The organism is Actinosynnema sp. CA-299493 (genome assembly GCF_050946825.1).
GTDB lineage: Bacteria > Actinomycetota > Actinomycetes > Mycobacteriales > Pseudonocardiaceae > Actinosynnema.
The window spans coordinates 5,098,773-5,214,115 of the sequence record NZ_CP191993.1; the positions used below are offsets into that span (position 1 = coordinate 5,098,773).

105 protein-coding genes (2 of these 105 cut by a window edge) are annotated in these 115,343 nt (G+C 73.5%); 42 read left to right on the forward strand and 63 right to left on the reverse strand.

From position 1 onward, the window contains the following. Together ACQPYE_RS21145 and ACQPYE_RS21150 are read right to left on the reverse strand one after the other, a co-directional pair. A protein-coding gene (locus ACQPYE_RS21145; protein ID WP_498713702.1) for a helix-turn-helix transcriptional regulator crosses the window boundary here: on the reverse strand, nt 1-2,028 show its 5' portion. Its footprint begins 816 nt before the window's first position; the window shows 2,028 of its 2,844 coding nt (coding positions 1-2,028); the start codon lies at nt 2,026-2,028; its stop codon lies off the left edge, out of view. Next, on the reverse strand, nt 2,028-2,603 hold the full coding sequence (locus tag ACQPYE_RS21150; RefSeq protein ID WP_498713703.1) for a CGNR zinc finger domain-containing protein: 576 nt from the start codon (nt 2,601-2,603) through the stop codon (nt 2,028-2,030). Before ACQPYE_RS21150 ends, ACQPYE_RS21145 begins: the two co-directional genes overlap by 1 nt. A 202-nt stretch (nt 2,604-2,805) precedes the next feature. Here ACQPYE_RS21150 and ACQPYE_RS21155 point away from each other — a divergent pair, with 202 nt between their 5' ends. Both ACQPYE_RS21155 and ACQPYE_RS21160 read left to right on the forward strand, forming a co-directional pair. Further along, entirely contained in the window at nt 2,806-4,638 is a 1,833-nt protein-coding gene (locus ACQPYE_RS21155) for an ABC transporter ATP-binding protein (protein WP_498713704.1), read from the forward strand. A gap of 230 nt (nt 4,639-4,868) precedes the next feature. Then, nucleotides 4,869-5,756, forward strand: coding sequence for a DUF2268 domain-containing putative Zn-dependent protease (locus ACQPYE_RS21160; RefSeq protein WP_498713706.1), 888 nt, complete (start codon nt 4,869-4,871; stop codon nt 5,754-5,756). 2 nt (nt 5,757-5,758) lie between these two features. Here ACQPYE_RS21160 and ACQPYE_RS21165 read toward each other — a convergent pair whose 3' ends face one another. Further along, on the reverse strand, nt 5,759-6,580 hold the full coding sequence (locus ACQPYE_RS21165) for a hypothetical protein (protein WP_498713707.1): 822 nt from the start codon (nt 6,578-6,580) through the stop codon (nt 5,759-5,761). Nucleotides 6,581-6,811: 231 nt separating this feature from the next. Here ACQPYE_RS21165 and ACQPYE_RS21170 point away from each other — a divergent pair, with 231 nt between their 5' ends. Together ACQPYE_RS21170 and ACQPYE_RS21175 are read left to right on the forward strand one after the other, a co-directional pair. After that, complete coding sequence (locus ACQPYE_RS21170) at nt 6,812-7,855, forward strand: magnesium and cobalt transport protein CorA (RefSeq protein WP_498713708.1); 1,044 nt, start codon at nt 6,812-6,814, stop codon at nt 7,853-7,855. 61 nt (nt 7,856-7,916) lie between these two features. Further along, nucleotides 7,917-8,180 carry a hypothetical protein gene (locus ACQPYE_RS21175; RefSeq protein ID WP_498713712.1) on the forward strand — a complete coding sequence of 88 codons (264 nt, stop codon included), beginning with the start codon at nt 7,917-7,919 and terminating at the stop codon, nt 8,178-8,180. Nucleotides 8,181-8,281: 101 nt separating this feature from the next. On the opposite strand, the gene ACQPYE_RS21180 is transcribed toward ACQPYE_RS21175, so the two are convergent. Beyond that, nucleotides 8,282-10,879 carry a glycoside hydrolase family 10 protein gene (locus tag ACQPYE_RS21180; protein ID WP_498713714.1) on the reverse strand — a complete coding sequence of 866 codons (2,598 nt, stop codon included), beginning with the start codon at nt 10,877-10,879 and terminating at the stop codon, nt 8,282-8,284. Nucleotides 10,880-11,355: 476 nt separating this feature from the next. Between ACQPYE_RS21180 and ACQPYE_RS21185 the strand changes: the two genes are divergently transcribed. Continuing rightward, complete coding sequence (locus tag ACQPYE_RS21185) at nt 11,356-12,498, forward strand: carboxylate-amine ligase (protein ID WP_498713716.1); 1,143 nt, start codon at nt 11,356-11,358, stop codon at nt 12,496-12,498. On the opposite strand, the gene ACQPYE_RS21190 is transcribed toward ACQPYE_RS21185, so the two are convergent. After that, nucleotides 12,499-12,843, reverse strand: a complete 345-nt coding sequence (locus ACQPYE_RS21190) for a hypothetical protein (RefSeq protein ID WP_498713719.1) — start codon at nt 12,841-12,843, stop codon at nt 12,499-12,501. Between the two features lie 151 nt (nt 12,844-12,994). Between ACQPYE_RS21190 and ACQPYE_RS21195 the strand changes: the two genes are divergently transcribed. Beyond that, complete coding sequence (locus ACQPYE_RS21195) at nt 12,995-13,399, forward strand: ATP-binding protein (protein WP_498713721.1); 405 nt, start codon at nt 12,995-12,997, stop codon at nt 13,397-13,399. Nucleotides 13,400-13,401: 2 nt separating this feature from the next. On the opposite strand, the gene ACQPYE_RS21200 is transcribed toward ACQPYE_RS21195, so the two are convergent. The 4 genes from ACQPYE_RS21200 to ACQPYE_RS21215 form a co-directional block, all read right to left on the reverse strand. After that, nucleotides 13,402-13,647 (reverse strand): three-helix bundle dimerization domain-containing protein, encoded by a 246-nt coding sequence (locus ACQPYE_RS21200; protein WP_498713722.1) that lies wholly within the window; start codon nt 13,645-13,647, stop codon nt 13,402-13,404. 306 nt (nt 13,648-13,953) lie between these two features. Then, nucleotides 13,954-14,346, reverse strand: a complete 393-nt coding sequence (locus ACQPYE_RS21205; protein ID WP_498713723.1) for a hypothetical protein — start codon at nt 14,344-14,346, stop codon at nt 13,954-13,956. Between the two features lie 175 nt (nt 14,347-14,521). Further along, complete coding sequence (locus tag ACQPYE_RS21210; RefSeq protein WP_498713725.1) at nt 14,522-15,787, reverse strand: pectate lyase; 1,266 nt, start codon at nt 15,785-15,787, stop codon at nt 14,522-14,524. 400 nt (nt 15,788-16,187) lie between these two features. Further along, nucleotides 16,188-16,346: a hypothetical protein gene (locus tag ACQPYE_RS21215; protein WP_498713727.1), complete on the reverse strand. Its 159-nt coding sequence runs from the start codon at nt 16,344-16,346 to the stop codon at nt 16,188-16,190. Between the two features lie 66 nt (nt 16,347-16,412). Here ACQPYE_RS21215 and ACQPYE_RS21220 point away from each other — a divergent pair, with 66 nt between their 5' ends. From ACQPYE_RS21220 to ACQPYE_RS21245, 6 genes are all read left to right on the forward strand, one after another. Beyond that, the gene (locus ACQPYE_RS21220) at nt 16,413-16,856 is read left to right on the forward strand and encodes an RrF2 family transcriptional regulator (protein ID WP_498713728.1); all 444 of its coding nucleotides are present in this window, start codon (nt 16,413-16,415) and stop codon (nt 16,854-16,856) included. Further along, nucleotides 16,853-17,284: a group III truncated hemoglobin gene (locus tag ACQPYE_RS21225; protein ID WP_498713729.1), complete on the forward strand. Its 432-nt coding sequence runs from the start codon at nt 16,853-16,855 to the stop codon at nt 17,282-17,284. Before ACQPYE_RS21220 ends, ACQPYE_RS21225 begins: the two co-directional genes overlap by 4 nt. Before the next feature lie 49 nt (nt 17,285-17,333). Next, a complete protein-coding gene (locus tag ACQPYE_RS21230) occupies nt 17,334-18,881 on the forward strand; it encodes a PucR family transcriptional regulator (RefSeq protein WP_498713731.1) in 1,548 nt (515 codons plus the stop codon). Nucleotides 18,882-18,996: 115 nt separating this feature from the next. Then, nucleotides 18,997-20,256: an NAD(P)/FAD-dependent oxidoreductase gene (locus tag ACQPYE_RS21235; RefSeq protein ID WP_498713733.1), complete on the forward strand. Its 1,260-nt coding sequence runs from the start codon at nt 18,997-18,999 to the stop codon at nt 20,254-20,256. Between the two features lie 8 nt (nt 20,257-20,264). Continuing rightward, a complete protein-coding gene (locus tag ACQPYE_RS21240) occupies nt 20,265-20,429 on the forward strand; it encodes a hypothetical protein (RefSeq protein WP_498713735.1) in 165 nt (54 codons plus the stop codon). A 132-nt stretch (nt 20,430-20,561) separates the two neighbouring features. Then, entirely contained in the window at nt 20,562-21,062 is a 501-nt protein-coding gene (locus ACQPYE_RS21245; RefSeq protein ID WP_498713737.1) for a GreA/GreB family elongation factor, read from the forward strand. Nucleotides 21,063-21,126: 64 nt separating this feature from the next. Here ACQPYE_RS21245 and ACQPYE_RS21250 read toward each other — a convergent pair whose 3' ends face one another. The 3 genes from ACQPYE_RS21250 to ACQPYE_RS21260 all read right to left on the reverse strand — a co-directional run bounded on the left by ACQPYE_RS21250 (nt 21,127) and on the right by ACQPYE_RS21260 (nt 24,646). Beyond that, entirely contained in the window at nt 21,127-23,448 is a 2,322-nt protein-coding gene (locus ACQPYE_RS21250; RefSeq protein WP_498713738.1) for an Orn/Lys/Arg family decarboxylase, read from the reverse strand. Nucleotides 23,449-23,566: 118 nt separating this feature from the next. Then, nucleotides 23,567-24,109, reverse strand: a complete 543-nt coding sequence (locus tag ACQPYE_RS21255) for a GNAT family N-acetyltransferase (RefSeq protein WP_498713740.1) — start codon at nt 24,107-24,109, stop codon at nt 23,567-23,569. Between the two features lie 99 nt (nt 24,110-24,208). Beyond that, nucleotides 24,209-24,646 carry a DUF6292 family protein gene (locus ACQPYE_RS21260; RefSeq protein ID WP_498713742.1) on the reverse strand — a complete coding sequence of 146 codons (438 nt, stop codon included), beginning with the start codon at nt 24,644-24,646 and terminating at the stop codon, nt 24,209-24,211. Between the two features lie 151 nt (nt 24,647-24,797). Between ACQPYE_RS21260 and ACQPYE_RS21265 the strand changes: the two genes are divergently transcribed. The 3 genes from ACQPYE_RS21265 (at nt 24,798) to ACQPYE_RS21275 (ending at nt 27,067) form a co-directional block, all read left to right on the forward strand. Further along, nucleotides 24,798-25,895, forward strand: coding sequence for a sensor histidine kinase (locus ACQPYE_RS21265; protein WP_498713744.1), 1,098 nt, complete (start codon nt 24,798-24,800; stop codon nt 25,893-25,895). Then, the gene (locus tag ACQPYE_RS21270) at nt 25,892-26,551 is read left to right on the forward strand and encodes a response regulator (protein ID WP_498713746.1); all 660 of its coding nucleotides are present in this window, start codon (nt 25,892-25,894) and stop codon (nt 26,549-26,551) included. Before ACQPYE_RS21265 ends, ACQPYE_RS21270 begins: the two co-directional genes overlap by 4 nt. A 99-nt stretch (nt 26,552-26,650) precedes the next feature. Next, complete coding sequence (locus ACQPYE_RS21275; protein ID WP_498713747.1) at nt 26,651-27,067, forward strand: hypothetical protein; 417 nt, start codon at nt 26,651-26,653, stop codon at nt 27,065-27,067. 100 nt (nt 27,068-27,167) lie between these two features. On the opposite strand, the gene ACQPYE_RS21280 is transcribed toward ACQPYE_RS21275, so the two are convergent. Continuing rightward, on the reverse strand, nt 27,168-27,533 hold the full coding sequence (locus ACQPYE_RS21280) for an STAS domain-containing protein (protein WP_498713749.1): 366 nt from the start codon (nt 27,531-27,533) through the stop codon (nt 27,168-27,170). Nucleotides 27,534-27,611: 78 nt separating this feature from the next. Continuing rightward, entirely contained in the window at nt 27,612-28,625 is a 1,014-nt protein-coding gene (locus ACQPYE_RS21285) for a sigma-70 family RNA polymerase sigma factor (RefSeq protein ID WP_498713751.1), read from the reverse strand. 249 nt (nt 28,626-28,874) lie between these two features. Here ACQPYE_RS21285 and ACQPYE_RS21290 point away from each other — a divergent pair, with 249 nt between their 5' ends. The 3 genes from ACQPYE_RS21290 (at nt 28,875) to ACQPYE_RS21300 (ending at nt 31,466) form a co-directional block, all read left to right on the forward strand. Continuing rightward, nucleotides 28,875-29,573, forward strand: coding sequence for a GAF and ANTAR domain-containing protein (locus tag ACQPYE_RS21290; protein WP_498713752.1), 699 nt, complete (start codon nt 28,875-28,877; stop codon nt 29,571-29,573). Between the two features lie 85 nt (nt 29,574-29,658). Continuing rightward, on the forward strand, nt 29,659-30,540 hold the full coding sequence (locus ACQPYE_RS21295; RefSeq protein WP_498713753.1) for an AAA family ATPase: 882 nt from the start codon (nt 29,659-29,661) through the stop codon (nt 30,538-30,540). Nucleotides 30,541-30,617: 77 nt separating this feature from the next. Further along, nucleotides 30,618-31,466, forward strand: a complete 849-nt coding sequence (locus ACQPYE_RS21300) for a maleylpyruvate isomerase N-terminal domain-containing protein (protein ID WP_498713756.1) — start codon at nt 30,618-30,620, stop codon at nt 31,464-31,466. Here the strand turns inward: ACQPYE_RS21300 and ACQPYE_RS21305 are convergent. Next, nucleotides 31,439-32,452 carry a serine/threonine protein phosphatase gene (locus ACQPYE_RS21305; RefSeq protein ID WP_498713757.1) on the reverse strand — a complete coding sequence of 338 codons (1,014 nt, stop codon included), beginning with the start codon at nt 32,450-32,452 and terminating at the stop codon, nt 31,439-31,441. The genes ACQPYE_RS21300 and ACQPYE_RS21305 overlap by 28 nt on opposite strands. 196 nt (nt 32,453-32,648) lie before the next feature. Between ACQPYE_RS21305 and ACQPYE_RS21310 the strand changes: the two genes are divergently transcribed. Together ACQPYE_RS21310 and ACQPYE_RS21315 are read left to right on the forward strand one after the other, a co-directional pair. Then, a complete protein-coding gene (locus ACQPYE_RS21310) occupies nt 32,649-33,167 on the forward strand; it encodes a GNAT family N-acetyltransferase (protein WP_498713759.1) in 519 nt (172 codons plus the stop codon). A gap of 120 nt (nt 33,168-33,287) precedes the next feature. Beyond that, entirely contained in the window at nt 33,288-34,193 is a 906-nt protein-coding gene (locus tag ACQPYE_RS21315) for a CPBP family intramembrane glutamic endopeptidase (protein ID WP_498713760.1), read from the forward strand. Between the two features lie 29 nt (nt 34,194-34,222). On the opposite strand, the gene ACQPYE_RS21320 is transcribed toward ACQPYE_RS21315, so the two are convergent. The 20 genes from ACQPYE_RS21320 to ACQPYE_RS21415 all read right to left on the reverse strand — a co-directional run bounded on the left by ACQPYE_RS21320 (nt 34,223) and on the right by ACQPYE_RS21415 (nt 55,653). Further along, nucleotides 34,223-34,891, reverse strand: coding sequence for a GntR family transcriptional regulator (locus tag ACQPYE_RS21320; RefSeq protein WP_498713762.1), 669 nt, complete (start codon nt 34,889-34,891; stop codon nt 34,223-34,225). Nucleotides 34,892-34,985: 94 nt separating this feature from the next. Continuing rightward, complete coding sequence (locus tag ACQPYE_RS21325) at nt 34,986-35,987, reverse strand: proline racemase family protein (RefSeq protein WP_498713765.1); 1,002 nt, start codon at nt 35,985-35,987, stop codon at nt 34,986-34,988. A 1-nt stretch (nt 35,988) separates the two neighbouring features. After that, nucleotides 35,989-36,921, reverse strand: a complete 933-nt coding sequence (locus ACQPYE_RS21330; RefSeq protein ID WP_498713767.1) for a dihydrodipicolinate synthase family protein — start codon at nt 36,919-36,921, stop codon at nt 35,989-35,991. Beyond that, on the reverse strand, nt 36,918-38,324 hold the full coding sequence (locus ACQPYE_RS21335) for an FAD/NAD(P)-dependent oxidoreductase (protein WP_498713768.1): 1,407 nt from the start codon (nt 38,322-38,324) through the stop codon (nt 36,918-36,920). Before ACQPYE_RS21335 ends, ACQPYE_RS21330 begins: the two co-directional genes overlap by 4 nt. Then, nucleotides 38,317-38,574 (reverse strand): (2Fe-2S)-binding protein, encoded by a 258-nt coding sequence (locus ACQPYE_RS21340; protein ID WP_498713770.1) that lies wholly within the window; start codon nt 38,572-38,574, stop codon nt 38,317-38,319. The genes ACQPYE_RS21335 and ACQPYE_RS21340 overlap by 8 nt, the downstream gene beginning before the upstream one ends. Then, nucleotides 38,574-39,734: an NAD(P)/FAD-dependent oxidoreductase gene (locus ACQPYE_RS21345; RefSeq protein WP_498722956.1), complete on the reverse strand. Its 1,161-nt coding sequence runs from the start codon at nt 39,732-39,734 to the stop codon at nt 38,574-38,576. Before ACQPYE_RS21345 ends, ACQPYE_RS21340 begins: the two co-directional genes overlap by 1 nt. A 292-nt stretch (nt 39,735-40,026) precedes the next feature. Then, complete coding sequence (locus tag ACQPYE_RS21350; protein ID WP_498713771.1) at nt 40,027-41,013, reverse strand: LacI family DNA-binding transcriptional regulator; 987 nt, start codon at nt 41,011-41,013, stop codon at nt 40,027-40,029. 127 nt (nt 41,014-41,140) lie between these two features. Next, nucleotides 41,141-43,114, reverse strand: a complete 1,974-nt coding sequence (locus ACQPYE_RS21355) for a glycoside hydrolase family 127 protein (protein ID WP_498713773.1) — start codon at nt 43,112-43,114, stop codon at nt 41,141-41,143. Nucleotides 43,115-43,116: 2 nt separating this feature from the next. After that, a complete protein-coding gene (locus tag ACQPYE_RS21360) occupies nt 43,117-43,995 on the reverse strand; it encodes a carbohydrate ABC transporter permease (protein WP_498713774.1) in 879 nt (292 codons plus the stop codon). Next, nucleotides 43,995-44,945, reverse strand: coding sequence for a carbohydrate ABC transporter permease (locus tag ACQPYE_RS21365; RefSeq protein WP_498713775.1), 951 nt, complete (start codon nt 44,943-44,945; stop codon nt 43,995-43,997). The genes ACQPYE_RS21360 and ACQPYE_RS21365 overlap by 1 nt, the downstream gene beginning before the upstream one ends. 64 nt (nt 44,946-45,009) lie before the next feature. Next, nucleotides 45,010-46,323 carry an ABC transporter substrate-binding protein gene (locus tag ACQPYE_RS21370; RefSeq protein WP_498713776.1) on the reverse strand — a complete coding sequence of 438 codons (1,314 nt, stop codon included), beginning with the start codon at nt 46,321-46,323 and terminating at the stop codon, nt 45,010-45,012. Nucleotides 46,324-46,595: 272 nt separating this feature from the next. Further along, complete coding sequence (locus ACQPYE_RS21375; RefSeq protein ID WP_498722957.1) at nt 46,596-47,498, reverse strand: aminoglycoside phosphotransferase family protein; 903 nt, start codon at nt 47,496-47,498, stop codon at nt 46,596-46,598. Nucleotides 47,499-47,514: 16 nt separating this feature from the next. Further along, the gene (locus ACQPYE_RS21380) at nt 47,515-49,110 is read right to left on the reverse strand and encodes a thiopeptide-type bacteriocin biosynthesis protein (protein ID WP_498713778.1); all 1,596 of its coding nucleotides are present in this window, start codon (nt 49,108-49,110) and stop codon (nt 47,515-47,517) included. Then, nucleotides 49,107-50,222: a hypothetical protein gene (locus ACQPYE_RS21385; RefSeq protein WP_498713780.1), complete on the reverse strand. Its 1,116-nt coding sequence runs from the start codon at nt 50,220-50,222 to the stop codon at nt 49,107-49,109. The genes ACQPYE_RS21380 and ACQPYE_RS21385 overlap by 4 nt, the downstream gene beginning before the upstream one ends. Further along, entirely contained in the window at nt 50,219-50,515 is a 297-nt protein-coding gene (locus ACQPYE_RS21390; protein ID WP_498713782.1) for a hypothetical protein, read from the reverse strand. The genes ACQPYE_RS21385 and ACQPYE_RS21390 overlap by 4 nt, the downstream gene beginning before the upstream one ends. Further along, a complete protein-coding gene (locus ACQPYE_RS21395; protein WP_498713783.1) occupies nt 50,512-52,152 on the reverse strand; it encodes a hypothetical protein in 1,641 nt (546 codons plus the stop codon). Before ACQPYE_RS21395 ends, ACQPYE_RS21390 begins: the two co-directional genes overlap by 4 nt. Continuing rightward, entirely contained in the window at nt 52,149-53,219 is a 1,071-nt protein-coding gene (locus ACQPYE_RS21400; RefSeq protein WP_498713785.1) for a lantibiotic dehydratase C-terminal domain-containing protein, read from the reverse strand. Before ACQPYE_RS21400 ends, ACQPYE_RS21395 begins: the two co-directional genes overlap by 4 nt. 111 nt (nt 53,220-53,330) lie before the next feature. After that, on the reverse strand, nt 53,331-53,498 hold the full coding sequence (locus ACQPYE_RS21405; RefSeq protein WP_498713787.1) for a thiazolylpeptide-type bacteriocin: 168 nt from the start codon (nt 53,496-53,498) through the stop codon (nt 53,331-53,333). 413 nt (nt 53,499-53,911) lie between these two features. Beyond that, complete coding sequence (locus ACQPYE_RS21410; protein WP_498713789.1) at nt 53,912-54,760, reverse strand: ABC transporter permease; 849 nt, start codon at nt 54,758-54,760, stop codon at nt 53,912-53,914. After that, nucleotides 54,757-55,653, reverse strand: a complete 897-nt coding sequence (locus ACQPYE_RS21415; protein ID WP_498713791.1) for an ATP-binding cassette domain-containing protein — start codon at nt 55,651-55,653, stop codon at nt 54,757-54,759. Before ACQPYE_RS21415 ends, ACQPYE_RS21410 begins: the two co-directional genes overlap by 4 nt. A 220-nt stretch (nt 55,654-55,873) precedes the next feature. On the opposite strand from ACQPYE_RS21415, the gene ACQPYE_RS21420 reads away from it, so the two are divergent. Both ACQPYE_RS21420 and ACQPYE_RS21425 read left to right on the forward strand, forming a co-directional pair. Further along, nucleotides 55,874-56,701, forward strand: coding sequence for a GbsR/MarR family transcriptional regulator (locus ACQPYE_RS21420; RefSeq protein WP_498713794.1), 828 nt, complete (start codon nt 55,874-55,876; stop codon nt 56,699-56,701). A 30-nt stretch (nt 56,702-56,731) separates the two neighbouring features. Continuing rightward, on the forward strand, nt 56,732-57,361 hold the full coding sequence (locus ACQPYE_RS21425) for a CG0192-related protein (RefSeq protein ID WP_498713796.1): 630 nt from the start codon (nt 56,732-56,734) through the stop codon (nt 57,359-57,361). A gap of 6 nt (nt 57,362-57,367) precedes the next feature. Here the strand turns inward: ACQPYE_RS21425 and ACQPYE_RS21430 are convergent, their stop codons facing one another. Further along, nucleotides 57,368-58,810 carry a flavin monoamine oxidase family protein gene (locus tag ACQPYE_RS21430; RefSeq protein WP_498713798.1) on the reverse strand — a complete coding sequence of 481 codons (1,443 nt, stop codon included), beginning with the start codon at nt 58,808-58,810 and terminating at the stop codon, nt 57,368-57,370. Nucleotides 58,811-59,236: 426 nt separating this feature from the next. Between ACQPYE_RS21430 and trpB the strand changes: the two genes are divergently transcribed. From trpB to ACQPYE_RS21445, 3 genes are read left to right on the forward strand one after another with little or no spacing between them, the layout of a single operon-like run. Further along, the gene (gene trpB, locus ACQPYE_RS21435) at nt 59,237-60,403 is read left to right on the forward strand and encodes a tryptophan synthase subunit beta (protein ID WP_498722958.1); all 1,167 of its coding nucleotides are present in this window, start codon (nt 59,237-59,239) and stop codon (nt 60,401-60,403) included. Continuing rightward, the gene (gene trpA, locus ACQPYE_RS21440; RefSeq protein ID WP_498713802.1) at nt 60,400-61,185 is read left to right on the forward strand and encodes a tryptophan synthase subunit alpha; all 786 of its coding nucleotides are present in this window, start codon (nt 60,400-60,402) and stop codon (nt 61,183-61,185) included. The genes trpB and trpA overlap by 4 nt, the downstream gene beginning before the upstream one ends. A 19-nt stretch (nt 61,186-61,204) precedes the next feature. After that, nucleotides 61,205-61,984 carry a GntR family transcriptional regulator gene (locus ACQPYE_RS21445; protein WP_498713803.1) on the forward strand — a complete coding sequence of 260 codons (780 nt, stop codon included), beginning with the start codon at nt 61,205-61,207 and terminating at the stop codon, nt 61,982-61,984. Between the two features lie 308 nt (nt 61,985-62,292). On the opposite strand, the gene ACQPYE_RS21450 is transcribed toward ACQPYE_RS21445, so the two are convergent. Genes ACQPYE_RS21450 through ACQPYE_RS21470 form a run of 5 tightly spaced genes read right to left on the reverse strand, consistent with a single transcriptional unit; the run spans nt 62,293 to nt 74,329 of the window. Beyond that, complete coding sequence (locus ACQPYE_RS21450; RefSeq protein ID WP_498713805.1) at nt 62,293-64,044, reverse strand: hypothetical protein; 1,752 nt, start codon at nt 64,042-64,044, stop codon at nt 62,293-62,295. Continuing rightward, on the reverse strand, nt 64,041-67,484 hold the full coding sequence (locus ACQPYE_RS21455) for a DUF5682 family protein (protein ID WP_498713807.1): 3,444 nt from the start codon (nt 67,482-67,484) through the stop codon (nt 64,041-64,043). Before ACQPYE_RS21455 ends, ACQPYE_RS21450 begins: the two co-directional genes overlap by 4 nt. Further along, nucleotides 67,465-68,610 carry an ATP-binding protein gene (locus tag ACQPYE_RS21460; protein WP_498713809.1) on the reverse strand — a complete coding sequence of 382 codons (1,146 nt, stop codon included), beginning with the start codon at nt 68,608-68,610 and terminating at the stop codon, nt 67,465-67,467. Before ACQPYE_RS21460 ends, ACQPYE_RS21455 begins: the two co-directional genes overlap by 20 nt. Then, a complete protein-coding gene (locus tag ACQPYE_RS21465; protein ID WP_498713811.1) occupies nt 68,607-73,451 on the reverse strand; it encodes a hypothetical protein in 4,845 nt (1,614 codons plus the stop codon). Before ACQPYE_RS21465 ends, ACQPYE_RS21460 begins: the two co-directional genes overlap by 4 nt. Further along, on the reverse strand, nt 73,448-74,329 hold the full coding sequence (locus ACQPYE_RS21470; protein ID WP_498713816.1) for a DUF4132 domain-containing protein: 882 nt from the start codon (nt 74,327-74,329) through the stop codon (nt 73,448-73,450). Before ACQPYE_RS21470 ends, ACQPYE_RS21465 begins: the two co-directional genes overlap by 4 nt. 195 nt (nt 74,330-74,524) lie before the next feature. Between ACQPYE_RS21470 and ACQPYE_RS21475 the strand changes: the two genes are divergently transcribed. Then, entirely contained in the window at nt 74,525-74,686 is a 162-nt protein-coding gene (locus tag ACQPYE_RS21475) for a hypothetical protein (protein WP_498713818.1), read from the forward strand. A gap of 66 nt (nt 74,687-74,752) precedes the next feature. On the opposite strand, the gene ACQPYE_RS21480 is transcribed toward ACQPYE_RS21475, so the two are convergent. The 3 genes from ACQPYE_RS21480 to ACQPYE_RS21490 form a co-directional block, all read right to left on the reverse strand. Further along, complete coding sequence (locus ACQPYE_RS21480) at nt 74,753-78,613, reverse strand: nSTAND1 domain-containing NTPase (protein WP_498713820.1); 3,861 nt, start codon at nt 78,611-78,613, stop codon at nt 74,753-74,755. Nucleotides 78,614-78,800: 187 nt separating this feature from the next. Continuing rightward, nucleotides 78,801-79,322: an OsmC family protein gene (locus ACQPYE_RS21485; RefSeq protein ID WP_498713823.1), complete on the reverse strand. Its 522-nt coding sequence runs from the start codon at nt 79,320-79,322 to the stop codon at nt 78,801-78,803. Further along, nucleotides 79,319-79,912, reverse strand: a complete 594-nt coding sequence (locus ACQPYE_RS21490) for a hypothetical protein (protein WP_498713825.1) — start codon at nt 79,910-79,912, stop codon at nt 79,319-79,321. Before ACQPYE_RS21490 ends, ACQPYE_RS21485 begins: the two co-directional genes overlap by 4 nt. A 32-nt stretch (nt 79,913-79,944) precedes the next feature. Between ACQPYE_RS21490 and ACQPYE_RS21495 the strand changes: the two genes are divergently transcribed. From ACQPYE_RS21495 to ACQPYE_RS21535, 9 genes are all read left to right on the forward strand, one after another. Beyond that, nucleotides 79,945-80,091 (forward strand): hypothetical protein, encoded by a 147-nt coding sequence (locus ACQPYE_RS21495; RefSeq protein WP_498713827.1) that lies wholly within the window; start codon nt 79,945-79,947, stop codon nt 80,089-80,091. 408 nt (nt 80,092-80,499) lie between these two features. After that, the gene (locus tag ACQPYE_RS21500) at nt 80,500-80,874 is read left to right on the forward strand and encodes a 6-pyruvoyl trahydropterin synthase family protein (RefSeq protein WP_498713829.1); all 375 of its coding nucleotides are present in this window, start codon (nt 80,500-80,502) and stop codon (nt 80,872-80,874) included. After that, nucleotides 80,871-81,590, forward strand: a complete 720-nt coding sequence (locus ACQPYE_RS21505) for a 7-carboxy-7-deazaguanine synthase QueE (RefSeq protein WP_498713831.1) — start codon at nt 80,871-80,873, stop codon at nt 81,588-81,590. The genes ACQPYE_RS21500 and ACQPYE_RS21505 overlap by 4 nt, the downstream gene beginning before the upstream one ends. Then, nucleotides 81,580-82,539, forward strand: coding sequence for a carbohydrate kinase family protein (locus ACQPYE_RS21510; RefSeq protein ID WP_498713832.1), 960 nt, complete (start codon nt 81,580-81,582; stop codon nt 82,537-82,539). Before ACQPYE_RS21505 ends, ACQPYE_RS21510 begins: the two co-directional genes overlap by 11 nt. Next, nucleotides 82,532-83,140 carry a dTMP kinase gene (gene tmk / locus ACQPYE_RS21515; RefSeq protein ID WP_498713834.1) on the forward strand — a complete coding sequence of 203 codons (609 nt, stop codon included), beginning with the start codon at nt 82,532-82,534 and terminating at the stop codon, nt 83,138-83,140. Before ACQPYE_RS21510 ends, tmk begins: the two co-directional genes overlap by 8 nt. After that, nucleotides 83,137-84,534 (forward strand): FAD-binding protein, encoded by a 1,398-nt coding sequence (locus ACQPYE_RS21520; protein ID WP_498713836.1) that lies wholly within the window; start codon nt 83,137-83,139, stop codon nt 84,532-84,534. Before tmk ends, ACQPYE_RS21520 begins: the two co-directional genes overlap by 4 nt. Nucleotides 84,535-84,564: 30 nt before the next feature. Continuing rightward, a complete protein-coding gene (locus tag ACQPYE_RS21525; protein ID WP_498713838.1) occupies nt 84,565-85,506 on the forward strand; it encodes an endonuclease III domain-containing protein in 942 nt (313 codons plus the stop codon). Beyond that, on the forward strand, nt 85,503-86,333 hold the full coding sequence (locus tag ACQPYE_RS21530) for a hypothetical protein (RefSeq protein WP_498713839.1): 831 nt from the start codon (nt 85,503-85,505) through the stop codon (nt 86,331-86,333). The genes ACQPYE_RS21525 and ACQPYE_RS21530 overlap by 4 nt, the downstream gene beginning before the upstream one ends. After that, complete coding sequence (locus tag ACQPYE_RS21535) at nt 86,333-86,728, forward strand: hypothetical protein (RefSeq protein ID WP_498713840.1); 396 nt, start codon at nt 86,333-86,335, stop codon at nt 86,726-86,728. Before ACQPYE_RS21530 ends, ACQPYE_RS21535 begins: the two co-directional genes overlap by 1 nt. A 15-nt stretch (nt 86,729-86,743) precedes the next feature. On the opposite strand, the gene ACQPYE_RS21540 is transcribed toward ACQPYE_RS21535, so the two are convergent. Continuing rightward, a complete protein-coding gene (locus ACQPYE_RS21540; protein WP_498713842.1) occupies nt 86,744-87,403 on the reverse strand; it encodes an NUDIX hydrolase in 660 nt (219 codons plus the stop codon). 608 nt (nt 87,404-88,011) lie between these two features. Here ACQPYE_RS21540 and ACQPYE_RS21545 point away from each other — a divergent pair. From ACQPYE_RS21545 to ACQPYE_RS21575, 7 genes are all read left to right on the forward strand, one after another. Next, nucleotides 88,012-88,923: a LysR family transcriptional regulator gene (locus tag ACQPYE_RS21545; RefSeq protein WP_498713844.1), complete on the forward strand. Its 912-nt coding sequence runs from the start codon at nt 88,012-88,014 to the stop codon at nt 88,921-88,923. Nucleotides 88,924-89,154: 231 nt separating this feature from the next. Then, a complete protein-coding gene (sfnG, locus tag ACQPYE_RS21550) occupies nt 89,155-90,303 on the forward strand; it encodes a dimethylsulfone monooxygenase SfnG (protein ID WP_498713845.1) in 1,149 nt (382 codons plus the stop codon). Next, entirely contained in the window at nt 90,300-91,520 is a 1,221-nt protein-coding gene (locus ACQPYE_RS21555) for an acyl-CoA dehydrogenase family protein (protein WP_498713847.1), read from the forward strand. Before sfnG ends, ACQPYE_RS21555 begins: the two co-directional genes overlap by 4 nt. 44 nt (nt 91,521-91,564) lie before the next feature. Further along, on the forward strand, nt 91,565-92,797 hold the full coding sequence (locus ACQPYE_RS21560) for an SfnB family sulfur acquisition oxidoreductase (RefSeq protein WP_498713849.1): 1,233 nt from the start codon (nt 91,565-91,567) through the stop codon (nt 92,795-92,797). 14 nt (nt 92,798-92,811) lie between these two features. Further along, a complete protein-coding gene (ssuE, locus tag ACQPYE_RS21565; RefSeq protein ID WP_498713850.1) occupies nt 92,812-93,360 on the forward strand; it encodes an NADPH-dependent FMN reductase in 549 nt (182 codons plus the stop codon). Between the two features lie 14 nt (nt 93,361-93,374). Continuing rightward, on the forward strand, nt 93,375-94,523 hold the full coding sequence (locus ACQPYE_RS21570) for an LLM class flavin-dependent oxidoreductase (protein ID WP_498713852.1): 1,149 nt from the start codon (nt 93,375-93,377) through the stop codon (nt 94,521-94,523). A 976-nt stretch (nt 94,524-95,499) separates the two neighbouring features. Continuing rightward, a complete protein-coding gene (locus tag ACQPYE_RS21575; RefSeq protein ID WP_498713854.1) occupies nt 95,500-96,405 on the forward strand; it encodes a LysR family transcriptional regulator in 906 nt (301 codons plus the stop codon). Between the two features lie 199 nt (nt 96,406-96,604). Here ACQPYE_RS21575 and ACQPYE_RS21580 read toward each other — a convergent pair whose 3' ends face one another. From ACQPYE_RS21580 to ACQPYE_RS21665, 18 genes are all read right to left on the reverse strand, one after another. After that, entirely contained in the window at nt 96,605-97,084 is a 480-nt protein-coding gene (locus tag ACQPYE_RS21580; RefSeq protein WP_498713856.1) for a flavin reductase family protein, read from the reverse strand. Then, nucleotides 97,081-98,556: an amino acid adenylation domain-containing protein gene (locus tag ACQPYE_RS21585; protein ID WP_498713858.1), complete on the reverse strand. Its 1,476-nt coding sequence runs from the start codon at nt 98,554-98,556 to the stop codon at nt 97,081-97,083. The genes ACQPYE_RS21580 and ACQPYE_RS21585 overlap by 4 nt, the downstream gene beginning before the upstream one ends. Beyond that, nucleotides 98,553-99,389, reverse strand: a complete 837-nt coding sequence (locus ACQPYE_RS21590) for a hypothetical protein (protein WP_498713860.1) — start codon at nt 99,387-99,389, stop codon at nt 98,553-98,555. The genes ACQPYE_RS21585 and ACQPYE_RS21590 overlap by 4 nt, the downstream gene beginning before the upstream one ends. Beyond that, on the reverse strand, nt 99,383-99,997 hold the full coding sequence (locus tag ACQPYE_RS21595) for a 4'-phosphopantetheinyl transferase family protein (RefSeq protein WP_498722959.1): 615 nt from the start codon (nt 99,995-99,997) through the stop codon (nt 99,383-99,385). The genes ACQPYE_RS21590 and ACQPYE_RS21595 overlap by 7 nt, the downstream gene beginning before the upstream one ends. A gap of 89 nt (nt 99,998-100,086) precedes the next feature. Further along, entirely contained in the window at nt 100,087-101,214 is a 1,128-nt protein-coding gene (locus tag ACQPYE_RS21600; RefSeq protein WP_498713861.1) for an acyl-CoA dehydrogenase family protein, read from the reverse strand. Beyond that, nucleotides 101,207-102,370, reverse strand: coding sequence for an acyl-CoA dehydrogenase family protein (locus ACQPYE_RS21605; RefSeq protein ID WP_498713863.1), 1,164 nt, complete (start codon nt 102,368-102,370; stop codon nt 101,207-101,209). Before ACQPYE_RS21605 ends, ACQPYE_RS21600 begins: the two co-directional genes overlap by 8 nt. Beyond that, nucleotides 102,367-102,618, reverse strand: a complete 252-nt coding sequence (locus ACQPYE_RS21610) for an acyl carrier protein (protein ID WP_498713865.1) — start codon at nt 102,616-102,618, stop codon at nt 102,367-102,369. Before ACQPYE_RS21610 ends, ACQPYE_RS21605 begins: the two co-directional genes overlap by 4 nt. 20 nt (nt 102,619-102,638) lie before the next feature. After that, the gene (locus ACQPYE_RS21615) at nt 102,639-103,937 is read right to left on the reverse strand and encodes an alanine racemase (protein ID WP_498713866.1); all 1,299 of its coding nucleotides are present in this window, start codon (nt 103,935-103,937) and stop codon (nt 102,639-102,641) included. Then, nucleotides 103,930-105,528, reverse strand: coding sequence for a class I adenylate-forming enzyme family protein (locus tag ACQPYE_RS21620; RefSeq protein ID WP_498713868.1), 1,599 nt, complete (start codon nt 105,526-105,528; stop codon nt 103,930-103,932). Before ACQPYE_RS21620 ends, ACQPYE_RS21615 begins: the two co-directional genes overlap by 8 nt. Continuing rightward, nucleotides 105,525-106,604, reverse strand: a complete 1,080-nt coding sequence (locus ACQPYE_RS21625) for an acyl carrier protein (RefSeq protein WP_498713870.1) — start codon at nt 106,602-106,604, stop codon at nt 105,525-105,527. Before ACQPYE_RS21625 ends, ACQPYE_RS21620 begins: the two co-directional genes overlap by 4 nt. Next, entirely contained in the window at nt 106,601-107,917 is a 1,317-nt protein-coding gene (locus ACQPYE_RS21630; protein ID WP_498713872.1) for a TrpB-like pyridoxal phosphate-dependent enzyme, read from the reverse strand. The genes ACQPYE_RS21625 and ACQPYE_RS21630 overlap by 4 nt, the downstream gene beginning before the upstream one ends. Beyond that, nucleotides 107,914-108,195, reverse strand: coding sequence for an acyl carrier protein (locus ACQPYE_RS21635; protein WP_498713874.1), 282 nt, complete (start codon nt 108,193-108,195; stop codon nt 107,914-107,916). Before ACQPYE_RS21635 ends, ACQPYE_RS21630 begins: the two co-directional genes overlap by 4 nt. Then, the gene (locus ACQPYE_RS21640; protein WP_498713876.1) at nt 108,195-109,451 is read right to left on the reverse strand and encodes a glutamate-5-semialdehyde dehydrogenase; all 1,257 of its coding nucleotides are present in this window, start codon (nt 109,449-109,451) and stop codon (nt 108,195-108,197) included. The genes ACQPYE_RS21635 and ACQPYE_RS21640 overlap by 1 nt, the downstream gene beginning before the upstream one ends. A 7-nt stretch (nt 109,452-109,458) precedes the next feature. Continuing rightward, on the reverse strand, nt 109,459-110,199 hold the full coding sequence (locus ACQPYE_RS21645; RefSeq protein ID WP_498713878.1) for an SDR family NAD(P)-dependent oxidoreductase: 741 nt from the start codon (nt 110,197-110,199) through the stop codon (nt 109,459-109,461). Beyond that, complete coding sequence (locus tag ACQPYE_RS21650) at nt 110,192-110,854, reverse strand: alpha/beta fold hydrolase (RefSeq protein ID WP_498713879.1); 663 nt, start codon at nt 110,852-110,854, stop codon at nt 110,192-110,194. The genes ACQPYE_RS21645 and ACQPYE_RS21650 overlap by 8 nt, the downstream gene beginning before the upstream one ends. After that, the gene (locus tag ACQPYE_RS21655; RefSeq protein WP_498713880.1) at nt 110,851-113,982 is read right to left on the reverse strand and encodes a non-ribosomal peptide synthetase; all 3,132 of its coding nucleotides are present in this window, start codon (nt 113,980-113,982) and stop codon (nt 110,851-110,853) included. The genes ACQPYE_RS21650 and ACQPYE_RS21655 overlap by 4 nt, the downstream gene beginning before the upstream one ends. Further along, the gene (locus tag ACQPYE_RS21660; protein WP_498713882.1) at nt 113,979-114,218 is read right to left on the reverse strand and encodes a phosphopantetheine-binding protein; all 240 of its coding nucleotides are present in this window, start codon (nt 114,216-114,218) and stop codon (nt 113,979-113,981) included. Before ACQPYE_RS21660 ends, ACQPYE_RS21655 begins: the two co-directional genes overlap by 4 nt. A 264-nt stretch (nt 114,219-114,482) precedes the next feature. Further along, nucleotides 114,483-115,343 carry the 3' portion of an MFS transporter gene (locus ACQPYE_RS21665; RefSeq protein ID WP_498713884.1) on the reverse strand. It continues 393 nt past the right edge of the window, so only the last 861 of its 1,254 coding nucleotides appear in the window; its start codon lies off the right edge, out of view — the gene reads right to left on this strand; its stop codon occupies nt 114,483-114,485.

Here is a 115,343-nt window from a genome sequence, read left to right on the forward strand (position 1 = left end):
CAACGCGGCGATCTCCGCCTGGACGGCCGTGGCCAACCCGTGCATGAACGGCTGCCGGGTTTCGCGGGCCAGGCTCGCCGCCTCGGCCGCGGCCGGCACGGCCGCGGTCAGGTCGCCGAGCCGCGTCCGGCACCACGCCTCCACCGCCAACGCCCGGGCCAGCACCCCCAGTCGGCCCTCGGCACGCAGCCCCGGCACCGCCGCCGAGGAGAAGCGTGCCGCCAGGTCGAACGCGCCGACCTGCAACGACGCACTGCCCAGGTACCGGTCGACCTCCGGGTCCGTGCCGGTGACGCCGACCAACGCGCGCAGCTCGGCCAGCACGGCGGCGCCTCGCTCGAACGGCGCGACGTACGCGGCGACGGCGACCGCGGCCGGCTCGGTCGGGCTGATCGGCAACCGGTCCACCACCTCCAGCAGCGAACGGCGTGCGTCGGGGCCCGGTTCCACCCAGAAGCACCGCATGGCGGCGCCCCAGAGGATTCGAGCGGCGGTGTCGACCTGTCCGTCATCGGCGACCGACGCGGCCAGCTCGCCCAGCTCCGCCACTCGCGAGACGTCTTCCCGGACGCCGTCCTCGAAGCCGCTGAGCACCCAGCCGGCGGTGGCCCGCAGGCGTGGGGTGAGGTCCAGGGCTCGCGCGTCGCGCACCAGCCGTTCGGCCGTGTCGCGCCGGCCCGCCTCGACCGCCAGTTCGGCGGCGCGCACCAGCCGGACCGCCTGCCGGGACCGCGACCCGCTCAGCCGGGCCGCCTGCTCCAGCGCGGCGATGGCGGCGGCCGGCCCGCCCCGACGACGGGCGCGTTCCGCCGTCTGCTCCAGCTCGGTCGCCACGTCCTCGTCGGGGCCGGAGGTCGCGGCGGCCCGGTGCCAGGCCCGGCGGTCCGGCTGGGCGGCGAGGGTCTCGGCGAGGGCCAGGTGCGCTTGCCGGCGTTCGGCGGCCGTCGCCGCCGCCGGCACGGCCGAGCGGATGAGCGGGTGCCGGAAGGTCGTCACCGCGTCGGAGACCTCGATCAACCGGGACTCGACGGCCGGCGCGAAGATGTCCGACCCGCAGGTGTCCAGCGCGTAGGTGTCCAGCGCCGAGGAGTCCGCCTCGACCGCCGAACCAGCAGCCGCCGAACCCGGAGCCGCCGGCCTCTCGGCACCCCGCGCGACCACCTCCGACCCGGCGGCAGCGCCCAGGACCAGGTCCGCGGCCGCCAGGGTCTCGGGCACCAGGTCGCCCTGGTTCAGCGCCGCCACCAGCAGCGCGACCCGGGTGGGGGCGGGCAGGGCGGCGACCCGCGCGGTGAACGCGCGTTGCAGCCGGTCGGTCAGCGGCAGCACCGGGTCCGGCCCGTCCGGTCCCACCACCGACGGCAGCTCGACCAGCGCCAGCGGGTTCCCCGCCGCCTGTGCCAACACCCGTTCCCGTGCCGCCGGCGCGAGGCCGGGTGCGACCGAGTCCACCAACCCGGCCGCGGCCTCGTGCGGCAGCCGACCGACGGCCATCGGCGACAGCCCGGCGTCCAGCAACGGCGACGGCTCGCCGTCGCGCAGGGTCGCGAGCAGCACGACCGGTTCGGACTCGATCCGGCGCGCCACGAACGCGAGCACGTCGAGGGTCGCGCGGTCGAGCCAGTGCACGTCCTCGGCCACGACCAGCAGCGGCCGGTCGGCGGACTCCTCGGCGAGCAGGGTCAACGCGGCGAGCCCGACGAGGTACGCGCCCGGTTGGCCGCCGTCGGCGAGCCCGAGTGCGGTGCGCAGCGCGTCCCGCTGCGGTCCGGGCAGCCCGGCCACCCCTGCCCGGATCGGGTGCAGCAGCTGGTGCAACCCGGCATAGGGCAGGTTCTGCTCGCCCTCCGCCCCCGTCGTCCCGAGCACCCGCAGCCCGGCGATCACCGCCGCGTCGACGGCTGCCGCCACGAGGGCGGACTTGCCGATGCCCGCTTCACCGCGCAGCAGGACACCGCCGCGTCCCACCGGACCGTCCACGAGCTCGGCCAGGGCCTTCAGCTCGGCGTCCCGCCCGAACAGCGGCATCACCCGGCCACCAGACGTGACGGGCGCAGCGGCGGGTTGCCGCGTCGCCGAGCGCGGTGCGCCAGCGCTTTCATGTTGTTGCCGCAGGAGGCCATCGCGCACCACTCCCGGCGGAAGCCGCGCGAGGAGTCGACGTAGACCTGCGTGCACCCCGGACGGCCGCACTCCTTGAGCAGGTCCGCCGCCGGGCCACCGATGACCCCGATCGCGTGCCGGGCCACGGAGGACAGCGCCTGCTCCGCCGTCGCCGTGAGCACCCGCCCGTTCGGCCCGAGCCCGGGCACCGCCGGGGGAAGGGCCGCCACCCGGTTGAGCAGGTCGACCGACGCGGGGTCGTCCCGCTCGCCGACGAGCCGGGCACGCACGAGCACGTAGATCGACTCGCGGAGAGCCACGGCAGCGGCGAGGTCCGACGCGTCACCACCCGGCGCCGCGTCGGCCACCCCGGACTCGACGAACCACGCGTCGAGGGCGCGCGGGGTGTTCAGCGCCTCTTGCGGCGCCGGGCTCCGCCGGGCCCGGAGGGTGCCCACGAAGTCCAGCGCGAGGTCCCCGCAGGGGAAGGCGTGCTCCACGCAACCAGTCTGCCAGGTGAGGAACGTCCCGCTGATTCATAACCGTCTTGACTGGTGATGAACAACTGCGCCACACCGCTGCGCACGTCCCCGACCCTCCGCCACCGCCCGTGCCGGCGAAGGGGACGCCGTTATTCGATCGCCGTCACCCGGTCCGGTGGGGCAACATCGACAACGCCAAGGTGCCCCCGAAAGGAGTCGGATGGCTGCGCCAAGGTCCGAAGAACCCGTCAACAAGCGCAGAACAGCGGTGCTGCTCGCCTTGCGCCTGTACGGGCGGGAGTTACGCCGGCACCGGTTGCTCGCGGTGGGCGCGCTCGTGCTGCCCGCGCTGGGCAACACCTGCCTGCTCTACCTGACGCCACTGGCGGTCGGCGCGCTCGCGGGTCGCCTCGCGGGGGACGGCGACGCCGGTCTCGCCACCGTGCTGCCGTACGTGCTGGTCTTCGCCGGGCTGATGCTCCTCGCGGAGCTGCTGTGGCGCATCGGCGTCCACTGCCTCAACCGCACCGACGGACGCGGGATCGAGCACCTGTCCACCTCCGGCATGGACGCGCTGCTCGGCAAGGACGCGGCGTTCTTCCACGACAACTTCGCCGGTTCGCTCACCAAGCGCGTGCTCAGCTTCGCGTCGCGGTTCGAGGAGTTCGTCGACACGGTGGCGTTCAAGATCGTCGCCAACGTCATCCCGCTCGGCTTCGCGTGCGTCGTGCTGTGGAGCTACCACCCGCTGCTCGTCGTGGTGCTGCTCGGCCTGATCCTCGTGACGGGATTCGTGGTCGCGCCGCTCATCCGCCGCCGCCAGCGCCTGGTCGCCGAGCGCGAGGCCGCTTACGCGCGGCTGTCCGGTCACGTGGCCGACACGCTGATGAACATGGAGACGGTGCGGGCGTTCGCCGCCGAGGAGCGCGAGAGCGCGGAGCACCGGAGCCGGGCCGCCGAGACGCGGGTGCTGGCGCTGCGGTCGTGGGACTACGGCAACCTGCGCATCGACACCGTGGTCGCGCCGCTGTCCGTGCTGACCAACGCGCTCGGCCTCGCGGTCGCCGTGGGGGTCAGCGGCGGGCTCGGCGTGGAGGCGATCGTGGTGACGTTCGCGTACTTCACCAACGCGACGCGGATCATGTTCGAGTTCAACCAAATATATCGGCGGTTCGAGAGCGCGCTCACCGAGGCCGCGCAGTTCACCGAACTGCTGCTCGACGATCCGACGGTGGTCGACCCGGAGGTCCCGGAGCCGTTGCGGGTCGAGGACTCCGGAGTGCGGTTCGACCGCGTGGAGTTCGCGCACGGCGGCGGCAAGCCGCTGTTCACCGGTCTCGACCTGGACATCCCGGCGGGCACCCGGATCGGGCTGGTCGGCCGCTCCGGTGGCGGCAAGACCACGCTCACCCGCTTGCTGCTGCGGCTGATGGACGTCGACCAGGGCCGCATCCTCATCGGCGGCCAGGACATCGCGCGCCTGCGCCAGGCCGACCTGCGCAGCCTGATCGCCTACGTGCCGCAGGACCCGGCCATGTTCCACCGGACGCTGCGGGAGAACATCGCCTTCGCCCGGCCGGGCGCGACCGACGCCGAGATCCGCCGCGCCGCCGACGCCGCCCACGTGACGGAGTTCGCGGACGCGCTGCCCGACGGGTTCGACACGATGGTCGGCGAACGCGGCATCAAGCTGTCCGGCGGGCAGCGGCAGCGGGTCGCGCTGGCCAGGGCGATCCTGCGCGACGCGCCGATCCTGCTGCTGGACGAGGCGACCAGCGCGTTGGACTCGGAGAGCGAGGTGCTGGTCCAGCAGGCGCTGTGGCGGCTGGTGGAAGGCCGCACCGCGCTCGTCGTCGCGCACCGGCTGAGCACGGTCGTGCGGATGGACCGGCTGATCGTGCTGGACCGGGGTGGGATCGTGGAGCAGGGCACGCACGCCGAACTGCTCGACGCGGACGGCTCCTACGCGAAGCTGTGGCGCCACCAGTCCGGCGGCTTCCTGGACGAGGCCGGCGAGCCGGACCCGGTGGGAGCGAAACCCTCCCCGGCCTGACCTGCCGCGCCGGTCGGCGTCCGATGTGGACGCCGACCGGCGCGGACCGGGCGTGGCACCCGATCAGGCGACGGCCTCCACGTGCCAGCCCTGGTTGGGTGGGTGCCGTCGCGGCCGGTGGGCCTCCGCCGTGACGGACCGGCCGTCGGCCGCTGTCGGATCGACGTGGCCGTCGAGGTGTCCCGCAGGACTTGAAGTTCCAGTCGCTGGAACGCCTAGCGTCACCGGACATGACGATCACGGTCCTGGACACCTACCCCGCCATGTGCGAGGTCCTGCGGTCGCCGCACGTCGAGCGGCCCGCGTTGCTGGAGGCGATGCTCGAACCGGCGGCGGGCATGTACCGGCACTTCCCCGGCGAGGTGGACCTCGTCGCGATGCACCGGCTGGGCTCCGGGTTCCCGCTCGACCGCGACGAGGCGCGGTGCCGCGAGGCGCTGGAGGCGCTGCACGACGCCGACGCGTGGCGCCGGGTCGAGCGCGCCCTGAACGACGCCCTGGCCGTGCAGCTCGCCGCGACGCCCGGCCTCACCGTGCCGGACATCACCGTGCTCATCGTCCTCGGCGATCCCGGTGACGCGCACTTCATGGGCCCGAACCTGGGCATGACGGCGAACGGCAGCGTGTCCGGGCACGTGTTCCTGAACTTCTGGCCCTACCCGGAGAACCTGGCGCGGGTGGAGGCGACGGCGGTCCACGAGCTCAACCACAACCTCCGCTACGGGCCCGGCGCCGTCGTGTGGGACCCGGCGACGGTCACCGTGGGCGAGCACGTGGTGTCCGAGGGGCTCGCCGACGCGTTCGCCCGCCAGTTGCACGGCGACGAGCTCGGGCACACCCGCATCGGCGTGCCGCACCTGCGCGACGACGCGGTGTTCGCCAAGGTCGTCACCGGCCTCGACGTCACCGGGATGCGGAACTTCACCGCGTGGGTGCACGGTGACGAGGCCGCCGCCCGCTACGGCGCGACTCCCGTCGGGCTGCCCACCGGCGCCGGGTACGCCGTCGGCAACCGGCTCGTGGACGCCTACCTGGCCACGACCGGCCGCACCGCGGCGGAAGCGCTGCTGGTGGACAGCCGTGAGGTCCTCGACACGGCGCTCAGCCGCCTCCGCTAGCCCTACCGGGTGGCCGCGAACTCCTCGTACAGCTCCGGGATGTAGGCGAGCAGGAGGTCCACGGTGCCGAACACCCCGTTGACCGGGTCGAGCCGCGCGTAGGCGTAGGCGATCTCGGACCCCTTGCGCGACGGCGCCGACTCGCGCACGTCGGTCAACCAGTCCAGGAACGGCACCCGCCGCACGACCAGCACGGGGTTGAGCAGCGCGGCGTAGACCAGCAGCAGGTCCAGCGCCGCCGGGCGGTTGCGCAGGGTCCACCGGTAGAACTCCGAGAACAGGAAGAACCGGCGCTCCACCGCCGTCGGCGCGATCCCGTGCACCCGCTCGGCCACCGCGGCGCCGTGTTCGGTCGAGGCCTGCTCCGCTTCGCTCCACGCCCGGTCGTGGACGTTGCGAACGCCCAGCTCGCCCCGGTGCAGCCGGGTCAGGTAGTCGGCCCACCGCGCCGAACCGGGGTTGCCGAAGTCGTCGGTCGACCGGCCCAGCGCGAGCGCGACACCGCGTTCGATGCCCTCCAGGATTCCCGCGTCGACGTGCGAGATCCACGTGCCGGGCGCGCCGAGCCCGTGGTCGAGGAAGAACGACAGCACGCCCTCGATGTTGCGCCAGCGGTCCGCCGCGCCCAGTCCCGCGGCGGGACCGCTCTGCAACAACCGGAGGAACTCCAGCCGGTCCGCCATGGCCATCCGGTCGATCTCGGCGGCCGTGCAGTCCAACGACGCCGCGCACTCCCCCGGCGTCCGCGCCACCGCCAGCGCCGGCACCGGCGTCACCAACCCGGCCACCAAGGCGAGCACGACTACCCAAACGGATCGCTTCACACGGGGAAACTTAACGTCCCCAGGCGGTCTCGGAGCCCTCGAACCACCCGTTCAGGTTGCGGACCCCCGCACCGACCTCCGGAGTGGTCCGCAGTCGGCCTCGGGCGAGCACGTTGGTGACTGGATCGGGCGTCCGGCCGGCCTGGCGCGGCCGAGCCGTCGTCGACGCGGTTCGAACGCGCATTCGTGCCCACCACCCGTCCGGGAATCGGGTGCGGCAGGATCATCGGCATGGTGAGCCCTGTCGCCGACGGCGAAGTACCGGACGGGAAGCCGGACGCCGTGGTGGCGTGCGCGATCTACGTCGACGGCGTGCGGCTGCCCGGTGACTGGTCGCCCGTCGACGCGGTCGCCGAGGTCCGGGCGCGCGGGGTCGGGTTCGTCTGGGTCGGGCTGTTCCAGCCGGACGAGGAACGCATCCGCGACGTCGCCGAGGCGTTCGGGCTGCACGAGCTCGCCGTCGAGGACGCCGTGCACGCCCACCAGCGCCCCAAGCTCGACCGCTACGACGACAACCTGTTCATGGTGTTCAAGACCCTGCGGTTCGTGGAGCACGAGTCGCCGACGACGGCGAACGAGATCGTGGAGTCCGGGGAGATCATGGTGTTCCTCGGCCGCGACTACGTGGTCACGGTCCGTCACGGCCACCACTCGGAGCTGGGTGACGTGCGCCGTCAGCTGGAGGCCGCGCCGCACCTCCTGACGGCGGGACCGGCGATGGTGCTGCACGAGATCGCCGACCGCGTGGTCGACGGCTACATCGAGGTGGTCGAGGCGTTCGGGGGCGACGTCGACCTGGTCGAGACCGCGGTGTTCGCGCCGCGCAGCGAGATCGGCGTCGAGCAGATGTACCTGGTCAAGCGGGAGATCATGGAGCTGCGGCGGGCGGTCATGCCGCTGGCGGCGCCGCTGCGCAAGCTCAGCGAGGGCGCGTGCGGCCCGCTCGTGCCGGACGTGGTGCGGTCCTACTTCCGCAACGTCGACGACCACCTCACCGCCGTCGCGGAACGGGTCGTCGCCTTCGACGAGATGCTGACCACCCTGGTCAACGCGACCTTGGCCAAGGTGTCGTTGCAGCAGAACAACGACATGCGCAGGATCTCCGCGTGGGTCGCGATCATCGCCGTGCCGACCCTGGTGGTGGGCGTCTACGGGATGAACTTCGACCACATGCCCGAACTGCGCTGGCAGTACGGCTACCCGCTGGTGCTGTCGATGACGCTGGGCGTGTGCTTGGTCCTGTACCGGCTGTTCAAGAGCAACCGGTGGCTGTGACGGACGCGGGGAGGCGGTGGCGGTGCGCCCCGGAGATCCGGTCCACGGCACCATGGACGGCATGATGCGGCAGCTCCCCGCGAAAGACCGACCGGGCAAGGACGCCTGGCTCGGACCGATCTCGCTGTGCCTCGCCCTGCTCAGCTGGCCGCTCCCGGCCGGTGGCACGGTCCTGGCGGTCGGCGCGGTGGCCTGCGGCGTGCTGTCGATGGCCACCAAGACCGAGTACCGGCTGGACTGGACCGCCGTCACGGGCACGTCCCTCGCCGTCCTGCAACTGCTGCTCTCGCTGATGCTGCTGGTCATGGAGGCCCGCGGCCACTAGGACGGCCCGCCACGCGGTGGTCCGGCCGCTCGGTGTCCTCCCCCGGGAACGCGGCGGGAGGCCCGGCAACCCGCGCCGGGCCTCCCCCGATCCTCGAACCGTCAGCCGGTGCGGCAGGTCAGGCCGGGCCAGTTCCAGTTCCCACCGTGCTGGACGGTGAAGCCGAACACGTTGCCGTTGCCGTTGGGACGTGCGGTCATCACGTTGCCGCCGCTGTCCCAGCTGGTGCTCGCGTTCCAGGTGGCGATGATCTTCTGCGGTGAGCTCACGGTCACCGTCACCACCCAGTCGTTCGTCCCCGAGACGGTCACCTGGCCGTTGAAGCGGTCACTCCACTTCGTGCCCTCCGCGTACGTCGCGGTGCAGCCGCCGGGCTGGTCGGTGGTCGTCGTGGTGCTGGTCGGGGTCGTCTGCGTGGTCGTGGTGGTGGAGGTCGGCACGACGCCGCCGTTGAGGGCGTTGAGCGTGGAGGTGTAGGCGGCCTTCTTGTTGCCCGAGCCGTCGAACAGCAGCGGGGTGCCCGAGGCGCGCCACGAGTCGGTGTCGCGGATGCCCCACACCGTGATGCCGGTGCAGCGCGTCACCGCGAGGCACGCCTTCGTCACGCGCTCGAAGTTCGACGCCTGCGCGGAGCCGGAGCCCTCGATGTCCAACTCGGTGATCTGCACGTCCACGCCCAGGGCCGCGAAGCTCGACAGCGTGGTCTGGTAGTTGCCGGGCACCGGGCTCTGGCTGTTGAAGTGCGACTGCAGACCGACGCAGTCGATCGGCACGCCACGCTGCTTGAAGTCCTGCACCAACCGGTAGACGGCCTGGGTCTTCGCGTGCGTCCAGTCGTCGGTGTTGTAGTCGTTGTAGCAGAGCTTCGCACCCGGGTCCGCCGCCCGCGCCGCCCGGAACGCCGCCTCGATCCAGTCGTTGCCGGTCCGCTGCAGGTTCGAGTCACGACGCGCACCCGAACTACCGTCCTGGAACGCCTCGTTCACCACGTCCCAGGCGTAGATCTTGCCCCGGTAGTAGGTGGCCACCTGCGTCACGTGGTTCAGCATCGCCGAACGCAACGCCGTACCCGACATGTTCTGCATCCAGCCGGGCTGCTGCGAGTGCCACGCCAGCGTGTGGCCGCGGACCCGCTTGCCCTGGCCGATGGCCTGGTTCACGATCCGGTCCCCGTTGGCGTAGCTGAACTGCCCCTGCGACGGCTCGGTCGCGTCGATCTTCATCTCGTTCTCGGCCGTGACCACGTCGAACTCGCGGTTCAGGATCCCGGTGTACGTCGAATCGCTCAGCTTGTTCGCCGCGACCGCGGTGCCGAAGTAACGACCGGTCCGGTTCGCCGCCGTGGCCAGGGTCGTGCCGGGGCCTGGCTGCTGCGACGTGGTGGTCGTGGTCGTGCTGGTGGTGGTGGTCGTGGTGGTGTCACCGGTGGTTGTGGTGGTCGTCGTCGTGCTGGTGGGGTTGTCGGTGAGGGTGGGGGTGGTCCAGTCGCGCCACTGGGACAGGTTGCCGGTGGCTTTGCTGTGCATCTGGATGACGCCGGTGTGGCTGCCGGTTTTGAGCAGGTGTTTCTGGATGGTCTGGGTGATGTGGGTGCGCCATTCGGTGCGGTTGGCGCAGTGGTTTCCGTCGGTGACGTTGGAGTGGTAGGTGATGTTGGCGCCGGCGCCCAGTGCCTTGTAGACCTCTGCGCCGCCGAGTGCGGCGACGCTGGCGGAGCGGGGGCCGAGGTTGGCGATGTGCGGGTTGTCCATGATGAGCAGGCCGCGTGGGGCGATCATGGCGACCAGGGAGTGGGTGTCGATGGGGGTGGTGTTGGGGTTGCCGGTGTAGGGGCTGAAGGCGTCGCCGAACCAGGGCTGTTCGCCGTAGGCGCTGGACAGGCTCTGGGCGCCTTCGCCGGCGATGCCCCGGTAGATCGGGACGCCTGCGGTGCCGGACTCGATGGGCATGGTCAACGCCACCCGCTGGTCGAAGACGCCGGCGGCGAAGGCGCCTTTGCCGAAGCGGGAGCAGCCGGTGACGCCGACGTCGGCGCGCAGGGTGGTGCCGCCGGAGGTTTCGATGACGTCGATGATGCGGGAGACGCCCCAGGCCCAGGCCATGAGCAGGCCGGTGGGGCTGGTGCTGCCGTAGAGGGTGTAGAACGCGCCCTGCTTGTTGTTGCGCGGGGTGCCTTCGCGGCCGACGGTGTAGGGGTCGAAGCTGATGATGGCGGCGCCGGCGGCGCGGATGGTGGCAGTGTCGCCGCCGAACCCGCCGTAGACGATCACCGCCGGGAACGGACCCGTGCCCGACGGCAGCTGCACGCCGGCGGAGAACGAGGCGCTGCGGCCGTTGGCGGACACGGTGACCGTGATGTTGCTGCCGGAGACGGTGCCGGTGACGGTGGGCTTGGCGGGCTTGTCGCCGTAGACGTGCCGCTCGGCCAGCTCCCGGATCTCGGCGCGGCGGCAGCGCCAGTCCGACTGCGACGTGATTCGCTGCCCGTTGAGCCTGGTGAACGGGTCCGGCAGGCGCGAGTTCGACGGGAACGAGCCGGGCGGGCTGACCGGGCAGTCCGCGCCGTCGTCCTCCACACCCGCCAACGCCACGACATCACCCGCGGCGCTCGCGGTCGTCGACCGCGCCACCGCCGTCAACGTCCCGACCAACGCCAACACCGCTACCACGAACACGAGCACGGCCGAACGCACTCTCACGCGGCCTGAACTGATGATCACCAGGGCTCTCCTTTGAGACAGGGTGGTGGAGCCGGCAACACCGAACGACGACCGGTACCGATCGCCTAAAGTTTCGATGCTCTCCACGAAACATGTCAATGCTCCGGATGTCCTGATTCCCGCAGCGGTCTCAGTTGGCAATTGCCGCAGACAGCACCGATATGGCGCAGGAGATGACTGAGGAAGTTGACGGGCGGAGGACGTGGAGCCGAAACGTTCGAGGCTCCACATCGACGGCCGACCGCAGCCGGACACGACGAAGCGCCGGGTCCTGTAGTGGACTCCGGCGCTCACTACCCTCTTCGGCACCACAGCCCGTCAACTTGAGCGATCCAGCGACGGTTCACCTGATCGGACCATCAGGGTCGGAATCGAGGCTCGTTCCCGTAACGGATTGGCCCGTTCGGCGCGGGGTATCCCACGGCTCCTGGGCCGAACAGCCACCGGAGGCCACGATGGGCAGTCTGGCGGGCGAGACGGCTCCGACGCTCGGAGTCGAAGAGGAGTTCCTGCTGGTCGACGCCCGGACCGGTGAACCCGTGCCGCACGGCGCCGAGGTGGTCGAGGCGGCCAGGCGGCGGTTCGGCGTCGAGCTCGACGTCGAGCTCATCCAGGCGCAGGTGGAGACCCGCACCCCGGTGTGCCACGACCTCGCCGACGTGCGGCGGCAGCTGAACGGGCTGCGGATGGTGGCCGTCGAGGTCGCCCACTCCCTGGGTCACCGGCTGCTGGCCGTGGGCACGCCGCCGGTGGGTGGAACGACCGGACCTACCACCGACCGCGACCGCTACCGCGGGCTCACCGAGGACTACCGGCTCCTCGCCGCCCAGCAGTCGATCTGCGGCTGCCACGTGCACGTCGCCGTGCCGGACCTGGAGACGGCGGTGCAGGTGTGCAACCACCTGCGGCCGTGGCTGCCGGTGCTCGGGGCGGTGACCGCGAACTCGCCCTTCGCCGACGGCGTGGACACCGGCTACGCGAGCTGGCGCTCCATGGTCTGGTCGCGCTGGCCCAACGCCGGTCCCCCGCCCTACTTCGAGTCGGCCGCGCACTACGAGTCCACCTGCGACGTGCTGGTCGCCGCCGGCTCGGCCCGGGACCGGCGGATGATCTACTGGGACGTCCGGCCGTCCGCGCACCTGCCGACCGTCGAGGTCCGGGTCGCCGACGTCGCGGCCACCGCGGACGAAGCGGTGCTGCTGGCCGCGTTGGTGCACGCCCTCGTCCGCACGGCGCTGGCCGACCTCCGGCGGGGTCTGCGGGCCTCGCCCGTGCCGACGGAGGTGTTGCGCGTCGCCACGTGGCGAGCCGCGCGCGACGGCCTCTCGGGTCTGTCCCTGGACGTCCTGTCCGGTCGCCTCGTGCCCACGCGCCTGCTGCTCGACCGGCTCGTGCACCGGGTCGAGGAGCAGTTCGACGACGTCGGCCTGGTCCGCCGGCTGCTGTCCACCCTGGACACCGACGGCGGCGGCGCGGATCGGCAGCGGCGCGCCTTCGCCCGTGCGGGTCGGATGTCGGACGTGCTCGAGCAACTGGCGCGCGACACCCTGTCCGGCGCGGAGACGTGGACCGGCGGGCCGTTCCGGCTGACCGCGTGATCAACTGCCGGTCGAGCCCGCCCGCGCGAGGCGGAACAACGCGGTGCGCCCGGCGAGCAGGAAGACGCGGGCGGCCTGGACGTCACCGCCGGCGGCCTGGGCGGCGGCGTCGCGCAGGAATCCCAGCGTGGTCGACACCGGGCCGTTCGGTGTCCGCTCCGCCAGTTCCAGCAGGCGGTCCCGCACCGGGGCGGTGGCGGCGGCGAACCCGGCGAGCACGCGGTCGATCTCCTGCCGGGCGTCGGCGTGGTGAGGGTCCAGGCGCAGCACCGCTTGCACGGCGGAGTCCACCGCCACGCGCAGCACCGCCACCGGGTCGTCCACCGGAACCGTGTCCTCTGTCACGGAAAGCAAGGGTAGATCACGATCCGTAGTGCGGCATGTGCTCGGCGCGCGGGCCGGGTGCGATGTGTGCGTGCCAGGACCACGGGGTATCCGGTCGGGCCGGGGCCGTTTCGAACAGGTGGGACGGCCTGAAGTACTGGGGGACGGTCACATGACCTCGTCGGAGAACGCGCTCGCCGCCAGAATCAGCGTCGACCTGACCACGCCGGTTCCGCCGCTGGCCCAGATCCGGCAGTGGCTGGCCGCCGTCCTGTCCGAGCTCGCCGAGGACGTCTTGCAGGACTTGATGCTGGTCTGCACCGAGCTGGTCACGAACGCCTATGACCACGCGTGCGCTCCGCGGCAGCTGCGCGTGCACCGATCGCGTGATCGCCACTCCCTGCGGGTCGAAGTGGACGACGGCAGCGCCGAGCACCTGCCGGTGGCCGGCACGTCCCGCCTCGGCGCGTGCCGCGGCCGGGGTCTGATCATGGTCGACCACCTGTCGCGACGCCGCTGGGGCACGCACCTCGGTGCCGAGGGCAAGACGGTGTGGGCGGAACTGCCGCTGTCGTGACGTCAGGTCGCGCGCAGGCTCCGCTGAGCGGACCGCGCGGCCAGGATCGGCAGGAAGTTGTGGAACTTGGCCTTGGCGGCGAGCCGCTGGTAGGCATCGGACACGGCCGCGCGCACGACCTGGTGGTCGACCTTGCCGCCGAGCCGCCTGCCGACCTCCTCCGCCGCTTGGTCCAGCTGCGCTTCGACGTCGGTGCGGAGCGTGCGCGGATCGCGGACCAGGTGACCTTCGAGCCGTTCAGCCGTCATGACGTTCCTCCGTCGCGGCACGGTGGTGTTCAGCCTACGAGAGGAGTCGGCCGCGGCCCCGGTCGCGAAACCCGGTTCGCGACCGGGGCCATGCGATTCGGTCATGACCACGGGTCTTGGACGCCGCCACGCCCAGCGCGACACGATCGGCGACCATGAGCGAGAAAGCAGCCGATCGACCGACCCGCCACTCCGCCCTGGCGAGCGCCTCGGTGGGTTCGGCGTTGTCGGACGGGCCGGCGGGCGGCGACACCGGCGCCCGGAGAACGCCGGGTCGCGGTCCGGCACGACCTGCTCCAGCCGTGGTCAGAAGCTGTCGGTCGCGGTCAGCTCGTGCTCGAACGCGTCGGCGGCGGCGACCAGCAGCATCAGCGGGCGTTCGAACTCCTCCCGCACGCTCAGGTCCTCCAGCGGCACGGTGTGCTTGAGCAGGGCGACGTCGCCCACCACGGCGGCGCCGCCGACGGCCGACGTGCCCGCGAGCACGAGCAGCCGCTTCAGGTCGATCGCGTCGGCCCGGCCGACGGGCGAGGAGATCTCGACCCACGCCACGCCGTCCGACTCCGGCACGTGGTGCACGGAGACCTGCTGGGTGCGGCTCTCACCCAGGTCGAGCCGGAAGCGCAGCCAGCTGTCGGTCTCCTCCAGCACCTCGTACCGCGTCCGGACGTAGTTGATCACGTCGATCCAGCTGGTCACCGTAGTTGCCCCTTGCCCTGCTCACGCCACGCCGCCCGGTCGTCCCACACGGTATCCGAACTCACCCGCGACGCCGGGGAACCGGTCGGGGAAGATCGGGCCGAGCGGTCCGGCGGTGACGGATCGAGGCCGCGGCCGGGTGGCCGCGACCTCGATCGGTGTCGTGCTGCCGTCGTTACCGCTGGGTGATGTCGGACGGGGAGTAGAAGCAGTTCACGCCGTCCGCGCCGGAGCCGATCTTGGTCGGCTCGCTGCCCTTCGGCACTCCCTTGTACTTGTCGCAGATGGACGTCGAGCCGTACACCGTGATGCGGGAGAAGCGGGCCGTGTCACCCCAGTTGGTGTTGATGCCCGCCAACGCGCCCGTCGACCGCGCCGTGACACCGTCCATGACCACGTGCCGCTGGTAGGACGTCGCGCAGTTGCCGCACGCCCGGTACAGCTTGCCCGCCCCGTTGACCTGGAAGTTCCGGATCGTCACCGTGCCCGCGCCGTTGTGCTGGAACACCTTGTCCGACGCCGACCTCGCCCCACCGCCGTCGACCAGGTACGTCGCCGAGGAACTGGAGGACTTGAACGTCGCCGCGTCCTCGCCCACGTCGTTCCACCACACGTTGCGGATCGTGCACGACCCCTCGCAGTGGATGCCGTCACCGGCCGGCGCGTCCAGGATCACGTTCTCGATCGTGCCCCCGTTCGCCACCACGAACATCGGGTCCTGGCTCTCACCCTGACCACCGTCACCGATGCCGTAGTACTTCTTCATCCCACCGTTGAAGTACGACCCCACACTCCGCGTCGTGGTCTGGTGCACACTGCCCGTATCGCTCGGCCACGGACCACTGCCATCCCCACCACCGGGAGTGGTGGTCGTGGTGCGCGTCGTGGTCGAAGTCGAAGTCGAAGTCGACGTGGAAGTCGAGGTCGAGGTCGGGCCACCGCTCGTCGGCGTGAACGTCCACTGCTTGGTGGCCACGCTGTCGCAGGAGTTCTGCTGGACCGGCGCGCCGGCGGCGGTGGAGTTGTCCTTGGTGTTCATGCACTTGCCGCCGTTGGCGTTGACCACGCGGTAGTTGCTGCCGCTCTCGGTCAACGACCAGGTCTGGCTGGCGGCGCCCGTGCACGACTGCTGCTGGATCGCCTTGCCCGCGCTCGTCGACGCGTCCTGGACGCCGACGCACAGGCCGTTGGCGACGGACGCGATCCTGAAGCCGCCGCTGACCGCCGTCAGCGTCCACTGCTGACTGCCGGCGCTGCCGCACGACGCCTGCTGGAGCTGGACGCCGCTGGACGCGCTCGCGCCCGGCACGTCGAGACACTGCCCGCTGCCCGCGTTCTTCACGGTGTAGGTGCCCGCGCCGACGGCCGCCTGCGCGGTCGTGGCGGTCGACCACATCGTGAAGGTGGCGGCCAGTGCCGTGGCCGCCACCGCGGCGGCCAAGCCCGTGCGCCACCTTGCGCCACGCGGTGGTGCGGGCCGCGTGGATCGACGGTGATCCGCTGTGCTCATCAACAACTCCACTTCTCACTTTCCGGGACGCCGAGGTCGGCGGTCAACCGATTTCGAAAGCACGTTTCCCCGAACCCGTTCACCAGTGTGAAGAATTCCGGTAACCGCTTTCCAGCGGGATGTTAGAGGCTGTTGAAGCGACCGGTCAATGACCGCTTTCCCAAGGTCCGGACACCGGGGTGTCGAATGCCGTCGAACGCCGAGGTGATCGCCGGTGCCACTGATCAACGCCACTGACCGGGCAAATACGGGCGATCATATTCGTGAACAGAATCGTCCGACCCGGGTCACACTCGTGAACAAAAGGACAGGCGATGAACCAATTGCGGACTCACCGCTCGCCGTCCCGATCCGGCATCTCCGCGCCGCACCGGGGGCACCGCGCGGGCACCGGCCCCTCGGCCAACGAGCCGCACTCCGGGCACACCCGGGACAACCAGCACACCGAGTCCCCGGCCGGCGCGGGCACGCCGTTCTCGTTCGACTCCACGAATGCCCCCGGCTGGTTCCGAGCTGAACAGGAATCGAGAATACCGCTTTTGCTACCGTCCAACCCATGCACCTCATCCGGTCCACGGACATCGCGCTGAGGGTGGTGATGCTCCTGGCCGCCGACGGCGGGCGGCTGACCGTCGACCGGCTCGCCGGCGCGCTCGACGTGCCGCGCCACCACATGGCCAAGGTCGTGCAGCGCTTGCAGCGGCACGGCTTCGTGGCCACCGCGCGCGGCCGGGCCGGCGGGGTCGGGGCGCCGGTGGCGGTGCTGGACACCTCGGTCGGCGCCGTCGTGCGCGCGTTGGAGGGCGACGGCGAGGTGGTGGACTGCGACGGACCGCCTTGCCCGTTGCGCGGCGGCTGCCACCTGCGCGACGCGTTGCGCGCGGCCCGACTGGCATTCCTCGCCGTGCTGGACGACGTGACCGTGCGGGCGCTGGTGGCCGAGCCGGTCGGCCCCGTGCTGCTCGACCTGGCGCCGCACCGCACGGGCGGCGCGCCGTGACGGCGGCCCGGGACCTGACCGGCCGGGAGGACGCGCTGGCGCTGGTGACCGAGTTCTACCGGCGGGCGTTCGACGACGGGCTGCTCGGTCCGGTCTTCCGCGACGTGGCCGGGCTCGACCTCGCGGCGCACCTGCCCGTGATCGCGGACTTCTGGGCCACGGTGCTGTTCCGCGCCGGCACGTACCGCCGGAACCTGCTGCGCGTGCACCTCGACCTGCACGAGCGCTCACCCCTGACGGCCGCCCACTTCGACCGGTGGCTGGCGTTGTGGGCCGACACGGTGGACGACCTGTTCGCGGGCGAGAAGGCGGACCTGGCGAAGGCGCAGGCGGAGCGGATCGCCTGGTCCATGATCCGCCGGCTGCGCCGCGAGGACGCGAGCGAACTGGTCACCATCCGGAGGCGGGACGAGGTCGAGGAGCGCTGACGCGGCCGGCGGTTACCGTGTGCTGTCGGCTCCGAACAGAGGTTTGCCCATGATCAGGTTGGACCGCCTGGTGAACGTGCTGGGTGGCTACGGCGTGCGGTTGGCGTGCTGCCCCGTGCCGCGGTCGACGGAGTTGCGCAGCGTGGTGATGCGCGAGGCCAGCGAGGAGCGGGCGGTCGGCGGTGACGTGTTCCTGGCGGTCGGCGCCGGGTCGGTGGCCCAGGCCGTGGGGTGGGCCGCGGCGGCGAAGGCGGCCGTGGTGCTGCTGCACGGTGACGCCGGAGGGGACGCCGGAGGGGACGCCGAGCGCGAGGCGGCCGCGATCGGCGAGGCGGGAGGCGTCGCGGTGATGCTGGTCGACCCGGCCGTGTCGTGGAGCCAGCTGGCCGGCGTGGTCTACGGGTTGGTGCTGGAGGGCCGGGAGACGGAGTCCGGTCGCGGCCCGACGGACCTGTTCGCGCTGGCCGACAGCCTCGCGGGCGCGGTCGGCGGTTCGGTGACCATCGAGGACCGGCTGTCCCACGTGCTGGCGTACTCCAGCTCGCAGCAGGGCGCCGACCCGGCCAGGCTGGAGACGATCCTGGGCCGTCAGGCGCCGCCACGGCTGCGGGAGGCGTTCGAGCGGCGAGGCGTGTTCGCCTACCTCGCCGCCTACGACGAGCCGCTGTTCGTCGAGGAGGACCCGGACCACGGCCTGACCGGGCGGATGGTCGTGGCCGTGCGCGCGGGCCGGGAGCTGCTGGGATCGGTGTGGGTGACGTGCGGCGTGCCGTTGACGGGGGTCCGCTGCACGGCGTTGGCCGACGGCGCGCGGACCGTGGCGTTGCACCTGCTGCGCTCGCGGGCCAGCGCCGACCTGGAGCGCCAGGTGGAGTCGGACCTGGTGATCCGGTTGCTGGAGGGCACGGCGGACGCCGCGACGGTGGTCAGCAGGCTCGGGTTGCCGCAGGGACCGTCGCGGGTCATCGCCGTGCGCGCCCACATCGCCGCCGAGCGGCACGCCGCGCTGCTGCTGGCCTTCGAACGCGCCACCACCGGTTTCGGCTGGTCACGGCCCGGTCGCAGCACCCTGTCGGGCACCACGCTCTACACCGTCCTGCCGGGCGAGCAGGTGACCGCGGCGCGCGAGTGGGTGGCCCTGCTGCGGGCCGCGCTGCCGACCCGGGTGACGGTGACCGCGGGCATCGGCGCGACCGCTTCGGCGGCCGACCTGCCCGCGAGCAGGCAGGAGGCCGACGAGTGCCTGGCGCTGCACGAGGCGCGCACCCCGGACGCCGTGCCACCGGCCTACGACGAGTCGTGGGACGACATCCTGCTGCAACGCCTGCGTGCCGCCGCACGGGCGGGCCGCACCCCGGCCCGGGGTCCGGTCGCCGAGCTGCGCCGCCACGACGGCGACCACGCCACCCACTACGTGCCGACCCTGCGCGCGTGGCTGGAGGCGCAGGGCGACCTCGCGCGGGCGGGCGAGCGGCTCGGCGTGCACCCCAACACCATCCGCTACCGGCTGCGCAAGATGGTCGAGGTGACACCGCTCGACCTGGACGACCCGCGCAAGCGCCTCGCCATGATCATCGACCTGGCCGCCACGGAGTAGCTGTCGGTTGCCGACAAGATCGCATGCCCTGATTGTCGGTTGCGGACAACGGCCTGGTGCGGCGTCCGGGGAATGCTGACCTCGACAGCAGTTCCGCTCGGGTGTGGAGGTGGTCATGGTCGACGTCGGGCGCAGTGACGGCGGACCGAGGTCCGCGGTCGTGGTCGGCGCGGGCATCGTCGGCCTGTCGACCGCGTGGTTCCTCCGGGAACGCGGCGTCGAGGTGACCGTGGTGGACCGCACCGGAGTGGCCGCGGGCGCGTCGTGGGGCAACGCCGGGTGGCTCTCGCCGGGCTTGACGATCCCGCTCAACGAGCCGTCCGTGCTGCGCTACGGCCTGCGGTCGTTGCTGAACCCGACCGCGCCGCTGCACATCCCGCTGTCCGTCGACCCAGGGCTGTGGTCGTTCCTGGCGCGGTTCGCGGCGAACTGCCGGTGGTCGTCCTGGACGCGGGCCGTGCGCGCGAACCGGCCCCTCAACGCCGAGTGCTTCGAGGCGTTCGACGTGCTGACCGCCAACGGCGTCGAGGCGCCCACGGTGGCCGCGCCGATCACCGCCGCGTTCGAGACCGCCCGGCAGGCCGACGCGCTGCGGCACGAGCTGAGCCGGATGGCGGACGCGGGCCAGCCGGTCGAGCACTCCACGCTGGACCGCGACCGGCTGCGCGAGCTCGTGCCGCCTGCGTCGCGAGCCCTGACCACGGGCGTGCGGATCGACGGCCAGCGGCACCTCGACCCCGGTGGCTTCGTGCACGCGCTGGCCCGATCGGTCGAGGCGCGCGGCGCGACGTTCCGCGTGCTGGAGACCGTCGACGTCCACTCCACCGGCAACGGCGTCGCGGTGCGCACCCGTGGCGGCGAGTCCCTGTCCGCCGACGTCGCGGTCGTGGCCACCGGCGCGTGGCTGTCCCGCCTCGCGTCCAAGTGGGGTGTGCGCGTCCCTGTGCGCGCCGGCCGCGGCTACTCGTTCACCGTGCCCGTCGACCGCCCGGTGCCCGGCCCCGTCTACCTGCCCGCCGCACGGGTGGCGTGCACCCCCTACCAGGGCGCGCTCCGGATCGCGGGCACCATGGAGTTCCGCGACCCGGACGCGCCCGGCGTGGTGGCCCGGCTGGACGCGATCACCGCCTCGGTCCGCCCGCTGCTCGACGGCGTGCGCTGGGAGGAGCGCCGTGACGTGTGGGTCGGCCCGCGCCCGGTCACGCCCGACGGTCGTCCGCTGATCGGCGAGGTGCTCGCGCGCGGGGTGTACGTGGCCGGCGGGCACGGCATGTGGGGGCTGGCGCACGGTCCGATCACCGGCAGGCTGCTCGCCGAGCAGATCACCACCGGCAAGCAGCCGGAAGCCCTGCGCGCGTTCGACCCCTTGCGCTGAGAGCCCCCGTGGACGGCACCCGCGACCCGCTCACCCGCGACGAGCGGGCCGAGCTGCACTGGCTGCGCGCGGAGAACGCGTTGCTGCGCGTGCGGCTCGACCTCCTCACCGACATCGCCACCGGCTACGCCCACGACGTCGACACGATCCTCCGCCTGCGCGCGGACGGCTGACCGACCCGAGCCAACCACCCCGTCCGAGGAGCCGGCGGCGCCACACCACCCGGCACCGCGGACACCACGCCGTCAGGGCGGCCCCACCCTCCCGCCGGCCGCCCTGACGGCACCCACCTCACGAAGGCCACCATGACCGACACCCAGCCCCGACGCACCTGGCTGACGCGGCACGCCCACGAGCGGCTCCGGACCGAACTGGCCGAGCTGAGCCGCACCGCGAGCCACGACGACGAGTCCACCGACCAGGACGACCTCGCCACGATCCGCCGCCAGCGGCAGGACCGCGTCCGCGAGATCCAGCACCTGCTCGGCAACGCGGTCGTCGGCGAGGACCCGCCCGACGACGGCATCGCCGAACCCGGCATGGTGCTCACCGTCCGGTACGACGACGCGGACGACACCGAGACGTTCCTGCTGGGCGCCCGGGCCGCCGAGCACGGCGACCTCGAGGTCTACTCCCCCGACTCGCCCCTCGGCACGGCCCTCACCGGCGCACGACGCGGCGAACGGCGCACCTACCGCGTCCCGGACGGCAGCACCACCGGCGTCACCCTGCTCGACGCCGTTCCCCACGGACGCCACCCCGCCGCGGGGCTCGGCGCGGCGGGACCGACCGGCGACCGGCCGTGACCGGTGGATCGCCGGTCGCGCCGCCGGGCCTCCCCCGGGACGCGCCGCGCCGGCGGCCGGGCCGCTACTCCGCGACGCACGAGATCCAGTACTTGCCGCCTTCGTGGTGCACGCCGTGCGTCTCGCTGGCGAAACCCGGGAACCGCTGGTCGAACGCCTCCAGCACGCGCAGGTACCGGGGCAGCGGGCCGTCGGGCGACCCGACGCGCTCGCCGGGCACCAGCACCGGGATGCCGGGCGGCGTGGTGGTGACCTGGGTGGCCACCACGCGGTCGGCCAGGTCGTCCAGGCCGACCAGCTCGGTCTCGCCGCGGATGAACCGCTGGTAGGCCTGGGCCGGTGTCATCACAGCGGTGGGCGGCGTGGGGCTGGTGAACGCCTCGTTCAGCAACCGCACGACCGAGCTGTCGGCGAGGCTGTGGTGCATCTCGTCGCACAGCTGCGGCAGCGTCAGCCGCCCGTACCGCTCGGGGTGCGCCTTCACCAGGTCCGGCAGCACCTCGGCCAGCGGCGCGTGCTCGTCGTGCAGCTGCTTGAAGTCGGTGAGCGCGTCGAGCAGCGTGCCCCACTTGCCCTTCGTGATGCCCATGGAGAACAGCACCAGGAACGTGTAGACGTCGGTCTTCTCCACCACGATCCGGCGGGTCTCCAGGTACGCGGTGACGACCCGGGCCGGGATGCCGAACTCCGACACGTCGCCCAGCGCGTCCACGCCGGGGCAGGTGATCGTCACCTTGACCGGGTCGAGCAGGCAGAAGCCGGGTTCGAGGTCCCGGAAGCCGTGCCACGGCGCGTCGGGCGCCAACGTCCAGCAGTCGGGTTCGCCGCGCAGCAGGTCGAGCGGCGCCTCGTGGAACGGCACCCGCTCGCCGGTGGCCGGGTCGGCGACCTCGGTCGGCTGCCAGACGCCGAAGAACCACGGCGGGCGGTCGCCGGCGTCGGCCAGCCGCCTGCCGAGCCGGATCATGGCCTGGCGGAACCGGATCGCCTCGGTGATCGCCTCGGTGGTCAGCCAGTTGCCGGCCGGGCCGTCCATCATGCCCGCCGCGACGTCGCAGGACGCGATCATCGGGTACAGCGGCGACGTCGTGCCGTGCATCATGTACGTCTCGTTGAACCGGGACCGGTCGAACGGCGCCTTGCCGCCGGACTTCACGTGCACCATCGCCGACTGGGACAGCGCGGCCAGCAGCTTGTGCGAGGAGTGCGTGGCGAACACGGTGGGGCTCTCGGCGGCCGGTGTCCCGCCGTCGCCGACGGCCATCCCGTAGCGGCGCGCGTAGAGCGGGTTGAACCGGCCGTAGGCGAACCACGCCTCGTCGAAGTGCAGGGTCCGGGTCGACGCGCCGAGCAGCTCGTTCACCCGGACGGTGTCGTAGCAGAGACCGTCGTAGGTGGAGTTCGTGATGACCGCGTACGCCGGGTCCTGGCTCACCGCGCCCTGGGCGATCGGCGTGCGTTCGACCTGGGCGCGCACCGCTTCGGCGGTCAGCCGGGCCGGCGGGATGGGCCCGGTGATCCCGTAGCCGTTGCGGGTGGGCACGAGGTAGACCGGGCGCGCGCCGGTGAGCGTGACGCCGTGGTTGATCGCCTTGTGGCAGTTACGGTCCAGCAGGGTGATCTCGTCGTTGGCCACCGCGCTGTGGATGATCATCCGGTTCGACGTGGACGTGCCGTGCAGCACGAAGTAGGTCTCGTCGGCGCCGAAGATGCGGGCGGCGTTGCGCTCGGCGGCGCCGACCGGGCCGGTGTGCTCGAACAGCGAGCCGAGCTCGGCGACGGACACGGAGATGTCGGTGCGGAACAGCCGTTCGCCGAAGTAGTCGAAGAACGCCCGCCCGACCGGCGACTTGAGGAACGCGATGCCGCCCGCGTGCGCCGGCGTGTGCCACGAATACGGGTGCGTGTCGTCGAACCGGCACAGCTCCCGGAAGAACGGCGGCAGGATGTGGTCGAGGTACTGGCGCGCGGCGAAGTCGATCCGGCCCGCGATGAAGTCCGGCGTGTCCTCCAGCAGCCAGATCCAGCCGTTGATCACCTCGGAGACCCACAGCGGCGTCTCGTCGCTGTAGTCGCCGGTGGTCAGCAGGAACACGGGCAGCCGCGAGGAGAACCGGTCCAGCAGCATCCGCAGCACGCCGCCCTCGACGGCCGGGCCCGCGTCGGGTGGCCGCAGCGCCCCGCCGGCCAGCTCCCAGCTCACGACGGCGGCGGCGAGGTCCGCCTGGGCGGTGATCGCCGCCGCCGCGTCGGTGGCGGAGTGCACGACCATCACGTCGTGCCCGCACTCGCGCAGGTGCGCGCAGACCTGCTCGACCTTCGCCGCCGGCACGGTGTTGTCCGGGGCCGCCCGCTCCGCGACGATGAGGATGGTGGACCGGGTCACTGGATCATCAGCTCCTACTCGCCGGGTACGGGCCGAGCGTAGGAGCGGCGTGGCGGCGTGGCGGTTCCATCACCGGAACGTGGAGCCGGCCCACCCGACGGTGGAGGAAGCGCGTCGCTCAGTCGAGCGGGTAGTCCATCTCGACGCCGGCCAACGTCACACCATCGGGGAGCGGAACCCGCGTGCGGCCCACCTCCCGGAAGCCGAACGACCGGTACAGCGGCACGCCCGGCAGCGTGGCCATCAGCACCAGCGCCCGGAAGCCGGCGGCACGGGCGTCCCGCGCGCACGCGTCGAGGATCGCGCGGCCCAAGCCCCGGCGGGTCCAGTCGTCGCGGACGAACATCGCCCGGACCCGGGCGGGCTCCGAAGCCGGGTCGAGCAGGCGGCCGTCGGTGGGCCGGTCACCCGACCCGGTGTAGAGCTTGTCCCGCTTGCTCCACCCGCCGCAGGCCACGACCTCCCCCGCGACCTCGTGGACGTAGTAGGTGCCGTCGTCGACCAGCACCACGTCCGGTTCGGTGAGGTACCGCGCCGCGCTCGCGGTCTCGCGCTCGTCGTGGAAGTGCGGGAACAGCTCCAGCACCGACCGGCGCATCAACGCGGCGATCCCCGGCACGTCCGACCTCGCCGCTTCGCGCAGCACAGGTGAATCCCCCACGCGTTCCCTCCCCGCCGTCGGGGACGATCATCCCACCCGCGGCCGGCCGGAGGTCCGGGTCGGGTGCGGCGCGACGCCCGGTCCGCGGGTGAGCGGTGGTCAGGCCGACTCCGCGCGCGGCATCGGCACGAGCGCGGAGACGGCGTAGGGCGCGAGGCGGTCGGCCAGGTCGTCGGACCCGCCGGGGGTCGCCTCGAACCGCGCCGGCGTGCCGCGTTCACCGCGGAACAGGCCGCGCACCCACCGGGCGACGACTCTCGGCGGCGGTAGGAGCTCCGGGCCGAAGCGCGCCTGCACGAGGACGTCCTCACCGCTGTGGGTCTCGATCGCGGCCGACCACCCGTGCTCCTCGTCCCACAGCAGCGCCACGTCCCGGTCCGGCGCGCCGGGCAGCCGTCCGTCCAGGGCCAGATACGCGCCCGCCGGCCGCTCGGCCTGCACGTACGAGCACTCGCCGCTGAGACCCAGCTCCTCGGTGACCCGCCGCACGTAACCGCGCAGGCCCCACGTCACCGTGTCGTCGAAATCCAGTTCCATCACGCATCGCCGCCTTCATCCCGGACCCCCGGGTTGCCGATGCGCCGACTGTTTGACGCCCGGACGGAGTACCCCGATCGGATGAGCGGTGAAACCACTTGGTCCCGTGAGCGAGTTGACCATGGCCTCACGGGTCCCGCACAGTGACGGCGTGCAGAGGGCGCTGGGCATCTTGACCGTGGTCGCGTACGTGACGCTGCCACTCGGGTCGGAGAGCTTCGAGCAGCTGCTCGTGCCGACGCTGCTCGTCGGCCTGGCCTACGGCGCGCTGGCCGTCTTCGGCTTCCCGGTCGCGCAACGGCGGGGCCGGGCGTTCGCCGCGGCGTACGTCCTGGTGCAGCTGCCGCTGGGGTTCGTGCTGTTCTCGCTGTCCGGCGCGGCGGTCGGGGCGGTGCTGCTGCTGGTGGTGCTGGTCGCGCAGGGCGTGGTGCTGCTGCCGCTGCCGGCCGCCGCCGCGGTGGCCGCGGTCATCCCGCTGGTCCACGTGGGGATGGCGTGGCCCGACGGGCTGCGTGAAGGGCTGGGCACGGTGGCCGTCACCGCGTTCACGGTCGTCATCACCGAGTTGCTGGTGCGCGAGCAGCGCGCCCGCGCCGACCTCGCGACGGCCAACGAGCAGCTGCGCGGGTACGCCGCCCAGGCCGAGCAGCTCGCGACCACGCAGGAGCGCAACCGGGTCGCCCGCGACATCCACGACGGGCTGGGCCACCACCTGACCGTGGTGCAGATGCTGCTCCAAGCCGCCCGTGCGGTGATCGGCACCGCCGAGCCCGAGCGGCTGGACGCGATGCTGGCCAAGGCGCAGGACCAGTCGAAGCAGGCGCTGGCCGAGGTGCGCCGCTCGGTCGCCGCGCTGCGCGAACCCCGGTCCGAGTCGCTGGTGGACGCGTTGCGCGCGTTGGCCACCGACGTCACCGAGGCGGGTGTGCCGACCGGGTTCGAGGTGCGCGGCACGGCCCGCGCCACCCGCGCGGAGGTCGAGGAGTCGCTGTTCCGGGCCGCGCAGGAGGGGCTGACCAACATCCGCAAGCACGCCGACGCGACCGCCGCGACCGTCGTGCTCGACTACGCGCGCGGCGACCTGGTCCGGTTGGCGGTGCGCGACGACGGGCATGGGGTGCGCGACGGGTCCGGCGACGGGTTCGGGCTGGTCGGGATCGAAGAGCGGGTGGCCGGGCTCGGCGGCCGGGTGTCGGTCGACTCGGTCGCCGGGCGTGGCGTGACGCTGACCGTCGAGGTGCCGGCGTGAGCGCGCCGCAGCCGCCCGTCCGCGTCCTCGTCGTAGACGACCAGGCCCTGTTCCGGGAGGCGCTGGTGACGTTGCTGGAGGTCCAGCCGGAGATCGAGGTGGTCGGCGAGGCCGGTGACGGCGAGCGGGCCGTGCGGCTGTGCGCGGAGCTGCGGCCGGACGTGGTGCTGATGGACCTGCGGATGCCAGTGCTCGACGGCATCGCGGCCACGAACCGGCTGCGGGTCGAGCAGCCCGGGGTGCGGGTGCTGGCGCTGACCACGTTCGACGACGACGCGGACGTGTTCGCGGCGTTGCGCGCCGGCGCGCTGGGCTACCTGCTCAAGGACGTCTCGTCGGCCCGGCTGGTCGAGGCGCTGGTCGCGGCCCGGCGCGGCGAGTCGGTGCTCCAGCCGTCCGTGGCGGCGAAGCTCGTGGCGAGGGTGGCGCGGCTGCCGCGGGAGGGCGAACCGCCCCGGCCACCCGTGCCGCTGTCGGAGCGCGAGCTCGACGTCGTCCGGCTGCTCGCCGAGGGCCGCAGCAACCGCGAGATCGCCGGCAGCCTGTTCCTGGCCGAGGGCACGGTGAAGAACCTCGTCACCAGCGTGCTGTCCAAGCTCCAGGTGCGCGACCGCACGCAGGCCGCGCTGCGGGCCCGCGAACTCGGGCTCTGCTGAGGTCATGTGACCTCGGGCATGACCTTCGGCACCTGACCGCGCTCCCCTCGCGGCCCAGGATCTCCGTTGCGCACAGCCGATCGCAACGGAGGAACCGCCATGAGCCCGGAAGAGACGACCACCACCGAGGTCAGGAAGCCAGGGCGGACGGGCGCCGTCCCGCGCTTCGCCCGGCACGCGCTGGAGATGGCCGTCGCCATGGTGGTCGGCATGGTGGCGCTGGAGCCGGTCTGGTCGTTCGCCTGGCCGGGTCTGGCCGACCACGTGACCGCGCACGTGCTGGTGATGGCGACGGACATGTCGCTGGGCATGGCGCTGTGGATGCGGATCCGCCGGCACGGCTGGGCGGGCATCGCCGAGATGTGCGCCGCGATGTACGTGCCGTACGTCGTGCTGCTGCCGCTCCACTGGGCCGACGCCCTGTCCGGGTCGGCCCTGATGATGGCGGGGCACGTGCTGATGGTCCCGGCGATGCTGGTCGTGATGCTGCGCCGCCGCCACGAGCACGGGTGCTGACCGTCCCACGGGGTGGCGCACGACCCGGCGGAACCGACCGCCGTCGTCGTTCGGAAGACGGCGCTCGGCCTGACCCGGGCGGCTCGCGCGCGCCGATCGGTCAGGTCGACACCAGCCGCACCGCCGCGACCGCCTCGTCCACGGACGCGTGCAGCGGCAGCGCCCCGTCCACCTGGCTGATCCGCAACGGCCGCAGCACGGCCCGGGTGTTCGCCACGACGGCGAACGGGACGCGCAGCCGGTTCGCCCGGTGGTGGCAGTTGACCAGCATCGCGATGCCGACCGAGCCCATGAACTCGACCTCGCCCAGGTCGAGCACCACCCCGGGAGGGCCTGCCTCGAACACGGCGTCCAGCTCGGCGACCACCGGCTGGTGGGTGGCGGCGTCGAGCGCGCCGGACACGCTCACCAGCAGGATGCCGCGGTCCAGTTCCGTGGTGGTCAGGTGGTGGGCGGGCTCGGTCATGGCGGCGGCTCCTCGCGGTCGGGGACCACCGACACTGCTACCACCGGGCGCGGGCCGCAAAAGCTGGCCGGGGCGGGCTCACCCGGCCAGGGCGAGCAGGCTCCGGTTGCGCTCGGGGTCGCGCAGCAGCCGGATGGACTCCTTCTCCAGCTGCCGGACGCGCTCCCGGGTGAGGCCCAGCTCCTCGGACAGCTCCTGGAGGGTGCGGGGACGCCCGCCGGCCAGCCCGTAGCGCTCGGTGAGGATTCGCGCCTGCCGCTCGGGCAGCGTGGCCACCAGGGCGCGCAGCCCCTCGGCGAGCTCCTGCTGCTCGACCGCCTCCTGCGCGTCCACGGCCTCGACGTCCTCGATCAGGTCGGCCACGGACGCGCCGCCGTCGTCACCGATCGGGGTCTCCAGGCTCAGCGCGGCGCGGCTGGCGGCCATCAGCTCGACGACCCTGGCCAGCGGCATCCTCGCCGCCTCCGCGATCTCGTCCGGGGTGGGCTCGCGGTCGGTCTCGGACCGCAGCCGCTGCTCGGTCTTGCGCAGCTTGCCCACCTCCTCGTGGACGTGCATGGGCAGCCGGATCGTCCTGGTCTGCTCGGCCAGGCCGCGTTCGATGGCCTGGCGGACCCACCAGACCGCGTACGTGGAGAACTTGAAGCCCTTGGCGTAGTCCCACTTCTCCACCGCGCGGATCAGGCCCAAGTTGCCCTCCTGCACCACGTCCAGCAGCGGCAGGCCGCGGAACGAGTGCTTCTTGGCCACCGACACCACCAGCCGCAGGTTCGCCCGGATCATGTGGTCCTTGGCACGCCTGCCCTGGTCGGCCACGGTGCGCAGCGCCCGGTGACGTTCCGCGTCCAGCGGCGGGCCGTCGCCCTCGTCCGACCCGCGCACCAGTTCGGCCGCGTACACGCCCGCCTCGATGCGCTTGGCCAGCACGACCTCTTCATCGGCGGTGAGCAGGGGCGTGGCCGTGAGCTCGCGCAGGTAGCGGCCGACCAGGTCGGCGTCACGGGCGCCCTCGCGCGAGGCCGTGGCCGGGCGGGGCTCCCGGGTCGAACGGGTCGAACGGGTCTGGCGGGGCATCTGCACCGTCAACGACATGGTCGTCTCCTTGCCGGATCGCACCCGCGCGGGTGACGTGCGGGGTTTCCTGGGGATTTCGGGGGTCGTCCGCCGGTATGACGGGCTTCGGACGACTTCGCCCCGCGCACCTCGGGCAGGGCCGACACAGGCTTCAACGGAACGATTCCGGCTCGTATTCCAGGTGGATCGGCGGTGTGGGCACGGGCGTGACGGGGCACACCCCGGAGTGCCGTGACAAGTTCGACGACCGTTCAACGGAGGTGGCTGGTGGCCGAAGACACGACCGGTGACGACCTGGCCGCCAGGCTGAACCAGGTCGCCCGCGCGCTGCACCGGCAGGACAGCGCCCAGGAGACCCTGGACGAGATCGTGCGCGCGGCCGTGGGCACGATCCCCGGCGCCTGGCAGGCCGGGATCATGACGATCGTGGCCAAGCGCGAGATCCGGACCGTCGCGGCGACCGACGACGTGCCGCGCGACGTGGACCAGGCCCAGTTCGACACCGGCCAGGGACCGTGCCTGACGGCGCTCTACCAGGAGAAGATCGTCAGCGCGCCCGACCTGACCGAGGAGGAGCGGTGGCCGCTGTTCGCCAAGCGGGCGCTGGCGCTGGACGTGGCCAGCATGCTGTCGTTCCGGCTCTACGTGGAGGGCGACGACCTCGGGGCGCTCAACCTGTACTCACCGGACACGCGCGCGTTCGACGAGGAGTCCGAGCACGTGGGCCTGCTGTTCGCCGGGCACGCCGCCGTGGCGCTGGCCACGGCCCAGGAACGCGAGCACATGGCCGACGCGGTGCAGACGCGGGACCTGATCGGGCAGGCGAAGGGCATCCTGATGGAACGCCACCGGCTCAGCGCCGACCAGGCGTTCTCGGTGCTCGTGCGCGCCAGCCAGCAGACCAACGTGAAGTTGCGCGCGCTCGCCGAACATCTCACCCGGACGGGTGAACTGCCGTCCCGTTGAGCCTCGTGCTCGGCCCTCCTCCCCCGGCGTCCGCCGGTGTCGTCCGGCACGCGATCATGGTGACTCCCCTGGCGATCGGAGTCCCGTGGCCGACCTCCCCGTGCACCCGTCGGCCGACGACCTGCTCGCGGACCTGAACAGGACCAAGCGAGGGACGGCGGCGGGACTGGTGGCGCGCGTGGGGCTCGCCGATTTCGACGTGGTGGAGCGAGGGGTGCTGCTGGCCGCGGCGTCGTCGGAGGCCGAACGGCTCGGTGACGTGGTCGTGCGGCCGGAGCACGTGGTGCTGGGCTGGGTGCGCGCGGTCGAGGAGCGTGGCACGCGGCCGGCGGGTGTGCCGGCGTTGGAGGTCGTGCGCGAGCAGTTGCAGGCGTTGATGGCCGATCGCGCGCACGCCGAGTACGAGGCGCTGCGGCCGATCCCCCGCCCGGACGCCGTGCGGCGGCCACGGGCGGTCCTGCTGGCGGGTGTGCCGGGCACGGGCAAGAGCACGTTGGCCGAAGCCCTGGCCTGGCGGCTCACCGCGCCGGTGTTCTCGATGGACTGGCAGCTGGGCGCGTTGCTGCCGTTCGGCGGGCTGCGGACGGACAACACGACGCACCTGGCGGAGCTGAACCTGACCGCGTCGGTGGCGCGGCAGCTCCAGCTGGGGCTCGACGTGATCGTGGACGCCACCGGGCACCGCCGGGAGACGCGGCGGCGGTGGCGGTCGGTCACCGAGCGCCTGGGCGGTGTGTTCGTCGGCGTGGAGTGCGTGTGCTCCGACGAGGCGGTGCAGCGGAGCCGGGTCGAGGGCCGGGCGCGCGGTATCCCCGGTTGGCCGGCGACGGTGTCGTGGGAGCACGTGCGGCGGATGAAGGGCCTGTGGGAGAGCTGGGACGAACCGCACCTGGTGGTGGATTCCGCGACCGAACCGCCCGAGGTGGGCTTGCGCCGGGTGCTGGATCGCTGCGCGTCGCCGGAGTAGAGCACGAAAGCGGTAGTTCCCGCCCGGCCGGCTCACTACTTTCGGTGAAGTGACGTCGACGGCACGGGAGGCGACTCGTGGAGCTGGACATCACCGACCGGCGCTGGCAGGACGCGCGTGACGCCCTCGACGGCGCCGCCGAGCGGTTCAGCCGGATGCTCCTGGCCTGCCGGGCGCCGGAGCGCCGCGCGATCGGCGACTGGTCGGTGGCCCAGACCGCCGCGCACGTCGCCACCGTCGCCCGGCTCAACGCCGGCCTGATCGGCGGCGACCTGTCCCCGCTCGACGCACCCGACCTGGACCGGGGCTGGCAGGAGGCGGGGCTCGGCGGGTTCGCGCGGCTCAACGCCCTGACCCTGGACCACTTCCCCGAGCGGGCCCTGGACGTGGTGTCGAACACCCTGCTCGAAGAGGTCGACCTGCTGCTGACCAGGGCCAAGAACGTCGACCCGCGCGAGCTGCGCCCCTGGCTCGGCAGCGCCCGGCTCCCCGCCGCCTCGCACGTGGCGCACCAGCTCAACGAGATCCTGATCCACGGCCTGGACATCGCCCGCGCGCTGGACGTGCCCTGGCCCATCTCCGCCCACGAGGCCGCGCTCACGTTCGACCTGTTCCTCATGCCCATGCTCGGCGGCGAGTCGGGCCGGCTGCTGGCGGACGGCGGCGACCCGGGCCGCGTCACCCTCGAGTTCCGCTCGAAGCACACCACCCCGGTGGTGCTGACCGCCGAGGACGGCCGGCTGCGGGTCGAGCCGGCGGACGGCCGGAAGATCGACGCCCGGGTCACGTTCGACCCGGCCACGATGATGCTCACGATCTTCCGCCGCACCCGCCTCGCGCGCGCCGTCGCGACCGGGAAGGTCTTCGCCTTCGGCCGCCGGCCCTGGGCCGCCGTCGGCTACCTGCGCGGGATGCGCTCACCGTGAGCCTCGGGGTACTCGGCGTGGACGTCGCCGTCGAACAAGCGCCAGTAGAAGCCGTTCAGCCGCGCCGCGGCGGGCGCGTGCCGGGCCAGGACACCGGCCACGGCGGGCGGCACGTCGTCCGGGATGTCGCCGGCGGCGCACCGGCGGACGTAGGCGTTGCGCGCGGTGGGGACGCCACCCGGCGGCACGGTCACCCCGCACACGTCGGTCACCAGCCAGTTCACCAGTCGCATGGCGGCGTAACCCGCGTCGTGCCCGGCGTTGCGCCGGACGAACTCCCGTTCGGCGGCCGACAGCTCGAACCGCGGCGACGTGACGAGCCCGAAGTCGGTCAGGTGGATCCGCTCGCCGTCGGTGCGCATGTTGCCGAAATGCGCGTCCATGTGCAGCAGTTCCCGGTCGCGCAGGAACGCCGCGGTCTCCGCGAACTGCCGCTCGACCGTCTCCGCCTTGGCCGCGGGATCCTCGGCCAGCCAACCTTCGACCGGGTGCGGGACGTACTCGGAGAACAGCACGAGGCTGTGCGTCGCGGCGGCCAGCGCGTCCAGGCGGTCGCGCACGGCCGGGCTGCCGCCCATCCTGGCCACGACCCCGTCCACGTCGGCGTGCTCGGCGGCGACGGGCGCGCGACCGGGCAGCACGCGCCAGTGGTGCAGCAGCGGGAACGCCGCCGTCGCCCCCGCCGACACCGCGTCGGTCACGATCCGGTTCGCGGCCAGCTCGCGCCACGCGTTGAACGACGGGCCGCCGGTGCCGTACTGGCAGAACACCGGCAGGTCGAACAGGTTCGCGGTGGAGTGCGGCCGGGCGAGCTCCCGGTCGGTCAGCGGGACGCGTTTGACGAACACCGGTGTGCCGTCGACGTCGACCACCCCGGAACCACCGCCCACGCCGACGTTCTCGTGCGTGCCGACCAAGGCCGAGAGCTCCCGTTCGCCGCGTGAGGCGAGGAGGGCCGACAGTCGCTCGTGGCGGGCGGTGATCACGTCCCGATCATCCCGCGACCGACCGCCCTCGGGAATCCCGGTAAGTACCGGGCGCCGAGTGGTTACTGTGCACGTGACGTTCGAGGGGGCGACAGATGGGCGTATCCGTCACCGCACGCCGGACCTCCCGGTGGTGCCCGTGGTAGGCGTGGGTCAGCCGCTGGTGGTTCCGGTCCCGTGGCCGCAGGAGGCCTTGGTGCGGACGGCGCGGTTGCGGGTGGAGCCCGTGCGGGTCGCGCACGCCGAGGAGATGGCGGAGGTGTTGGGCGACCCCGCGCTCTACGCGATCACCGGCGGCGCGCCGCCCAGTGCCGCCGAGCTCGCGTCGCGGTACCTGCGCTGGGAGCGGCCCACGTCCGACGACGGCATCGAGGGCTGGCTGAACTGGGTCGTGCTGCGGGACGCGGACGACGTCGCGGTCGGCACCGTGCAGGCGACGACCGCGACCGGTGTGACCGGGCTGACCGCCGAGGTGGCGTGGGTGATCGGGGTGCCGTTCCAGGGTCACGGCTACGCCACCGAGGCCGCGGCGGCCGTGGTGGGGTGGCTGGTCGACGGGGGTGCGCGGGACGTGTGCGCCCACATCGCGCCCGACCACCCGGCCAGCGAGGCGGTCGCGCGGCGCATCGGGATGCGCGCCACCGGCGAGGTCCGCGACGACGGCGAGCAGCGGTGGCGGTGGCGGCCCGCCCAAGGCAACCGGACCACGACGTGACACCGGCCGTTGGTCTCGATCTCCGCACGACGGTGGTGGCCGAGTTGACCCCGCCCCCGCCACGGGTTATCCACGGTTGTGAGCGATGACCAGACCGGGCCGGCACCCCACCACGACCACGTGACCGCGCCCCAACCGGCCGGTTCACATCCCTCCCCACCACCGGCCGGGCCGCACTCCACCCCACCACCGGCCGCGCCGCACCCCTCCCCGGCGCCACCAGCCGAAGCGCGACCGGCCCCGCCGCCGGCCACGTCCCAGTCCTTCCCGCCACCGGCCGAGTCCCATCCCGCCCAGCCCGCCCCCACCCGGGAACTGCGAGCGGGGCTGTCCCTGGTCGGTGTGTTCCTCGCCGGGCAGCTGACGATGTTGCTGGTGTCCGTGGTCGTGCTGCTGTCCTACGGCTCGGGGGACGTGGCGCTGCTCGAGGACGGCCGACTGCTGGCGTTGCTGGTCGTGCCCACGTCCCTGGCCGCGGTCGTGGCGGTGGTCGGCACGGCTTGGCTGGGCGGTGGGCCGAGGCTCGGGCGGGCGGCGCGTGAGCTGGCGGTCCGCTGGAACGCCAAGGAGATCGCCATCGGCCTGGCGCTCGGCCTGGGAGGGTTGGCGCTGACGCTGCCCGCCGCCGCCGTGTGGGCCGCGTGGGTCGGTGAGGACCAGGCGAGCTCGGCGGTCGGTGACGCGTTCGCCGGGCGCGAGCTGGGACCGGCGGCGGCCGTGGTCGTGTTCCTGGCGGTGTGGCTGATCGCGCCGCTGGCCGAGGAGGTGCTGTTCCGAGGCGTGCTGTGGCGCGCGTTCGAGCACCTGGGCTGGAACCGCTGGGTCGTGTTCGTGGCGACCAGCCTCGTGTTCTCGATCGCGCACCTGGAACTGCTGCGCACCCCGCTGCTGCTGGTGCTGTCGATCCCGATCGGCCTGGCCCGCCTGCTCACCGGCAACCTGCTCGCGAGCGTGGTCGCCCACCAGATCAACAACCTCCTGCCGGCCATCGCCCTGCTCCTGGCCACCACCGGCAACCTGCCGTGACGGAGCAGCGGCAGGTCACACCTCGTGAGTCAGTCCTCGGACTTGCCGCTCCACCAGCCGAGCACGTGGCCGATGTGGTCGGTCAGCAGCGCTTCCGCGCCCCGCCCGTCCTTGGCCTCCAAGAGGTCGACGAGGCTGTGGTGCTCGGCCGCGGACCTGGCCAGTTCGGTCGTGCCGACCATGCCGGCCAGCCCGACCATGCGGGTCTGCTGGCGCAGGTCCTTCACGATGGCGATGAGCCTGCGATTGCCGTGCAGCTCCAGCAGCCGCAGGTGGAAGTCCAGGTCGGCGGCGAGGTAGGCGGCCAGGTCGGACGTCGCGGCGGCGTCCACGATGGCCTGGGCCTTGAACCTCAGCTCGGCCACGGTCGAGGGCTGCATCGTCCTGGCGATCTCGCGCATCGGCGGCCCTTCCAGCTGCTGGCGCAGCCGCACGATCTCCCACAGGTCCTGTTCGCTGACGTCGGTGATGCGGAAGCCCTTGTTGCGCACGACCTCGACGAACCCGCGTTTCTGCAGGTTGAGCATGGCCTCCCGGACCGGGGTCGCGGACACCCCGAAGCGGGCGGCCAGGGTCGGCGCGGTGACCAGGGTGCCCGGCGCCAGCTCACCGGAGACGATGGCCGCGGCGACCGCGTCCTCCACCGTGCCGCGCAGGCTCGCGGCCACGGCCACCGGGCTGATGGTTGACGGACTCACCTGGACGGCCTCCCGCGGTCGTGGGTGTGCGCACCGCGCACTGCAATGTCACACAACGCCGAGTATCGCACTGGCGCGCCTGCGAGACCCACGATCAGAACTCGAAACCCGCCGGGTAGGGATCGGTCGGGTCGAGCAGGTACTGCCCGAACCCGGTGACCCAGGCGCGCCCGGTGATGGTCGGCACCACCGCGGGCCGCCCGCCGACGGTCGTCTCCCCCACCAGGCGGCCGGTGAACCGGCTGCCGATGAACGACTCGTTGACGAAGTCCTGTCCCAGCGGCAGTTCGCCGCGCGCGTGCAGCTCGGCCATCCGCGCGGACGTGCCCGTCCCGCACGGCGAGCGGTCGAACCAGCCGGGGTGGATGGCCATCGCGTGCCGCGAGTGCCGCGCGTCCGAGCCGGGCGCGATGAACTCCACGTGGTGGCAGTGGTCGACGCCCTCGATCTCCGGGTGGCTGGGCGGTGCGGACGCGTTGACCGCGTCCATGATCGCCAGACCGGCGGCGAGGATCTCGTCCTTCCGCGCCCGGTCGAACGGCAGCCCGACCTCCCGGAGGTCGACCATCGCGTAGAAGTTGCCGCCGAACGCCAGGCTGTAGCGGATCGCGCCCAGCCCCGGCACGTCCACGACCTCGTCGAGCCGGTCGCAGTACGACGGGACGTTGCGCAGGGTCACGCTGTCGGCGTGCCCGTCGCGGACGGCCACCTCGACCACCACCAGCCCGGCCGGGGTGTCCAGCCGGATCGTGGTCACCGGCTCGGTCACCTCGACCATGCCGGTCTCGACCAGGACCGTGGCGACACCGATGGTGCCGTGCCCGCACATGGGCAGGCAGCCGGACACCTCGATGTAGAGCACGCCGAAGTCCGCGTCGGGGCGCGTGGGCGGTTGCAGGATCGCGCCGCTCATCGCCGAGTGGCCGCGCGGCTCGGTGACCAGCAGGCGCCTCAGGTGGTCGAGGTGCTCCACGAAGTGCAGCCGCCGCTCGTTCATGGTGGCGCCGGGGATGACCCCGAAGCCGCCGGTCACCACCCGGGTCGGCATGCCCTCGGTGTGCGAGTCGACCGCGGCGAACATCCGCGACGCGCGCACCTCAGACCACCTCGGCCGCGCGCAGGGCCTCGACCCCGGCGACGGCCCGGCTCACGTCCGCGCGCACCCGTGCGGCCTGCTCCCCGGTGAGCGGGCCGCGCGGCGGGCGGCACGGTCCGCCGTAGCGGCCGACTTCGTCCATGCCGAGCTTGACCGCTTGCACGAACTCGGTGCGCGAGTCCCAGCGGAACAGCCCGACGAGGTGCTTGTACCACTCCCTGGCCTCGGTGAGGCGGCCCGCGCGCAGGTGCTCGTAGAGGGCGACGCACTCGGCGGGCAGGGCGTTGGGGAATCCCGCGAACCAGCCGACGGCGCCGTCGGCCATCAGCTCGAAGAGCACGTCGTCGGCCCCCACGACCACGTCGACGTCGCACAGCTCGGCGATCTCGAAGAGCCTGCGCACGTCACCGCTGAACTCCTTGATCGCGGCGACGTTGGGCAGCTGGGCGATCTCGGCGACCAGGTCGGGCACCAGGTCGACCTTGGTGTCGATCGGGTTGTTGTAAACCATGATCGGCAGGCCGACCTCGTCGATCTTGGCGTAGTGCTCGACCACCTGCGCGCGGCCGGCCCGGTACATCGTGGGCGGCAGGGCGAGCACGCCGCCGGCGCCGTCCTCGGCGGCCAGCTCCGCCCAGTGCTTGGCCTGGTGCCAGCCGGGGCCGTGCACGCCGGCCACGACGACGCCGCGACCGCCGACCGCGTCGACGGCGACCCGGACCACCTCGCGGCGCTCGGCGTCGGTCAGCGAGGAGTACTCGCCGAGCGAGCCGTTGGGACCGACGCCGTGGCAGCCGTTGGCCATCAGCCAGTCGCAGTGCTCGGCGAAGCGGTCGTAGTCGACCTCCAGACCGGCGGGCGCGGAGGGGTTCTCCTTGAACGGCAGGGCGGTGGCGACGATGACCCCGCGCAGGGAAGTCGGTGCGGAACTCACGGGACGTCCTCTCGGTTGCCGGTGCGGCTGTGGTCGGCGAGCTCGCCCAGGCGCAGCGGCACGGCGATGGGGCGGTTGGCGGTGCGGCCGGGATCGAGCACACCGGCGAGCAGCTCCTCGACCGCCGGGCCGCAGGTGCGGCCCTGGCACAAGCCGAGTCCCGCGCGGGTGGTGAGCTTGAGTGAGCGCAGGCCCCTCGAACGGGTCAGCTCGGCGGCTCGGCGCAGGGCTCCGGCGGTGACGTCCTCGCAGCGGCAGACCACGGTGCCGTCGTCCACCCAGGACCGCCGGCCGGACCCGATGGCGTGGGCGGCGGCGAGCCGGGTCGCGAACTCGCGGAAGACCGCGCGACGGCGCAGGGCGGCGGGCGCGGGTGTTCCCCCGGCGGCTGCGGCGCCGGCGACCAGGCCCTCGGCGAGCGCCAGGTCGACGCCGCCGATGCCGGTCAGCTCACCAGCGGAGAGGACGCCGGGCACGGAGGTGCGTTGGTGGTCGTCGACCTCGACGGCGCCGTCCTCGCCGAGCGCGCAGCCGGCCGCGATGGCGAGTTCGGCGCGCGGGACGAAGCCGTGGCCCACGCAGACGGCGTCGACCTCGACGCGCCGCTCCGTGCCGGGGACCGGCGACCAGTCGGCGGTCAGCCGGGCGACGGTGACGGCCTCGACGCGCTCGGCGCCGTGCGCGGCGACGACGGCCGCGCCCACCCGGTAGGGGATGCGGTGGGCGGCGAGCACCCGCAGGTAGCCCGCCAGCTCGACGCCCTTGCCACGGGCGGCGGCCAGTCGCCACGGCTTGGCGCCCCAGCCCTTCGCGAGCCGCGCGGGGCCGGCTGCCTCGACCACGCCGACGACTCGTGCGCCGACGCGGACCAGGCTCGACACGGCGGGCAGCAGGAACGGGCCGGAGCCCGCGACGAGGACGCGACGGCCGACGGCCACCCGCTCGCCCTTGGCCAGCGCCTGCGCGGCGCCCGCCGTGACGACGCCGGGCAGGTCCCAGCCGGGGAACGGCAGGGTGCGCTCCTGCGCGCCGGTGGCGAGGACCAGGACCACGGGGTCGAAGGTGCGCGGGACGCGGGCCCGCCCGTCGACCTCGCCGACGAGGACGTGCACGAGCGGGGGCATGCCGTCGCGGCAGTCGACGGACCACACGTGGGCGTTCGTGACGACCTCGCAGCGGGGATCGCGCAGCAGGGCGGCGCGCAGGTCGAGGAAGCGCTGCCAGCCGTGGTGCCACTCCGCCTCGTCGGGGTCGGCGCGGTGGGCGGGCGGGTGGCGCCAGTACTGGCCGCCGACGTCGTCGCCGGCTTCGAGGAGGACGACGTGCTTCGCACCGTGTCGGCGGGCGGCGAGCGCGGCGGCCATCCCGGCGGGTCCGCCGCCGATCACGAGCACGTCAGGCACGGTCGTCCTCCTGCAGCTCGACGACGTCTCCGTCGGCGGCACGGCGTTGGCAGGCCCGCACGTCGCGCAGGCCGTTGACGGTGACGACGCAGTCGAAGCAGGTGCCGATGCCGCAGAACACGCCGCGCGGGCGGCCCGCGCGGGTGCGGCGCCAAGAGGTGCGGCCGGTGGCGAGCAGGAGCGCGGCGATGCTCTGACCCGCCGAGCCCTCGACCGCGATCCCGTCGACCTCGATGTGGACCCGCGTCATCAGGCAGCCCTGCCGAGGTGCGGGAGCAGGGTCGGGCGGTCCAGGCGGAACTCGGCGGCCGACGGGTCCTCGCCGTGCAGGACCTGGTCGCGCAGGACCTCGGCGGTGGCCAGGCTCAGGCCGATGCCCGCGCCCTCGTGACCGGTGGCGTGCCACAGACCGGGCAGCCGGTGGTCGGGGCCGATCACGGGCAGGTGGTCGGGGACGAACGGGCGGAAGCCGCCGTAGGCGCGGATGACCTGGGCGTCGGCGAGGAAGGGGAACAGCAGCAACGCCTTGGCGGCCAGCTCGGCGAGCACCCCGGCTTCGATCCGCTCGTCGAACCCGCGCCGCTCGCGGGAGGAGCCGATGAGCACGGTGCCCGCGGCCGTCGACTCGACCACGCCGGAGACCCGCAGGTCCGCCGTGCCGGAGCCGACCGCGCCCACGTAGTCGGCGTCGTAGACCTTGTGCCTCACCCGCCGGGGCATCCGGGAGGTCACCAGCACGGTGCCACGCCGGGGCGCGACCGGCAGCACGACCCCGAGGCGCTCGGCGACCGCGCCGGACCAGGGGCCGGCGGCGAGCACGACCGCGTCGGCGAGCAGCACGCCGCTGGTGGTCTCGACCCCGACGAGCCTGCCCCGGTCGACCACCGGCCCGGTGACCTCGACGCCCTGGCGCACCCGGGCACCGTGGCGGCGGGCGGCGGCGAGCAGCGCCTCGGTGGCGATGACGGGCTGCACCTGCATGTCCTCGGGGTAGAGCACGGCGGCGGTGCGGTGCGGGGTGAGGTCGGGTTCGAGCTCGCGGGCGCGGTCGTCGCCGACCGGCTCCGCCTGGACCCCGGCGGCGCGCTGGGCGTCGGCGAACTCCCGGAGCGCCACGGCACCCGCTTCGGTGGTGGCGACGACGAGGCCGCCCTTGCGCTCCAGTTCCAGGTCGGGGAAGCCCGGGGGCAGCTCGTCGCGCAACTCGTCCTCGATGCGCAGCCAGGAGGCGAGTGAGCGCTGTGCGAGTCGGAGTTCGGCGCCGGGCGCCTTGTCGGAGACGAGCAGGTTCCCCTCGCCACTGGCGGAGGCGCCGCCCGCCCCGGCGCCCCGGTCCACGACGGTGACCGCGCAGTCCTCGCGGGCCAGTGCCCGGGCGATCGCCGAGCCGACGATTCCCGCCCCCACCACGACCACTCGAAGAGAAGCGGACACCTCAGTACCATGTCACATGGCGCTTGGCTTGGGAAGGCGGCCAAGGCGGCGGCGGTAAGCACGAAGCCGGTGAGCTGACGACCCGGTCGCGCATCACCCGGTTCCGTGATCGGCACAAGCAACTCAAGGGGCCGAAAGCGTTTTCGGACACCGGGCACTGCGGGTGGGTAGAGGTTTTGGCGCGCTGCGCGTCCATCGCGCGCCGGGTCGCGGGCATGCCGGAACACCCCGAGCCCGATGGCTCGGGGTGCCCGTCGAAAACGGCCGGTCAGCGCGGCCGGGCGACCCCGGTGGACTCGCGCAGGACCAAGCGGGTCGGCTGGCGCACGACACCGCGCGACGGGTTGCCGTCCAGCGCGGCGAAGAGGTGGCGGACGGCGGACGCGCCGAGGCGCTCCAGGTTGACGTCCACCGTGGTCAGCGCCGGCCGGCTCTCGGCGGCGAACGCCTCCCAGTTGTCGTAGCCCACCACGGCGATGTCGTCCGGGATGTCCCGGCCCAGCTCGCGCAGCGCCTCGGTGACGCCGTAGGCGATCTGGTCGCTGCCGCAGAAGACGGCGTCCACGTCGGGGTGCGCGGCCAGCAGGCTGACCACGCCCTGCCTGCCCCACCGCTGCGACCACTGCCCGAACCTCGGGCCGCCCACCAGCGGCAGCCCCGCCTCGTCCAGGACCTGCCCGAACGCGGTCGCCCGGTCCTGGGCCGCCCGGTAGGCCGGGTCGCCGCTGATGTGCGCGATCCGGCGCCTGCCCAGCGAGATCAGGTGCTCGGCGGCCAGGCGGGCGCCGCCCGCGTCGTCGGCGAGGATCGACACGTCGTCCGGGTCGTCGGACTCGCAGTACACGTAGACCACCGGCACCGGGATCTCCTTGGACAGCGAGGGCCGGACCTCGTTGCCGTCGCCCAGCACGATGAAGCCGTCGACCCGCCGGGCGATGAGCGTCCGGATGTAGTGCCTGCGCCGGATCGCGTCGCCGCGCGCGTCGCAGAGCAGCACGCTCATCTGCTCGCTGCCCAGGGCGTTCTCCGCGCCCAGCAGGACCGGGATGGCGAACCGGGCGACCATCAGCTCGTCGGTCAGCAGGCCGACCGTGCGGGTCTGCCCCGAGATCAACCCCTGCGCCAGGACGTTGGGCTGGAACGACAGCTCCTCGGCCGCCTTCAGCACCCGCTCGCGGGTCGACGCGGCCACCTCGGCGCGGGCGTTGAGCGCCTTGGAGGCCGTCGCGAGCGACACCCCCGCCAGCTGCGCCACGTCCGCGAGTGTGACACCAGCATGCTGTCGAGCCACCGCTCTCCCCTTCCTGAAATCCCTTTCGGGAGGATACGCACAAGCTGGCGCACCCTCCCGTCGAACGCGGACGCGGACGCGGTGCGGTCGGTCAGATCACGGGCAACCAGACGCGCATCGTCGACGGCCCCCGGTTCGCCCACTCGTGGTAGGGCACCAGCGGCACGTCCTCGAACTCCCGCGCCCCGACCGGCGTCGGGTCGTGCCGGTACGGCCACCCGGGTTCCGGGAGGTCCACCCGGGCGCAGCGGACGACGACCCTCCCGTCGACCACCCTCGGCGGCGCGGCCGGGTCGACGCGCAGGCGGTCGACGACGTCGAGGCCGGGCACGTCCACCGACTCCACCGCGAGCACCAGCGGACCTCGTTCCACCGCCACGCACCCGCGCACCGCGTCGATCCTCGGGTCCGGGTGGGTGAACCGCGGCGCCATCGGCAGGCTCAGCACCACCTCGTCACCGCGCCGCCACGTCCGCCGCTCGGCGACCGTGCCGGGACCGACCGCCCTGGTCGTCCCGCCCGCGGTCAGCGTCGCGCCGTCGTGCGCCCAGCCGGGCACCCGCAGGGACAGGGTCCAGGGGCGCTCGTCATCGCTGTCCACGCGCACCCGGACCTCGCCGTCCGCCGGGTACCGCGTGGTCACGACCAGGCGGACGCCCCGACCGCCGGGGAGCCGCGCCTCGACGGCGCCCTCGGCGTACTGGTGCAGCTGGACGCCCTCGTCGTCCGACGTGGCCACGTAGGCGGCCAGCGAGGCGAGGGTGCGGGCGAGGTTGGTCGGGCAGCAGGACACCTCGAACCACGGCGCCCGCAGCGACGACGAGGCACGCGGGCTGGGCTCGTCCGCGGCGGGGACCTCGCCGAGCTCGCGGCGGTGCAGGGTGTTGGTGTAGAAGAACGCGCGCCCGTCGGCGGACGGCGAGGTCGAGACCACGTTGAACAGCGTCCGCTCGATGAGGTCGGCGTACGCCGGGTCGCCCTCGGCCAGCAGCAGCCGCCAGGCGAGCATCACCGAGCCGATGCCCGCGCACGTCTCGGAGTAGGCGCGGTCCGGTGGCAGCGCGAAGTCCTCGGCGAACGCCTCGTCCTGGTGCCGCGCCCCCATGCCGCCGGTGAGGTACGTGCGCGCGCCGACCGTGTGCCGCCACTGCCGGGCCACGGCGGCGAGCAGCGTGTCGTCGCCGGTCTCGTCGGCCACGTCCACCTGGCCGGCGGCCAGGTAGACCGCCCGCACGGCGTGCCCGCGGAACACGTGCGCGTCGCGGGCCGGGACGTCGTCCTGGAAGTACTCGCGGCCGAACTCGATCTCGTCGAGCACGTGGTGGCCGCGGCGCTCGACGAAGAGCCGGGCCTGCTCCAGGTACCGCCGCTCGCCGGTGACCCGGTACAGCTCCACCAGCGCGGGCTCGATCTCCGGGTGCCCGTCGACGGCGGCCCGCCCCGCCGGCCCGAACACCGCGCACACGAGGTCGGCGGCCCGGCGCGCGACCCGCACCAGCAGGTCGTCCGGGTGGCCGGTGCGGGCCCGCGCGACCGCGGCCTGGACCAGGTGCCCGACGCAGTACAGCTCGTGGCCCATCTCCAGGTCCGACCAGCGCGGACCTTGACCGGGTCGGCCGAACTCCGTGTTGAGGTAGCCGTCGGGTTCCTGGGCGGCGGCGACCCGGGCCACGATCCCGTGAAACCGGTCCTCCAGCGCCGGGTCGTGCTCCCGACCCAGCTCCCAGGCCATCGCCTCCAGGAGCTTGTAGACCTCGCTGTCGGAGAACTCGCGGCCGCGCCGGTCCGCGGGCAGCCGGCCCGCGCGGGCGGCGTCGAAGTTGCCCAGCCACCCGGTCCACTCGACCCAGTGCTCGACGTGCGGCAGGACCGCCCGCCGGTTGCGCTCCTGGAACTCGCCCCAGTGCCCGCCGGTGAGCCGGACGTCCCGGGTGCCGAGCGGCCTCAGCCGCGCGCGGCTCGGGACCACCGGGCGTCCCGCGGTCGGGGCGGCGTGCACCGGGGCGGCGTGCGCCCCGGCGTCGTGCCTGTGCGCCTCGTCGAGGCCAACGGTCTCAGAAGTCATCATCAGCCTTTGAACGCGCCGGACATGAACCCGCGGACGTACTGCCGCTGGAGGACCAGGAAGAGGAAGACGCAGGGCACCGCCAGCACGACCACGCCCGCCTCGGTGGCGCCGTAGTCGATGACACCCATCACCTGCTGGCGGAGGTTGGCGACCGCCAGCGGCAGCGGCACCTTGTCCGAGTCGCTGATCAGCACCAGCGGGGTGATGAAGTCGTTCCACGCCGCCAGGAAGGCGAACAGGCCCACCGTGACCAGCCCGGGCCGCACGGCCGGCAGCAGCACGCGGCGCAGGGCCGCGAAGGTGCCGCAACCGTCGACGAACGCGGCCTCCTCCAGCTCCTTGGGCAGCGACTCGAAGGAGATGCGCATCATGAACGTCGCGAACGGCAGCTGGAACATGGTCAGCACCAGCGCCAGGCCGACCAGCGAGTTCTGCAGGCCCAGCTCGTTGAGCAGCACGTAGAGCGGGATGAGCAGGGTGGCGTAGGGGACCATGAGGATCGCCAGCGTCACCAGGAACAGCAGGTTCTTGCCGGGGAAGTCGAACCGGGCGAACGCGAAGCCGCCCAGCAGGGCGATCGTCACCGTGAAGAGCACCGTGAGCCCGGAGACGATCGCGCTGTTGAGCAGGTACTGCCAGATCCCCGCCTGGTAGTCCACGAGCGTGCCGTAGTTGGCGAAGCCCCAGCCGTCGGTCTGCGCCGTGCCCGCCTGCGGTGAGACGGACGCGACCGCCGCCCACACCATCGGGAACAGGAACAGCAGCGCCAGACCGCCGGTCATGACGTAGTACGGCGTGCGCACGACGAAGCCGGGCAGCGAGGTGCCCCGGCCGTCGCGCGTCGGCCGGACGGGGCGGGTGTCGAGCGTGGCGCCCATCAGGCGTCCCTCCCCCGCAGCCAGCGGAACTGCCCGAGGTTGAACACCAGCAGCACCACCAGCACGATGATCGACAGCGCGGCGGCGAGCCCGAGGTCGTTGCCGCCCTGGAAGGCGGCGTTGTAGATCAGCTGGACGATGGTCATCGTGCCGTTCTCCGGTCCGCCCTTGGTCAGGATGTAGAACTGGTCGAACGCCAGCAGCGACCCGGTGACGCACAGGATCGTGCACATCGCCAGCGACGACCGCAGCAGCGGCAGCGTGATCCTGGTGAACCGCTGCCACCGGTTGCAGCCGTCCAGCTCGGCGGCCTCGTAGATGTCGGTGGAGATGCCTTGCAGCGCCACGAGCAGCAGCAGCATGTAGAAACCCGCGAAGCGCCAGACGATCAGGCCGACCGTCGACCACAGCGCGGCGTCGGGCGTGCCCAGGAACGAGATCGGGCCGTCGGCCGGCCCGACGTCGCGCAGCACCTCGCCGAACGGCCCGCTCTGCGGCGAGTAGAGCGCGTAGAACAGCAGCGACGCGGAGGCCAGGCCCAGCGCGCTGGGCACCAGCACGGCCGTGCGCAGGAAACCCGTCCACCGGGTCGACTCCTGCACCAGCAGCGCCAGCCCGAGCGACAGTCCGATCAGGATGACGGTGGTGATCACCGTGTACTTCACGGTGAACCGGACCGCCGGCCAGAACAGCCGCAGGTCGACGGCGTCGACGAAGTTGTCCGGGAGGTTGACCCCCCGATTGCCCGCGAACAGGCCCCAGTCCGAGATCGACATCTGACCGACGAGCAGGACGGGCACGGCGAAGAACAGGGTCACGAACAGCGCGGTCGGCGCGGCGTAGGCCCAGCCGGTCAGCCGCCGGCGGGACTTGGCGGAACGGCCGCGCGACGGCGCGGGTGCGACCTGGTCCGGTGGACGGGCGGGCACTCGCTTGAGGGAGGTGGGCATCGCATCCTCGACTCTGTGGGGACGGCGGGAGGGCGCCTGCCGGGTCAGGCGCCACGTGCGCGGCCTACTGGCCCAGTGCCTCCGAGACCGCGGCGTTGTCCGCCGCCAGGCTGCCCTCGTCCCCGAACACCTGGTTGCGCAGCAGCGTCACCCAGGGGCTGCCGGCGGCGTTGAACGCCTGCTGGAAGTTCACCGCCATCGGCGTGCGGCTGTCCGCGGCCGCGGCGACCTCGTTGACGGCCAGCAGGCGGGGGTCCTCGCGGGTGTGCTCGTTGTTCGCGAGGTCGGATCGGGCGACCGAGCTGTTGTTGGCCGCCAGGACGCCGACCTGCGCCTCCTCCGACATCAGCCAGGCCAGGAAGTTCCACGCCTGCGCGGCCTTCTTCGAGTCCTTCGAGATGCCGATCCCGTCACCGCCGAGGAAGGTGGAGCCGCCGCCGTCGACACCGGGGATGGGCGCCACGCCCACGTCGACGGTCTTGTCCGCCGTGGCCAGCAGGGTCGCCGGGTACGGCATGACCCCGATCCTGCCCTGCTGGAACGCCGCCACCCAGGTGGCGCCCGTCTCGTCCCGGCCGGCCGGGTCGACCGCGCCGGAGGCCCACAGGTCGCGCCAGGTGCGGTAGAGCTGCTTGGCCGAGGGGTTGTCCAGGCCGCTCTTGGCGCCGCCGTCGAGCAGCGGGTCGTCGCCGGAGGCCCACATCGTGGGGAACCAGGTGAAGACGTTGCAGCCGCCGCAGTTGCCGCCGAAGGAGGTGCCGTAGACGCCTTCCTTGTCCAGCCGCTGCACGGCCTTGGCGTGCTCGGCGAACTCCGCGAGCGTCGCCGGGCCCTTCTCCGGGTCGAGGCCGGCCTCCTGGTAGAGCGCCTTGTTCCAGAACATCACCGACAGGTCGAGCACGAACGGCAGGACGTGCCGCTTGCCGTCGCGGGTGCCCGCGTCGAGGTGCCCCTTGTTGATCGCGTCGGCGTGCGGCAGCTGCTCGACCTGCTCGGTGACGTCGGCGAACAGCCCCGCCTCCGTCCAGTTCGGGACGTAGACGATGTCGGCGGCGAACAGGTCGGGCAGGTCGCCGCTGCCCGCGGCGGCGCCCACCCGGGAGACGTAGTCGTCGTTCGGGGTGATGGTCAGCTCGACCTTGTTCCGGTGCGTCTTGTTGTACGCCTCGACCAGCAGGTTGGCCTGGAACTCCAGCGGAGCCCGGGTCCACAGGGTCAGCGTGGCGCCGTCGTCGACCCCTTCGACGCCGCCCGCCGAGATCTCACTGGCGGGGCCGTCGTCGGAGCCGCCGCAGGCGGTGAGCGCGGCCGTGGTGACGATGGCCGTCGCGACGGCGACGAGACGCCGTTGTCGGCCGCGCGTTCGCGTCCTGATCATGGGTTGCTCTCCTGGTGTGTCGACTGTCTTCGGTGACTGTCGGGAAAGGTCCCGCCGGCGGGGAGCGTCCTTCAGGAGGACGCCGCTCGAAACCCTTTTCGGGGATGGTGGCAACTCGCCGCACCGATGTCAACGATGCGTTCTTGCAGGCCGAAGCGCTACGGCGGCACTGGCGGGTCTCACGCACTCGATCGTCGTGCCGAAAGTTTTCGACAGGGGCGCTGATCTGCGCATGAGCCTCGGCGGCCTGCGGTCGGATTTCGTGGCAGTGCTCAGCTCGGCCGAGCAGCGTCGGCGGTGAGGCGTTCGAGGGTGCGCCGGCCCATCCGGCTCAGGGACGGGTTGCTGTCGACGTAGTACCAGACGAGGCCCATCGCCTGCTGGAACGCCCACGCCTTGCCGCGCTCCCACTCCAGGTCGTCGCACCCGAGGTCGGCGCGGAACGCGTGGCGGGGGCCGGTGTCGAGCAGGTGCCAGGCGCCCACCAGGTCCAGGGCCGGGTCGGCCGGGCCCAGGCCGCCGACGTCGAGGATTCCCGCCAGCCGCCCGGCGGACACCAGCGCGTTGCCGGGGATCAGGTCGCCGTGGCACATCACGTCGCCGGTCGCGGGGCGGGGCAGGTTCCGCAGGTCGCCCCACACCCGGCGAAGTCGCGAGACGTCCAGTAGCCGCTCGCTGCGCGCGAAGCAGGTCTCCAGCCACCCGTCGTGCGTGCGGAGATCCCCTCCCCTGCCGTTCCCGCCGAACGTCCGGCCGCGGGTGTCGATCGCGCGCACGCCGGCGACGAACTCGGCCAGGTCGTGCCCGAACCCGACCGACCCGCCCGGGTCCTCGTCGGCGGCCACGACACCGGGCAGCCAGGTCTGCACCGACCACGGGAGCGGGTAGCCGGGGCCGGGCTCACCCGAGGCGACCGGCTCCGGGGTCGGGAAGCGCGTGCGGCCCAGCAGTTCGCGCGCCGCTGCCGCCTCCGACGCCAACCGGCGCCGCACCGACTCGACGTCTCCGGGCACCAGGGGGAAGCGGGCCGCGAACCGGTCGCCGATCCGGAAGATGGCGTTGACCGTGCCCGCGGAGGCGACGGCGGCGATCGGCGCGCTCCGCCACTCGGGGAACTGCTCGTCCACCAACCCGCGCACCACTTCCGGCGAGATGGTCAGCTGGTCCGTGTGCATGTCCACGCCCACAGCGTCACACTCGCGACCCGCTGGGCGAGCCGACGGGCAGCAGGTAGACCAACGTGTCGTCCACGCCGTCCAGCACGAAGACGTCGTGCGCGAGGTCGTCGTAGAACCCGCCGAGCACGCCCAGCGACAGCCCCGCCGACGCGGCGACCAGGGCCAGGTTCTGCGCCAGGTGCCCGGCTTCGGCGAACGCCAGCCTCGCCGCCCGCAGCCCGTAGGTCCGGCGCAGCGGGCCGAACCGCACGTACAGGCCCAGCAGCGCGGGCAGCCCGGCCACCTCCACCCCACCGGGCACGGCCTCCGCCGGGCCGAACCACATCGAGGTCGCCGCCAGCTCCGCCGTGGACGGCGCCGGCGCCACGACGACCAGCCGCCGACCCACCTCGTCGACGTCGTACACCCCGGCGTCGAGCCCCGTCACGTCCAACGCCACCAGCCGCAGCCGTGCGCTGTACCGGGCGCCCGCGCTCGGGTAGGGCCGGTGGCCGTCGTCGAACGCCCCCTGCGCGGTCCACAGCAGCGTGGCCAGCCGCCCGGCATCCAGCGGGCCGCCCAGCTCGGCGCCACGCCCGGTGCGCCGTACCCGCAACGCCTCCACCAGCGAGCCGGAAGGCGCGTCGCCGGGCGGCAGGTCGACGGTGCCCGACCAGAGCGGTGGCGCCTCGACCGCGGCGTCCTCGCGCGGCAGCTGGGAGGTCACGCCCGGCACGAACCTGCTGGCCTCCAGGTACCGGCGGTCCGCAGCGGTCACGCCGTCCTCGTGGAACGGCGCCAGGCCGTCCGGCGCGGCGGCGGTGGCCGCGACCAGCCAGCAGATGGTGCGCTCCTCGTCGGGGCCGATTCCCAGCCGGTTGAGCAGCATGTGCAGCTGCGAGGCCCACACGTACGGCGGCACGTCCGGTCGGACCTGCGCCATCCAGTAGGCCACCACGCCCGTCGCGCCGGTCGACAACCGGTCCCACCGGGCGCTCAGCCCCGCCGCCCACGCCTCGTGCAGGCGGCGCGCGGCGAAGTGGGACGCCGCGGTCGGCGGCGTGGACGGCTCGCGCGCCTGCCGCCACCCCGCGGCCAGCGCCCGCAGCCAGGCCGAGGCGGCGAGCCGGTCCAGCTTCATCGCGAGCGTCGTCGCCATCACCAGCTCCACCGCCGCGTTCACCTTCGCGGTCGGGGTGCGTGCCGTGCGCAGCACGGCCGCCGCGACCTCGGTGCCGCGGCAGAACACGTCCTCGGCCAGCGGCAGCAGTTCCGGACCGCCGTAGCGGTGCACCTCCGGCTCGTACTCGACCTCGCGGACGTCACCGTGCGGCAGCCAGGTGCCCGGTGGGGCGCCGAACGAAGCGTGGAACGCGTCCGGATCCGGCTCCACCACCGGGAAGCCCGCCGCCACGACCAGGTCCCGCAGCTCGGCGGCCAGGCCGACCCGCGCGTCCTTGACCCGCACCCGCAGGTGCGGCCCGGTCTGCCAGTACCGCAGGTAGAACCAGTCGGCGAGCCCACCGCCCGCCCGGTGCGCGTCCAACGCGGGCGCGAGCGCGTCGGCGATGAACGCGTCCACGTGCTCGACCGCCCACGACAACCGCACGTGCAGGCCGGTCCAGGTCATCGCGCCTCCAACGGCGTCAGGTCGTAGGAGAAGCCGGCCCCGCGCGGACGGCCTGCCAGGAGCAGGTAGAGCAGCACGTGCGAAGCGGGCGCGCGGACGGCGGCCTCCAGCGCGCCGTCCGCGGTGCTGCGGGCCGGGCGGCAGAACATCCCGACACCGGCCGCCGCCGTGCAGGCGTGCTGTGCCGCCGCGCCCGCCGCGCGCAGCAACGCCCGGTAGCCGTCCGGGCCGTCGGCGGCCACGGCCGCCGCCGGGTCGCCGGTGGTGACCAGCGCCAGGTTCATCGCGCCCACGTCGATCGTGCCGGGCGGGTGGCCGAACACCTCGCGCACCTGTTCCAGCGCCGCAGCGGCCCCGACCAGGCGCGGTCCGTCCAGCTCGTACCAGCCGTCGGTCACGCCCTCGACGTTGCGCACACCCAGCCGGTGTCGCACGTCGTGGCGCACCGGCGAGCCGGCGGGCGGACGGGTGATCGCCGTGACGAACGCGTGCAGGGCGCTCGTCGGCAGGGGGCGCGAGTCGGCGGAGATGCCCCGGGGGCCGAACCCGGAGCCGCGCACCGGCGACGGACCCGCCGGTAGACCGGTCTCCTGCCACGACGACACGACCACCGCCGTGCCGTCGACGTGAGCCCGCAAGCCCAGTCGTGGCGCGTGCTCGACCAGCGCCGCCGCGACGTGGCCCAGCTCCAGCTCCGTCAGGACGTCGCCGAACTCGCCGTAGCCCTCCGCCAGCCGGTCGCGCCGGCGCACCAGTTCCAGCCGCACCGACCCGCCGGGCACGGGCGGTTCGTCGCCGACCACGATCCGTCGGACCGGGTCCACCGGCCAGCGGCGGGAGCCCACCGCCAGCACGACGTCCACGGTGAACGCGGCGCGGGCCGAGGGGTGGCCGCGGTGGTCGTTGTACTGGTTCCACGGCTCCCACCGCAGCGGCGTCACCACGTCGGCCAGCAGGTGCGCCAGCGCGGACCCGAACCGGCCCTGCGCGGCCAGTGCCGCGAACGGCGTCCGCGGGCCCGGCATCGGCTCGGGACGCGGCGCGGGCCCGGTTTCCACCACCCGGCCGGGTCCGTGCCGGTAGGCGGCGGCCACCGCGTCGGCGGCCGTCACGGGATCGGGTGAGGCAGCAGGGGGCCGGTGCCGTGCGTGCGGGGGTCGAGCCCGCCGAACGTCCTCGGCAGCGTGCCGGGAACGATCACCTCGGCCGAGCGGAAGCCCGACCGGTCCGGCACCACCGGGTCGATCCGATCCACCGCGGTCACCTCCGATTCCAGCGCGGTCCACTCGCGCACGTGCACGCCTCGAAGAACCGCGCTCCCGTCCGGCCGGGCCAACCGCGAGTCCTCGGCGCCGATCCGCACCAGGTCGCCGAGCGCGTGACCGGTCAGCTCCACCACCTTCACCGGCCGACCTCCGGCACCGCGCGGCCCACCACGCCGGCCGCGTCGAGCACCGGTCCCAGGCCCACCGGCTTCACCTCGGCCACGCCCAGCAGACGCCGCAGGTCGTCCTGCAACCCCTCCTCGGCGTCGCGCACGTCCAACGGCCACCGCCGGTCGCGGTCGGTCCACGGCGCTTCGTCGTCGTCCGGCGCGGGCACCGGGGCCGCGCCGGACAGCACGACGGTGTCGGACAGCCCCGCCTGGGCACGGCCGGCGGCGGCCATCGCGGCGAACGCCACCGCGTCGGCCGCCGACGCCTCGACCGCCCACGACAACTCGTGGCCGTCGGCGTGGACGCGGGCGCGCACCACGCGCTCGGCCAGGCGGGTCACCTCGACGGACGCGGGCAGCGCGAAGCGCAGCACCACGGCCTTCCACCAGCGCCGCGCGGTGGGGTCGGTCAGCCACTCGTCCTCGGCCACCGGCGTCCCGCCCAGGCGGCGTGCGGCCGTGCGCAGGGCCAGTCCCTCGGCGTGCCGCCGGTCCGCGCCGAGCACCGCGCCGCCGGGCGCGAGCCGGTGCGCCGCGCGGATCACCGCGTCCAGCCGGGCGGCGCGGTCGGTCGTGCCGAACCCGACCACGTCCCCGGACGCCGCCAGCCGCACCGGCGACTGCGGCAGCGATCCCGGCTCCGGCGCGGCCACGGGTCCCAGTTCGGGGTCGCCCAGGACGCGCACCAGCGTGCCGTCGGGCTCACCGGGGCGCACGGCCGACAACCACGGGTGGTACTCGGCCCGCAACGGGTCCAGTCGCGCCACCAGCACCGGCTGGTGCGGCGGGTCGGGCGGCGGCGAGTCGGACCAGAGGTTCACCACCTCGGTGGACGGGTCCGGCAGCCCGCCCACCGCGCACACCAGCCGGTGCGCGGCGGCCGACCCGACCAGCGCGGCCAGCACCTCCGGCGGTGTGCCGGGCTCGCCGCCCAGCCGCGCGGCCACGGCGGCGGCATCGGCGAGCACGGCGGCGGTCGATCCGGGCCGCACCACGAAACCCACGTCCGCCGCGCACCCGGCGGCAACCGCGTGCCCGGCGGCGACCAGCAGCAGCGGCCCCTCTCCCGGCCGGATCTCGGCCGTCAGCCCGGTGGCCACCAGCGTCCGGTGCGCGGCGGCGGCCGGCGCGCCGGAGCCGACCACGGCGACGGGGGTGGCGCGCATCCGCCGCCACGCCGTCAGCGGCACGGGCGCGACGGACTCCAGCCAACTCGCGACGTCCGGCGGCGGCGCGGGGTCCGTCCCACCGCGGTCGCCCGACCGCACGGCCCACGACGCGGGCACTTCGACCAGCAGGTCGTGCTCGCGCAGTTGGCCGATGATCAGCTCCAGCGCCTTGGCCACCACCGGCGGGGCATCCGCCGGCACCGCCAACCGCGCCGGCGGCACCCCGTCGGTCAGCGGACCCGCCAAGCGCTGCCAGATCGCCCAGAGCCCCTTGCCGCCCCGCAGGGCGAAGGCGGCCCGCCAGCCCCGCACGTGCAGCCCGGTGGCGGTCGGCGTGACGTGCGCGATCGGGCGCAGGCGCAGCAGCACCTCGTCCACCGGGTCGTCCGCTGACTCGGTCGCCGGGATGGTCACCGGGGCGTTCACCGGGATCGTCACCGGGTGGCCTCCGCCATCCGCGCGATGTGCTCGGACCAGCCGACCCCGCTGATCCGCTGCGCGGCCTTCGCGACCAGGCTCGCGGCCAGGTAGCGCTCGACCGGCGTCACGTCGCACACCGAGAGCAGCTGGTAGAGCATGTTGGTGCCGAACCGGTAGACGGTGAACGGCCGCCGGTACAGCGGGTGCTCCAGGTCCACCGCCCGCAACTGCCGGTGGTACTCGCTGTGGTGCTCGCGGTGGTCGGGGTGCCACCGCCGGATGGCCTCCGGCTCCCCCAGCGCCAACGCGCGCTCGCCGTGGCGGGAGTGGTAGCCGCTGGGCAGGTCGCCGTTGTCGTAGACGACCTCGATCAGCTCACGGGCCGCGATCGTCCACGCGGCCCACGGCGTGGTCAGGCGGCCCTCGGCGACGGCCGCGACGGTCTCGGTGACCCCCTCGGCGTTGTCCGCCCACACCTGGTCGAACCGGGACCGCAGGCGGCCGTCCGGGTCGCTGTGCAGCAGGAAGTCCTCCAGGTGGGACTGGAACGAGTGGTAGCCGTGCTCCAGACCACCGGAGTAGCGGCTCGCGTGCGCGGCCATCGCGATCAGCACGGCCCGCACGCGCGTGGTGGCCGTGGTGTCGTCGGCGGCCACCACGTCCCGCACGGCGGGCACACCGAGGCGCAGCACGCGGGCCCGCAGGTCCACCAGGACGTCGGAGCCGAGCAGCTCGCGAATGCCCCGGTAGTCGGTCGGTTCGACCACCACGGTGTTGTCCGGGTGGATCGGCTCGTACGGCGGCGGGACCAGCTCGGCCACGCCGTAGCGGTGCGACCGGGCCAGCAGCTCGTCGTGCGGTGTCCCCGCCGTGGAGGGGTGCGCCACGAGGTGCTCGCGCAGCCGTTCGGCGACCAGGTCGGTCTCCCGGTCCAGGCGCACCCGCAGGTGCGGCCCGTGCAACCAGTGCCGCTCCACGTGGCCACGCGCGCCGGCGGCCTCGGCCTCCGCGAGCGCGGGCAGCACGGCGTCGCGGAGCAGGGGCGCCTTCACCACGTCGTGGTAGTAGCAGACGACATCGGTCACGAGGCCCTCCGATGGGTTTCCGCGATCAGCACGACCCCACCCGCCGCCGGGTGGTCCCGGGCCGGGGACGCCCTCGCGGACGTCCCCGGCGTCGGTGAACCGCGACCGGCCTCAGAAGGTCGGTTGGGGCAACTGCGGCTGGCAGCAACACGAACTGCCGCACGAGGCGCCGATCGACGCGCCGCCCTCGGGCAGCGCGACGGTGTCGCGCATCGTGGTGACGGCGAGGTCGTCGAGGACCAGGTCCTCGGCGTCGAACGTCAAGTCGAACTCGTTCATATCCACCTCCTTATGGGAACGACGAAGCTAAAGTTCGCCGATTCCGGCCAACAAGGGTTTGGCATTCGAGGCTGCGGTCCCGCTTCGGACGCGTGAGGCGCGGTGGTGGACTGCCGTCGAGAATTCCCGCACCCGTCGAATAATGGTGGAAGCCGCCCTCGGTCACACCGTTCACGCAGGTCGGGTGGACGATCCGAGCCGGCGTGGGCGCCCGTCCGCATCCGGGCGACCCCCGTTCGACCCGGTCGAGGCGCCACTGCGCGAGGTCGGCTCACCGCCGGTCGGCCGCAGCCGGTGCGCCACGCCCCCGCCGCGACGGTGCGGGCTGCCGAACCGCCGGCCCCGGTCACGCTCGCCTCCGCCGATTTCCAGGACCGGTGAACCACGCTTCGCCGCTCGGCGGGGTCGTCGACCTACCTGACCCGTCGGAGCGACTTCTCCCGGCGTTCGGCCACGCTCGACCCCGACTCCCGACGGGCCGTCCGGCGCAGCACGGCCGGCGCCAGGACCAGGCCGACGACCGCCCACGCGACCAGCACGCCGACGGTTTCCAGGTGCCGCCAGGACTGGCCGACCTCCACGGCCACGGCCGCGTCGGGCAGGAGCGCCGAGCGCATGCCGAGGCCGAGCCAGTAGACCGGGAACACCTGGGCGACCCACTGCACCCAGCCCGGCAGGACCGTGACCGGGTAGAAGACGCCCGAGATCGCGATCATGGCGAGGATCGGCAGGATGAGCAGGCCCTGGGCGCGTGCGCTGGAGAACACCGAGCCGAGCACCGCGCCGATGGGCAGGGCGGCGAGCACGCCGAGCACCAGCACCCAGGCCACGGTCAGCCACGCCTCGGCGCTGCCGGTGACCAGGCCGGACACGAGGAACGCGCCCGGGATCAGGAAGATCGACAGCTGCACGACGAGGCCGCCGGCCACGGACACGACCTTGCCGACCAGGTAGCCGAGCACCCCGTTCGGCGTGGCCTTGGCCCGCAGCAGCGTGCCGTCCTCGCGGTCGGCGGTGAGCAGTTGGCTCATGGTGACCATCGACATCGCGGCGTTCATGCCGAGGATGCCCGGCAGCGCGAGGGCGCCGACGGAGAACCCGGTCCGCCCGAACGACACGTCACGCAGGAAGAACGTGACCACGAGCATCAGCACGGGCCAGAACGCGTGGTTCCACAGGTCCGCGCCGTTGGTCAGCGACTGCCGCAGCTCGATCAGGCCCCGCTGCCTGCCCGCGCGCAACGCGGTGGTGATCGGGTTCACCGGGCCGCTCCTCCCGCCTCGACCCGGCGCACCAGCGACAGGTAGGTGTCCTCCAGCGAGGCCCGGCGGACCTCCAGGTCGGTGATCCCGTCACCGTGGCGGCGGAACAGGTCGTGCACGAACCCCGTGGACTCCCGCACGTGCCGCACGTGCCGCTGCCCGGCGTGGGTCCAGCGGACCTCGTCCTCGCCCGCGATGCGCTGCGCCAGCTCGTCGGCCGTGCCGTCGGCGACGACCCGGCCGCCGTCGAGGACGACGATGCGGTCGGCGAGCTTCTCGGCTTCGTCCAGGTCGTGCGTGGTGAGCAGGATCGTCGTCGACTCCCGGGCCGCGAGCCGGTGCACGAGCTCGTGGAACTCCCGCCGCGCGACCGGGTCGAACCCGGTGGTCGGCTCGTCCAGGAACAGCAGCTCGGGCCGGCCGACGATGCCGACGGCGACGTCCAGCCTGCGACGCTGGCCGCCGGACAGCGTGCGGATCTTCGCGTTCGCCCGCGAGGTCAGGCCGACGGCCGCGACCAGGTCGTCCGGGTCCCACGGTCGGGACACCTGGTCGGTGGCGTAGCACGAGTAGTAGACGCCGAGGTGCTGGAGCAGTTCGCGGACGCGCCACTTGCCGTGGTCGCGCCAGGACTGCAGGACGACGCCGACGCGGGCTCGCCACTCCTCGTCGGCGTGGGCCGGGTCGACGCCGAGCACCGACACCCGCCCCGCCGAGCGCATCCGGAACCCCTCCAGGATCTCGATCGTCGTGGTCTTGCCCGCGCCGTTCGGGCCGAGCAGCGCCAGCACCTCGCCGTGGCGGACCTGGAACGTGACGTCGTGCAGGACGTCGGTCGTGCCGTAGCGCATCCGCAGACCGTCGACGTCGAGCACGACTCGCTCGCTCGCCATTCCTCCCCCTGACTTCCGGTCGATCTTCACGAGGGAGCGAAAGCTACGTTGCCTTTTGTGCGCCGGCAATGTCCGAAGTGGCACTTCAAGGGTTTTACCTGGTATTCGAGTTCCGATCATTGCACCCGCCCTGGCGGTGAACGCAATGATCCGGCCGGGCTCGTTGCACCGTGCTGCCGGTGAACGCACACTGGCGTCAGCGACGAGAAGAGGACGGGCGATGCCGGGTGGCAGGCTGACCGACGAGGACCGCCGTGACATCGCGTCGGGGTTGACGCGCGGTCTGGGGTATGCCGAGATCGCGCGGCGGCTGGGCAGGCCGACGTCCACCGTCACCCGTGAGGTGGGCCGCAACGGCGGTCCCCGTGACTACCGGGCCGACCGCGCGCACCAGGCGGCGCGGCGACGTGCCCGCCGGCGCAGGTCCACCGTGCCCCACGAACAGCCCGCCGCCGTCGTCGGTGCGGAAGGCCGCGACCCGGCGGCGGTGCCGGCGTTCGTGGAGGAGTTCGCCGGGCTGATGGTGCTGATGGGGTTGCCGCGCATGGCCGCCCGCGTGCTGGCGAGCCTGGTCACGACCGACGCCGGCGCGCTGACCGCGGCCGAGTTGGCCGGCGGGCTGCGGGTCAGCCCGGCGTCGGTCTCCAAAGCGGTCGGCTACCTCGAAGGGCTGGAGATCCTGCGCCGCGAACGCGACGCCCGGCGGCGGGAGCGGTACTTCGTCGACGACGACGTGTGGTTGCGGACCTGGCTGACGAGCGCCCGGACCAACGCGATGCTCGCCGACACGGCCCGACGCGGGGTCGAGGTCCTCGATCCCGCCACGCCCGCCGGCGCTCGGATGGACCGGATGGGCCGGTTCTTCGCCCAGCTCGGCGACGACATGTCCGGCGGGCCCGGCTCGGTCTCCGGTGACGTGGTGACCGTGTTGGGCGCGCTCGTCCGCGCCGTCACCCCGGACCTCGCGGACCGCCTCGCCGACGGGCTGGGCTGGCCGCCGGACCGCGTCACCGAGGCGCTGCGCGACGCCGGGCAGGTGACGCGGTAGGGCGTTGATCTCTGCGGTTACGATGGCCGCATGGCCCTGATCCACCGAGCGACGGTGACCCCCGGCAAGGTCGAGCTGCTGGCCGGCTGGCTGCCCGGCCGCGACTGGCACACCGGGCCGACCGGCGAGGTGACGCGGGTGGCGAGCTACCGCTTCGACGACCCGGCCGGCGAGGTCGGGATCGAGACCCTGCTGGTGCGGGTCGGCGACGGGCCGGTGCTCCAAGTGCCCCTCACCTACCGCGACGCGCCGTTGGCCGGTGGCGACGAGTGGCTGATCGGCACCACCGAGCACTCGGTGCTGGGCAAGCGCTGGGTCTACGACGCGTTCGGCGACCCGGTGTACGTGGCGGCGCTCGCGGAGGCGATCCTCACCGGGGCCGGCCAGGTCGAGGAGTTCGTGCAGCTCGATGACCGGCTCGAACGCCGCGACCCCAACATGGGCATCGCCGTGACCGGGCACGGGCAGGGCGTGGCGCCCGCCGCGGGTGCGGTCGAGCGCGTGACCGAGGACGACCCGACGCTGGTCGTGACGGCGACCGTCGAGTTGGTCGTCCGCCGTCGCCTCGACACCGGCGGCGACCTCACCGGCGCCGTCCTGACCGGCACGTGGGCCGGCCAGGAGACACCGGTGCCGCTGGCCTCCGCGACGCCGCGCTGAGCCCGGTCAGTCCTTCCAGGGCATCTCGTCGCGCAGTCCTTCGTGGATCGCGTAGGCGTTCTTCACCGCCGCCTTGAGCGCGCCTTCCACCCACCGCCGGTGCCGCCGGTCGCACGCGTCGTTGGCGAACCACACCCGGTTCACCGGCCTGATCACGTCCTCGTAGAACGTCTCGCTCATCTCGAACGCCCGGAACAGCGGGCCGATGCCGCACGCGAACCAGTCGAGCGCCCAGTCCTTGTAGACGCCGAACTCGAACGTGTCACGGGCCTCCGGGTGGATCTTGACCAGGTCCTCCAACGCCTGCATCACGCTCTCCTCGCCGGCCAGCGGCGTGTACGGCATGCTGTCCTGCTCCCAGCAGTACGACGCGATCATCACGCCCTTGCGGTACCGGGTGTCCTGACCGGCCGGCGGGTAGACGATGTTGCGGATCGCCAGGTCGGTCACCGTGAGGCCGTGCGTGATGCCGTACGAGGTCTCCCACCACCGTTCGCTGAACTGCATGAACAGCTTGTGCGCCCGGCCGTAGTAGGTGTTGCGGATGGCGTACCACTTGTCCGGGTCGAGGCCCTCGATCTCCATGTGGCGCAGGCTCGCGAACGGCACCGTCACGATGCACTCGTCCGCCTCGACCGTCTGCGTGCGACGGCCGGCGCGGTAGTGCACCCGGACCCCGCTGTCGTCCTGGTCGACGCCGTGCACCAGAGCGCCGAGCCGGATGTCGTCCATCAGCAGCGACTCGTACGCGCGCGGCAGCGAGTCGGCGCCGTCGACGATGTAGACGAGGTGGCCGAAGACGTCCTCGTAGAAGTGGGAGAACCACTCGACCAGGGAGAAGTGGTAGCGGCCCTCCAGGTTGAACAGCGGCCCGAGCATGGACAGCGCGCCGTCGCTGAGGCCGCGCTCCTTGAGGTAGCCGAGCAGCGTGTACCGGTCGTAGTCGGTCAGCAGGCGGTGCCACGCCTTGGCCTCGTCCTCCTGCTCCATGATGTCGATCAGCGGCTGCACGGTGTGCCGCAGCAGGTCGTGCGGTGATCTCACCGCCTCGTCCGATCGCAGGTCGAACGAGAACTGGTCGGCGCTGAAGTCCCGCCGCCGGACGCCCTTCCCCTGGAGGTACACGAACGTGTCCTCGTCGTACATGGGGAACGGTTTGGTGGCGAGCTTGAACCTCTCCTCGATCAGCCACGACACGAGCGGGTGCTGCTGCGGGAACCGCATCGCGCCGAACTCGCCGTACATGTCCCCGGCGAAACCGCGGTGGGTGAGGATGCGCCCGCCCAACCGGTTCTGGCCTTCTAGGATCGTCACCTCGTGGCCGGCTTCCTTCAACAGCATGGCCGCGGTCAGCCCGGCCATTCCCGCACCGACGACGACGATGCGCCGCCGTGGCGCGGAACTGTCCGGCAAGCCTTGTTTGAGCAGTTCGAGAACGTCCAACGGCATCGGGACCCACCTACATCCGGTCGAACCGCGGTCGTGCCGCGGACTGTGTGACAGAAGAGGTGGCCATCCTCGGTAATCCGACCGTACTCGGCTCCAAACCCGTGGCCAACGCCCTGATGGGGTGAGGCAGAACGTCGCCGAATGCGCTGAATCCGGTGCTGGAAGCGCGGAATTGCAGGGTCGTGAGGTGTCGGGCTACGGCCGAATGGGGTGGTCCGGCCACTCTGTCGAGTGACTATTCCGACGAAGTGCGGAGCGCACATCACCCACCGCCTGCCACTCAGGTCCACATCGGACTCGCGGTGCCCGGGTGGGCCACCACGGCGGCGGCGGAGCAGACCGGGGGTCGAGCGACGCTTGCCACTTGACCCGAAGAGTTCTAGAGTTCTAGAAGTGTCAGTCGATGAGGTGCTGAGGACCGGCGGGATGCGCGCACCCGACGCGGCCGGTCGGTTCGGGAGGTTCGGCGGGCGTTACCTGCCGGAGGCGCTCGTGCCCGCCGCACGGGCGGTGGAGGCGGAGTTCCGCGAGGCGTGGGCCGATGCCGCGTTCACGGCGGAGTACCGGCGGTTGCTCACGACGTACGTGGGCCGGCCGACGCCGTTGACGGAGTGCTCGCGGCTGTCCGGGGCGCTGGGCGTGCGGGTCCTGCTGAAGCGCGAGGACCTGGCGCACACCGGGTCCCACAAGATCAACAACGTGCTCGGCCAGGCGTTGCTCGCCCGGCGGATGGGCAAGCGGAAGCTGATCGCGGAGACGGGGGCCGGGCAGCACGGCGTGGCCACGGCCACCGCGGCGGCGCTGCTGGGACTGGACTGCACCGTCTACATGGGACACACGGACGTCCGGCGGCAGGCGGCGAACGTGTTCCGGATGGAGCTGCTCGGCGCCGACGTGGTGCCGGTGACGTCGGCGAGCGGTGTCGGCACGTTGAAGGAGGCGACCAACGGTGCGTTGCGCGCGTGGGTGAACGAGACCGAGGACGCGCACTACTGCGTCGGCTCCACGATGGGCCCGCACCCGTACCCCTGGGTGGTGCGGGAGTTCCAGCGCGTCATCGGTGACGAGGCACGCGCCCAGTGCGCCGAACTGCTGCCCGCGGCGTTGCCGGACGTCGTGGTGGCGTGCGTGGGCGGTGGGTCGAACGCCGCGGGGACGTTCGCCGGGTTCGTGGACACGCCGGTCCGGCTGGTGGGCGTGGAGGCGGCGGGTGGCAGCGCGGTCGGGAAGGGGAAGCTCGGCGTGCTGCACGGGTTCATGTCGCACTTCCTGCAGGACGACGACAGCCAGGTGCTCGAAGCGGAGTCGATCTCGGCCGGGCTGGACTACCCCGGCGTCGGGCCGGAGCACGTGCACCTCGCGGAGACCGGGCGGGCGCACTACACGAGCGTGACCGACGAGCAGGCGCTGCGGGCGTTGAAGCTCGTGACCAGGACCGAGGGCATCCTCCCGGCGCTCGAATCGGCGCACGCCCTGGCGTGGGTGGTCGACGCCGCCGCGACCGGCGAGCTGGCGGCCGGGTCGACGGTGCTGGTCACGTTGTCCGGCCGTGGTGACAAGGACGTCCAGCAGATCAGGGAGCACCTGCGATGAGCGTGTTGGAACGGCGTTTGCGGGAGGCGCGCGGGCCGCTGTTGATCCCGTACGTGATGGCCGGTGTCGTGCCCGGTTGGCTCGACCTGGTGCGGGGCGCGGCGGAGGCGGGCGCGGACGCGGTCGAGATCGGCCTGCCGGTCTCCGACCCTATGCTGGACGGGCCGACGGTGCAGCGGGCGGCCGCCCTGTCGGCCGCTCGTGGTGGCCGGCCGAGGCCGTTGTTGGACGAGCTGGCCGAGCTGGACGTCGACGTGCCGCTGGTCGTCATGACCTACGCGAACGTGGCGATGACGTTGACCCCCGAACGTGGCGTGAGCGGGTTCCTCGACCACCTGGCGTCGGTCGGCGTGCGCGGGGTGATCGTGCCGGACCTACCGCTGGAGGAGTCGGCGGAGTACCGGGCGAGTGCGGCGCGGGCCGGGGTCGCGGCGGTGCTGCTGGCCGCGCCGTCGTGCGACGACGACCGGTGCCGTGAGATCGCACGGGCGTCGTCCGGGTTCGTGTACTGCATGAGCTCGATGCGGATCACCGGCGAACGCGCCGACCTCGCCACGACGGCGCGGCAGACCGCACGGCGGTTGAAGGGGATGACCGGGCTGCCGGTGGTGACCGGGTTCGGCATCTCGACGGTCGAGCACGCGCTGGAGGCCTGCGCGGACGCCGACGGTGTGGTGATCGGCTCGGTGCTGATGCGGATGCTGGTCGACGGCGCGCCGGTCGCCGACGTCGTGGACGAGGTGGCCGCGTACCGCCGGGCGCTATCCTCCGTCGGAGGTTGAGAGTCGGGGGTTCCCACCGGTGGACGACGGGCGGCGCACGGGCCGCGGGCACGGGCCGCGCGTGCCCAAGTACCTGGCGATCTACCGGGTGCTGGCCGACCGGATCGCGGACGGTCGGTACCCGGCGGACGCGCCGCTGCCCGCGCAGCGGGAGCTGGGCGAGGAGTTCGACGTCTCGTTGATGACGGTGCGGCAGGCCATCCAGGCGTTGGAGTCGGACGGGCTGCTCGAGACGCGGCACGGCGTCGGCACGTTCGCGCGGCGGCCCGCGTTCGCCTACGGCCTCACGGGGTTGCGGAGCCTGTCGCAGGACCTGGTCGAGCAGGGCATCGAGCTGGAGACCGAGGTGCTGGGCGCGCGGCTCGTCGTGCCGCCCGGTGACGTGGGCGCGCGGTTGGGCATCCAGGCGGAAGACCGGGTGCTGGCGGTCGAGAGGCTGCGCAGCACCCGGCCCTCCCCCGGCGCGTCCGTCCCGCTGCTGCTCCAGACGTCCTACCTGCCGGCAGGGGTCGTCGACGACGTGGAGACCCTGCGCCACCGGTCGCTGTACCGGCTCCTGGAGGAGTCGGGGCGACCGGTGCGGCAGGCCAGCGAGACGATCCAGGCGGTGGCGCTGACCGCCGAGCAGGCCCGGCTGCTCCGGCGCGAGCCCGGCTCACCGGCCCTGTTGAGCAGCCGGCTCAGCCGGGGCGAGGACGGCACGCCGTTGGTGGACGACCGCGCGCTGCTCGTCGGCGACACGGTGATCACCGCGGAACGCGCGGTGACCGGGACGAACCTCGCCTACGAACACCGATGACGACGACCGCTGCCCCGGCCGGCACGGCGCTGACCCACGGCGCGGCCGAGGTCGGCGTGCGCGATCAGGTGCGTGCGCGTGCCGACCGCCGACGAGGCGATCGCGATCAGGACCGGTGGGTCACCGGCCGGTCGGCTCGCCGCCGGCGATCGGCGGCTCCGCTCTGTCCGACTCGGGGCTGGCCACCCGACGAACCGTAGTCACCGCACCGCCCGGCCACCAACGTCATTTCGCCCACGGCGCGGCGTCGGGATCCGGGTGGTTCCGCCATCGCCGCGGGCTGCGGATGGTCGTCCGGTCACGTCACCTCATCCCGACCCCACCTCGGTCAGCCAGGCGCGCCGGGCGGCGGCACGGGTGAACTCGCGGAGGTGGAGGCCGGCGCGCAGCCACGCGAGCGGGAAGTCGTCGCCTTCGTCGCGGACCACCCGGCCGAACGCGTCCCGGCCGCGGTCGCGCGAGGCGTCCGCCAGGTCGGCCAGCAGGTCCGCGGTGGTGGTGAGGCCGTTGCGGGTCAGGGTGGCCACCTCGCGCCTGGCCGAGGTGACGGCCGCCACCGCGCGGCCACCGAGCGCGATGCGGTGCAGCACGTTCTCCAGCGGGCGCGCGGGACGCGGGAGCCGTTCGGCCGGCTCCGGGCGCGCCGGGAGCTCGCGGGCGCCGTCCCCGGCGACGTGGGAGCGTTGCAGTCGGTCCAGGCCCAGGTCCACGTGGTGGCGCAGGTCGGCGGGCAGGTCGAGGTCGCCGGTGACGGCCAGCGCGACGGCCGTGCCGGGGCGGTCGGGCAGCAGGCGTGCCACGACGCGGAGCCGGAGGCCGGGCGCGTTCGCGAGGACCCGCAGGTTCCCGCGCGCCCGGTCGCCGTCGCCGACGAGGTCCACGTGGGTCGCGCGGGTCCCGGCGGTCCCGGCGGTGGCCAGTCGCAGCGCGTCGCCCGCCGCGCCGAGCACGGTGCCCGTCACGAACAGCAGGTCCGCGCCGGCCGGTCGGTGGGCTTCGGGTTCGGTGTGGGCGTGGAAGGCGCGGGTCACCTGGTCCGGCAGCGGTCGCGCCCACAGCCCGGCCAACGGCGGCTCGTCCCACGACGCGGCGGACGCGGCCACCGCGCGGACGGCCTTGCCCGCGCCGAGCCGGTGGTCGGGCGACGCCGTGCCGCCGGAGAGCAGCAGACCCCCGCGGCCCAGTTCGCGCTGGCTGAGCCCGGACTCCCCGAACGCCACCGGTCCGCTCGCGGCGGCGGCGACCCGTTCCGCGCCGCCCGGCATGATCGCGGGCACGGTCCACAGCACGCCACCGTCGTCCACCAGGTGGGTGACCACCCCGGCGTACCCGGAGGAGGCGACGACCACCTCGGTGCACAGGCCGTACAGGCGCAGGGAGCCGATCGGGCGGTACTCGCGTCGGGCGGTGCCGCGCAGCACGGCCGTCGAGCCGACACCCGTGCGCAGGTCGTGGCAGAGCAGCATCAGCTCGACCAGTTCGGCGGTCAGCGCTTCGCGGTCGAACGACGAGTCGCCGGCACGTGCGGCGGCCAGCGCGGCGGCGATGCGCAGGCCGTTCGCGGCGGCACGGTGCAGGCCCGCGACGCGTGCGACGTGCACGGCGCGCAGCAGTCCGGCCCGGACCACGGCGCCACTGCCCGTGGCGCCGGCGCGGAGGACCGTCCCGCACGCCTCCCAGAGCGCGTCGGCCGCCGCCCGCTCGTCGTCGGACGTCGCCTCGACGGTGTCGAGGACGGGCTCGGGCTCATCGGGGGCCGCGACCGGCTCCTGGGCGCCTTCCGCGACGTCGGCCGCGGCCACGGCGACACCCCGGTGCAGGCACTTCGGCGCGATCAGGCAGCTGCACACCAGGTCGTCGGCCGTCGTGAGCACGCCTTGGCACAACGTCCAGGTGAGCGTGGTCTCGGCGTCGAGCACGGCACTCGCCGTGTCGGCGTCCACCGTCACGGCCCACTCGGCCACACGTCCGAGCGACGCGTCGACCCGTTTGCGCAGGCGGGGCGGCAGGGCGTCCAGCACGTCGGCCACCACCGCCGGGAACACCGGGGGCACGCTCATCCGCGCACCTTCTCCCCCACCCAGCGGGCCAGTTCACCCGGGCTGAGCGCGGCGACCGGCATGCCCGCCGCGACCAGCGCGCCCGCCACCGACGTGGAGTAGCGGGCGACGCCGCGGTCGTCGAGGCTCGCGCAGCCGAGCACCGTCACCCCGGAGGTGACCAGTTCCCGGACCTGCGCGACGAGCGGCCCGACCGGACCGCCCTCCTCGAAATCGCTGACCAGCACCACCATCGTCCTCTCCGGCACGGTCACCAGGGAACGGGCGTGGCGCAACGCGCCCGCGATGTGCGTGCCGCCGCCCACCCGCACCTCCAGCAGCAACGACAACGGGTCGGCCACCCGGTCGGTCAGGTCGACGACCTCGGTGGAGAACGCCAGGAAGTGCGTCGACAGGGCGGACACCCCGGCGAACACCGACGCGGTCAGCGCCGACCACACCGTGGACGCCTCCATCGAGCCGGACACGTCCACCACCAGGACCAGCCGCCAGTCGTTCGCCTTGCGCCCGCGGGTGCGGAACACCGGGCGTTCCGGCACGACCACCACGCGGCCGTCGGCGGCGCGGCGCGCGGTGGCGAGGTTGGCCCGCAGGGTGCGCGGCAGGTCCAGCCGGCCGCCGGGGCGACGGGTCGGCGTCGGCAGCTGGATCCCGGTCAACGCGGGTCGCACCCGGTTTGCCAGCTGGTCGGTCAGCTCGCGCACGAGCCGCGCGACCAGCGGCCGCAGTCGCGCCAGGGCCGACTCCGACAACCCGCCCGCCAACGACAGCACGTTGCGCAGCAGGTCGACCGACGGCCGCACCGAGCCGGGATCGATCTCCAACGCCGCCTCCAACCGCCCACCTTCCGCCGCCGCCGCGAGGACTTCCTCGCGGACGTGCTCGCCGAACAGGTCCCGCAGCTCCTCCGACCACTCGCGGACGTCGGGGAACGGGCTGGAGCGGTCGGCGCCGAGATCACCTCGCGCCGCGCCTTCGCCCCGGTCACGCCCGTACAGCTCGTCCAACGCGGCGGCGTACCGGCCCGCGCCCGCCGGACGTTCGCCGTTCGCCCCGAGCACCAACCGCCACCGAACGCCAACCGCCAACCCGCCCGCTGAGGACAGGGCCGACACCCCACCACCATCACCGGCCTTCGCAGCCGACCCAGCCGACAGATCACCAACGGCCGTCACAGCAGCCGACCCTGCCGACCCCCGATCCGGCAGCAGGCCGTGTGCCCGCAGCGCGTCCGCCGCCGCGTGCTCGGCGTCCAACCACACCGCCAGCAGCTCCGGGTCCGGCGCGCCCACCGCGTCGACCCGGTCACCGGTGCGTTCCTCCACCACCGCCAGCACCCGGGCCCGGGCCGCCGGCCCGACCGAGGTGAACGCGCCGCGCAACGCGGGCAGCCGGTCGAGGAAGTCGCGGTCCCCCAACCCCTCCACCCGGTCCAGCAACGGCGACAGGGCTTCCGGCGTCTCCAGCAACGGCCCGGCCGCCGCGAGCACCCCGGTGAGCCCGAGCCGCAGCACGCCCCTCCGCTCCGGCGTGCTCGCACCGTCCACCCACGACGCCACCCGCTCACCCAGCACCGAAGCGGGCGCCAGGCCGAGCAGCACCCGGGCGGCGCCGGCCGCACCGGCGATCAGCGGCGTCCTCGAGTCGGCCAACGCCCGCAGGCACGCCTCCAGCCGCAGCCCGTGCACCCCCGGCCGCTGACCCAGCTCCACCAGCGCCCGCGCGTCGGCGACGTCCTCCGACCCGGCGAGCCCGTCGAGCTGGGCCACCGCCGCCGTCTCCAGGTCCAGCGCCAACAACGGGTGCGCGGCCAGGACGTCGCCGGGCGTGCCGGGCACGTGACCGGCGCGCAACCGGTCGAGCAGGTCCAGCCCCGCCAGCAGCTCCCGCAACGTCGCCGACGACGGCAGCACGGTCGCCGCGTCGGCCAACAGCGCGTCCACCATCCCGGGCAACCCGCACAGCGCCGCGTCCAGCAGGTCGCCCAGCACGGCGGCGGATGTGTGCCCGCCCTGCTCCTCGCGTTCGGCGCGCCGGGCCCGCAGCCGGCCGAACGCGGCCAGCTCCAGCGTCGCGCCCCACAACCCGGCCACCGGCAACGTCGCCGCCGTCGCCGGGGTCCACGCCACCGTCCACCGGGTGCTCAGCGCGTCACCGCCGCCGACGCCCGTGGTCGCGGTCTCCTCGCCGTAGGTCACGCCGAGCACGGTCAGCCGTCGCAGCGCCACCTCACGCCGCGCGTCCAGGTCCGAGCGCAACGGGTCCAGCCGCAGCGACACCGGCTCGCGCGAGTCCGGACCGGGCAGCCGCAGCGACGCGACCAGCGCCTCCACCGCCGGCGCCAGACCGGACCGGGGCGTGCCGGGCGCGAGCACCCCGGTGCGGTGCCCCACCAGCACGTCACCGGCGGCCCGGGCCACGACCCGGCCACGTCCCAGCGGCTCGGCGTGGGTCAGCACGGTCTGCACCGCCTCCACCAGCTCGCCGCGACCGGGCGCGGGCAGGCCGCGCAGCCGGGCCAGGTCGACCGCCAGCCGCAACGCCTCCCGCGCCTCACCGGGACCGGCCGGGTGGCCGAGCTCCCGCACCCGCGCGCAGATCCGCACGATCAGCGAGGCGGCGGCGGCCTCCACCGCGTCCGGGTCGCCCGCCGCCTCCAGCACGGCCTGCTGCCACTCGGGGTCGCGGATGCCCGCCGGGTAGCCGGAGCGCTCGTCCAGCAGGGCGAACCCGTACGGCACCAACGACGTGACGACGTCACCGGCGCCCGGGACCGAGGAGTCCACCGGCCCGTCCACCAACGCCGCCGCGTGGAACGACCCGATCACCGCCGCGCAACGCCGTCCGCCCACGTCCCGCACGGCCCGCCTCATCCACGCCTCCCGGCGCAGGTCGTACGGGTCCACGCCGACACCCGCGGCGTCCTCGCGCAACGCCCAGCCGACCAGCAGCGCCGCCCGCCGCACCGCTTCCGGCGTCTGGCCGGGCGCGGCGGCCTCCACCAGCCGGTCCCACAGGTCGTCGCCGTCGCGGCCGGTCGTCGCGCCGCGCAACGCGTCCGTCAACGGCGACGCGCCCCGCACCTGCGCCCGGTGCCCGTCGCCGCGCGACGCCAGCGGCAGGTCGCACGGCCGGACCTCCACGCCGTTGCGGTGCGCCCAGCGGATCGCGGCCAGTTCCGGCGAGAAGTCCGCGAACGGGTAGAACGCCAACTCGCCGTCACGCGACGCGCCGGACAGCGCGACCGGCGCGACCAGGTCGGGATCGGCCAGGAACGGCAGCCACTCCCCCAACTCCTCCGGCAGCTCGACCAGCAGCACCTCGGGCGCGAACGCGTCCAGCAGGGCGGGCACCACCGCCGCCAACGCGGGCGAGTGGTGCCGCACCCCGATCAGGTAGGGGTGCCGGTGCTCGGCGAGCTCACGCATCGAGGACGTCACGGAGTTCCCACAACCGTCGCCACGCGCGCGCACCGGTCTCGGCCCGCCGCCGCACCGCGCCGTCCCAGTAGCCGAGCAGCCGGGCCGCGTCGCCCGGGTCGTCCTTGCGGACCACGCCGAGCAGGTGGCCGGGCAGCAACGACAGCGGGTCGCGGTCACCGGGGAAGTACGCGTCGGCCAGGCCCAGCGAGGTGGCGACCGACACCGCCTCCGCCGTGCTCATCACCGTGGACGGCCGCTCGACCGCCCACCCCTCCTCCGACACCCCGTTGCGCAGGTCGCGGAACGCGGTGACCAGCACCTCCAGCACCACGTCGTCCACGGCGAACGGCGCGCTCACCCGTTCCAGCGCGGCGCGCGCCTGCCGCCGCACCAACGCCGTCTCGGCCGCCAGGTCGCCGATGGGCCCGACGTTCTCGAAGTTGAACCGCCGCTTCAACGCCGCCGACATCTCCGACACGCCGCGGTCGCGGAGGTTCGCCGTGGCGATCACGGTGAAGCCGGGCGCGGCGTGCACGGTCGCGCCGTCCGTGCCGGACAGCTCGGGGACCGCGATGCGCCGGTCCGACAGGATCGACACCAGGGCGTCCTGCACCTCCGGCAGGCACCGGGTGACCTCTTCGACCCGCACCACGCCGCCGCCGCGCATCGCGGTGAACACCGGTGACGGCACGAGCGCGCGCGGGCTCGGCCCCTCGGCCAGCAGCAGCGCGTAGTTCCAGCCGTAGCGCAACTGGTCCTCGGTGGTGCCCGCGGTGCCCTGCACGACCAGCTGGCTGCTGCCGGACACGGCGGCGGCCAGCAGCTCGGACAGCATCGACTTGGCCGTGCCGGGTTCGCCGACCAGCAGCAGGCCGCGTTCGCCCGCCAGCGTCACCACGGCCCGCTCGACCAGCGCCCGTTCGCCGACGAACTTGGCGCCGATCACCAGCCGGTTCGGCACGCCGTCCACCGACACGCCCTTGGGCAGCGCCAACGGGTCGCCGCTGCCCATCACGAACGTGACGACGGCACGCGGGGTGAGCCGCCACCCCGGCGGGCGGGGCCCGCTGTCGTAGGCCGCGAGGAACGCCAACTCCTCGCGGAAGGCGTCCTCGGCGGGTTCGACCTGCCTGGGTGCGGTCACTTGCGTCCTCCGGTCCTGAGCTCTTCGTAGGCGGGCGCGTCGCCGTCGAGCACCCGTTGCCAGGCGCGGGCGAACAGGTCCGCGACGGGTTCGCGCGGCACGATGACGCCGGGCCGCCCGGTGGTGTGGTCGAACATCGGCGCCTTCCAGCTCTCCAGCGGCAGGTGCGGCGTGGCCAGGGCCAGCCACCCGCCGGGCAGGAACAGCGACCGGCCGGCCCTGGCCCGTTTCGCGGTGAGCACCAGGTCGGTCTCGGCGAGCGCGGCCCGGGCCTGGCGCAGCCGCGCGGGTTTCCAGCCGGTCCACCTGGCCACGTTCGCGTCCGTGGGATCGGGCAGGGCGAGCAGTTGCAGGTACAGCGCCGCCGCGTCCTCGGTGAGCCCGAACCGCGTCGCGACCTCCGCCACCAGCGCGGGGACGGACACCATCGGGTCCTGGTGGTAGGCGGCCGGGTCGACGCCCTCGGGCGCCGGCACCGCGCACAGGGCGGTGAGGCGGTCGTCGGCCAGCCGGTCCAGCATCCGCAGCACGTCCTCGTTGCCGGCCAGCGCCGTCAAGGCGACGAACAGCTCCCGGTCGGCGGGTCCGACGAGGCCGGGCCGGACCACGAGGCGGCAGTACTCGTCGCCCGCGCGGGCCAGCTCCAGCCAGTCGCGGAACCCGTGGACGCCCTCCGCGGTGAGCAGGTCGACGCCGAGCAGCGCGCACACCCGGTCCAGCGCGACCCACCGGCCGAGGTCGATGGCGAAGCGGGGGTGCGCGACCCGCTGCCTGGCCAGGGCCAGCGCCTCCGGCAGCCGGGCGCGCAGCGGCGAGCCGGCCGGGAGCCGGTGCGCCAGCCACGCCAGCACCTCCGGCACCGCCCACAGCGCCGTGCGGTCGAACCCGTCCGGCCGGCGGGCCTCCAGCTCGGTGCCGGTGAACGTCAGCTCGGCGTCCACGACGAGCCACGGCGTGAGGTCCGGGTTGACCACGCCGGCCACGTACTCGCCGGTGTTCCGGAGGTTCAGCAGCTTCACCGCGTCCACCAGCACGTCGTCCGGCACCGGCGACCGCCGACCGTGCGCGGCGGTCCACACCTCGGCGACCGCGGCCACGTCCGGGCCGCTCGTCCACAGGTCGGCCGGGTCGGCGGGCACGGCGGCGGCGACGAGTTCGAGCCGGAACGGGTCGGCCAACCCGCGGAACCGCTCCTTGGCGGCCTTGGCGGCGCCCGAGGACAGGCCGAGCAGGCGCCGGTCCTCGGTGGCGAGGAAGTTCGCGTCCCACCGGCCGACGCCGGGCAGCCCGGCCAGCAGCAACGTCGCCTCGGCCGTGCCCAGCCCGGTCAGCTCGACCAGCGCGGGCACCGCCTCCGGGAACCACGGCGCGGGGCCGCGCTCGGCGAGCACGTCGAGGAACCGGGCCACCCGCCCGGGCCCGAACGGCGTGCGCACCTCCCGGGCCGACTCGACGTGCCAGTCCTTCGGCAGGTCGAACGCACCGGGCGTGCGGCTGAACTGCACGCCGTCGAACCGGCTGCCCGGGTCGTTGCGCCACTGGGTCTCGAACAGGGCGATGAACCCGTCGCGCACCGGCACGACCCGGTCCTTCGGACTGGCCTCGCCCTTGTGCACGACCACGCCGACGGTCCGCCAGTGCCCGGCGCCGTCGGCCAGGCCGCCGTCCGCGACCGACCGCAGCACGAGCGCCAGCGCGGCCCGCTGGTCGTCCGGGGTGAGCGGTGACGCGGCGCGGTGCGCCAGCGCGGCCAGGTGCGGCAGCGCGTCGAACCAGCGGGGCGCGTTCGACAACGGCAGGGCGCGCGCCTCGGGCCGCGCGACCGCCTCGCCGAGCGCGGTGATCAACGCGGGCAGCCCGGTCGGCACCAGGCCGCGCGAGTTGTAGGACCGGTAGCCGCCGAACCAGTTGAGCGCGGCGTTCACCTGGTCCTCGGTGACGTCGGGCCCGGTGGGCGCGAGGACCGGGTCGACCGCGCGGGCGGCCTCGGCGACCTCGGCGTACCCCCGGTAGGAGCGCTCCAGCCCGGCGGCACGGCGGACCAGGTCGACCACGCCGGTGATCAGCGCGGGGTGCGTGAGGCCGGGCAGCGCGGCGGTGACGACGTCGGCGAGCCCGCCGCGTTCGCCCTTGACCAGCGCCGTCAGCCGCTCGCGGATCGTGCGCTTGTCCGCCCCTTCCGCGCGGGCGGCGGCGAGCATCCGGTCCACGGCTTCGCGCGTCACGCCGCGCAGCGCGGCGGAACCGGCCTCGTCGCGGGACCGCAGGAGGTGCCACCACTCCAGCGGCGGCACGAACGGCGTGCCGGTCGCGTACGCCGGGTGCTGCGCGGCGGGCGACACCGTCGCCAGCTCGACGCCCTCGGCGTCGAGCACCGCCATCGTCCGGTTGCCGGTCGCCAGCGTCAGGTCCGCGCCGCCGGGCAGCCGCAGCACACCGGTCGGGACGTGGGAACCCTCGGCCAGCCGGACCCGGCGGCCGTCCACGCCCTCACCGACGTGCGAACCGTCCGCCTCGCGGCGCACCCGCCACCCGTGCCGGCCGTCGGCCGCACCGAGCGGACTGGCCTCCGTCGCGGGAACGGCGGGCCGGAGGTCGCACTGGGCCAGTTGGAGCGACGCCCCGTCGGCCGCGAAGTCCTCGACGAACCGGGGCAGGCTCGCCCGGCCGCGCTGTCCGGTGGCCGGGTCGACCTCGAACCAGCGCCACGCGTGGTCGTGGTACGCGCCGGTCCACACGGTGACGCCGTCGCCGTACGCCTCCGACAGCGCCGGCACCACCGTGTCGCCGGGGTGCACGACCCGCTCACCGGTGAACCGGCCGCCGCCGGGCAGCGCGATGGACGCCCTGGCCACCTCGTGCCGGTAGTAGTTCCGGTTGCCCTCGCCGGACGCGAAGACGTGGTCCGGCGCGTCGCTCCAGTACGCCAGCTCGCCGTCCGGGCCGTGCCAGCGCACGAGCAGCACACCGTCGAACCACGACGCGGTCGGCTCGAACCCCCAGCGGCGCCGGGAGTCGGCCGGGATGCGGGAGACGTGCTCGGCTAGCACGCCGTCCAGGCCGACCACCACGAACGTCTCACCGCGGCGCAGCACGAGCGCGGGCCAGCCCTCGCCGCACACCACCACGCCGTCGTCCTTGGGCGTCCCGATCGCGGCCAGGCGCGTGACGGCGTCCTCCAGGGCGGGCCACCCCAGCTCGTCCAGCACCCCCGCGCGCAACGTCCGGTGCAGGGCGGCGGCGACGTCGGTGCGGGAGAGCGACTCGGCCGCCTCGGGCACGTCCACGTACGCCTCGGGCAGCCGCACGACGGCCAGCTCGTCGAGGTGGTCGGAGAGGGCGGGCAGGCCGGTGGCGGCGACGCGCTCGACCCGTGCCCTGATCCAGGCGCCCAGCGCGCTGCGCAGGCCCGGCACGGCCATCGCGGCCGACAGCACGTCCAGAGCGACGGCGGTCGGGCGGGCCTGTGAGCGGGCGTGGACGACGAACCCGGCGCCGAGCGCCGCGCCGAACCGCTCGGAGGTCGCCAGCGCGGCGAGGTCGCGGCGGCCGGGCTCGTCGTCGGCCAGCCACCCGGCGACGTCGAGCTGCTGGTCGTCCCGGTTGCCGGGGGCGATCGGCACGTCGTGCGACACCAGCAGGTCCAGCACGTCCAGGTCGCCCTGGCGGTAGTGGCGCAGCGCGCGGACCGGCACGCCGTCGGCCGCGAGCCGGCCGGCCATCGCCTCGACCAGCTCCAGCAGCCGCGCCGACCGCCCGGTGCCGCGCCACCCCGACGAGCGGACCGCGAGGACCGACGACAGCCACTCGGCCGGGTTCGCCTCGACCTCGTCCGGCCCGATCAGCGCGCGGGTCGCGCCGCACGCGGTCAGGATGTCCAGCCACGTGTCGAGCACGTTCGCGGAGTCGGGGACGAACGCCAGCAGCCGGGCGCGCACCTCCGCGTCGCCGGTCGCCAACGCCACCAGCGAGGCGCGGTAGGCCTTCCAGAACGCGCCGCCCGCGCGGCTGATCGCGGAGCTGTCCAGGATCGCGCGCAGCAGCCGCTGGTCCTCCACCCCGAGGTCGCGCTCGGCGACCTTCGCCAACCGCCGCACGTCCTCCGGCATCCCCGTGTACGGCGGCAGGCCACCGCGGGTGCGTTCCACGCACAGCGTGAAGAACAGCTCGTAGGCCGCGTCCGGGTCGTGCTTGCGGGCCAGGCCCTTGGCGTGCGCGGACAGCGCCTTGGCGGTCAGCGCGCCGGCGAACGCGAACTCCAGGAACACCTCGCGCGTGCGCTCGGGGTCGACCGCGAGGTCGTGCACCTCCTCCGCCTCGCGGGCCTTGCCGAACATGCTCGCCGCGTAGCCGGTGTTGCCGTGCTGGAGGAAGATCCGCCCGGCCTGCTCGTAGAACGTGGGCAGGAAGTGCGGCGCGGACCGGCCGAGCATGGCGCCCAGCGCGGTGAACCCGTCCTTCGCCGCGCCGGCGCGCGACTTGGCCGTGCGAGCCAGCCGTTCGACGTCCTTGACCAGGTTGAGCGCGTGGTGGCCGTTGGCCGGGTCGTGCACCAGGGCCCACGCGGGGAAGCCGAGCGCGCTGCGCTTGCCGGTGCCGACGTCGGCGACCCGGGCGGGCGCGTCGAACCCGAGGTATTCGCAGGTCAGGTCTTCGGCGCGGCCGAGGACGGCGGGCACCAGCCGCACCACGACGCGGCCGTCCAGACCCTCGTGGGCGTAGTGGCGGGCGGTGACCGTGTCGCGGTCCTCGCCGACGTCGCCGTCGCCGGCGCCGGGCAGCACGGCTCCGGCCGAGATCAGGGCTTTCGGGCTCAGGGCCTTCGGGTCCAGGGCGCTCACGGGGCCACCACCGCTTCCTCGACGACGCGACCGGCGTGGATCGCCGCTGCCATGCGCATCCCCTCGGACCACGCGACCGGTCCGACGTCGGCGAGCGGCAGCGCGGTTCCGTCCGCCAGCGACCAGCGCAGCTCGCCGGTCCACGTCTCGCCCTCGGGGTAGTCCGAGCCGAGCCAGTAGCGGGCCTCCACGACCCGGCCGTCCTCGAACGCGGAGTAGACCGCGTCGCCGCCGCGCACCGGGTAGCCGAGCGTGCGGCACCGGCCCAGCGCGTGGTTGAGCTGCTCGAACCTGCCGCCGGAGTAGTCCTCGACGGACGTCTTGCCGGCCAACCCGGACGGGCGGGCGTACGTCTGCCGGAACAGCTGCTGCACCTGCTGCTCGACGCCGAGCTCGGCGCCGAACTCGCGCAGCTCCTCCAGGTCGTCCAGCAGCACCGGGTGCGGTATGCCCACCACCTCGGGCTTCAGCCGGCGGGTGTCCCCGTCGAGGGTCACCACGCCCAGCCCGCGCTCGGGGTCCGCGTCGCGCAGGAACCCGGTCTCCGCGCCACCGCCGTCATCGGCCGTGACGACGAGGTCGCGCAGCGCGTCGGCCCACGCCGCGTCGGCCCAGACCTCGGCGATCAGCGCCGTGGGGACCGGCAGGGAGCGCACCATCCAGCCGTCCACGGTGGACAGGCACTCGGCGCGGTGCCGGGACAGCCACTCGGCGAGCTGGCGCAGCTGGACGACCCTCGGGTCGTCCTTGAGCGACGCGGGGACCGAGGAGAGCACCTTGCCCTTGCCGTTGCGGCACTGGACGCGGCCGTTCTCCCCCAGCCGCACCTGGTACCCGGACGCGTGCCCATCTTCGGATTGGGCATCGAGCCAGCCCACGGTTCCTCCTGCGAGTCGTTCACGACGGTGTGGCGCGGAGGTTAGCGAGGGGGTCCGACAAAATGATCAGGTCGGCCGGTTCGCCGCCTCGTCGTGACCGGTGACCGGCGGCCGGGGTGCACGATCGGGCGGCTTTACCTCAAGCCTTGCCCAAATCAGGTGCGAATGTGACCGGCGTCTCCCTAACCTCTCCCCATGAGACTGCTGCTGTGGATCGCGCTCACGTGCGCGCTGGCGGTCGAGGGGGCCATGGTCCTTCCGCTGCTGGCGGGTGTGGCGATCGTCGGTTGCGCCGAAGTGCGCCGCCGGTCGCCCCGCCCGCCCGCGCGGGCCCGCCGTGATCTTCTCGCCCGTTGACCGAAATGATCACGTCCAGGAGAACGTAGGAGGTCTTCCGGCCGCAGGCTCGCGGGGGCGGGTCGGCTACCCCCGGCAGGGCGGCCCGTCGTCGGCCCCGGCCGGCAGGAGGGTCTTCTCGTGGTCGGTGTACGGCCGGTCCGCCAGGTCGCACAGCTCGCGGAACAGGCGCTCCGGCTCGACGGGCAGCGACACCGACGTCTGCCCGCCGTCGGCGGCGGTGATGAGGTCGAGCCTGCCGTCGCGCAGGACCTCGCCCCAGGTGTCCGGCGGCAGGTCCAGGGAGGCGACCATGCCGTCGGACCGCCAGACCTGGACGACCGACCGTCCGCGCAGCACGTGGTTGACGCCGGCCGACCCGAGCACCACCGTCGCCGTGGACGACACCCTGGACACCTGGCCGGTGTCGAGGTCCCACAGGACCACCTCGTCCCCCACGGCCGCGGCCACCGCCGGCGAGCCCGTCGGGTGCACGTAGAGCCTCTCCTCGACGACCGCGCCGGCTATCGCGATCACGCCCGACACCGTCCCGGTGTCCAGGTCCACCACCCCGGCCGCGAGCCCCAAGGCGACCACGAACTGGTGCGGGTGTCCCGGACGCGCGCGCATCGCGCCACCCCTGGCGCGGTCATCCTCCGGCAGCAGCGGCGTCGAGGCCAGCTCCAGTGGCCTGCCGACCGGTTCCCCGGTGTCGGCGCGCCACCGCGTGATGACGCCTTCGCGCAGCACGGCCACCTCCGCCCCGGACACCGCCGTGACGGACGCGTTGTCGACAGCGGCCGGCAGCGGCATCGTGCGGACCTGCGCGAGGTCGGTCGCGCGGTGCACCACGAGTCGGTCGGGGGCGGCCACGACGACCCAGTGCCCGTCTTCGGTGAAGGTCACGGAGCCCCGAAGCGACTTGGCGTACTCGCCGGTGGGAATCGTCGTGCGCGCCGTGACCTCGCCGTCGTGCACGAGGACCACCTCCTGCTTCCCGATCCCCAGCCACGAAACGCCGTTCGGCGCGTGCTCGCGCGCGATGTCGCGCGGGAGGTCGAAGTCGGGCCGGTCGGCGCGCAGGACCGCCGAGCGGGACCGGTCCGCCAGCTCGACCCGGAACGTGCCGTCCGGCGAGAGGCTGCCGGTCGGGGTGAGCCACCGGTCCGAGGCGAGGACGTTGCTCTGGCCCGTGCCCATGAACAGGTCGTCCTGGATGGTCGCGCGCACGGTGAACACCTTGCCGCTGCGCCAGTGCAGGTACCGGATCACCGAGCCCAGCGTGCCCTCGTCGGCCGGAACCGCCGCCATGACGAACTCGCCGCTCGCGTCGGTCCGCCACTGGTTCTCCTGGCCGCAGGAGAACCCGGACCCGCGTTCCTCACCGGTCCCGGTCAGCCGCAGCACCAGCCGGTGGGCCTCGCAGCGGGCGACCGCCTCGCCGTTGCCGAGGATCCTCGTGCCGGGACCGAACTCGGTCACGACCGCGTGGGTCGCGAGAGCCACTTCCTGCACTGTGTGGTCGTCGACGAGGACCGATCCGCGCTCGGGCAACGCCACCGCGGACCTGGCCCGGGTACCGGGTGACCGCCACACCACGCGGGTGGTCCCGGTGTCCCACACCACCGGCCAGCGCGTGGCGAAGTCGATCTCGACCAGGCCGGTCAGCGTGGTGCCGGTAGCGTCGAACGCGACGGACACGACCTCGGTGGCGGCCGGCCGTTCCAGGGCGACCGGACCCGTCCGGCGCACGACGTCCCACAGCTGCACCGCGCCGGAGGTGTCGACCACCGCGAGCGTCGTGCCGTCGGGACTCAGCTCGACGGACTCCGCGCGGGCCGGCACCTGCCAGGTGTCCGACGCCGTCCGCACCTCGACCTGCCCGGGACCCCGCACCACGGCCGTCACCGAACCGTTCGCGGCAGACCGGGCGAGGGAGGTCTCCCCGAAGCGGAACGACTCGGCCGACGTCCACGCGAGCCGGGCGGTGAGCAGCGCGGCGTGGGCATCGCGGTTGCCGGGGCTCTCGTGCCACGCCCCGACCGCCAGTTGGAGAGCGGTCACCGGGTCCCGCGCGGCCAACCGCTGCGACTCCTGCGCCATGCGCCCGGCGTTGGCGTCGTCGCGCTGGTCGAGCGCGACCTTCGCCAGCACGACGGCGACCAGCGCCAGCACGACGGCCACGGCGGTGAACGTCCGCCACCGCCACACTTCACGGCGTGCGCGACGGCGGCCGCGGAGGATGAAGTCGGTGTCGGCGGCGGACAGCTCGCGCGGTCGCTGCCGCCGCCACTCGATCGCCCGCGCGAGCGCGACCCCGGCCAGCAGGCTCTTCCGGTCGCGGCCCGCGTCCTCCCACTGGGTGCGGCGCTGGTCCAGTTCGGCCCGCCACAGCAGGAAGTCGCGGTCGGCCACGAGCCAGTCGCGCAGGCGCTCCCACCGGTCGATCAGCGCCTGGTGGGCCAGCTCGACCACCGTGCCGCCCTCGCTGACGACCACCAGGCGGGAGGCGGTGAGCCGGGCGAGCAGGGCGCGGTCACCGACCTCGGCCACCTCGATCCGGCGGCGGGTGAACTCCTCGGGGTGGACCAGCCGGGTCAGGATGCGGCGCGCGCCCACCTGGTCGCCGACCCGGTGCCACAGCGCCTTGTCGGCGTGGTCGGTCAGCGCGCCGGCCACCCGCCCGATCCCGTCGTAGGCCGCGTGCGTCAGCAGGCCGCCCCGCCGCCGTCGCCACAGCTCGGTGAGCGCGAACTCGACCAGGGGCAGGCGGCCTGGTTCGAGGCCGGCGTCGACGACGATCCGCTCCACCAGGCCGTCCTCGAACGCCGTGCCGCCCGCGGTGGCGACGGGTCCGGTGATCGCGTCGCGCAGGGCGTCCGCGCCCAGGGAGCCGACGAACAGGACGCCGTGCTCGACCAGTTCGACGGACTCGGCGGTGAGCAGGTCGTCCAGCGAGTCGGAACGGACCGTCAGCACCGCCCGGACACCGGTCCCCGCGCTGATCAAGCCGATGACCAGGCCGAGCAGCTCGCGGGCCGAGGCGGGGTCCTCGGCGACGACCTCCTCGAACTGGTCGACGAACACCAGCGCCGGCCCGTCCGCCGCGGTGTCGGCGGCGAGCCCGGCGACGAGGTCGGCGAACATCGCCCCGGCGGTGGCGCCGGGAGTGCGCTCCAGCACCGAGATCCGGACGCCGTCCGCCCGCGCCGCCGGCAGCAGCCCGGCCCGGACCAGCGAGGACTTCCCGCTGCCCGAGGAACCGGCGACCAGCACCAGCGCGTGCTCGCGGACGTGCCCGTACAGCCGCTTGCCGTCCGCCGCGCGGCCGTGGAAGAACGGGGCGTCCCGCTCCTGGAAGGCCGCCAGCCCCCGGAACGGGTTGGCGGCGTCGCGCACCCACTCGTCGCCCAGGTCCTCGCCGGGCAGGACGAACGCCGTGCCGCCCTTGGTGCCCGCCACGAGCATCCCGACGACACCACCGGCGTCCTCGTCCCAGACCGGCGCGCCGCTGAAGCCGGGACTGGCCGGCCCCTCCAGCTCGACCTGCAACCAGCCGGTGCCCTGCCGGGTCCGCATCGTGCCGGTCAGCCACCGACCGTCGGGGAAACCGCGGGGGAAGCCGAACACCCGCACCCCGTGCCCCCACACGTCCCGGTCCGGCGCGGAGGGCGCGGGCACGGCCCCTTCCGGCGCCCGCACCCGCAGGACCGCGACGTCACCGGTCTCGTCCCCGGCGACCGGCTCCCAGCGCACCACCTCGCCCAGCGCCGAAGGGCGGCCCGGCAGCAACGGGAAGTCGAGCTCGACCGGGCTGTCGGGATCACCGACGACGTGGGCGCAGGTGATCACGAGGGTCGGGGCGATCAGGAAACCGGTCCCGATCACGGACCCCTGCGACCCGCGCACCCGGACCAGCGCGGGTCCGATCCGATCACCGGCGGCCACACCCACATGATCGACCCGGGCGTGGTGGAACGTTACGGACCACCGCCGACCGAACGGCAGGCACTCCGGCTGACCTCGACGCCGGCAGTCCCGTGCCCCCGAACGGACGCGCCACAGTGGACAGGCCGGAACCGGCGGTCCGCGGCTACGGCGGCCGGCTCGGCGACCACCGCGCCGGTTCGAGGGGTCAGGCGAGGTTGACGGTCACCGGGACGGCGCTGCCGAGCGTGTGGCCGACCGGGGAGGAGCCGGTGACCTTGGCGTGCAGCGCCTCGATGTCCTGGCGTGGGGCGGTGGAGTCGATCCGGACCGTGGCGGTGATGGTGTCGAAGCCCGCGTGGCCTTCGGCCAGGCCGAGGAACACCGTCAGGTCGATGTCGCCCTTGACGTCGATGGTCAGGTTGTCGATCCGGATCCCGGCGACGGTGGCGTTCGCCGCGTATCCGACGGCGAGGCAGTTGCCCAGCGCGCCCAGCAGCTGCTCGACGGGGTTCGGCGCGGTGTCCGTGCCGCCCAGCGCCGACGGCTCGTCCGACGGCACCGGGTCGAACCCGCGCACCCGCGCCTCCGACCGGAAGCCACCTCGCCACCCGACGTGCGCGGCCCACGTGGTCTTCGCCTTGGCCGGGTCGGCCTGGACCGCGGCGACGAGGTTCCCGACCGACTCGATGTCGACGTTGTTCAAGGGTTGCTGCACTTCGACGGTCATCGCTTGTCTCCCCGGCTCTGCCAACACGAACGCCCGGTCAGAATGCCGCCTCCGCGCCCGCACCGCGCCCTGTGCCGCACTGTGGGAGACCGCGACAACCGCGCCGGATCCTGGTATCGGCCTGTTCGCACGGCGCAATGGCAACGCTTGGTCACCAGCACGCCCGCGTCCGGCGTGAACGAGTCCGCCCCCATCCGGTCCACCACCTCGACCGTGTAGTTCTGGTACCCGCCGCCGCGGAACGGGTCGGTCCGGATGTCGCAGGCGGCGACAGGTCGCCCGAGCCGGGGGCCGTTCGCCCCCGGCTGGACGGTGCGTGCGGTCACCTCGGCGACGACCAGCCCGGACTCGGCCCGCGCCTCCCCGGACAAGCGCAGCACGTTGCGCTCGCCGACGATGCCGAGCTTGATCTTGTTGCGGAGCACGTGCCGAGCGCCCATCGACCCGCCCGCGGTGGCCGGGACGACCCAGCGGGAGTGCAGACCGCCCGGACCGTTGACCGAGCTACGCGACAGCATGTCCCCGATGCCGGTGCAGGCGCGTCGCGGCGGGTTGCCGCACGGGTTGTTGTAGTCGTCCCGCCCCACCACGCTGCAGACGCGACTGGACCTCGCATCCCCTCGTGGCGCTCAACGGCGACAAGCCGTCCGCCGGGTCACTGCTGTGGCAGGTCGTGACGCTCGGATCGCCGACGCTGGGCCTGGACCCGGTGATCCGACTGTGCCGGCAACTCCCGAACACGGTGACGTCGAGCCCGACACCCCGGTGAGACAGGCGCCGGAGAACCGCGGATCCACCGGCCGGCGCGGGGCGTGTTCCGCGTCATTTGAGAAACACCGACCACGTGGACAATGGCCCCTACCGGTCCGGAAGTCCGCGCAGTCCGGACCGGTAGCCGGCCACCGCGCCGAACGGGTTTCGCGATCGTCGATGTCCATCTTGCGCAGTCACCTTCTCCTGGAATCTGCGGCGAACAGCCGAATCCCCATTGTCGGTTTCCGCAGAACTGCTACTCCACAATGACCCGATCGGGGTCTTTGTACCACCGATGCCTTGTGGCCGGCTCATTCCCGGGCAGAATTGACCACGTCCGCACGACTGGTGCGTGCCACCGACCACCACCGAAACCCTGTGGCGTCGATCTTGGCAGGTGGCACCCCTCGCTCGGGAGCAACCGATGTTCCGCATCGGCAAGACGTTCGCCTTCGACGCAGCTCATCGACTGTCGGGCTTACCCGACGGGCACAAGTGCGCACGGCTGCACGGGCATTCCTACACCGTCACCGTCGTGCTGGAGCGCACGACGTTGGTCGAGCCGGGTTTCGTCACCGATTTCGGCGAACTCGCGCCACTTCGGCGGTACCTCGACGACGAGTGGGACCACCGCCTGCTCAACGACGTGGTGCCCGTGGAGCCGACCAGCGAACTGTTGGCCCGTCACCTCGCGGACTGGTTCGTGGCGCACGTCGAACCGGGCATCCCCGGCCGGCTGACGGCCGTGCGGGTCTGCGAGTCGCCGACGAGCTGGGCCGAGTACGAGGTGCCCCGGTGACGACCTCCGGCGACACCGCGACACTGCGGCTGGTCCACCCCCACGGCACGTTCGGGCCGACCTTCCAGGGTGAAGGGCCGTCGGCGGGTCGACGCGCGGTGTTCGTGAGGATGGTGCTGTGCAACCTGCGCTGCCGGCGCTGCGACACCCCGGAGACGTGGGACACCACGCGGTACGACCTGCGCGCGGGAAGTCGGCGGGCGTCGACGGCCGAGGTGCTCGAGTGGGTACGCGGCCAGGACGCCGAACTGGTGGTCCTCACCGGCGGAGAGCCGCTGATCCAGCAGGCCGCGCTGGTGCCACTGGTCCGCCGGCTCGCCGACGACCACCGCCGGGTCGAGGTCGAGACCAACGGCACCTTCGTCCCCCTGCCGGCACTGATGGCGGCCGTGAGCCGGTTCACCGTGTCACCGAAGCTGTCGGCTTTCGGCGCGGGGATGACCCGTCGACGGCGCATCGTGCCCGAGGCGCTGCGCGCGTTCGCCGCCTGCGGCAAGGCGGTCTTCAAGTTCGTCGTCGATCCGGCCGGCCTGGACGAGGTCGCCTCCCTGGCCGACGAGTTCGACCTGTCGCCTGTCTGGGTGATGCCGGAAGGCTCCACCAGCGCGGCGGTGCTGCGGGGCCTGCGGGAGCTGGCCGAGCCGGTGCTCGCACGTGGGTGGAACCTCACCTCCCGGCTGCACGTGCTGCTGTGGGAGGACGATCGTGGCCGCTGACACCGCACTCGTCAGCGCCGTGACCGGCGCCCGCCCGGACGTGGTCGCCGTCGGCGGGGTGTCGTCGGATCGCCTGCACCTGTACGGCAAGCAGGCGGTGGACACCGTGGGTGGAGCCGGCACCTACGCCGCACTCGGCGCGGCGGCCACCGGCGCGCGGGTGGGATTGGTCGGGTTGTACTCCGACAGCCTGGACGACGCGCCCGCCGCCGCACTGCGCGACCGGCTCGACATCTCCGGACTGGTCCGCGTACCCGGACGCGAGCTGCACTTCGAGATCACGCACTCCGACGACGGCCACACCCGGTACGTGCTCGACGGCGCCGCAGCCGAGGAACTGCTCACCTACCGCGACATCCCCGACTCCTACGCGGGTGCGGCCGGCGTCCACCTGTGCCCGACCGGACCACCGGCCACGCAGCTTGCCCTGTGCGAGGGGGTCCGCGAGGATCGCCGCTGTGCCGGGGTGATCCTGTCGGCCACGGTGTTCGGTGCCCGGATCACCGCCGCGCCTGCCCTGATCTGCCGCTTGTGGTCGGCGGTGGACGTCCTGGTGTGCAACGCCGAGGAAGCGGTGCTGCTGTCCGGGCAACGCACCGCGACCGACGCGCTGCGGTGGATCTCCGAACACCGGGCCGGTGCGGTGGTCGTCACCTTCGGTTCGGACGGCGCCGCCGTGGTGGGCCCGGGATCGGTGCTGCCCGTACCGCCCTACCGCACGACCGCGGTGGACCCGACCGGTGCCGGTGAGAGCTTCGCCGGCGCGCTGCTCGCCGCGCACGCGACGGGTGTGGACCTGTGGTGGGCGGCCGTGATCGGCGCGGCCGTGGCGTCGATCACGGTGGAGGGCATCGGGCCGACCGGGCTCATGGCGGCCGGCCGGGACGAGGTGCGCCGGCGGGCCTCGGTCATCGCCGGCACGGCGAGAAGGGAGTCCGACCGTGTGTGACTCGTTGTTCGTCGCTTTGGAGGGCATCGACGCCAGTGGCAAGACCACGTTGGCCGCGGCGCTGGCCGGCGAGTTGCGGGCCGAGGGCATGGCGGTCGAGCTGCACAAGGAACCGGGGATGGACCGGATCGGCGGGTTCTTCCGCGCGGTCAGCCGCGCCGCGGACACGACGGCCACCGCCCTGGCGTTGCTGTCCAGCGCCGACCGCCACGACCAGCAGTCCAGGTTGCAACACCTGCGGCGGTCCGGCACGGTCGTGCTGGCCGACCGCTACTACCTGTCCGGGCTGGCCTACCACACGGCGGACGGCATCGACCCGGCCTTCTACCAGCTGCTCAACCACCAGGTGGTCAAGCCCGACGCCTACCTCTACCTCGACCTCGACCCCCGGCTGGCAGCCGGACGGCGCACGCGCGGGCCCGACGGGTACTGGGAGCAACCCGGGTTCACCAACCGGTTGACGGACGCCTACGAGACCTGCCTCGCGCTCGTCGCCGCCACGGAGTCGGCCACCGTGGTGCGGGTGGATGCCTCGCAACTGCCCGACGCGGTGCTCGCCGACGCACGTCGTGCGCTGACTGGTCTGTGCGCGATCCGATGAGCGGCCCGGCGAGCCCGAACCGGTCCGCCCGACCGGAGGCGTGCTCGGTGCTGATCATCGGGTCCGGGCCGGCCGGGTTGTTCGCCGCCGACCACCTCAGCCGCGCCGGGATAACCGACGTCGTGGTCGTCGACAAGGGGAAGCCGATGACCGGCCGGACCTGCCCGGAGGGTGGCCTGTGCGCCTGCAAGCTCTGCGACGTGCTGGAAGGTGAAGGCGGAGCCGGGTCCTTCTCCGACGGCAAGATCACCCTGTCGGCGACCCGCGGCACCCACGGCCGAACCCTGTTCAGCAGTGAGCAGGAAGCGCTGCTGGCCGACGTGGAGCGCACGATCACCGAGCTGGTCCCGACCGGTGTGGCGCACGGACCCGCCCGCGGTTCCGTGCGGACCGACCCGGAACTGCGGTTCGAGTCCTACCCGCTGCTGCACCTCGGCTCCGACGGGGTGCGCCTGTTCGGCGCCCGTCACTCCGCCGCCGTGCAGGCCCGCGGCGTCAGCGTCCTGACCGGTGTGGAGGCAGTCGAGCTGACCGTCACCGACGGCCGGGCGGCCGGTGCGGTGCTGCGTGACCGGACGCGCACGTGGGCCGTGCGGGCGGGCGCGGTGGTCCTGGCAACCGGGCTGGTCGGCACCCCGTGGCTGGAGGAGCAGCTGCGCGCCGCGGGCATCGGGCTGCGGACCGGCCCGGCCGACATCGGCATCCGGCTGGAGACCACGGCGGCGGTGCTGGCGCCGCTGGTCCGCGACTTCTACGACTTCAAGATCACCCGCGCCGAGGGCATGACCGTGCGAAGCTTCTGCGTGAACGGGGAAGGCTACGTCGTCAACGAGTACCACCGGCCGCTGGGCGTGCGGGGCGTCAACGGCCACTCCTACCTCGACCGGCGCAGCGGCCGGTCCAACCTCGCGATCCTGGCCACGATCGACCCGTCGGGCGTGCCCGATCCCAAGGACCACGTCCGCCGGATCGCCCGCGAGGTCAACGCGGCGGCGGACGGCTACCCGGTTCGTCAGGCGCTGTCGGCGTTCCTGCCCGACGTCCCCACCGGCCCGGCGCTGGGGATGGACGTCGGCAATCCGAAGACCAGGCCCGGTCCGCTGCGCGAACTGCTGCCCCGCCCCGTGGGCGATGCGTTCGCCGGCTACCTCACCGCTCTCGGCAGGGTGTTGCCACCGGTGTTGGCCTCGGACGCGCTGATCTACGCGCCCGAGATCAAGTACTACCACTACCAGGTCCCGCTGGACCTCCGGACCTGGGAGAGCGAGGTCCGTGACCTGTTCGTCGTGGGCAACGCCGCAGGCCACACCGCCAGCCTCGCCGCGGCCGCCCTGACCGGGATCGTCGCCGCGCGGACGATCGCCGCCCGCGTGCGCGCCACCCGCACCGACTGACCCCACCACGACCGTCGAGGAGAACGACCCGTGCCCCCGTCACTGGTGTTGCCCTTCCCCGTCCAACCCGACCTGGTCGGCACCATGGACATCCAGGTCCCCGCGCTGGCCTGGGCACCGCTTACCGACGACCGGTTCCGGCGCGTCTACCGGTTGGACGGCCACGCGGTCACGGTCGACGTCGCAGAAGGCGACCGGGCGCTGCGCTTCGACCACGACGCACCCGACGACCGGACCGCCGCGCTGCTGCACGGCCTGCTGCGGCGCACGTTCACCCGCACGATCGGTGATCTCGTCCTCGACGCCCACCCCATCCTGTCCGCGCTGCACCAGCGCTACCGCAACGTGGTCATCATGCACTCGCCGCCCTTCGAAGCCCTCGTGCTGACCATCCTGAGCCAGAACCGCACCGGCGAGATCGTCCGCAGGGTCTACCCGCGGCTCGACGCCCGTTGTCGCGGCGTCACCCCCCACACCCTGCTCGAACTGGGGCTGGACGAGCTGCGCGAGCTGATCCGCTCCACCGGCCCCTACAAGGCGCCCAGGCTCCTGGAGACCGCCGGCCGGATCGCCGACCAAGGCGAGGACGCCTTCCGCGCTCGCGTCGTGGACGCACCCGGCCCCGAAGCACTGGCCTACCTGGAGTCCTTCCCCGGCGTCGCGCACAAGACCGCCGCCTGCGTGCTGGTGTACGCCACCGGCGGCACCACCACCTTGCCGGTGGACACCCACCTGTTCCGCGTGGTCGACCGCCTCGGCTTGGCCCGGCACCAAGGGGCCAACAACAAGAGCACCCGCGAAGCGCTGATCGGCACGCTGCTGGGCTACGGCCCCGACCTCGCCCCCGCGCACTTCCTGTTCCTGCTGCTCGGCCGGGACGTCTGCGGCAAGACGGCACCCGCCTGCACCCGGTGCTTCTTGCGCCACCAGTGCCGGTTCGCCCTCGCCGCCGCGCTCCCGGAGACGACGTGATCGACCTCGCGATCATCGCCGCCGTACCGCACCTGGACCCGATTTCCGCCTCGGGCAGCATCGACATGGCGCTGACCCACCTGGTCCTGCGCCACCCCGCGTATGAGCGCTTCTACCGCGACCGCTCGCTGGCCGGCGTCACCGTGTTCCTGGACAACAGCGCCTACGAGCTGGCGCACACCGGCGGTGGGCTGGCCGCACGGCCGGTCCTGGACGCGGCATCGCGAATCGGGGCCACCGTGTTGGTGTGCCAGGACTTCCCGTTCGACGGGCGCGCCACGGTCACGTCCACCCGCCGTTTCGTCGCCGAGGCGCTCGACCGGGACAGCCGGCCACGTCCGCTGCTGATGGGCGTGCCGCAGGGCACTACCCGGCAGGAGTGGCTCGACTGCTACCACAGGCTGGTCGACCTGCCGGGGATCGACCTCATCGGGTTGAGCAAGCTGTCCGTGCCGGTGTGCTTCGCCGCACCGGTCGCCGAATCGCGGCTGGCCTGCGTCGAGCACCTGCTCGATCACGCGGCTCCTCCGCCACTGCACCTGCTCGGCGGCGACCGCTCGCTGCCGTGGGAGCTGTCCGAGCACCGCCGTCGCGGCCACGACGCCGCAGTGCGCAGCAACGACTCCTCATTCGCCTACTGGTACGCAGTCGAGGGCATCGACGTCGACCCTTGCACCGGGAGGGCGGACCGCGAGGCGGCCACCAGGCCCGACCTCGAGTCGACCCGGCTGGGCGACGACGGGATCAGGACCGCCCGCCGGCACGTCGCCCGCCTGCGGCAGGCGGCCGGACTGCCACCACACCCCGCCGCCGCGAGGAGGACCTGATGCCGTTCACCCGGTTCATCCGCGTGACCACCAGCTTCGAAGGCCTTCACCACTGGACCGACGCGCCCGGCCCCGAGGGCTACCTGCGCGCGTCGCACCGCCACCTCTTCACCGTCGAGGCCGATGTCGAGGTGTTCCACGACGATCGCGAGATCGAGATCAACGCCGCGACCCGATGGCTCGCGGACCTGATGCCGGGGTTCGCCGAACGGCCGGTCGCGCCCGGCGACCTCGCCATCGCGGACTTCGGTGGGCTCAGCTGCGAACAGCTCGCGTTGCTGGCCGCCGAAGCGATCCTGGAGCGGTACGGGCGCGACCGGTCGTTGCGCTGTGCGGTGCTGGAGGACGCCATCCTCGGCGCGGGCGTGGTGTGGGCACCCGACCCGCCCCGGTGAACGACGCCCGCGGCGTCACCGGCCGATCAGCGCACCGACCTCGGCCCGGCCGGAAACGCTGCGGTGACAGGTCATGGTGATGCCGTCGCGGGCCAGCTCGGCGTCGATGCGGCTCTGCGGGTAGTCCGCCACACCGGCGTCGTTGAGGATCTGCATGTCCGTCGGATGCGGGGCGAGGTCGGTCCACCGCGCCTGTCGCACGTCGCTGACGTGGTGGCCGGAGAAGCCGGTGGGCACCGCCACCGCGGCTTCGGCCCGGAACACGTACATGACGAAGTGGTACCGGCCGTCCGACCACGCACCGCGCATCTCGTACAAGCCGACGCCGGTCAGGTCGCCGACCACGCACCCGGACTCCTCGGCCGCCTCCCGGCGTGCCGCGTCCAACAGGCTCTCCCCGAACTCGACCTTGCCACCGGGCAACAACCAGCACCCCGCGTAGGGCCCGCGTTCCTGGCGGACGAACGTAATGGTCCCACCAGGACCCGGAACCACCACCAACGCACCGGTCGTCACTTTCGGATCGCTGCTCAACGGCACTCCCTTCACCGGCGAATCTCCGATGTGGCGGTATCGCAGAATCACCCGATGTGCACCACACCACACCGCAACGCGGCAACGGATTCGGACTCGACGCACGCTACTACCCGAGGTGCAACACGAACGAGTAACCACCGATCACACAAAGCGACCGACGGGGACCATTGGTCCGAAATCTATTCCCGTCGGGAAAGAATGCGCATGGTCGATGACCGTCCCGACTGCCGGCCGGTCGCATCACGACTCGACAGCCCGTGGTGCGAGCGGGAACCGCAGCTTCGGACCCACGGTGGCCCATGGTCTCGCCTGCCCGGCAGTCGTTCGATCACCTGGTCGCACGGAGTCGGTACACCGCGACCTCGTCGCCCGGCCGCACGCCCAGCGCGGCGAACCGCTCGCGCGGGGTGTCGGCAGGCCGGCGTCGGCCTGCCGCGCCGCGCGGTCGCCCAGCCGCCGGCGGACGTCGGGCAGTCGGGCGACGGCGTTCCGGGCGTGCGGCTCCGGTGCGGAGATCGTGGCGGTCACGGCCGGAATGCCATGGCGGTCAACGACTCCGCACAGCTCGGAAATGTGGAGGTGCACCCATCAGCAACCGTGATCCTTCGCCGGACCGGGCGGCTTCGAGCCGGTGCCGCACCGCCTGCGTATCACCCGATCGGAGAAGGTGACCAGATGATGGGCGTCGTTGACATCGGTCCGGCCGCCCGGTCCGATGGGTCGGGCGCTTCGGGAGGGGTGGCGACGTGCGGATCGAGCAGCTCGAGTACATCCAGGCGGTCACCCGGCTCGGCTCGCTGCGCCGGGTCGCGGAGGAGCTGCACCTGTCGCAGCCCGCGTTGAGCGAGACGGTGCGCAACCTGGAGCGCGAGCTGGGCGTCAACATCCTGGACCGCAGGCGGTCCGGCGCGCGCATCAGCGACGAGGGCCGCGAGCTGCTGCCCTACATCGCCGGGGTGCTCGAAGCCGTGGACCAGCTCCGCCGGGCCGCCGACGACCAGCACCACAGCAACCGGGTGCTGCGCGTGGGCACGGTCAACGCGGCGACCGTCGGGCTGGTGATCCCCACCATCCGGGAGTTCCGCGAGACCCACCCGGCGACCCGCGTCGAGGTGGTGGACGCGCGTGAGGCCGAGATCCACCGGTCGCTGCTGGAGGGCAGCCTGGACATCGGGCTGGTGAACTACCTGCGCGGCGACGACCCACCGCCGGACTTCGACACGACCGAACTGCTGCGCGGGCAGCCGGTGGTGTGCCTGCGGGCGGACAGCCCGCTGGCCGCCCGGTCCGCGATCGAGGTGTCCGACCTGCTGCGCGAGCCGCTGATCGTGATGCGGTCCGGGTACGTCATGCACCGCTACCTGCACCGGCTGCTCGACGGGCGCACCCCGTCGTTCTCGTGCTCCACCGACGGCGCCGAGATGGGCAAGCTGATGGTCGCCGAGGGGTTGGGCGTCACCGTGCTGCCGGACTTCAGCGTCGTCGGCGACCCGCTCGAACGCGCCGGGACGATCACCTGGCGACCGCTGGCGTCCCGTCAGGTGGACGTCCTGCTGGTCGCGCAGCGCCGCCGGGCGGGCTCGACGACGCGGCCGGCGCGCGAGCTGCACCAGCTGTTCGTCAAGCGTGCCAAGGAGTTCGGGGAGCGCGCCGCATGAGCGCGACGCACCTGGCGCGGTGGAAGGGAAACCCTATCGCCCCCTCGGCGATGGCGAATGGACCGATCACCGCGAGCGTGCCTAGACTTTTTTCCATGTCGACCGATCGCTGGGACCTGACCCGGCGGCGGCATGTGGATTTCGTGCGAATCGCCGGCCAAGGTTGTCCGCGCTGACCAGCGTCGATCCAGCCGCCCTTTTCTTCTTCCCCCATTCCTGGGAGTTTTCGCCGTGTCCACAGAAAGCCGCACGGAAATCAGTCGAGAGCCGCTGAAGTTCGCCTACTGGGTGCCGAACGTCAGCGGCGGTCTCGTGACGAGCACGATCGAGCAGCGCACCGACTGGACCTACGACTACAACCGCAGGCTCGCGGTCCTCGCCGAGGACAACGGGTTCGAGTACGCCCTGTCCCAGGTGCGGTACATGGCCAGCTACGGCGCCGCGTACCAGCAGGAGTCCACCAGCTTCAGCCTCGCGCTGCTGCTGGCCACCCAGCGGCTCAAGGTGATCGCCGCCGTCCACCCCGGGCTGTGGCACCCCGCGGTGCTGGCGAAGCTGATCGCCACCGCCGACCACCTCTCCGGCGGCCGTGCCGCGGTCAACGTGGTGAGCGGGTGGTTCAAGGGCGAGTTCACCGCGCTGGGCGAACCCTGGTTGGAGCACGACGAGCGGTACCGCCGGTCCGAGGAGTTCATCCGGGTCCTGCGCGCGAGCTGGACCGAGGACGACGCGCAGTTCGCGGGCGACTTCTACCGGCTGCGCGGGTACGACCTCAAGCCGAAGCCGCTGACCGCGCCGGGCCGGCCGCACCCGGAGATCTTCCAGGGCGGCAACTCCACGGCGGCCCGCGCCATGGCGGGCCGGGTCTCGGACTGGTACTTCAGCAACGGCAAGGACTTCGAGGGGATCAGCGAGCAGATCGCCGAGGTGGACCGCACCGCGTCGGCCCACGGGCGGACCGTCCGGTTCGGGCTCAACGCCTTCCTCATCGCCCGCGACACCGAGGCGGAGGCGCGCGACACGCTCCGCGAGATCGTGGCGAAGGCCGATGTCGAGGCCGTGCACGGGTTCCGGGACGCGGTCCGGCAGGCGGGCGGTTCCGCGCCGGACCGCAAGGGCATGTGGGCGGACTCGGGCTTCGAGGACCTCGTGCAGTACAACGACGGGTTCCGCAGCAAGCTCATCGGCACCCCCGAGCAGATCGCGCACCGGATCGTCGAGTACAAGCGGCGCGGGGTGGACCTGCTGCTGCTCGGTTTCCTGCACTACCTGGAAGAGGTCGAGTACTTCGGCCGTCACGTGCTGCCCATCGTCCGCGAGCTGGAGGCCGACCTGGCCACCGGCGCCGGCACCCCGGAACCCGTGGGAGTGACCCGATGACCACCACCGAGAACACCACCGACTGGGCCGGGAAGCCCGCGGACTCCGCCGACTGGGTCGCGCGGGCGGCCGAGGTCGCCGCGATCCTGGCCTCCGACGCCGTCGAGCGCGACCGCGCGGGCAAGACCCCGCACGCCGAGATCGGACTGCTCAAGGACGCCGGGCTGGTGACGCTGCTCGGTCCGGCCGAGCACGGCGGCGGCGGGCAGGACTGGACCACCGCTTACCGGGTGATCCGCGAGATCGCCTCGGGCGACGGCTCGATCGGCCAGCTCATCGGCTACCACTACCTGTGGGCGTGGGCGGCGCGGTTGGTCGGCACGCCGGAGCAGATCGCGGCCGTGGAAGAGCAGGCGACCCGCGAGCGCTGGTTCTACGGCGGCGCGGTGAACCCGAGGGACAACGACCTCGTCATCACCGAGGACGGCGACGAGCTGGTGTTCAACGGCCGCAAGTCGTTCTCCACCGGCGGCAAGGTCTCCGACGTCACGGTGCTGGAGGGCGTCCTGGCCGGGACGGACAAGCACATCTTCGCGATCGTGCCGTCCGCCCAGGAGGGGATCGTCTTCAACGACGACTGGGACAACCTCGGCCAGCGGCTCACCGAGAGCGGCAGCGTCGAGATCCGCGACGTGCGGGTGCCGTGGGCGCAGGCCGCGGGGTACGTCGACAAGGAGTTCCGGCCCAGGACCTACAACACGCTCAACGTGCCGCTGATCCAGTTGGTGTTCACCAACTTCTACCTCGGCATCGCCCGCGGCGCGCTGAGCACGGCGACCGCGTACACCCGCGACCGGACCCGGCCGTGGCCCTACGGCGGCGACAACAAGGAGTCCGCGACCGAGGAGTTCTACGTCCTCGACACCTACGGCGACCTCCAGGCGAAGCTGTGGGCCGCGGAAGCCCTCGCGGAACGGGCCGCCGAGGCGATCGAGCGGATCAACGCGCACGCCGACGCGGTGACCCCGGAGGAACGCGGCCACGCGGCCGTGCTCATCGCGGCGGCCAAGCAGCGGGCCGTCGACACCGGCCTGGAGATCGGCACGAAGGTGTTCGAGGTGACCGGGGCCAGGGCGAGCGCGAACTCCGTCGGCCTGGACATCTTCTGGCGCAACATCCGCACGCACAGCCTGCACGACCCGGTGGCGTACAAGCGGGTGGAGGTCGGGCGGTACGCGCTGCTCGGCGAGGTGCCCGAGCCCACCTGGTACACCTGACCGACCGCCGGGCCTCGGCCCCCGTCACCACACCGGAGGACGCCATGACCGGACTGGTCGGATCACCACGCGCGACCGCGGTGATCCGTGACGGGGCCGAGGCGCTCGCGGCGGCCGACCGGCTGGCCGCCCGGTTCGCCGAACGCGCGGCCGAGCGCGACGCGCACCGGCTGCTGCCCACCGGGGAGCTGGCCGAGCTGTCGGCGAGCGGCCTGCTCGGCATCACCGTGCCGCGCGAGCACGGAGGCGCGGACGTCGGCACGGCCGTCGTCGCGGAGGTGTTCCGGCGGCTCGCGACCGCCGACCCGAACATCGCCCAGATCCCGCAGAGCCACGTCGTCTACGTGAACGTGCTGCGCCACCAGGGCACGCCGGAGCAGCGGCGGTTCTTCTTCGCCGAGGTGCTCGCGGGCAGGCGGTTCGGCAACGCGCAGTCCGAGGCGGGCACCAGGAACGTCCAGGAGCACCGGACGCGGCTGCTGCCCCACCCCGACGGCGGGTTCGTGCTCGACGGGCTCAAGCACTACTCGACGGGTGCGTTGTTCGCCCACTGGATCCCGGTGCTCGCCCGGGACGCCGACGACCGGGTCGTGGTCGCCTACGTGCCGGCCGACGCGCCGGGGCTGACCGTGGTGGACGACTGGGACGGCATGGGGCAGCGCACCACGGCGAGCGGCTCGGTGCGCCTGGACGGCGTGCGGGTGCCCGCCGACCGGGTCGTGCCGCACCACCTGACGTTCACCGGCCCGCAGCTCTACGGCGCGCAGGCGCAGGTCCTGCACGCCGCCATCGACGTGGGCATCGCGCGTGGCGCGTTGACCGAGGCGGCGGCGTTCGTCCGGACCAGGAGCAGGCCGTGGTTCGAGGCCGGTGTCGACCGGGCCGAGGACGACCCGCTGACCGTGCAGCGGTTCGGCGAGCTGGAGATCTCGGTGCGCGCGGCGGAGGCGCTGCTCGCCGAGGCCGGCCGGGCGGTCGACGACGCGGCGGCGCGGTTCGCCGAGGGCGGGCCGGAGGCGTCGCCGGCCGAGCACGCGGCCTCGGCGTCCATCGCCGTCGCCACCGCGAAGGCGTTCGCCGACCGGACGGCCGTCGACGTGACGAGCGCGCTGTTCGAGGTGTCGGGCACCCGGTCCGCGCTGGACCGGCTCAACCTGCACCGCCACTGGCGCAACGCCCGCACCCACACGTTGCACGACCCGGTGCGCTGGAAGGTCCAGCACATCGGCCGCTACGCGTTGACCGGGGCGCCGCCGCCCCGGCACGGCCTGATCTGAACCGGAGGCCCGCCTTGTCCTCGATCCTCGTCCTGTCCGGCAGCCCGTCGGCCACCTCGCGCACCGCGGCGCTGGCCGAGCACGTCGCCGCCCGGCTGCGCGTCGACGGCCACACCGCCGACACCGTCCGGGTGCGCGACCTGCCGGCCCGTCCGCTGCAACTCGGCGACGCCACCGACCCCGCCATCGCCGCCGTCGTGTCGGCCGTCGCCGAGGCCGACGGGGTCGTGGTGGCGTCCCCGGTGTTCAAGGCCGCCTACAGCGGGCTGCTCAAGCTGCTGCTCGACCTGCTGCCGCAGTTCGCGTTGAAGGGCAAGGTGGTGCTGCCGCTCGTGACCGGCGGCAGCAGCGCCCACGTGCTCGCGATCGACTACGCGTTGCGGCCGGTGCTGTCCTCGCTGGGCGCGGACCACGTCGTGCCGGGCTGGTTCGTGCTGGACCGGCACGTCGAGGCGCTGGACGACGACGTGCGGCTGCACCCCGACGCCGCGGGCCAGTTCTACCCGGTGGTGGACGCGTTCTCCGCCGCCGTGCGCGCCCGTTCGCTCGTGCCCTCCTCCTGACCCGGAAGGTCGTCATGACCCTGACGTTCCACTGGTTCCTGCCGACGTACGGGGACAGCCGCTACCTCGTCGGCGGTGGCCACGGCACCGACATCACCGCGGCCGGTGGCGACCGGCCGGCCACCATCTCCTACCTCGCCGAGATCGCCCGCGCCGCCGAGCAGCTGGGCTTCGTCGGCGCGCTCACCCCCACCGGCGCGTGGTGCGAGGACGCCTGGCTCACCACCGCGATGGTGGCGCGCGAGTCGGAACGCCTCAAGTTCCTGGTGGCGTTCCGGCCCGGTCTGGTGTCCCCCACGCTGGCGGCGCAGATGGCGGCCACGTTCCAGCGGCACTCCAGGGGCAGGCTGCTGCTCAACGTGGTGACCGGCGGCGAGGACCGCGAGCAGCGCGCGTACGGCGACCACCTCGGCAAGGACGAGCGCTACGAGCGCACCGACGAGTTCCTGACGGTGACCCGCGCCTTGTGGCGCGGCGAGCGCGTCACCCTGGACGGCAAGCACGTCCAAGTGGTCGACGCGGCCTTGTCGCGGGTGCCCGACCCGGTGCCGGACATCTACTTCGGCGGGTCCTCCCCCGCCGCCGGCCGGGTCGCCGCCCGCCAGGTCGACGTGTACCTGACCTGGGGCGAGCCGCCGGCACAGGTGGCGGAGAAGGTCGCCTGGGTGCGGGCCGAGGCGGCGGCGGCCGGCCGTGCGCTCCGGTTCGGCATCCGGCTGCACGTGATCAGCCGCGACACCTCCGCGCAGGCGTGGGCCGAGGCCGACCGGCTGCTGGCCGCGCTGGACCCGCGGGTCATCGCCTCGGTGCAGGACGGCCTGGCGCGCAGCGGGTCGGTCGGCCAGCGGCGGATGCGCGAGCTGCACGGCGGGCGCACCGACCGGCTGGAGGTGTCGCCCAACCTGTGGGCGGGCGTCGGCCTGGTCCGGGGCGGTGCGGGCACCGCCCTGGTGGGCAGCCACGTCGAGGTGGCCGAGCGGATCGAGGAGTACCACGCGCTGGGCATCGACGAGTTCGTGCTGTCCGGCCACCCGCACCTGGAGGAGGCGTACTGGTTCGGCGAGGGCGTGCTGCCGCTGCTGCGCGCCAAGGGGTTGTGGAACCACCCGGTCGCACCACCGGAGACGGCGCCGGCCGGGATCCCGTTCGCACCTTCCCGGTGACCCCGCGGGCCGGCCCTCCACCGGCCCGCCCGGCAGTCATCGGCTGGATCGCGTCCACACAGGACACCTGAAGGTGCCGGTGCGGACCACCTCGACGGCCACGTGTACCGGGCTCGGCGTGCGGGTCGACCTCCTATGACGATGCCCTGCTCGCAACGCCGTCGGCAGCTCCGCCTCCGCGGGCAGCCGGCGGCGTTTCCGGCGTTGTGCCGGGTGGTCGGGTGCGCCGCGTTGCCGAAGGCCCTGCGCGCCGGCGGGAGCGGATGCCGGCGGGGAGACCGCCGGTGGCGGAACGTCCAGGGATTCCCTAGATCATCCGCAAGATAAAGTGACGCACGTCACACCTTACGGGGTGCAAACCCGATGACGTTCGCGACCCGGCGCAAGTTGCACCATACGGGTCGGCACCGGCCCGCGACAACCGGCGGCGCATCACCGAGGCGTAAACGCCGCATGACGGAAGTCGTGATTACACATCGGATGGAGCAACCCGCCGTGACGGTCGGTGAAACTGCATTTTTCATTGATTTGTGGCATTGTGAGCCCAGTCGTTGAAGGCGCTCATCCGGGGAGAGCTGGTCACGTTGACGACTTGGGGGCAATCCGTTTCCGGACCGCCGCGGCCGCGCGCTCCGCGGGTTGAGCTGATTCCGTGATCCCACTACCCCTCATGGCGTCGCGCGATGAGACCGAAAGGTTTCCCGCGAGCCGGCGCCGACAATCTCGGGCACCGGGCCGAACCGGGGCGGGAGGGCGCCCGGCGGTTGTCGGCGAGGTGGGCGGGCCTCCTCGGGGGAGAGCCACGACCACGGGCTGAAGTGCCCGTCCCGCACGAGGGCAGGCCGCAGACCTGTGCGATCGAGCACGGGTCGTACTACTGGGTGGACGTGCTACTGGGTGGACGTGGGCGGTCGGATCCGGCACGAGCGGGGGGACGCCGGGTGCCGACTCGCTCCACCGTGCATTGGAGGAATCGTTGGAGACCCGTCATCTTCTCGCCTTCACCACCGTCGCGCAGACGGGCAGCTTCACGAAGGCCGCCGAACTGCTCAAATGTTCGCAGCCCACGGTCACCGCGAGGATCAAAACGCTCGAAGACGTGCTCGGCGCCCAGGTGTTCCGACGGTTGCGCCAGGGCATACAGCTGACCCGGGCCGGCGCCGAACTACTTCCCCTCGCCGCCGACATCATCAAGCTCACGGACAAAGCGTTAAAAGTGAATTCGGTGGACGACGAGCCCAAGGGCAACGTGCTCATCGGCACCACCCAGAGTCTCACCGAGTACCGGTTGTTCCCCCTGGTGGAGTACGTCCACTGGCGGCACCCGGAAATCCGGCTGTCGCTGCGCTCCCGCGACACGCCGGGCAACCTGGCGGCGGTGCGCGACGGCACCCTCGACTGCGCGTTCTTCACCGACGAGGTCGAGCACCGGGACGAGCTCGACATCACGGTGCTGTGCGAGGAGCCGCTGGTCCTGGTCACGGGCCCCCACCACCCGCTGGCCCGCCGGTCGACCGTCACCGACGCCGACCTGCGCGGCGCGACCCTGATCAAGGCGGAGAGCGGGGGCGCCTACCACGACCGGCTGGTCCAGCTGCTCGACCTGACCGGGGCGGAGCACCGCTCGTCGGTGCTGGCGCTCGACTCCGTCGACGTGGCCAAGCGGGCCGCGGCGTCCGGCCTGGGCGTCGCGCTGCTGCCCTCGGTCACCGTGCGGTCGGAGATCGGCGAGGGCAGGCTGCACTGCTTGCCGTGGTCCTTCCCGTTCCCCGTCTACACGCAACTGGCCTGCCGGCGCGGTCGCACGCCGAACGCCGCCCTCGACGCGCTGACCGCGGCCGCGACGCGGGTGGTGAGCGAACAGGTGGCCGAGCCCGCTTAGTCGGTGGCCGAGTGGGTGCCCGACGGCGGCCGGAACGCGGTGAGGTCTCCGGTGAACGGGTCCGCGACCAGGCGAACCCGGCACCGGAGACCTCGTGACCGGCGTGGCGGCACGTCGCGCGCCCCAGCAGCCCCGCCGGTCCGGAGGTCCTCCCCGCTGCGGGACCCCCGGACCGCGACCGCCGTCCTCGCACCGGCGCTCAGCACCGGTGCTGCTCCCCTGCCCGCAGCACGAGCGCCGGGTGCTCCCCGCTGGCCGACCAGACGACCCGGCCGATCACCAGCGTGTGGTCGTGCACCTCCAAGGCGTCCTCGATCACGCAGCCGACGCTCGCGACCGCGTCGGGCAGCACGGGCACGTCGCCGCGCAGCACGTGCCGCACCCCGTCGAACCGGCGGGCCGGGTCGCCCACGGCGAACCGCCGGCACAGCTCCCGCTGCTCCCACGCCAGCGCGTTGACCGCGAACGCGCCCGCGGCGCGGATGTGCGCCAACGTCCGGCTGCCGCTGTGCAGCGACACCACCACGCTCGACGGCTCCAGCGACAACGACAGCACCGCGTTCGCCGTGCACCCCACCGGTCCCCCGGGGCTGCGCGTGGTGACCACGGTGACGAACGTCGGCAGTTGGGCCATGGCCCGCCGGAAGGCCTCCGCGTCGACCACCTCGACCGACGTCACCGGGCCACCCGCTCGCTCAGCAGCGCGAACAGCGCGTTGCGGTCGGTCTTGCCGTTCCGGTTGAGCGGCAGCTCGTCCAGGACGGTCACGCCCCGCGGCACCATGTAGCCGGGCAGCCGTTCGCGCAAGGCGGTCAGCAGCGCCTCCTCGTCCAGGTCGCCCCCGGTGCACACCGCCTCCAGGTCGAGTTCGCCGTCACCACCGGGCACCGCCACCACGACCGCGCCCAGCACGCCCGGCTGGTCGCGCAGCGCGGCCTCCACCTCGCCCAGCTCGATCCGGTACCCGCGCACCTTCACCTGGTGGTCGAGCCGGCCCAGGTGCACCAGCAGGCCGTCCTCCCGGCGGACCCGGTCACCGGTGCGGTACCAGTGCTCCTCGGTCAACGGCCCGGCGCCGTCGTAGCCGACCGCCACCCCGCCGTCGAACGACAGGAACCGCCCGGCGTTCTCGGCCGGGTCGAGGTAGCCGGGGAACCGCTGCGGCCCGCGCAGGCACAGCTCGCCCTCGTCGGCGGGGCGGCCGTGCTCGTCCAGCACGACGTGCTCCAGGTGCGGGTACGCCGTGCCGATCGGCACCGTGCCGTTCGCCGGTCGCGGCCAGTCGGCCGGGTCGACGGGCAACGTGTACTCGGTGCAGGTGATCGTCAGCTCGGTGGGCCCGTAGAAGTTCTCCACCCGGCTGCCGGGGGCCGCCGCCCGCCACGCCTCGGCCTGCGGCAGGGTCAGCGCCTCGCCGGCGAACAGGCTCCAGCGCAGGGTCGGCATGCTGCCCGGCTTGAGCGCCCGCAGCCGCTGGGCGAAGGAGATCACCGACGGCACCGAGCACCAGTGCGTGATCCGCCTGGCGTTGACGAACCTGACCGGCGCCAGCACCTCGTTGCGCGTGGGCACCACCAGGGTCGCGCCGGAACCCCAGGCGACGAACATGTCGAAGACCGAGACGTCGAAGGTGGTGTCGAAGGTCTGCGACACGCGGCTGCCGGGTCCGACCTCGTACCGGGGGATCACGTGCTCCAGGTAGGCCGACGCGTTGCGGTGCCGGATCGGGACGCCCTTGGGCGTGCCGGTCGAGCCGGAGGTGAACAGCACGTAGGCCAGGTCGTCCGGCTCCGGCGTGCGCGGCCGGAGGCCCTCGGCCGACGCGGGCGCCTCGTCGCCCTCGCGCAGCACCCGGTCCAGCCGGGCGGACGCGGCGATGGTGTCGTTGCGGGCGGCCGGGAACTCCGGGTTGAGGGGCACCACCGTGCTGCCCAGCCGCTGCACCGCCAGGTAACCGGCGTAGGTCAGGGTGCTGCGCGCGGCCAGCAGGCCGACCCGCGCGTGCGGGCCGCGCGCCAGCCCCGCGGCGATCCGGTCGGCCAGCTCCGCCAGCTCGGCGTAGGTCAGCCGCTCGTCGCCGACCTCCAGCGCGACGTGGTCGCCGTACCTGGCGGCCGACGCCGCGAACCACTCGTACAACGTCCTGCTCATCCGTTCCGCCTCTCCACCGCGATGACTTCCTCGAAGGCCCGGACCACCAGGGCCGGGCGGGGGCGCCCGCGCTCGGCGGACTGCACCGCGAAGCGCACCGCCTTGGGCAGCTCCGCCCACGCCGCCACCGCCACCGGGTCGTCGGCGTGCTTGAACTGGTGGTGCCGGCCGGCCGCCCACAGGTCCTCGGCGTGGCGGCCCAGCACCGCCGGATCGCCGACGACGTGCTCGACCAGGTGCCGCAGGGCGGGTTCGGTGCCCGTCACCCACTGGCCGGCCGGGGGCAGCGGTGGCGGGACGTCCCGCCGGGACAGCCACCGGTAGCGGCCCGGCGCCGGCACCGCGACCGGCACGCCGAGCGCGTGCACGTCGCGGTTGTGCACCTCGGGGCGCAGCGGCGGCAGCGGCGCGAGCAGCTCCCGCAGCGCGTCGTCGTCGAACCAGCCCCGGTAGGGGCGCTGCTCGCCGTGCGGCAGCAGCGCCTCGAAGCCGTCGACGACCAGCCAGCGCCCGTCGTCGTGGTCGGTCACCAGCACCCAGTGCGGCACGTCCTGGTCGGCCGGCGGCGCCCACGGCAGGTTCCGGGTGTTGGCCACGGCCAGGGCGCGCCCGACGTCGGCCAGTTCCTCGCGCAGGCCCGCCGCCGCGCCGGGCCAGTCCTCGGCCGACCGGTAGCCCAGCCGCGGGTCCACCGGCGCGTGGTGGGTGAACGCCACCTCGCCCGGCCGGTCGACGCGCACCGAGAGGGTGACCGCCTCGGCGAACCGCCGGTCGACGTCCGGTTGTTCCGGGCGCAGGCAGTCGATCAGGTTGGTCGTGTAGCAGCTCAGCATGTCCACTCCTCGAACGCGCAGCTCAACGGCACGTCCACGACGTCGCGCAGGACGACCCACCGGAAGTGCCGCCACCGGCCGGAGACCGGGCGCGCCGGGACGTCGATCGCCCACGGCCGCCCGGCCAGACCGGTGCCCTCGGCCTTGACGCACGCCTCCTGCACCGTCCACACCCGGGCGAGCTCCACGGCCCGCTCGGTTTCCGGCAGCCGGTCCAGCTCGGCCGCCCGTTCGCGCAGGCAGCGGCGCACGACTCCCGCCGACAGCTCGACCGGCGGTCGCTGGAGGTCGACGCCCACGGCACGGCGCAGCGCCACGGCCACCGCGACCGCGCCGCCGTCGTGCGACACGCTCACCCCGACCCCCGGCACGCCCGCCAGGACCGGCTTGCCGCCGCCGGTAGGGGTCACCTCGGCGTCCCGCGCCCACGGGGCGACCGCCGCGAGCAGGTCCCGCAGGACGCCGCGGCCCGCGAGGAACTCCCGCGCCCGCCACGGCGGCATCCCGACCGCCGCGCGGGCGTCGGCCGGGTGCGGCGGACCGGTGTGGCCCCCGGCGACCCGCACCCACACGTCCTCGTGCACCCGGACGTCCACGGCACCGGTCATCACGGGCCCAGGCTCAAAGGCCCCGACTTCACCGGATCTGGCCTCCGCGGTCCTGGCCTCCGTCGATCCGGCTGCCACCATTCCGGTCCTCACGGCACCGACTCCCAGTCGGCCAGCTCCGCGAGCAGCCGGTCCGCCTGGTCCGCGACGCCGCCCAGCACCACCTCCGTCACCCCGCCGCCGACCCCGAAGACCCCGGCCTCCGCGCGCAGCAGGTGCGGCCCACCGGCGGTGAACCCCTCCGCGCCGTGCAGGTGGGCGCACTCCGCGAGCACCCGGTCCACGGTCAGGCCCACCGACGCCTTCAGCAGCGCGCCGGCCGTGCCGTCGTGGTCCACGGCGATCCGCCCGGCCAGGCCCTGGGCCAGCGCGCGCAGCTGGTGCACCTCGACCAGGCCGGTCGCGAACCGCTGACGCACGCCGTCGAGCTGCCACAGCCCGTCGCGGGCGGTCAACGACCGCTTGGCCGCGTCGAGCGCCCGCCGGCACAGGGTGACCGCCCACAGCGCGCCGGCGAGGCGTTCGACGGCGATGTGCCGCGCGAAGCCGGCCAGCCCCCGGCCCGGCCTGCCCACCAGGTGGTCGGCGGGCACCCGCACGTCGTCGAACCGGACGTGCCCGACGCCGCTGCCCGCGAACAGGTCGGTGTCGGCGGGCCGCGCGGTCACGCCGGGCGCGTCGGCGGGCACCAGCACCCACGAGAAGTTCGTGAAGTGCGGTCCCGGTCGACGCCGGGCGAGCACCAGCAGCCAGGTCGCGTGGGTCGCGTTGGTGATCCACCGCTTCGCGCCGCGCACCACCAGCTCGTCGCCCTCGGCGCGGACCTCGGTGGCCAGGGACGTGAGGTCCGAGCCCGCTGCCTCGTCCGTGGCGGCCAGCGCGGTGGTGGCGGAGCCGTCGAGCGTCCGCCCCAGCGCCTCCGCCACGGCCGGACCCGACCCGACGCCCTCCGCGAGCAGCGGCAGCACGGTGGCCAGCTGCACGCACGCGGCCAGCGTCACGCCGTTGAGCCCGCGCGCGTCCAGCGCGGCGAGCAGCGCGCCCAACCGCCCGGGGTCGACGCCGTGCTCCGGTCGCCCGTCCCGATACGACCGGGCGAGCACGCCCGCCTTGCCCAGGGCCGCCCAGCAGGCCGTCGCGTCGGGCACCGGGGGCACGGCGGCCAGGACGCCCCGCACCCGCTCGGCGAAACCGGTCCCGGTCGGCTGCTCAGGCAAAGCGCACCTCCGGGTCCAGCAGGGCGAGCCTCCCGTCCGCCAGGTACAGCCGGTCGTTGCTGTAGTTGAGCGCCGCCGAGCGAAGGTCGCGCAACGCGCGTTCCAGCCCGGTCGGCGAGTCGCGCAGGTAGCCGTGCCGCAGCCCCACGGCCTCGACCAGCTCGTCGACCGCCGCGTGGCACTCCTCGGCCGCGGTGATCTTCAGCTCGTTGAGCAGGAGCTGGACGCGCGGCCGGGACAGGTCGTCCGCACCCGCCACCACGGCCTCGGTGCGCCACAGCAGCGCGTTGACCACCTCCAGCCGCTGACGCGCCCTGGCGAGACGGGTCAGCAGCAGCTCGGAACCCAGGTTCAGCGATCCGCGCGTGGACGGGTCGCGCAGCAACCCGAGCACCCGCGACAACGCGCCGCTCGCGGTGCCCAGCCAGCACGCCGACCAGCCCAGGTGGGCCAGGGGACCGAACGTGCGGGTGACGATGTCGTGGAAGCCGCCGTGCTCGCCGACCACCTGGTGGCCGGGCACCCGGCCGCGCAGCCGCAGCGCGCCGCTGTGGCTGGCCCTCATGCCCAGCGGCTGCCACTCCCCGGACGGGGTGACCTCCAGCTGGTCCCGCCCGGCGTAGACGAGCGAGACCTGGTTCGGCGAGGTCGCGTTCGGGCCGAGCATCGTCACCAGGAAGCCGTCGGCGTGCGCGCCACCGGTGACGATCGGGGCGAACCGGTCCACCACCAGCTCGCCGTCGTCGTCGCGCAGCTCCGCCCGCGCCGTCAGCAGGTGACCGCCCTTGCCCGCCTCGGTGGTCACCGACGCCAGGTACAGCTTCCCCTGGGCGATGGCGGGCAGCAGCTCGCCGCGCAGCCGGTCGCCGGCGTGGCGCACGACCGCGGCGACCTGCTGGCAGTGCATCGCGAAGATCATGGCCGCGGACATGTCCTCCCGGCCCAGCCGCGTGCTGACCGCCAGCACGTCGGCGACCGAGCCGCCGAGACCGCCGTGCTCGGCAGGCACCAGCAGGCCGAGCAGCCCGGTGGCACGCATCTCGTCCAGCGCCCGCACCGGGAACGCGGCGTCGGCGTCGGTCCGCCCGGCGTGCTCGGCGACCACGGCGGCGACGGCGTCCGCCGACTCGGCGAGGTTCGGCGCGGTGGTGGTCACGCCGCACCGACCTGGTTCTCCGTCGCGGCGGAGACGGCCCGCCACAGGTTGCCGGCGGTGGCGAACGTCGTGTCGGTGAGGTCCTCGTCGGGCAGTGACACGCCGAGCTCGTCCTCGATGGCGAACAGCAGCTCGATGGACTGCATGGAGTCCAGCCCCAGGTCGCGCAGCGGGGTCTCGGGGGTCAGCTCGCGGTCGCCGCGCGCGGGCAGGAAGCGGGTCAGCAGTGCGGTGAAGCGCTCGTCCATGGCGTAGTGGTCCTTTCGCGTCAGCGGGGAACTCGGGTCAGTTCGAGGCGGGAGGTGTGGACCAGCCGGTCGCCGTCCACCACGGCCTCCACCGGGCAGGGTTGGCCGAGGAAGGCGACCAGGGAGGCGTGCAGGCCGTAGGCGCCGACGTTCGGCACGGCGACCAGGTCGCCCGGCCGCAGCCGCGGCAGCCGCGCGGTGCGCGACCAGGTGTCCAGCGGCGTGCACAGCGGTCCGGCCACGACGGTCGGCTCCGCCGGTCCGGCGCCGGCCGGGTGGACCAGGGTGGGGTTGAGCGGTGGCAGGCGGCGCAGCCCGGCCATGCCGCCCAGGTGGTTGATGCCCGACTCCAGCACGACGACGTCGCGGCCGTGCGACCGCTTCACGTCGAGCACGGCGGTCACCAGCGACCCGGCGGTGCCGACGAGGTAGCGGCCGGACTCGAAGACGACCTCCGGCGCACCGCCGCGCCAACCGGGCGCGTGCTCGTCGAGCAGGTCGTGCAGGCCCTCGCGCAGCCCGGCCAGGTCGACCGCGCCGCCCTCCTTCGCGAACGGCGCGCCGAACCCGCCGCCCAGGTCGAGCACGTCGACCCGGAAGCCCTCGGCGCGCAGCTTCGCCGCGGTGGCCAGGCTGCGTCCGAACTGGGCGAGCAGCTCGTCGACGCCCGCCAGGTTGGTGCCCATGTAGAGGTGCAGGCCGACCACCTCGACGTGGTCGCGGTCGCCGAAGCGCGCGGGCTCGGCGAGCACCCAGCCGACGTCCGCGCCGAACTGCGAGGTGACGCCCGTCATGGTCAGGCCCTGGCCCGGTTCCGGCTGGTCGTCGTTGATCCGCAGCAGGCAGCGGACCCGGACCGACTCCGCGCGCGCCACCGCGTCCAGCTGGTCCAGCGCGTGCGGCGAGTCGACGGAGAACTCCCGCACGCCCAGGCGCAGGGCGCGGGCGAGGTCGGCGTCCCGCTTGCCCGGCCCGTTGTAGAACAGGGTGTCCGCGGGCCACCCGGCGGCGAGCGCGGCGTCCAGCTCGCCCGGCGAGCAGACCTCGGCCCGCGCGCCGCCCTCCCGCAGCGCGGCGAGCACGTGGGGGTGCGGGTTGGCCTTGAGCGAGTAGTAGAGGCCGGACCGCTCGGGCAGCGCCGAGCGCAGCCGCGCGAGGTTCGCGCGCACCTCGGACAGGTCGTAGACGTAGGCGGGGGTCTCCACGCCCTCCCGCAGGGCCGTGGCGACGGCAGGGTTTCCGGGCACGGCCTGGTTTCCGGGCACGGCCTGGTTTCCGGGCACGGCCTGTGCCCCCTGTGCCACCGGGTCCTCAGACACCGCTGACCACCTCCCGCAGCAGGGCCTTGCGGTCGACCTTCCCGTTGCCGGTCAGCGGGAGCGAGGGCGCCACCACGCAGCGGTGGGGGATCTTGAACTCTTCTATCTCGTCCTTCAGCAGCGCGGTGACCTCGTCCGCGGTGAGCTGCCCGACGACCACCAGCACCGCGGACCGGTCGCCGTCCGGCGGGAGCACCACCGCGGACTCCACCCCGGGAACCCGCCGCACGGCGGCCTCCACCTCGGTCGCGCTGACCCGGAAGCCGCGCTGCTTGTAGATGTCGTCGCGGCGGCCGTCGAAGTACACGTAGCCGTCCTCGTCGAGCCGGCCGTAGTCACCGGTGCGCAGCTCCGGGAAGAGCCCCTCGGCGCGGTGGAAGCGCTGGGCGCTCAGCTCCGGCCGCCGCCAGTAGCCCGCCATCACGTTGGGCCCGCGCACGACCAGCTCGCCGATCTCGCCGGGCGGCAGCCGCCTGCCGTCCGCGTCGATCGCGAACAGCTCGGTGCCCGGCAGGGCGCGGCCGGACGCGCCGGGCCGCTCCAGGTCGCCGTCCGGCGGCATGATCGCGGCCCGCTTGCACTCGGTGAGGCCGTACATCAGCTGCACCCGCAGGGTGGGTATCGCGGCGCGCAGCACGGTCAGCGGCTCGACCGGCATGGCCGCGCCGGTGTTGGTCAGCAGCCGCAGCGGTGGCACGCCCGCGCCACCGGAGCGCTTGACCAGCCGGGCCAGCGTCTCGGCCACGGCGGGCACCGACGCCAGGACCGTGGCACCCGCCCCCACGAGGTTGCGCAGCAGCGACGGCCCCACCTCGGCCGGTCGCCCCAGCCGCACGTGCGCGCCGCTCGCCGCGCCCAGGAACAGCTGGTAGAGCCCGTAGTCGAAGGACAGCGGCAGCGGGCAGTAGACGACGTCGTCCGGGCGGTAGGCCAGCTGCGACTGGATCGCGCCGACCGCGAACACGACCTGCTGGTGCGTGCTCACCACGGCCTTGGGCAGCGAGGTGGTGCCGGAGGTGTAGATGAGGCAGACCGGGTCCACCGCCAGCGGGCCCGGTGCCCCGGAGCGGACAGGCGCGCCGGCCAGGGCGGGGGCGTCAGAGCGGAAGGGTTTGTCGGCCAGGGCGGATGCGTCGGCCAGGGTCGGCGAGCCAGCCAAGGCGGGCGTGTCGGAGCGGGTCGGCGCGTCGGTGAGGGCTGCGGCCTCGATCTCCTCGGGTGAGGCGGCCCGGATGCCGCGGGACCGCGCTGCGGCCCGCGCGTCCTCCTCGGCCGCGACCAGCAGAACGGGTTCGCTGTCGTCGAGCACGTGCTCCAGCGGTCGGCCGCGGGTCTGCTCGTGCAGGACGGTGAACGCCGCGCCGATCCGCGAGGCCGCGTACACCAGCACCGGGACGAGCGTCTCGGACCGCGCGACCACGACCACCCGGTCGCCCCGGGCCACGCCCCGGTCGGTCAGCCACGACGCCACCCGGCGGCTGCCCTCCGCCACCTGCCGGTGGGTGAGCAGGTCGGTGGCCGTGGACACCGCGGGCCGGTCCGGCCAGTTCCGCTCCGCCGCGTCGATCAGGTCGTGCAGCAGGGTCGTCATTCCGGTCCTCCGGAAGAGCGGGAGACGAGACGGCACAGGTCGTCGAGCCGGTGCAGGTTCTCCGGCACCAGGTCGTCGGCGTCGAACTCGACGTCGAGGGCGGACTCCAGGCGCTCGACGATGTCGACCACCCGGAACGAGGAGAACGACGGGAAGGACGGGAACGGCTCGCCGCCCAGGACCTCGGCGGGGTCGACGTTGAGCACCCGCGCCACCACGGCCGCGATCTCGCGCCGCAGCCCGTCGAACACGACCCGGTCGGCCGCGAGCAGGTCCACGAGCCGGGGCAGCACGCCGGGGGGCTCCGGCCGGCCGCGCGCCACCCGGCGGTAGGCCAGGTAGGTCTGCTCGGCCAGCGCCTCCCACCGCCGGACGTGCTCCTCGAACGCGGCGGGGTCGTCGTGGCACGCCGCGTGCAGCCGCCGGGACCTGGCCAGCAGCCACGTCTCCAGGGTCAGCCGGTCCAGCGCGGCCACCCGGTCGGGGTGCTCCCGGTAGGCCCGCGCGTAGGCGTCCACGACGTCCGGTTCGGCGTGGTCCTGCCGCGGCCGGACGTCGGCGGGCTGGTCCACCGGTTCGAGCCGGAACACCCGCGCGCCGTCCGGCACGGCGGCCGACAGCTCCGCCGCGGTCAGCTCCCAGCGCCCCGGTCGCGCCGGGCCCCACCGGGTGTCGTTGTGATAGGCGTCGTGCACGGTGAAGCCGGCCGGCCCGGCCTCCACCAGGAAGCTGTGGTCCATGTGCTCGTGCCCGCGGTAGGGGACCCACGGCAGGTGGAACGCGTCCGCGACCACGTACACCGGGCCGTGGCCCCGCAGCAGGTCCGCCGACGTGGTGGCGTGCCACCGGTCGACCACGGCCAGGCCGAGCAGGTGGCGCGCGTCGCGCAGGTGGTCGTCGAGGGTCGGTTCCACGGTGGGCAGCCCGGCCGGACCGGGCACGGGCGCGAACCGCAGCCGCGCGCCGAGCGCGAGGTGCCGTCCCGGGCCGTGCCCGCGGTCGGCCAGCAGCGCCAGGTTGGCCTGCACGCAGTCCAGCAGCTCGGCGCGCACGGCGGTGTCGGTCGAGGCGGTCACACCCGCGCCCCTTCCACGCGCGGCAGCCCCGCCACCGCCGCCAGCAGCGCCTCCTCGGCCGGGGCCTGGTCGCTCAGCTCGCCGTCCAGCAACTGCTGGTACGCCGCCAGGTCCAGGTAGCCGTGGCCGCTGACGCAGACCAGCACGCCGCGCTCGGCGCCGTCGGCCGCGAGCCGCGCCGCGGCGGCCAGCGCGTGCCCGGACTCGGGCGCGGGCAGCACCGTCTCGCGCACGGTGAAGCGGCGGCCCGCCTCCAGCGCCTCGACCTGGTCGACCGCGACGGCGTCGACCTGGCCCGCGTGCCGCATCGCGGAGACCAGCTTGGCCGCGCCGTGGTAGCGCAGGCCCGCCGAGTGCGAGTCGGGGATCGAGTAGGAGCTGCCGATGGTGTACATGGCCTCCAGGGGACCGGCGCCGGTGGCGTCGGTCCGGTCGTAGGCGTACACGCCCCGGGTCAGCTTGGGCGTGGAGCTGGACTCCGCGGCGACGAGCCGGGGCGACCGGGCGCCGGTGGCGACGGCCTCGGCGTGGAACGGCAGCGCGATGCCGCCGAAGTTGGAGCCCGCGCCGACGCAGCCGACCACCGCGTCCACGTCGGCGTCCAGCTCGGCCAGCTGCTCGATCGCCTCGATGCCGATCACCGACTGGTGCAGGATGCTGTAGGTCTCGCCGCTGCCGATGCAGAACGCGGCGCCCTGCTTGCCCGCGGCGTGCTCCACGGCCTCGCCGATGGCCAGCGACAGGCTGTTGCCCTGCTCCCCCGCCTCGCGGGAGACCTTCGTCGTGCCGGTTGGGCTGGCCAGCACCTCCGCGCCGAGCATCCGCATCAGCACGCCGCGGTAGGGCTTGCGGGCCAGGCTCGACCCGACCATGAACACCGTGCAGCGCAGGCCGAACAAGGCGCAGGCGGCGGCCAGGGCGGTGCCCCACTGGCCCGCGCCGGTGCCGGTGACCAACTCCTCCACGCCGGCCCGCTTGTAGTAGTAGGCCTGGGCGAGCGCGGTGTTGAGCTTGTGGCTGCCGGAGATGTTGCCGCCCTCGTACTTCACGTAGACCGGCACCTTCGCGCCGACCGCCTCCTCGAAGCCCGTGGCCCGCCACAGCGGGGTCGGCCGGAACTTGCGGTAGGCGTCCAGCACCTCCTCGGGGATCGGCCAGTACTCGCGCGGCTGGATGCTCTGGCGCACCAGCTCCATGGGCAGGTTCACGCCGATGCCGCCGCCACCGGCGACGTGGTCCGGGGAGCGGTCCTCGGGCAGCGGGGTGGTGAGGTGGGGCAGGACGCTGCGCCAGCTCGTGGGCAGTCCGGTCATCGCGCCGCCTCCACCGCGTCGAGCACGACGGCCACGAGGTCGTCGACGGTGGTGAAGGTGCGGCCGACGAACAGGTCGTCGGGCAGCGTCACGCCCAGGTCGTCCTCCAGCCGCACGAGCATCCCGACGAAGCCGAACGAGTTGACCCGCAGCAGCTCGCCGTTCAACGGCTCGTCGCCGGAGACCTCGTCGGGGTCGATCGACAACCGCGACTCGGCGATCACGACGGTCTTGACCGCGCGGGTGACGGTCACGCGGTCCAGTGCCTCGACGGACATCAGTTCCCCCTTTCTGCGCGCAGCGCACCGCGGGCCTCGACGACCCAGGTGTGGGTGAGCAGCGCTGAGACGGTCACCGGGCCGCGCACGTGCAGCCGGCCGGTGCTGATGGAGATCTCGGAGCCCAGCCCGAGGGTCGGGCCGTCGTGCAGCCGCAGCGAGCCGTTCACCACGACCGCGGCGGCGTCCACACCGCGGGTGAACCGCTCGATCGCGGCGTCGTCGGCGCTCACCACGCCCTCGGTGTGCGCCGACCCGTAGCGGCGGACGTGCTCGACGGCGGCGTCCACGTCGGGCACCGGCAGCACGCCGATGGTCGACTCCAGGAACTCGCGGCCGAGGTCGTGCCGCGCCAGCTCGGCGATCCGCACGCCGCCACCCGGCCGCGCCTTGAGCCCACCGCCGAGCTTGAGGGTGACGTCGGCGCCGGTGCGGACGACCTCCTCGACGAAGTCGTCGGCCACGTGCTCGTCGACGAGCACCAGCTCCAGGGTGTTGCACGCGGAGGGCTCGGCGAGCTTGCTGTCCAGGGCGATCGCGGCGGCCCGCGCGAGGTCCGCGCTGCCGTGCACGTAGAGGTGGTTGACGCCGCCGCCGCTGGCGATGACCGGGATGGAGCCCGCCGAGCGGCAGAAGTCGATCAGCGCGGGGCTGCCGCGCGGGATCAGCACGTCCACCGCGTCCGGCCGGCGCAGCAGCGCCCGGAACACGGAGCGGTCCGGGTCCTCGATCACCGTGACCAGCCCGGCCGGGAGCCCGGCGGAGACCAGGGCCTCGTGCACGGCGGTGGCCAGGGCGGCGTCGGTGGCCGCCATCTCCTTGCCGCCGCGCAGCAGCACGCTGTTGCCGGCGACCACCGGGATCAGCGCGCCCTCGACGGTGACGGTCGGGCGGGCCTCGTAGACCATGAAGACCACGCCCAGCGGCTTGGGCACCTTGCGCAGCGCGCCCCAGTCGCCGATCGGGACCGGCGGCGCGGGCGTGGTCGCCGGGCCCAGTTCGGCGGTGACCGCGTCGATCAGCCGCAGCAGGCCGTCGAGGTGGTCCTCGGTGAGTCGCAACCGCTCCACCAGCACGGGTGGGAGCCCTCGGCGTCGGGCCTCCGCGACGTCTTCCTCGTTCGCCTTGAGCACCAAGGGCCACGAGCTGGTCAGGTGTTCGGCGAGCGCACCGCAGTAGCGGTGGTAGGCCGGGTCGCCGACCGGTGGTGCCGCGTGCAGCGCGGCGCGTGCGGAACTCAGCAACTGCTCGGTCATGGTCTCCTCACCACATGAACTGGCCGCCGTCGACGATCAGCTTCTGGCCGGTCAGGTAGCCGCTCTGCGGGCTGACCAGGAACTCCAGGGCGTCGGCGATGTCGTCGGTGGAACCGATGCGTCGTTGGGGGATCTCGGCCAGCACCGCGGCCAGCCGGTCGGGGTCGTCGAGCCGGAACCGGGTCCGCAGCTCTTCGGTGTCGGTCATGCCGGGGATCAGGCAGTTCACCCGCACGGCCGGTGCCAGCTCCAGCGCGAGGCACTTGGTGAGCTGGAGCAGACCGGCCTTGCTGGCGCAGTAGTTGACGCCGTTGAGCCGGGGGCGGATGCCGGTCGTGGCGCCGACGTTGACCACGTTCCCGGAGCCGGCCGCGAGCATGGCCGGCGCCAGCGCCCTGGTCAACCGGAACGGACCGGACAGGTTGGTGTCCAGGACGGTGGACCAGTCCTCCTCGGTCATCTCCAGGAACGGCCGGTCGACGTTGACGCCGGCGTTGTTCACCAGCACCGCGGGCGTGCCGTGCGCGGCGAGCAGCCGTTCGGCCCACGCGGTGACCGCCGCCGGGTCGGTGACGTCGACCCGGTCCGCGGCCACCCGGTCGCCGTGCTCGGCCACCAGTCGGGCCGCGGCGTCCGCGTCGCCCCGGTACAGCGCCACGACGCGGTACCCGAGCTTGACCAGGCGGGTGGTCAGGGTCAGGCCGATGCCCTTGGTGCCGCCGCTGACCACGGCGAGCCGATCAGTCATCGAGGAACTCCTTGGTGTGCGCGACCAGGGTGGGCAGGTGGTCGGGGGCGAAGACGTCGAAGTGGCCGCAGTCCAGGTGCCTGGTCCGCAGGCGGGGCGCCAGCTCGGGCCACCGGGTGTCGGTGTTGTCGGGGCAGCGGACCAGCAGCGCGGGGCCGTCGTAGCGGACGCGCACGCGGTGCCGGTCGACCGCCCGCAGGTGGGCGTCGGTGACGGCGGCGACGCGTTCCCGGTCGGCCGCGGTGGGCGTGAACCCGGCGGAGGCCACGACCCGCTCGCGCAGCCGGTCGTCCACCGGTTCCGGGTCGGGGGTGCTGTCCACCATCACCACGGCGGGCCGGGCGCCCCGCTCGGCGAACCTGGCGGCCAGCTCCCAGGCCAGCACGCCGCCCATGGACCAGCCGAACAGCAGGGCGGGCGGCTGGTCGACGAGGGCGGCGTAGCGGTCGGCCATCGCGGTCAGGTCGTCGTCGGGCACCTCGCCCGGCAGCAGGCCGGCGGCGCGGATCGCGCGCACCGGGCCGCGCGCCGCCAGTTCGGCGGCGATGCCGAAGTACGGCCCGACGCCGCCTCCCGCCGGGTGCAGCAGCAGGGTGGGCGCGCCGTCGCCCGCGGCCAGCTCCACCAGCAGGTCCGCTTCACGCGCGGTGGTCATCGGCGCTCCCGGACCAGCGCGGCCAGCGCGACCACGGTGGGGTCGCGGAAGAAGTCGAGGATCGGGACGCGCACGCCGTGCTCCTGCTCCACGCGGCTCAGCGCGACCAGCGCGTTGAGCGAGTGCGCGCCGATCTCCAGCAGCGAGCGGTCGAGCGGGGGCGCGGGGTGGTCCAGCAGCTCCGCCCACAGGGCTTGGAGCCCCGCCTCCAACGAGTCGTCGGTCGTGGTGCGCCCGGCCTCCTCCGCCCGCTGCTCGTCCGCCGGCGCGTCGGCCTGCCGCAGCAGGGCGGCGCGGTCCACCTTGCCGTTGCCGGTCAGGGGCACCTCGTCCACGGTGAACGCGCGCAGCGGCACCATGTACGGCGGCAGCGCGTCGGCCAGCCGGCGGCGGAGGGCCGCCAGGTCCGGTGCGTCGGCCTGGACGAACAGCACCAGGTGGCGGTCCGCGCCCTCGCCGCGCGCGACGGCCACCGCCCGGCGCACGCCGGGGTGCTGCTGGGCGACGACCTCGACCTCGCCGAGTTCGACGCGGTAGCCCCGGATCTTCACCTGGTGGTCGTCGCGGCCGAGGAAGACCAGCACCCCGTCGGCGTCCCACAGCACCTGGTCGCCGGTGCGGTAGCGGGTGGTGCCGCGCGGGTCGGGCACGAACCGCTCGGCGGTGCGCTCCGGCTCGTTGACGTACCCGCGGGCCGGGCAGTCCCCGCCCAGCAGCAGTTCGCCGACGACGCCGCGCGGCGCGAGGTGCCCGGTGCGGTCCACCACCTGGGCGGTCACGCCGGTCAGCGGCACGCCGATCGGCACGTGCGAGGGCCAGTCCGAGTCCTCGGCGGACAGCCGGTGGGTGGTCACCGCGTGCGTCTCGGTCGGGCCGTAGAGGTTGACCAGCCGGACACCGGGGTGGCGGGCGAAGAAGTCGCGCACCACGTCGTTGACGGTGAGCTGCTCGCCGGAGACGCACACGTACCTCAGGTGCTCGAACCGCAGCCCCTCCGCGGCCTGGACGAACGGCCGCAGCGCCGCCACGGGCAGGTAGACGTGGGTGACCCCCGTGTCGAGCACGCGGCGCACCACCGCCGGCACGTCCCGGCGGTCGGCGGGTTCGCGGGAGACCACCGTGCCGCCCGCGGCCAGCGTCGGCACGATCTCCTGGAAGGACACGTCGAACCCGAGCGGCGCGTACTGGAGGAACCGGGTGCCCTCGTCCACGTCGAGCGCGACGAGCTGCCACGCGGTCAGGTTGACCAGCGGGCGGTTGTGCATCAGGACGCCCTTGGGGCTGCCGGTCGAGCCCGAGGTGAACATGACGTAGACACCATCCTCTTCGGACGGTCCGGTGACGTCGCCTCCGGACGGTCCGCCGACGTCGCCGGCCTCGTGCGCGGTGTCGCCGACGGCGCGCAGCTCGGCAACGGGGAACACCGGCACGCCCGGGTCTCCCCCGCCGACGGCGATGCGGCAGTCGGCCTTGCCGACCATGTGGGCCAGCCGCTCGGCGGGCAGCGCGAGGTCCAGCGGCAGGAACGCGGCGCGCAGCCGCAGCACGGCCAGCATCGCGATGACGGTGTCCACCAGGGTGGTCGTGGTCAGGCCGACGACCTGCCCCGGCTCGACGCCGCGCCCGCGCAGCCCGGCCGCGACGGCGGCGACCTCGCGGGCCAGCTCGCCGTAGGTGAGGACGCGGCCCTCCTCCTCGACCGCGACGGCCTCCGGTCGCCCGGCGGCGACCCGCGCCAGCCAGCCGTCCAGGTCCGCGCACGGCGGTTCCCGGCGGAACCCGTCCGCGCGGTGCGCCTCCTCGACCGAGGCGTCCTCGAACAGGTCCCGCAGCGGCGTCGAGGGGTCCGCGGCGGCCCGGTCGAGCGCGTGCAGCAGGGAGTCCGCGACGGCGGCGGCGATCGGCTCGGGCAGCAGCGCGACGTCGTGCTCCAGCTCCAGCAGCCAGCCCTCCGGGGTGGGGGTGACGCCGAGCCACAGGTCGAACTTCGCGGTGCCCGAGCCGTGCTCGCGCACGGAGCGCACGGCCGAACCGGGTGGGGTGCCGGTCGAGTCCTGCATCGCGAGCATCGCGGAGAACAGCGGGTTGCGGTTGCCGCCGCGGTCCGGCGCGGCGTGCCGGACGACCCGGCTGAACGGCACGGTGACCGCGCGACGCACCCCGTCCACCTCCCGGTCCACCGCGGTGCGCGCGTGCTCGGCGAAGCTCCGGTCCCAGTCCACGTCCACCACCAGCGGCAGCGTGTTGACGAAGAAGCCGCACAGGTCGTGGGAGCCGACGGTGCGCCGGGCCATCAGCGGGCTGCCGAAGACCGCCTGGTCGGTGCCGCCGTGCCGGGCGAGCACGGCCGAGTAGGCGGCGGAGAAGAAGGTGAAGGGCGTGACGCCGAGCGCGGTGATCGCGCGGTCGACCGCGGCGGAGCGCTCTGGCGACAGCGGGAGCTCGCGGCGGGCGCCGCGGAAGTCCGTGGTGGTGGGGCGGTTGGGCCGCGGGTACAGCACGGTCGCGGTGGTCCCCCGCAGCCGTGCGCCGATCGCCGCGGCCTGCTCCTCGACGGTGTCCGCCGCGCCCGCCTTGACCTGGGCGTCGAGTTCGCGCAGCAGCGCCCGTTCGCGCACCGGGCGCACCCCGGCCACGTCGAGGTCGCCGGCCAGCGCGGCGTCGAGGTCGCGGACCAGCGGTTGCAGCGAGTACCCGTCGAACACGGTGTGGTGCACGGAGATCAGCAGCACCGACTCGTCGCCCGCGGTGGCGTGCAGGTGCACCGCGCGCAGCAACGGCGCCTCGCCGAGGTCGAAGCCCGCGGCGGCCAGGTCCGCCAGCTCCTGGCGGGTGCGCTCGGCGAAGTCCCGGTCCACCGGCACGTGCCGCAGCGGTGCCTCCTCCGGCGTGAACGGCTCGCGCAGCCACGCGGCGGGCTCGGGCAGTTCGCGGAAGGCCAGGCGCAGCGCGGGTTGCGCGTTGAGCACGGCGGTGAGCGCGGCGCGCACCTCGGCGGCCGAGCGCGTCGGGTCGAGCCGCAGCTCGACCAGCACGTTGTAGAGGTTCCCGACGGGGACCGAGCGGTGCACCACCAGCAGGCCGAGCTGCGACTCGGTCACCGGGGTGGAGCTGATCGTGGCGGTCACCGGGTCACCTGCCCGGCGACCCACGCCCGGAACTGGCCCAGCGTCTTGAGGTCGGCCAGCTCCGCGAGGTCGATCTCGCGGTCGCCGTCGGGCACGAGCGCGGCCACGACGCGCAGCGTCGTCAGCGAGTCGAGCCCGATCTCGGCCAACGTCGAGGCATCGGTGAAAGGAACGCGGACGAACCGCCGAATTGTGGCGTCAACGTCATCGACAAAAGTGTGCACGGCAGGATCCATCGACCAAACTCCCAGGTGACTGCTTGAACACCGGAGGCGATGAACCCAGGATGCGGCCACCGGACAAGCCCATCAAGACCGGTTCGGGGTAGTCGATAGAAACAGCCGATAGTCGAATAGGAACACCCGGAACAAATTCCGAAAACGCGTTTTCCGGTCTTCGGCAACGCCACGTCGGCCAGGCGGAACCCCGTGGGAGAAAGGAGTCGCGGTCGTGCCTGGGGGTGCACGACCGCGACTGGGAAAGCCTGCCCCGTGGGCGGGTCAGGCTTGGGTCGTGGAGTAGATCCGGCTCAGCACGGCCGGGGTGAAGGTGCGCAGGAACGGCACGATGAGCGCGGCGGTGGCCACGGCGAACACCGCGAAGGCCACCCGGAAGCCGAACCACTCGGCCAGCACGCCCACGAGGGCCGCGCCGACCGGCATCGCGCCCCAGCTGAACAGCCTCATGGCGGCGCTGAACCGGCCCATCATCTCCTGCTCCACGAGCAGCTGGGTGATCGTGCGCGAGTTCACCGTCCACAGCGTGCCGCCCAGGCCGCCGAAGAACGCCGCGGCGCCCACGGCCACGGCGTTGGTGGTCAGCACCGGGACGGCGACCATGGCCAGCGTGCCGACGATGTCGACGAACATGACCGTGCGGCGGCCGAGCAGGCGGTTGAGCGGGCCGACGGTCAGCGCGCCGACCAGGCCGCCGACGCCGAGCGCGCTGAGCACGAAGCCGTAGCCGCGGGCGTCGAGACCCATGGTGGTCGTGGCGATCAGCGGCATCAGCGCGAGCCACGCGCCCCAGCACGCGCACAGCACGGTCAGCACCAGCGCCATCAGGCGCAGGACCTCGTTGTGCCACAACACCTTCAGCCCTTCGGCGATGTCACCGCGGACCGACCTGCCCTCCAAATCCTGCGCCCGCGCCACGCGGAACTTGCCCACCAGGAACACCAGCACGCCGATGCCGATGACGTAGGCCACCGCGGTGGAGCCCAGGGCCACCGACGCGCCCGCCGCCACCAGCAGGCCGCCCACGAACGGGCCGCAGAACTCGTTGCAGACGGTCTCCGCGCCCGCCACCCACGTGTTGGCGCGTTCCCGACCGGCGGGGGCGACCGCGTCGGGCACGAGCGC

Coding starts and splice junctions, on each gene's coding strand:
- ACQPYE_RS21380 (WP_498713778.1), bottom strand. CDS start 49,110: ATGACCTGGACCGGCCTGCACGTGCGGTTGTCGTGGGCGGTCGAGCAC.
- ACQPYE_RS21660 (WP_498713882.1), bottom strand. CDS start 114,218: ATGGATCCTGCCGTGCACACTTTTGTCGATGACGTTGACGCCACAATT.
- ACQPYE_RS21650 (WP_498713879.1), bottom strand. CDS start 110,854: ATGACCACCGCGCGTGAAGCGGACCTGCTGGTGGAGCTGGCCGCGGGC.
- ACQPYE_RS21450 (WP_498713805.1), bottom strand. CDS start 64,044: ATGAGCGTGCCCCCGGTGTTCCCGGCGGTGGTGGCCGACGTGCTGGAC.
- ACQPYE_RS21170 (WP_498713708.1), top strand. CDS start 6,812: ATGGTGAGCCCTGTCGCCGACGGCGAAGTACCGGACGGGAAGCCGGAC.
- ACQPYE_RS21285 (WP_498713751.1), bottom strand. CDS start 28,625: ATGTCGTTGACGGTGCAGATGCCCCGCCAGACCCGTTCGACCCGTTCG.
- ACQPYE_RS21175 (WP_498713712.1), top strand. CDS start 7,917: ATGATGCGGCAGCTCCCCGCGAAAGACCGACCGGGCAAGGACGCCTGG.
- ACQPYE_RS21420 (WP_498713794.1), top strand. CDS start 55,874: ATGCCGGGTGGCAGGCTGACCGACGAGGACCGCCGTGACATCGCGTCG.
- ACQPYE_RS21560 (WP_498713849.1), top strand. CDS start 91,565: ATGACCGGACTGGTCGGATCACCACGCGCGACCGCGGTGATCCGTGAC.
- ACQPYE_RS21220 (WP_498713728.1), top strand. CDS start 16,413: ATGCACCTCATCCGGTCCACGGACATCGCGCTGAGGGTGGTGATGCTC.
- ACQPYE_RS21280 (WP_498713749.1), bottom strand. CDS start 27,533: ATGACCGAGCCCGCCCACCACCTGACCACCACGGAACTGGACCGCGGC.
- ACQPYE_RS21475 (WP_498713818.1), top strand. CDS start 74,525: ATGAGACTGCTGCTGTGGATCGCGCTCACGTGCGCGCTGGCGGTCGAG.
- ACQPYE_RS21245 (WP_498713737.1), top strand. CDS start 20,562: ATGACCGACACCCAGCCCCGACGCACCTGGCTGACGCGGCACGCCCAC.
- ACQPYE_RS21535 (WP_498713840.1), top strand. CDS start 86,333: ATGCCGTTCACCCGGTTCATCCGCGTGACCACCAGCTTCGAAGGCCTT.
- ACQPYE_RS21590 (WP_498713860.1), bottom strand. CDS start 99,389: ATGCTGAGCTGCTACACGACCAACCTGATCGACTGCCTGCGCCCGGAA.
- ACQPYE_RS21640 (WP_498713876.1), bottom strand. CDS start 109,451: ATGACCGAGCAGTTGCTGAGTTCCGCACGCGCCGCGCTGCACGCGGCA.
- ACQPYE_RS21200 (WP_498713722.1), bottom strand. CDS start 13,647: ATGACGGCTGAACGGCTCGAAGGTCACCTGGTCCGCGATCCGCGCACG.
- ACQPYE_RS21370 (WP_498713776.1), bottom strand. CDS start 46,323: ATGATCAGGACGCGAACGCGCGGCCGACAACGGCGTCTCGTCGCCGTC.
- ACQPYE_RS21375 (WP_498722957.1), bottom strand. CDS start 47,498: ATGCACACGGACCAGCTGACCATCTCGCCGGAAGTGGTGCGCGGGTTG.
- ACQPYE_RS21195 (WP_498713721.1), top strand. CDS start 12,995: ATGACCTCGTCGGAGAACGCGCTCGCCGCCAGAATCAGCGTCGACCTG.
- ACQPYE_RS21365 (WP_498713775.1), bottom strand. CDS start 44,945: ATGCCCACCTCCCTCAAGCGAGTGCCCGCCCGTCCACCGGACCAGGTC.
- ACQPYE_RS21570 (WP_498713852.1), top strand. CDS start 93,375: ATGACCCTGACGTTCCACTGGTTCCTGCCGACGTACGGGGACAGCCGC.
- trpB (WP_498722958.1), top strand. CDS start 59,237: ATGCGCGCACCCGACGCGGCCGGTCGGTTCGGGAGGTTCGGCGGGCGT.
- ACQPYE_RS21275 (WP_498713747.1), top strand. CDS start 26,651: ATGAGCCCGGAAGAGACGACCACCACCGAGGTCAGGAAGCCAGGGCGG.
- ACQPYE_RS21595 (WP_498722959.1), bottom strand. CDS start 99,997: ATGACCGGTGCCGTGGACGTCCGGGTGCACGAGGACGTGTGGGTGCGG.
- ACQPYE_RS21185 (WP_498713716.1), top strand. CDS start 11,356: ATGGGCAGTCTGGCGGGCGAGACGGCTCCGACGCTCGGAGTCGAAGAG.
- ACQPYE_RS21610 (WP_498713865.1), bottom strand. CDS start 102,618: ATGGACGAGCGCTTCACCGCACTGCTGACCCGCTTCCTGCCCGCGCGC.
- ACQPYE_RS21405 (WP_498713787.1), bottom strand. CDS start 53,498: ATGAACGAGTTCGACTTGACGTTCGACGCCGAGGACCTGGTCCTCGAC.
- ACQPYE_RS21355 (WP_498713773.1), bottom strand. CDS start 43,114: ATGACTTCTGAGACCGTTGGCCTCGACGAGGCGCACAGGCACGACGCC.
- ACQPYE_RS21360 (WP_498713774.1), bottom strand. CDS start 43,995: ATGGGCGCCACGCTCGACACCCGCCCCGTCCGGCCGACGCGCGACGGC.
- ACQPYE_RS21645 (WP_498713878.1), bottom strand. CDS start 110,199: ATGACTGATCGGCTCGCCGTGGTCAGCGGCGGCACCAAGGGCATCGGC.
- ACQPYE_RS21340 (WP_498713770.1), bottom strand. CDS start 38,574: ATGACGCGGGTCCACATCGAGGTCGACGGGATCGCGGTCGAGGGCTCG.
- ACQPYE_RS21430 (WP_498713798.1), bottom strand. CDS start 58,810: ATGCCGTTGGACGTTCTCGAACTGCTCAAACAAGGCTTGCCGGACAGT.
- ACQPYE_RS21260 (WP_498713742.1), bottom strand. CDS start 24,646: ATGGAACTGGATTTCGACGACACGGTGACGTGGGGCCTGCGCGGTTAC.
- ACQPYE_RS21555 (WP_498713847.1), top strand. CDS start 90,300: ATGACCACCACCGAGAACACCACCGACTGGGCCGGGAAGCCCGCGGAC.
- ACQPYE_RS21425 (WP_498713796.1), top strand. CDS start 56,732: ATGGCCCTGATCCACCGAGCGACGGTGACCCCCGGCAAGGTCGAGCTG.
- ACQPYE_RS21160 (WP_498713706.1), top strand. CDS start 4,869: ATGACGATCACGGTCCTGGACACCTACCCCGCCATGTGCGAGGTCCTG.
- ACQPYE_RS21155 (WP_498713704.1), top strand. CDS start 2,806: ATGGCTGCGCCAAGGTCCGAAGAACCCGTCAACAAGCGCAGAACAGCG.
- ACQPYE_RS21630 (WP_498713872.1), bottom strand. CDS start 107,917: ATGACCGGACTGCCCACGAGCTGGCGCAGCGTCCTGCCCCACCTCACC.
- ACQPYE_RS21620 (WP_498713868.1), bottom strand. CDS start 105,528: ATGACGACCCTGCTGCACGACCTGATCGACGCGGCGGAGCGGAACTGG.
- ACQPYE_RS21230 (WP_498713731.1), top strand. CDS start 17,334: ATGATCAGGTTGGACCGCCTGGTGAACGTGCTGGGTGGCTACGGCGTG.
- ACQPYE_RS21585 (WP_498713858.1), bottom strand. CDS start 98,556: ATGAGCAGGACGTTGTACGAGTGGTTCGCGGCGTCGGCCGCCAGGTAC.
- ACQPYE_RS21485 (WP_498713823.1), bottom strand. CDS start 79,322: ATGACCGTCGAAGTGCAGCAACCCTTGAACAACGTCGACATCGAGTCG.
- ACQPYE_RS21635 (WP_498713874.1), bottom strand. CDS start 108,195: ATGTCCGTCGAGGCACTGGACCGCGTGACCGTCACCCGCGCGGTCAAG.
- ACQPYE_RS21415 (WP_498713791.1), bottom strand. CDS start 55,653: ATGGCGAGCGAGCGAGTCGTGCTCGACGTCGACGGTCTGCGGATGCGC.
- ACQPYE_RS21520 (WP_498713836.1), top strand. CDS start 83,137: ATGAGCGGCCCGGCGAGCCCGAACCGGTCCGCCCGACCGGAGGCGTGC.
- ACQPYE_RS21500 (WP_498713829.1), top strand. CDS start 80,500: ATGTTCCGCATCGGCAAGACGTTCGCCTTCGACGCAGCTCATCGACTG.
- ACQPYE_RS21235 (WP_498713733.1), top strand. CDS start 18,997: ATGGTCGACGTCGGGCGCAGTGACGGCGGACCGAGGTCCGCGGTCGTG.
- trpA (WP_498713802.1), top strand. CDS start 60,400: ATGAGCGTGTTGGAACGGCGTTTGCGGGAGGCGCGCGGGCCGCTGTTG.